Source organism: Phyllobacterium sp. UNC302MFCol5.2, assembly GCF_000686005.1.
Taxonomy (GTDB): Bacteria; Pseudomonadota; Alphaproteobacteria; order Rhizobiales; family Rhizobiaceae; genus Phyllobacterium; species Phyllobacterium pellucidum.
Map to the genome: position 1 here is coordinate 169,499 of NZ_JMLL01000013.1, position 113,888 is coordinate 283,386.

Consider the following 113,888-nt stretch of genomic DNA (forward strand, 5'->3'; position numbering starts at 1 on the left):
ATTACTTGATCTTGGTTTCCTTGAATTCAACGTGCTTGCGCGCAACCGGGTCGTACTTGCGGAAGGACATCTTCTCCGTCTTCGTACGGCTGTTCTTGCTCGTGACGTAGAAGAAACCGGTGTCAGCGGTCGACAGAAGCTTGATCTTGATATTCGCAGCCTTAGCCATTTCAGTTTACCTGTTCTGATTGTTGAGGACCGCTATTCAAATCCAGCAGCGTGGCTATAAGCGGAAATTCGGCCGGACACTTAACCGAATGGCGCCGAAAGTCAAGCCCACTCGATTGGCTCACGGCACACTTCCTGCAAATCGACCCGACACGCGCGGTTGTCGTCATCATCGGTAAGTGCCCGCTGTTCGAGTGCATGCTCGGACGCATATGCGTGCCGGGTGGCAGCTTTTCAAATGACGAAATGGCGAAATTCCATTAAAGGTAGCTCCCGGACACACGCTTAAGTTGAAACTGGCAATTGCAACTGGCCCGGCGCGCGATTCGCGGGTTCGGATCCGTCCATCTGGACCATGTTTAGTGGAGAATTTCACCAATGAAAGTTTCACTTCTGACTGTCGCGATGATTTTTGCGATACCCGGTCTCGGCTTGGCACAGAGCAATTGCGGCGATCTGACCAATCAGACCGAAATGAACGTGTGCGCCGGGAAAGCTTATGCAAAATCCGACGCCGAATTGAACAAGCTCTATAAGGAGATCGAGGCGCGGCTCAAAGACGACACGGACACGACAAAGCTTCTCGTTTCAGCGCAGAAGGCATGGGTGGCCTTCCGCGATGCCGAATGCAATTTCTCGAGTTCACGCGTATCTGCCGGTACCGTATATCCGTTTGTCTCCAGCTCGTGCCTCGACGGCATGACACAAATGCGCATCGAGAGCCTGAAGGGCTATCTCAAATGTACGGATGGCGATCTGGATTGTCCGGTGCCGGCGGCAAACTGACGGGGTTGGGGGCGGGGTAAGCGTGGCTGAAACGCAATGCCGTCACCTTTGTTACTCGCGCACTACAGTCTCCGGTGCCAGACTGGCTCATGACCGCATCGATTGCCGCGCGAAATAGCCGCGGCATTGCCAGGATCAGGAGGAATTAACATCATGGCTTCATCTATCAAAGGCGGCAGCGCCAGCGGCACGACCGGAATGCATACGCCGTCAGTCGTATCGCCCCAGGAGTGGGGAGCAGCGCGCGAAAAGCTGCTCGTCAAGGAGAAGGATCACACAAGGGCACGCGACGCCCTTGCTGCCGAGCGCCGACGCATGCCGTGGATGTCAGTCGACAAGGAATATGCTTTCGAAGGACCTGACGGCAAGGTCAGCTTGCGCGACCTGTTCGATGGCCGCCGGCAGCTGATCGTCTATCGCGCCTTTTTCGAACCCGGCGTCTTTGGCTGGCCGGAACATGCCTGCCGAGGCTGCTCGATGGTGGCCGACCAGGTGGCGCACGTTGCCCACCTCAATGCTCGCGACACGACGCTTGTTTTCGTCTCGCGCGCGCCCCAGGCGGATATCGCACGCCTGAAGGCGCGGATGGGCTGGGAGATGATACCCTGGGTCACGGTCACCGACGGGTTCGATGCGGATTTCGGCGTCGACGAATGGCACGGGACGAACGTCTTTTACCGTGACGGCGATCGTATCTTCCGTACATATTTCATCAACAATCGCGGCGACGAGCAGATGGGGGGTACCTGGAACTACCTCGACATCACGCCGCTTGGCCGGCAGGAAGTCTGGGAGGATTCGCCCAAAGGCTATCCGCAGACACCCACCTACAAATGGTGGAACTGGCACGACGCCTATGTGCCGAATGCCGCGCCCGACAAGAAATGGGTCGAAGTCTCGGATGCAGGCGAGGCGGCGTTCCGCAACAAGGAATGAAGCGGTAGATACAGAACTGGTCGCCGGGTTTCAGTCCCGGCGAGCCAGAAGCCTCGATCCGACGAGAAGCGCGTAGAAGGCAAAGAACACGGCGAGGGTGATCGAAAAGCCTTTGGGCCCGAGGACATCCATGCCGGCGCCAACCGCCTGCGGTCCGACCAGCATGCCGACCGCATAGCAGAAAACGAACGCTGCATTGGCGGAGGCGAGTTCACGGCCGGTCAGTTGCGATCCGAGATGCGCGAGCCCGACCGTGTAGAGGCCGGCAACCACGCCGCCCCAGACGAAAAGCAGGGCGGCGACGATATACCAGTTGCTCGAAATGAACGGCAGAATGCACATGCCGGCAAGCCCGATCAGGGCGCAACAAAGCAGGATCTTGCGGCGATCGTTGACGTGATCGCTGAGAAGACCGATGGGAATTTGCAAAAGAACGTTGCCGAGCCCGATCGTCGTAAGCAGCAGGGCAGCATTGGCTTCGCTATAGCCTATGCGCGAGCCAAACACAGGGAAGAGGGCGAAGCCGCCCGTTTCGACCGCGCCGAACACGAAGACCGCTGCCGTTGCAGTCGGGACCGCCCAGATGAATGGCGCAAAGGGCACATGTTCTTCTTCCTTGAAGTCCGGGCTGTCGTTCCATGCGAGAAGCACGGGCAGTATCGCGAACAGAATGATCCCGAAGCCCACCGCGAAAGGCATGATTCCCGTGCTGCCGATGCGCGAAAACAGCCAGGGGCCAAGCGCAAATCCCATCGAAAGTACGGTGGCATAGATGCCGAGTACCAAACCCCGCTTTTCGGGCGGCGCTGCCGCATTGATCCAGTATTCGGACAGGATGAACAGCATCGTCAAGGCGAAGTGCAGGAAGACACGCAGCACCATCCACATCCAGAAGTCGGTGAAGAAATGAAATCCGACAAAGGAGAAGGCGCCGATAAGAAGCATTCCGATCAGGGTTGGTACGACACCGAGGCGGGCTGCGATCGGAGCCGCGAAAGGCGCAGCGACGATGGACGCAATGCCGGCGACCGCCGCATTCAGGCCGATCATGGTTGCCGAGTGACCGCGACTTTCCAGAATGACGCTGAGGAGCGGAATACCAAGACCAATGGCAACGCCAACGGCGCTGATGGTAGCAATGGCAGCGACGAGTGCGCGCCAGTGGGTCTGAACCTTCACCTGTTCAGCCGTCTGCATTGAATCCATGAATCAAAAGACCTCTCGGACGAATCGTCCATATTTCATGCGGTATTGAATGAGGGCACTGCCGGGCGTAAGCGACGGATTCTCGCCGAGGAGAGTCTCCGCCTCCTTGATGATCAACCGGGTAATTTCGGGAATGTCGAGTTGCCTTGCCTGAGCGAAGGGAAGCCAGCATAGCTCCTCGAGTTCCTGAGACGGACCGGTCGGCTCGGGGAGCGTATCGGCGACGGCGTCGCGAAAAGCAAGGAAGAATCGCGTATCGAACCGGCGCGAGCCGCCGGGGGGCGTGGTCGCCCTCGCAAAATATCGAAGGAGGGACAGGTCCGGGATGATCCGGCGCTCCGAGAATGCCGCCCAGTCCGGATGCTTGATCAAAGACGGATCGTCATGCCGGCGCCCGAGGAGAAGACCGGCCTCTTCATAGGTTTCGCGGATCGCCGCAAGGGCTAGAGCCCGGCAGCGCTGGAAGCTGGGCCTGCTGCCCATGCCGCCGAGAAGCTTCGCCTGGTCGGCCTCCGCAAGTTCCGAAAACGCAGATACCCGCCCATCGAACACTTCAGTGCGGCCGCCGGGAAACACGAATTTTCCGGGCATGAAGACATGGCGCATGTGGCGCTTGCCCATGAGGATCCGCAACTCTGGACCGGAACGGTCGACGAGCAAAAGCGAGGCAGCATCGCGGGGCCTTATGCGGGCCGCGCGCCGCTTGTCAGCGACCGCAGCTTCGTGGTTCTGGCTGTTCACCGCCATGAGGTCACTGGTCCGATGGTTCCAGATCGTCGGTCTCGCCGCCGAAGCCATGCATGTAATTTGCCCACTGAAGGCCGATGATCGCACCCTTGATCGGCTGAAGCAGGGCAATCGACATGATGATGGTCAAGGGCACCCAGATCGCCAGGTGCACCCAGTTGGACAGGATAAAGAGGGTTTCGACTGCGAGGAACCCGCCGAGGACGACGTGTCCGACAATCGTGATGGTGATGTAGGCGGGAAAGTCGTCGGCGCGCTGGTGGGTAAAGTCTTCGCCGCACACCGAGCAATTGTCGACGGACTTGACGAATGCACGGAAGAGCTTGCCTTCGCCGCAATTGGGGCAGCGGCAGCGAAAGCCCCGCCACATTGCCTGTCCCACGGGACGAACGGGCCGCGTCTCGCCAGTGCCTGCGCCAAACGTCTGTATCGTCGTCATCCTCTGCCTCTTCGCCCTCCGCGCGAGACGGTGGATGGGCGCTTCTGGTTTCCGCGCACGAAGCGCTTTGCCTTGTGATGCGAGCGTACCCCGCTTGGTACGGGGTGAGGCTCGGAGAGCATTTCGAACCGCAATGCGCCCGCTACGGGCAATGCTTCTACCAGCCGGACTTCGACGACATCGCCAAGTCTGAAGCCTTTTCCGCTTCGTTCGCCAGAGAGGGCATGGTTGGTTTCGTCGTAAAGATAGTAATCATCACCCAAAGTTGAAATGGGAATAAAGCCGTCGGCACCATATGTCGCAAGCGAAACGAAGAGCCCCGACTTGGTTACGCCCTGCACGCGCCCCTCGAAACTCGCGCCGACCTTGTCGGCAAGATAGTGCGCGATGAGGCGATCCACCGTGTCGCGCTCGGCGGCCATAGCGCGCCGCTCCGCCGTCGATATAAGCGCGGCAATTTCCGCAAGATCGGCTTCTTCCTTCGGCGTGATGCCGTCCGAACCAAGACCGAGCGCCGCGATCAGCGCCCGGTGCACGATCAAATCGGCATAGCGGCGGATCGGGGACGTGAAGTGGGCATAACGATGCAGATTGAGACCGAAATGCCCAATGTTCGCAGGATTGTATTCGGCCTGCGACTGGGATCTGAGCACTACCTGATTGACCAGTTCCTGGCTTTCGCTGCCTTCCACCCGTTTCAATATGTTGTTGAACTGGTTCGGGCGCAGCTCCGCACCGCGCGCCAGAGAAATATCGAGCGTGCGCAGAAATTCCCGCAGCGTCTCCTGCTTTGCCAGCGACGGCGCATCATGGATGCGGAAAATCAGCGGCTGCTTCTTGCGCTCGAGTGTTTCCGCTGCGGCCACGTTGGCCTGGATCATGAATTCTTCAATGAGCTTGTGCGCGTCGAGCCGCGGCGGCACGACGACCTTGTCGACCTTACCCTCCGGCGTCAGCAGAATCTTCTTTTCCGGAAGGTCGAGTTCGAGCGGCTCGCGCGCATCCCGGCCGCGCTTCAGGACGCCGTAAGCGTCCCAAAGTGGTCGCAGGATGGTGTCGAGGATGGGCTGCGTCTTTTCATCCGGTGAACCGTCTATCGCGGCCTGGGCCTGCGGATAGGCAAGCCGCGCATGCGAGCGCATCATGATGCGGTGGAAACTGTGCGATACCTTTTTGCCTTGCGCGCTGAAAATCATACGGGCGGCGAGGGCAGGGCGATCGACCAGTTCCTTGAGCGAGCAAAGATCATTTGAAATGCGCTCCGGCAGCATGGGCACGACCCGGTCGGGGAAATAGACTGAGTTGCCACGCTTCAGCGCTTCGCGGTCGAGTGCAGAGTCCGGCGTCACATAGGCGGCGACGTCGGCTATCGCGACGGTAACGATATAGCCACCGGGGTTCTTCTCGTCGGTGTCAGGCTCGGCATAGACCGCATCGTCGTGGTCCTTGGCGTCGGCCGGGTCGATCGTCACCAGGGGAACCGCGCGCCAGTCCTCGCGATGCTCCATTGTCGCGGGTTTTGCCTTCTCTGCTTCGGCGATGACGCTGTCTGGAAATACGTGCGGTATCTCGTGCTCGTGGATCGCTATCATCGACAGCGCTTTTTCACTGGCCACCGACCCGATGACTTGCGTGATCCGGCCCAATGCGAGCCCATACCGACTGACCTTCAGCACCTCGACTTCAACAAGATCGTTCGGCTTGGCATTGTTCAGCTGCGCGGGATCGATCGAAAGCTCTACCTGGCGACGCTCGACGGGCTCGAGCCGCCATTCGCCATTGTCGAGTTTGCGCAGGACGCCAAGCACTGCATCCTTGCGATGTTCGATCCGCTTGATGACGCGCGCCGTATAGGCATGGCCCGACGCATCGGCACCATGAAAGATACGCGCAAGGACCCGATCGCCGACGCCAGGTGCGGGACCCTTCTGGTTCCGCGAGGCGCGAATGAAGACAACCGGCGGGCGATCATTATGATTGGGGTCCCATTCCGCGGGCCTGGCAATGAGTCCGCCGTCGCTTTCCCGCCCGGTGATATCCAGAACGGCCACGTTGGGAAGGCTGCCGGGGAGAGCGAGACGCTTGGCACGCTTTTCGACGAGGCCGTCGTCGGCAAGATCGCGGAGAATGTCCTTCAGGACAATCCGCGCCTCGCCCTTGAGGTTGAATGCCTTGGCAATATCGCGCTTGCCGGCAAGGTCCGGATTTTCCTTGATAAAGGCAAGAATCTCATCCCGGCTCGGCAAGAAGGATTCGCGCTTGGCGTCTGCGGAACTGGCAGGCCGCTTTTTTCCGCTGGGTGGAGAGATACGGCGTGCCAATTCAGCTTCCTAACTTGCCTTTTTCGCCGCAACCTTTTTGGCCGCCGGCTTCTTGGCGGTTTTTTTGGCAGTGGGTTCCTTCTTGGCGGCAGCCTTGCGCACCGGCGCCTTCTTGCCGCCCTTGGAGCCCGCTTTTTCCGCAATCATGGCAAGCGCTTCTTCGACCGTAACGACAGCCGGATCCTTGCCCTTAGGCAATGTCGCATTGACCTTCCCCCAATTGACGTAAGGGCCATATTTCCCGTCGCGCACCGTGATCGGACCGCCATCAGGATGATCGCCGAGCTGCTTGAGCGCTGCGGGTGTTCCCCTGCCGCGACCGGGACCCTTCGCCTGCTTTTCAGCAAGAACAGTCACGGCGCGGTTGAGCCCGATAGAGAATACGTCCTCGGCGCTCTCGAGATTGGCATAGGTGCCGTCATGGGCGATATACGGGCCGTACCGCCCGATCCCGGCGGAAATCATCTTGGCGGTTTCGGGGTGCTGCCCGACATCACGCGGCAGCGACAATAGGGCCAGCGCTTTTTCGTGGTCGATCGTTTCGAGCGTCCAGCCCTTGGGCAGGCTTGCCCGCTTGGCCTCCTTGCCGTCGCCGCGCTGAATATAGGGGCCGAAGCGGCCGCTGCGTGCAGTGATGTCCTCGCCGGTATAGGGATCCTTGCCGAGAAGCTTGGGCTCGTCGCCGCTATTGCCGTTCTCGTTTGCCACCTCACTGCCGCCGAGCTGGCGCGTGAACTTGCACTCGGGATAGTTCGAGCAACCGACGAATGCGCCGTATTTGCCAAGCTTCAGCGAAAGATTGCCCGTTCCGCACACCTGGCAGATGCGCGGATCGCTGCCGTCTTCACGCGGCGGGAAGACGAGCGGGCCGAGTTCCTCATTGAGCGCGTCGAGAACGTTGGTGACCCGCAATTCCTTGATACCGTCGACGGAGCCGAAGAAATCGGTCCAGAAATCGCGCAGGACATCCTTCCACTTGAGCTTGCCGTCGGAGATTTCATCGAGCTTTTCCTCAAGGTCCGCCGTGAAATCATATTCGACATAGCGCTTGAAGAAGCTTTCCAGGAAGGCGATCACAAGCCGGCCCTTGGCCTCGGGGATAAGCTTGCGCTTCTCGACCGCAATATATTCGCGGTCGCGCAGTGTCGTTATCGTTGCCGCATAAGTGGACGGGCGGCCTATGCCGAGCTCGGTCATCTTCTTGATGAGCGTTGCTTCCGAATAACGCGGCGGTGGCTCCGTCGAGTGTTGGCTGGCTTCGATCTTCTCGCGGGCGAGGGCCTCGCCAGCCCTGATCTCGGGCAGGCGGGCGCTGTCTTCGTCGACATCCTCTTCCTCGCGGTGATCGACATAGGCTCCGAGGAAACCGTCAAAACGGACGACCGAACCTGTCGCACGCAATTGCGCCAGGCGGGAACCGTTCCGCGCCTCGATGTCGACGGTCGTACGCTCGATGTCGGCCGATTGCATCTGGCTCGCGATAGCGCGCTTCCAGATCAATTCATAAAGCCGCGCCTGATCATCATCGAGGAACTTGCGCATGTCCTTCGGATGGCGATTGAAGTCCGTCGGGCGGATGGCTTCATGAGCCTCCTGCGCATTCTTCGCCTTGGTCGAATAGTAACGCGGCTTCTCCGGCACATATTTGTCGCCAAAGACGCGGCCGATGGTCTTGCGTGCCGCCTGAACCGCCTCCGGATCCATCTGAACGCCGTCAGTACGCATATAAGTGATGAGACCTGCGGTTTCCCCGCCAAGGTCCATGCCTTCGTAAAGACGCTGCGCGATCTGCATTGTGCGTGAGGAGGAAAAGCCCAATTGTCCGGATGCTGCCTGCTGCAAAGTGGAGGTGGTGAAGGGCGGTCCGGGACTGCGCTTTATCGGCTTTGCTTCAACGGCGGTCGCCTTAAACGAAGCGCCTTCGAGCATGGCGCGAATCTCACCGGCCTGTTCGCCATTCTTGATGTCGAGCTTGCCGAGCTTCTTGTCGTCGATTGCTACAAGGCGCGCTTCAAAGAGGTCGTTGCGCGGCGTCTTCAAGTGCGCTGCGATCGTCCAGTATTCTTCGCGCACAAACCGTTCGATCTCAGCTTCGCGATCCGCGACGAGCCGCAGGGTGACGGACTGGACACGTCCAGCCGAACGGGCGCCGGGCAGCTTGCGCCAAAGCACGGGCGAGAGGGTAAAGCCAAACAGATAGTCGAGCGCACGGCGGGCGAGATAGGCATCGACCAGCGGCATATCGATATCGCGGGGGTTCGCAATGGCCTCGAGCACCGAATCCTTGGTAACCGCGTTGAATGCAACACGTTTTACCGCCTTTGTACCAATTGCCTTCTTTTGCTGCAGCACCTCGAGCACATGCCAGGAGATCGCCTCACCCTCGCGATCAGGGTCGGTCGCAAGAAAGAGCGTGTCGCTCTCCTTCAATGCCTTGATGATATCGCTCAGCCGCTTTGACGATTCGGAGCTTACTTCCCAGGACATCGAGAAATCATTGTCGGGGAGGACTGAGCCGTCCTTGGCAGGCAGATCGCGCACGTGGCCGAACGAGGCCAGGACCTTGTAGCCCGGGCCAAGATATTTGGTGATTGATTTGGCCTTGGTAGGCGATTCGACGACGACGAGATTCATTACGGATTCGAGCTTTCTGCCCTTGTCTGATTAAAGAAGTGCCGGTTTCGCACCGGTACAGAAGTCTGTGAAATGAACAGGCTTCTGCGCAACGTCAAGGTCTGGGCTTCAAAAATCGACAATTGCAACCACGGGTTGCTCAACGAGCTAATACAATTAATGGTATTGTCGTTTGCGGTGCAAGAGCCCCGGAGATTTTTGGCCGGTTATTTGATGTGTACGTGTGCAAAGTATAAAAAACAAGGACTTAAGTAGCTATACATTAAGCGATTTCTGGTCAAATATAGCGCCATTTCAGCATGGGCTTTTTCAAGGATGTAATTATGAGCGAAAGCAAAATCAATCCAGTCGAGAACGTCAGATTTATTCAGCAGATGCTCGGTGAGCTCCGCACGATGGCCCAAAACACCCGGTTGGACATGTTGGCCTACCTCATCGAGATCGCTTACATCGAGGGCAGCGACCAGTTGCGTCGCCACACGGGCTCGGACTCAGGAATAAACCAGCGAAACATATCCGCCTGAGTGGCGTTGCAAACGTCCGGCAAGATCGAGCTCAAGCAGAATCAGCATGATCAGGGAAGGATGCAGTCCACTCGCACGGATCAGCTCATCGATTTCGGTCGGAACAGGCCCAAGCAGATTGACCACGCGGTCGCGGTCGCTTTCATCAGGTGGGTTGAGCGAAGGGAAATCGATTTCCGGCGCGAGGAAGGCGGGCGGGTCGGCGATCGGTCGATCGACAAGCGGCGTGAGGCCGTCGATCACATCCTGCGTGCAGGTTGTCACCGTCGCGCCATTCTTCAGAAGATCGTTGGTGCCCTTGGCCCTCGGATCGAAAGGTGAGCCCGGAACGGCGAAAACGTGCCGTCCCAGTTCGCCGGCAAGCCGGGCGCTGATGAGCGAACCCGATCGTTCTGCAGCTTCCACCACGACGAGCCCCAGGGACAGTGCGGCGATGATTCTGTTGCGCCGTGGAAAATCCCGCGCACGCGGCTCCCAGCCGAAAGGCATTTCGCTGATGGCAGCGCCGTGTCGACTGGATATGGCTGCGTAAAGGTCAAGATTTTCCGGCGGGTAGGGCATGTCCAGTCCGCCTGCCATGACCGCGACGGTTCCATGGTCGAGGCTTGCTTCATGGGCGGCGGTATCGATGCCGCGCGCCAGGCCCGAGATCACGGCGAAACCCGCTTGTCCGAGGTCTCGCGCAAGCATGCGGGCAAATTTGAGACCCACCAGCGAGGCGTTGCGGGCGCCGACGATAGCAACCGGCGGAAGCCGGAAAACGTCAGGATTGCCCTTGATTGCCACGAGGGGAGGCGGATTATCGCATTGCCGCAAGTAGCGCGGATAGTCGGGTTCGCCGATCCCGACGAAGCGCGCACCGGTTTTAGCTGCGGCTTCCATTTCGCGCATGGCATCCTCGACCGGAGCGATCCGAATCGGGCGGTGCCCGCCACCGCGCCGAACGAGTTCGGGAAGCATTTCCAATGCGGCAGCGGCTGATCCGCAATGGGCTATGAGATCGCGAAAGGTCGCGGGGCCGACATTGTCGCTTCGGAGCAAACGGAGCCAGGCCAGCCGCTGGCTGTCAGAAAGGCGGATGCCTTTCGCGGCGTCGTTCACCCTTTAGATCCGATCTTGCCCTCAGTTCCAGCGATGAGACGCTGGATATTGGCGCGGTGCTTGATGAAGACGATGACGGTAAGGATCAGGAACAGCACGGCTATCTGGTGCAAGCCTATAATATAAAGTGCGATCGGGACAATCGCTGCCGCGACAAGAGCGGCGAGTGACGAGTAGCGCGTGGCATAGGCCACGCCAAGCCAGACTGCGGCAAAGATCAATGCACCCTGCCAGAACAATCCGAGCAGAACGCCCAGATATGTGGCGACGCCCTTGCCGCCCTTGAACTTCAGCCAGACTGGAAAAATATGGCCGAGGAACGCACCGAGGCCCGCTGCGATTGCCGCTTCCGGACTGGCGATCCCGGCGATCAGCACGGCGGCTGTTCCCTTCAACATGTCAAGGAGCAGGGTGGCCGCTGCCAGCTTCTTGTTGCCCGTGCGCAGCACATTCGTGGCGCCAATATTGCCCGAACCAATGCTGCGGACATCTCCGAGCCCTGCCATGCGCGTCAAAATCAGGCCAAACGGGATGGAACCCAGCAGATAGCCGAAGGCCAGTGCAAAGAGAAGAAGCGGAACGCCTGCTGGTCCGCCTGAAAAATCCGACATGCAACGCCCCCCTGGCGGCTTCTAGATAGTGAAGACTGATTTGCCTGCAACGAATGTCTGAATGACGCGCCCCTGGAACCGTGCTCCTTCGAAGCAACTGTTCTTGGAGCGCGACCGCAGATCTTCTTCCTTCACAACCCACGGCTCGTCAAGATCGACTATGGTCACATCTGCTTTGGCGCCGGGCCGCAACGACCCGGCCTCGATGCCGAATATCCGGGCTGGCGCGCTCGACAGCGCTTCGACGATGCGCAGAAGCGGTACATCGCCGTTGTGGTGCAGCCGCAGCGCCGCACCGAGCAGCGTTTCAAGTCCGATCGCACCGGCGGCGGCATCGGCAAAGGGCAGGCGCTTGGTATCGACATCCTGCGGATCGTGGGCCGACACAATAATGTCGATCACGCCTTCGCGCAGCGCCTCCACCATGGCAAGCCGGTCCTCCTCGAGCCGCAGCGGCGGCTGCAAGCGGAAGAAGGTGCGGAATTCGCCGACATCGTTCTCGTTCAGCGACAGGTGGTTGATCGAAACACCGGAGGTCACGTTGAGACCGTCCTGCTTGGCCTTGGCGATGACCTCCGCCGACATGGCGGTCGAGATCTGCGCCGCATGATAAGCGCCTTGGGTAAGGGCGGCGAGCCGCATGTCACGCTCGATCGGGATAACCTCCGCTTCGCGGGGCGTTCCGGAAAGGCCGAGCCAGCTGGCGAATAGGCCCTCGTTCATCACCCCGTTGACGCCGAGGTAGGGATCCTGGGCTTCGTGCGCGAGCACGACACCAAAATCGCGCGCATAGGTCAGTGCCCGTCGCATCAACTGCGTATTGGCGATGGAGTGTCGGCCCTCGCTGATCGCGACGGCTCCGGCTTCGCGGAGCAATCCGATCTCGGTCATCTCCTCGCCGTTGAGACCCTTGGTGACTGCGGCGGCCGGATAGACGTTGACGACCGCTGTGTCGCGCGCGGTACGCAGCACGAATTCGACGAGGGCGACATTGTCGATGACCGGGTCGGTATCGGGCATCATGATCATGGAGGTGACGCCGCCGGCGGCGGCAGCATGACTGGCGGACGCGATCGTTTCGCGATGTTCCGCCCCCGGTTCCCCAATGAATACGCGGGCATCGACAAGACCGGGGAGGACAGATTTGCCCTTGCAGTCGATTATCGTTGCGCCTTCGGCTGTGCCCTGGTTACGAGCATCCGCACCGCTCGCGACAATCCTGTCGCCGTCGATGATAAGGGTCCCGATTTCGTCGAGGCCGCGCGACGGGTCGACAATACGGGCGTTCTGAAGAACTGTCGTGCTCATCCTGCAACTCCCTCCGCATTGCGGCGGGGGTCGAGGAGCGCTTCCATCACGGCCATGCGCACGGCGACGCCCATTTCCACCTGTTCCTGAATAACACTCTGTGAGCCGTCGGCAACGTCCGAAGCAATCTCGACACCGCGATTCATCGGACCGGGATGCATGACCAGCGCATCGGGCTTGGCGTATTTGAGTTTCTCGCGGTCAAGCCCGTGATAACGGAAATATTCGCGCACCGACGGAACGAATGATCCGGCCATGCGCTCGCGCTGAAGCCGCAACATCATGACCACGTCGGCGTCTTTCAGGCCGTCTTGCATGTTGTGGAACACCTCCGCGCCCATGTGGGCAATGCCGGAAGGAAGCAATGTGGACGGTGCAACCACGCGAACGCGGGCGCCCAAGGCATTGAGTAGAATGATATTCGAGCGGGCGACGCGCGAATGCAGGACATCGCCGCAGATCGCGACTGTCAGCCGCTCGACTTTCCCCTTGGCACGGCGGATCGTCAGCGCATCGAGCAGCGCTTGGGTCGGATGTTCATGCGCCCCATCCCCGGCATTGACCACCGAGCAACCAACCTTCTGCGCCAGAAGAGCAGCGGCGCCGGCGGAAGAGTGGCGGATGATCAGGATATCGGGCCGCATCGCATTGAGCGTCATCGCCGTGTCGATCAGCGTCTCGCCCTTTTTGACTGATGAGTTGCCGACCGACATGTTCATGACGTCGGCTCCGAGACGCTTGCCCGCAAGCTCGAACGACGATTGCGTTCGTGTCGAGGCTTCGAAGAAGAGGTTGATTTGTGTCCGGCCGCGCAGAACGCTCTTCTTTTTCTCGGACTGCCGTGAAACGGCAATCTCACTTTCGGCAAGATCGAGAAGCTGCGTTATGTCTTGGGGTGAAAGACCCTTGATGCCAAGCAGATGGCGGTGGGCGAAGGGAGGTGGGAGCGTTTCCAATGTCATAGCGAGTCCCCCCTATAGGCCCGATGCCCCGCTGCTGCAAGCATCGGACCGCGCATATCCTTGTTGATCGCCAACATGGCTGTGAACAATGGAGCATAAAGGTGGCTGCGTCGGCAACGGGCGTCATTTGCTGCTGCTGTCCAAGAGGCGTACAATCACCTCTGCCAGTGACAACGCGAATACAATGGGGGGCAGGATGTCAGATGGCATTATCCCGACACGCGCCGCCATGGAAGGCGGCGGATACTATAATCGCCATTCGGCAATGCAGGCTGCCGGCAACGCGGCGGCCCTGGCGCTGTGGCAATCGGCGGCGAATTCCGTAGCCTTCGGCGACGAACCGCTAGTCATTGTCGACTACGGCTCATCACAGGGCAAGAACTCGATGGATCCGGTGGCAATTGCGATCCAGGCGCTGCGGGCGCGCGCCGGTGAGGAGCGTTCCATCGAGGTGATCCACACGGATTTGCCCTCGAATGACTTCACATCGCTGTTCAATGCCCTCGAAAGCGATCCGCAGAGCTACATGACGGGATCGACGGGAATATTCCCCTCCGCGATCGGGCGCAGCTACTATGAACCCCTCTTTACTCCGGGGCGGGTGCACCTTGGGTGGAATTCCTGGACCATGCAGTGGATGAGCCAGCACCCCGTCGACATTCCCGACCACATTTTTGCCCTTCACAGCAAATTTGAGGACGTTCACAAGGCATTACTCCTTCAACAAGCCCGCGACTGGCGGCTATTCCTGCAGCGCCGGGCCAGGGAGCTGCGCCATGATGGCAGGCTACTATGCCTTTTCCCGGGACGGCCGGAAGACAGGGTTGGCTGGGAGTGGCTGACCAGCGAGTTGTGGCACGCCTTGCTCTCCATGAAGCACGATGGACTTCTTTCGGAAAACGATCTTCTGCATATCAATATTCCGACGGCCCCGCGCAAACTTGCCGATATCAGGGCGCCCTTTGCAACAGGAGATGGCGCGTTTGCCGGCCTGCGGATCGAGCGCTCGGAAATACTGCCTGGGCCGGACTTGCATTGGGATGCGTTCGAGCGCACCGGCGATCCACTACCGCTTGCGCGCGGCTGGACCGGTATGATGCGGGCTTTTTCGGGGCCAACCGTGGCGTCCTCACTCAGCGCCAAACCGAACCGGGCAGCTCTGGTCGATGAGCTTTACGGCAGAATGGAAGCAAGCCTCGCGTCGAACCCGCGGCGGCATGAGCACTTTGTCGCCGTAGTGCTTTTGCACAAGGTCGGTTGAGACGACGGTTTTCTCGCTTGCGGCCGATATCGACTAACGCTGGACACATCATATATTGAGGGAGTTAACCGCTTGTCAGATTCTTGGCACGATAAAGAGTCTGCGCGCACCCGCATGCCGATTGAAACACGAGCGTGCGACTACCACAGCAAGTCAGGACCCGCTACTTGAAAACCCATGATGTCCTCAACCAGACACCGCCGATGAGCGGCCTTAACGCCTACCTCGGCGATCCCTTGCTGATGCAGATCACCAAGCGTTTCCCACAGGAGGTGCGCAAGGAACTGGAACAGAACGGGCGCTTCGTACTTTCAAGCGATGCACAGGATTTGGCGAGGCTGGCGAATGCGGAAACGCCGAAGCTGCGCACCCATGACCGACAGGGCCGGCGCATCGACGTCGTCGATTACCATCCTGCCTATCATGCCTTGATGCGCCGGTCGGTGTCGCAGGGCCTGCATTCCTCGATATGGGAAGACGGAAAGACGGAATCAGGCGTACGCCATCAAGCGCGCGCCTCGCGCTTCTACCTTACGGCCCAACTCGAGTGTGGCCATCTATGTCCGCTGACAATGACGAGCGCTTCGCTCGCGGCCCTGATGGCATCGCCCACGCTCTATCGCGAGTGGTCGCCGCTGATCCTGCCTCGCAAATATGATTCCAGCAACAAGTCGCCGGCAAAGAAGGCCGGTCTCACCCTCGGTATGGGGATGACCGAGAAGCAGGGCGGCACCGACGTTCAGGCCAACACAACGCGCGCCGAGCCGGATGGGAGCGGCTTTTATCGGATCACCGGCCATAAATGGTTCATGTCAGCGCCGATGTCCGATGCCTTCCTCGTTCTAGCGCAGGTCCGCGAGGGACTTTCATGCTTTCTCGTGCCGCGCATCCTTCCGGACGGAAGTTCGAACGGGTTCCGCTTTCAACGGCTGAAGGACAAGCTCGGCAATCGCTCGAATGCGTCGTCGGAAGTCGAATTCGAGAGTGCCCTTGGGCAGATGATCGGCAATCCAGGAGAGGGCGTCAAAACGATTATCGACATGGTGACGCTCACCCGGCTTGATTGCGCCATCGCTTCGGCAGGCCTGATGCGTGCCGGACTTGCGGAAGCGGTGCACCATGCGCGCCACCGCGTTGCGTTCGAGACGACGCTCATCGAGAAGCCGCTCATGCTGCGCGTGCTCGCCGATATGGCCCTCGATGTCGCGGCTGCCACGGCGCTTGCAATGCGCCTGGCGCGGGCATTCGATAATGCTGCCAAGGATCGCAGCGAAGCCGCCTTTGCCCGCGTCATGACCCCTGTGGTAAAATACTGGGTGGCAAAGATCGCACCTGCGATGCTCTATGAGACGATGGAGTGCCTCGGCGGCAACGGTTACATCGAGGAAGGCAATCTCGCACGCTACTATCGCGAGGCCCCGGTCAATGCGATCTGGGAGGGCTCGGGCAATGTCATGGCACTGGATGTTGTTCGCGTTCTCAAACGTGGTCCGCAGCTTTTCGATGAAGTGCTGAACTGGATCGGGGCCCAACTCGGACGGGGCGGCCAGGGCACAGTCGAAGTGCTGCGCGCAGCCATGCGCGTCACCGAGAACGATGAAGGTGCTGCCCGTATTCTGACCGAGCAGCTTGCACTGGCGGCGGCCGGTGCGGAACTGCGCTATCTCCATTCGGAAGATATAGCTGACGCCTTTATCGAAACGCGGCTCGGCGGCCAGTGGCGCACGACCTACGGCATGCTCGACGCGCGCCACAACGCCAAGAACATCGTAAATTCGCTTTATCCGGGCGCTTCCTGATTCTCAGGGGAAGCCGCAGAACCTTTGACCGCGCAGTGCACGCACCGCGTGCAGCATCTTCATTGTCAGAAAAATTGGAAAGTGACGCACAAAATGCATCCCGAGCGCGCACGGGGGCTCGCTAATAGCTTCAATTTGAATTAAATTTTTGTAAATTAACCTTAACAAACGGTTTACATTGCGGTTCACTTCTTAAACGATAACACTGTCGTTCGAAATTGCACTGCAAATTCGTAGGGTTAAGATAAAGTGATTATGAGCTTCCCTTGGAGGAGTTACTGAATGCGCAGCTTCCTGATTTTCTGGGCGGGACCGCTGACTTTCCTTTGGGGATGGTATTTCCTGTCATATTACGATCTCAGCATGGGCATGTATTTTTTCAGCCGTGAGATGCATGACCTGGTGTTTCAGATTTACGGGCAGGCGCTCGGCATAGCGCCGGAAAGCATTCCACCTCTGGTTGCGCGTGCTTGTATCATCGACACCGGCCTGGTCCTTGGCCTCATCGCTTTCCGCCGTCGCCGCAAGATCATTGCTTGGGTAAAGGAATGGCGCGCAGCGCGGGCTGGCTATGGGAAGGAACTTCCGTCAATATCGGTTTCCTGACGCAGCGCCCGCAGGCGGTCCAACGCGCCCTGCAAGATAAAGGATGCAGCGGCTGAATCGATGCGGTCGGCCCGCTTCTGGCGCGATACGTCCATTCCGATCAGAACGCGCTCGGCCGCAACCGTCGACAGACGCTCGTCCCAATAGACAAATGGAAGTTCCGTCAGCTTTTCCATATTGCGCACGAAGGCGCGGGTCGCCTGCGCCCGCGGACCTTCGCTGCCATCCATGTTTACCGGCAGCCCGATGATAATGGCGCCGACATTGTCGGCATTGAACGCTTTCAGCAAATCCTGAGCATCGTGCGTGAACTTGCTGCGTCTCAATACAGGGCGTGGGTTGGCAAACGAGAAGCCGCGATCTGAAATCGCGATGCCGATCGTCTTGGTCCCAAGGTCAAGACCGGCGAGCGTCTTACCCTCCGCCACGCGCGTCTCAAGTTCTTCAATTGCCAATACCGTCAATTTGATTGCTTCCTGCACTTGCAATGCGGATCGATCGATCGCTTTAATCCGGCACACCTGACACATACCGCTTCTACGGCAGCGTGGCGAGCATCCAGTGAATGAAGGGATAAAGACATGAAAATTACCTGGCTTGGCCATTCGGCTTTCCGGCTCGAAACCACAAAGAACACGATTCTGATCGATCCGTTCCTGAACGGGAACCCCGGCGCCAAGGGCGTGGACATCAAGGAAGCGACCAAGGGCGTCGATCACATCATCCTGACGCATGGCCATGGCGATCACGTGGGCGACACGATCGCGCTGGCCAAGGAAACCGGTGCACTCGTCACTGGCAATGCCGACCTTGTGTCCTGGCTCTCTTCAAAAGGCGTCGCCCGGGTCGATCCTACCAATACGGGCGGTACCGTTTCCTATGACGGCTTCACCGTCACCTATGTCAACGCATTGCATTCGTCGGCGCAGTTGACCGAAGACGGCGTGTCGCATTCCCTCGGCAGCGCGAACGGCGTGGTGCTGCATTTCGATGCCGATCCGACGCTCTATCACATGGGCGATACCGATATCTTCTCGGACATGGCGCTGATCAACGAACTGCACAATCCGCAGATCGGCATTCTGCCGGTTGGCGACCGTTTCACCATGGGTGGTGCGGTGGCGGCCCTTGCTGCGCGGCGCTATTTCAAGTTCGAGCACGCCATTCCCTGTCATTACGGCTCGTTTCCCATAATCGACCAGACCCCGGAGAAATTCGTGGCCGGAATGGAAGGTGGTGAAACTAAAGTCGTAGTTCCGACAACGAATCAGCAATTTACCATTTGAATTGAAGTTGCTAGATCAACGCTGGCTCGTATCGACGCCTGGAGAAATGACGTGCGCAGACTGCTTTTTGCTTCCCTCTTGATGACATCGGCCTGGCCGGCATTCGCTCAAACCGTCGATGCGGATGGCGCGAAGGCGCTCGCCGATACGCTGGCGAAATATTTCGGCCGGTCCGCGATCGAGGGCAAGATCGTGAACGTTGCGCCCGCCGGGGATAACTACCGTATCACCTTGAGCCTGGCGGAGCTTTTCAAAGGAATGCCCAGTCGCGGCATTAATGGCGATTTTATTAGCTCTGACCTGCTCGCCCGGCCGCTGGCCGACGGAACGTGGAACATATCGACTGCAACCCCTCCTGATTGGATCGACACGTCAACGTTTACGGGGTCGACGTATTGGTCGGTCAAGAATGCCCAAATGAACGGTGTTTTTGACCCGAAACTCGGTACATTCAGCAAGTCCGATTTTTCCTACGATGGCATGAAGATGAGGGTGGCGGCCGGTACCCAAGCCGCCGACGTGACTGCCGGCCCGGTGAAAGGCCAATTGAACGGGATGGCAAATCCTGCCGGCGGCGTCGATATGGGTTATACTCAAACCACAGGTAACTTCGTCGAAACGATCTCGCTGAAATCCCCGCTTCCAGCGGCACCGGATGATGGCGCTGTTACGCCGGCGCCGACCCTTCCCGCACCGCCGTCGAAGGTGGTTTTCAGCAGCGGGGAAGTGACGTACTCAGCGGATGCCAAGGGCGCACGCAATCTCGAAATTCTGGACCTATGGGCTTATTTTGTCGCCCATTCCGACACGAAGACGCTGACCGACCCGCAGCAGGCGGAACTGAAGGGCAAGATCCTTGCGGTATTGCCGATCTGGGAGAAATTGACGGGGACATATCGGTTCGCTGGGCTCGATATCGATACGCCGCTCGGCAAATTCACAGCCAAGAACATCGTGCAGGAAGTGGATTTCGACGGTGTCGGCAAGGACGGTGGCTATCACGTTGCGCTTCGCACCAACGGCCTCACCTATCCACCCTTGCCCATACCCGATTGGGCCAAGCCGTTATTGCCAACCGATGTCGAACTTGCCTTTGGTGCGGAAAGCGTTGATCTGGACACGCTGGTGAAGGCCGCTGTTGCGGATATGGATTTGCGCCGCGACGAGCCGTTTTCCGATGCATTTGAATCAAATGCCGCTGCGGCCTTTGTGACCAATCCGCCCAAGGTGGTTATCGACAAGAGCATGGTTCGGACCGCCGAAAGTGAAATCACCGTGGAGGGCGAAGTATCCTTTGCCGGCATGAAGCCGACAAGCCGCACCACTTGGGAAATGGCCGGATTCGATGCCGCGCTCGATCGGCTGAACAACGCCGCCGAGCATGAGCCAGAGGTCAAGAATTACGTCGTCTTTGCCAAGCTTGCGAAGGATTTCGGCACGCAACTGCCGAACGGGCATATGCAGTGGATCGTCGATCAACAGGCGGATGGGTCGGTCAGCGTCAATGGCAATCCTGTCAAGGGACCCGATCCGGTCGCAACACCCGACGATGATGACGCGCTCGATGGAACGACGCTCGACGACAATATTATCGATCCGGATGCCGGGAGCGATAGCGATGACGCGAATGCTCCGAAGCAATAGGCCCGTTTCACTGCGTCTTGTCCGTTGCGCTCGGGCGCGACGGACACTATAGCTCTGGAAGAAAAACCCGAACTTTAGGAAGTCCCATGTCTGTCGACGTATCCACCGTCAAGCGCGTCGCGCATCTCGCCCGGATTGCCGTGAGCGAAGCCGATGTTGAGCGCATGACCGGTCAGCTGAACGCCATTCTCGGCTTCGTGGAACAACTTGACGAGGTTAACGTCGAAGGTGTCGAGCCGATGACGTCGGTAACGCCCATCGCGATGAAGAAGCGTCGCGACGAGGTCGATGACGGTGGCAAGGCTGCCGATATCGTCGCCAACGCGCCGATCCACGAGGAAAATTTCTTCGTCGTTCCGAAGGTCGTGGAGTAAGACCAATGGCCATCTCCATAGCCATCGAAACTCCATTGCAGGATGATGTAAGGTCGCTTGTTGCCGACCTTAATGCGCATCTGTTGCCGCTTTCTCCGGTCGAGTTCCAGTTCAAGATGACCGTTGAGGAAATGGCGGGCGCCGATACGACCGTTTTCGTCGCGCGCGATGAATCGGGCTTTGCCATCGGGTGCGGCGCGCTTAAAGAGCATGCAGACGGGCTTGGCGAGATCAAGCGCATGTTTACGCGGCCAACCGTTCGCGGCCAGCGCGTGGGATCGGCTTTGCTCGAGGCGATTACGGCCGTTGCGGTGGAAAGGGGCGTCACGCACCTCGTGCTTGAGACCGGCGTCGGGCCGGGCTTCGACGCGGCGTGGCGGCTCTACCAGCGCGCGGGGTTCACCCGTTGCGGCGTCGTGCTCGACTATCCGGATTCCGAACACAGTGCATTTTACGAGAAGCGGCTGGCGCTGACGCCGGCCCAATAGACAGGACCAGTCTCTGATATGACCGATTTGACCGCTCTCACCATTGCCGAGGCGCGCGACCAGTTGAAGGCGAAGGCGATCACCGCCACGGAACTCACTGGCGCCTATATTCAGGCGATCGAGAACGCGAACGATGCCCTGAACACCTATGTCGCTCAGACGCCGGAAAAGGCGCTGGAAATGGCCAAGGCATCGGACGCGCGGCTCGCGGCCGGGCAGGCTGGGGCGCTTGAAGGCATTCCGCTCGGCATCAAGGACCTGTTCGGCACCGAAGGCGTGCACACCCAAGCAGGTTCGCATATTCTCGACGGCTTCAAGCCGCACTATGAATCGACCGTCACGGCAAATCTCTGGTCCGACGGCGCCGTCATGCTCGGCAAGCTTAACATGGACGAGTTCGCCATGGGCTCGTCGAACGAGACCTCCTATTACGGCCCCGTAAAGAACCCGTGGCGCGCCAATGGCTCGAATCTGGACCTCGTACCGGGTGGATCGTCCGGCGGTTCGGCTGCTGCCGTTGCTGCCCATCTCTGCGCCGGCGCGACGGCGACCGATACCGGCGGTTCCATCCGCCAGCCCGCGGCCTTTACCGGCACCGTCGGCATCAAGCCGACCTATGGCCGCTGCTCGCGCTGGGGCATCGTTGCCTTCGCCTCGTCGCTGGACCAGGCTGGGCCGATCGCACGGGACGTGCGCGACGCTGCGATTCTGCTGAAGTCCATGGCTTCGGTCGATCCGAAGGACACGACTTCGGTCGATATCGCGGTTCCGGACTACGAAGCCGCCATCGGCAAGCCGCTCGCCGGCATCAAGATCGGCATTCCGAAGGAATACCGCGTCGAGGGCATGCCGGAGGAGATCGAAAAGCTCTGGCAACAGGGCATTGCCTGGCTGAAGGATGCAGGCGCTTCGATCGTCGACATATCCTTGCCGCACACGAAATATGCGCTCCCGGCGTACTACATCGTTGCGCCGGCGGAGGCATCGTCGAACCTCGCCCGTTATGACGGCGTACGCTACGGTCTGCGCGTGCCGGGCAAGGACATCGTCGATATGTACGAAAAGACGCGCGCCACCGGCTTCGGCGAAGAGGTGAAGCGCCGCGTAATGATTGGCACCTACGTGCTGTCGGCCGGCTATTACGACGCCTATTACCTGAAGGCGCAGAAGGTGCGCACGCTGATCAAGAAGGATTTCGAGGATGCCTTCCATGCGGGCGTCCATGCGATCCTGACGCCGGCTACGCCATCGGCGGCATTTGGCATCGCCGATCAGGACATGGCGGCCGATCCGGTGAAAATGTACCTCAACGACATCTTCACCGTCACGGTGAACATGGCCGGCCTGCCCGGCATCGCCATACCCGCGGGTCTCGATGCCAAGGGTCTGCCGCTTGGATTGCAGCTCATTGGGCGGCCGTTCGATGAGGAAACGCTCTTTCAGGCGGGCTACGTCATCGAGCAGGCAGCCGGAAAATTCACCGCTCCGAAATGGTGGTAATCAGGCGCGCAACAGAAGCCGACATCGCGGCAATTGCCGCAGTCGGCTCCCGCGCCTGGGCATCCAACATCTTCTCGTTCGAGCCTGAATTGCCGGGCATGCGTTCGCATGTCGAACGGGCGTTTCAGTCCTTTGCCGAAAGTTCCTATCAGCACGTGACGGTTGCCGAAGTCGATACAACCATCGTCGGATGGGGTGCTCGCGAAAAGGATAATGACTATATTTCCGACCTTTGGGTCGAACCTGCCGTTCAGGGGCAGGGCATTGGTTCGCAACTCCTGCGGGTTCTCAAGATGGCGATAGCAGATGCTGGATATGCGAAAGCCCGCATCAGCACGCATGCCCGCAATTCCGGTGCCATTCGGCTTTACCGGCGCGAAGGTTTCGCGATCATCGAACAGGGCCTTGAATGGTCGACCAGCCTTGAGCGCGAAATCGAGAAGGTGCACATGCTGGCGGAGCTTGGCTGATGTTCTTTGCCGCCTCGAAAATCTTCTGGTTCTTTGCGCAGCCGCTCAACTTCTCGATCTTGCTGGCGGGACTGGCGTTTCTGGCAATTCTCCTGTCTCGCAGGCGCCTCGCACTGGCAACGGCTGGCCTGTCGTTTCTTATTCTCGGCGTCGGCGCCTGGACATCGGTCGGCGCACTGATGATGCATCCGCTTGAAGACCGCTTCCAGCGCCCTGTGACCATGCCGGACAGGATCGACGGCATCATCGTCCTCGGCGGCGGCTTCGAGGCCGGAATTAATCTCGTCCGTGGCGGCTATGAGCTCAACGGCAGCGGCGATCGCTTCATCGAGGCGGCCATTCTCGCGCGGCGATTTCCAGAGGCGAAGGTGGTCGTCACCGGTGGTGCGGGTGACCTGATCCTCGACGGAGAAGCGGACGGCGTGACCGCGCCGCGCTTGCTGACTGCTCTTGGCGTCGCGCCCGAGCGCCTTCTGCTCGAATCCAAGTCGCGCAACACCTACGAGAATGCAATGTTCACCAAAGCCATGGTTGACGCGAAGCCCGACCAAACCTGGCTACTGGTTACATCGGCGTTTCATATGCCCCGTTCGATGGGCCTCTTTCGCAAAGCTGGCTTCAATGTCCTGCCGTGGCCGTCCGATTACCGGACTTCGGGCAAGGAGCACCTCGGCATCGCCCAGGACAATGCCCAGGATTCGCTGCAGAACCTCTCTATGGCGCTGCGCGAATGGATTGGTCTCGCTGTCTATCGGCTGACCGGACGTATCGACCAACTGGTTCCCTCGCCATGAAGGTGGACGTCCTTATCATCGGCGCCGGGGCTGCCGGCATGATGTGTGCCATTGAAGCGGGAAAACGTGGACGTTCAGTGCTGATCATCGATCACGCCGCTGCGCCCGGCGAGAAAATCCGGATATCGGGGGGTGGGCGCTGCAACTTCACCAATCTCAATGCCGCGCCGCAGAATTACATCAGCAAGAACCGCCACTTCTGCATATCGGCCCTGCGCCGGTACACGCAGCGGGATTTTATAGCCCTCGTCGATCGTCACGCCATTGCCTGGCATGAAAAGACGCTGGGACAGCTGTTCTGTGATGGCTCGTCCAGGCAGATCATCGACTTGCTCGTCACGGAAATGAAGCGTGCGGGCGTGGAAATGCGTCTACGCACAACGGCAAGTTCAATCGAACCGATCTCCGAAGGCTACAGTATCGACCTCGATGGGCAGAAGGTCAGGTGTGCATCGCTTGTTGTCGCTTGCGGCGGAAAATCCATTCCGAAAATGGGTGCGACTGGATTTGGCTACGATATCGCCCGCCAGTTCGGTATCCCTGTCACGGAGACCCGGCCGGCGCTGGTGCCGCTGACCTTCGACGAGAAGACGCTTGCACCGATCAAGCCCCTCTCTGGCGTTTCGGTCGATGCGGTGGTTACGCATGGACGCACCAGTTTTGCCGAGGCGATGCTCTTTACGCATCGCGGCCTCAGCGGCCCGGCGATCCTGCAGATTTCGTCTTTTTGGCGGGAAGGCGATACGATCTCTGTGGCGATGCTGCCTGGCACCAAGGTCTTCGAGGCCTTGCGCGGCGCGCGCTCGCGCAATGGCAAACAAGCCCTGCAGACTGCGCTGGCGGAGCTTCTGCCGAAGCGACTTGCGCAGCTTATTGCGGAAAACAGCAAGATCGATACGCACCTTGCCGACCTTTCGGACAAGCAACTCCTGGCCGTCGAAAAGGCCGTGAACGATTGGCAGGTCAAGCCGGCCGGCTCGGAAGGCTATCGCACGGCGGAGGTCACGCTCGGGGGCGTCGACACAGACCATCTCGACCAGAAAACGATGGAGGCAAAGTCGCACAGGGGACTTTATTTCATCGGTGAGGTTGTCGATGTAACCGGTTGGCTCGGCGGCTATAATTTCCAGTGGGCCTGGTCGTCAGGCTGGGCGGCGGGTCAGGTTGCATAAACCTGCATAAGCTGAAATTCTGATGATGACTATTTCGCCTGAGGGAGGCAATCATGACCATTCATGCAAGCTGCCATTGCGGCGCCATCAAATTCGAGGTCAGTGAAAAGCCGGCATCCGTAACCGCCTGCACGTGTACCTTCTGTACCAAGCGCGGGGCGCTGTGGGCCTATTACACGCCGGATCAGGTCAAGCTCTCGATAACGCCCGAAGCGGATGCCGTTTACTCGCGCAGAGGCTTCAGCAAACACCATCATTGCCTCGTATGCGGTTGCGGCACGTTCTCGGTACTGCCGACCTGGGTCGACTTAAAGCCGGATTTCGAACATCCGCGCACCAGCGTCAATGTTCGGCTGTTCGACGATTTCGATATCGCCTCGCTGCCGGTCAAAACGGTTGACGGGAGAAATCTCTGGTAAGTCGTTGCCTCCGGTCGAGAATCCTGCTTCCCTGACCCCGGGGCGATGTTTCAGTCAAACTGGGAGGCAGGCCATGTGGATCAATCTGACTGACGTTAATGGCGACCGCGTTACCGTAAATTTCAATCACGTTGTTTCATTCAATCCCTATGGTACCGGAACGCATATTGTAACGATCACGGCCGGGTTGACCTTCTTCGTCAAGGAAACTACTGACGAAATTCAGAAGAAGGTCGGAATTACCGCAAGCTGAACGGTTCCTGAACGACTTTGTCTGTAACGGCCAGCATCTTATCCTGACCGCCTTATCCCTGCATTTCCAGGCCCCTACGATCCCGTGAGCGCAATTTTATTACGCGTGGGGCCGCTTTTACGCAATGAACATCACGCTTATTCATCGGCGGGGAAACTATTCGCAATTTACTGGTTTTATTCAAATATAGGTCAAAATTCGATACAAAGAGTGATTTGTTAAATCGGTTTAGATCCCCTATTTGTATAGCATGTAGCGGACAAATGCGTCTGCTGAGGGAAGAGTACTCTGTTTGACGGAGTAGTTCGAAGTGGAGATGTTGCGGAATGATAACAATAACTAAAGACACATCATCATTGCCAGATACAAATGTACTGAAGATTGCAAACATTGCAAAAGCCAAGCCGACCATGATCAAGGCGACCAAGAAGTTGAGCCAGCCTGGCGAAAGCCGGACAATTTCGCAGATATTGCGCGAGTCCAGCGGCGGTTTTAGCTTCCGCCGTTAAGTTTCCTGCGCTTGCATAATTGGAAGAAGCACGATTACAGCGGAATATTATCGTGCTTCTTCCATGGATTTTCCAAATTCTTGTTGCGCAGCATGCGTAGCGCCCTTGCGACCCGCTTTCGCGTGGAATGGGGCATGATCACTTCATCGACATAACCGCGTTCCGCGGCAACGAATGGTGACAGGAACCTGTCTTCATAACGCTTCGTATGTGCGGCGATCTTCTCGGCGTCGCCGATATCCTTGCGATAGATGATCTCGACGGCGCCCTTGGCACCCATGACGGCGATCTGGGCTGAGGGCCAGGCGTAGTTGATGTCGCCGCGCAGGTGCTTCGACGCCATCACGTCATAGGCGCCGCCATAGGCCTTGCGCGTAATGATGGTGATCTTCGGGACAGTCGCCTCGGCATAAGCGAAGAGCAGCTTCGCCCCGTGCTTGATCAAGCCGCCATATTCCTGCGCGGTGCCGGGCAGGAACCCCGGCACATCAACGAATGTGACGATCGGGATATTGAAGCAGTCGCAAAAGCGCACGAACCGGGCCGCCTTACGTGAGGCATCGCTGTCGAGGACGCCAGCAAGCACCATGGGCTGATTGCCGACAATTCCCACAGTCCGGCCCTCGACGCGGCCAAAGCCGATGACGATATTCTTGGCGAAGCTTTCCTGAATCTCGAAGAAATCGGCTTCATCGACGGTTTTTCGGATCAGTTCCTTGATGTCATAGGGCTTGTTGGCATTGTCCGGGACCAGCCGGTCGAGCGAGTGGTCCGGCTCGTCGGTTGACTGGAAACATTCGATCTCGGGAAGCGTGGCCGTGTTCGAGGCAGGCAGGAAGTCGATCAGCCGGCGCATTTGCAAAAGCGCTACCACATCGTTGTCGTATGCGCCGTCGGCGATGGAGGATTTCGTCGTATGGATCGAAGCGCCGCCAAGCTGTTCGGCGGTCACGGTCTCGTTGGTAACGGTCTTCACCACATCCGGTCCCGTCACGAACATGTAGGACGTATCGCGCACCATGAAGATGAAATCGGTCATCGCCGGCGAATAGACATCGCCGCCCGCGCAGGGGCCCATGATCACCGAGATTTGGGGAATGACGCCGGACGCGAGCACATTGCGCTGGAAAATCTCGGCATAGCCGCCGAGCGCCGCGACGCCCTCCTGAATACGCGCGCCGCCCGCATCATAAAGGCCGACCACAGGGGCGCGGGTGCGCAGCGCCATATCCTGGATTTTCTGCACTTTCTCCGCGTGAGCCTCGGAAAGCGAACCGCCGAATACAGTGAAGTCCTTGGCAAAGACGAAGACCGTCCGGCCGTTGATGGTTCCCCAACCGGTGACGACGCCATCACCCGCAAATTTGGTTTCTTCCATGCCGAAATCGGTCGAGCGATGCTCGACGAACATGTCGAATTCTTCGAACGACCCTTCGTCAAGAAAGATGTCGATGCGCTCGCGCGCCGTCAGCTTGCCACGTTTGTGCTGCGCTTCGATCCGTGCCGCACCGCCACCCTCCCGGGCAATTTTCCTGCGGCGTTCAAGCTCGATCAGCACGTCCTTCATGGCATCCTCCTCACTTTCTTCGATCTGATATCAGGTGAGGAGGGTGCTTGGAAGCTGTTTGTATTTGCGGCACTATCGCGCCGCGGAACGCCCGGAACATCGTGCGCTCCATTGGCCTGACGCATTGACTGCTCAGGACTTTGAAAGTCCCGGCTTACCAGACGCCGGTATTCGGCATAGAGGCCCAGGGCTCCTGCTTGGGAAGGTCGGGGCCCTTCTGAATGATTTCGATCGAGATGCCGTCGGGCGAGCGCACGAATGCCATATGCCCGTCGCGCGGCGGCCGGTTGATCACGACACCCTCGTCGGCGAGCTTCTGGCAGGTCTCGTAGATATTGTCGACGACGTAGGCAAGGTGGCCGAAATTGCGCCCGCCGGCGTATTCCTCAGGGTCCCAATTATAGGTGAGTTCGAGTTCAGGCGCGCGTTCGGCGGCCGATCGTCCCTTGTCTTCCGGTGCGGCGAGAAAGATCAAGGTATAGCGTCCCTTCTCGTTTTCCATGCGGCGAACTTCCTCAAGTCCGAACTTGTTGCAGTAGAAATCCAGCGATTCATCGATATCGCGGACACGGACCATGGTGTGAAGATAACGCATCTTTAGCCTCGGACTTTCTTTCAGGTGGATCGGATGGGCGCTGCAACCATACTCGTAACTTTGGTTGAGGGCCGGGGATGTTTCGTAACACTTACTATTTAGCTCGACAAATTTGTGGCGGTTCGAGCAAGGGTTGTAGATAATGCTCAACAGTTTTGCCTGTGGTTTTCAGTAAAAACAGGCAGATCATACTTGCTCTCTGGCCGCGGTCAGGTGCTATTCTTGAAGAAGAGAATCAGTGGTTTCTTGCAGGAGAGGAGGGGCTCGCTTCATGTCTGACAGACCAGTATCAGCCCGGCAATCCCAAGATAGTGAAAGTTTGAGTGACGGATTGGACCTTATCGAGGTTTCGGGCGCGATAAAGTGGTTTGATGTTGCCAAGGGCTACGGCTTCATTGTTCCCGATAATAGCGAGCTTCCAGACATACTCCTTCATGTGACCTGCCTGCGTCGCGACGGTTTCCAGACCGCGCTCGAAGGCGCCCGCGTCGTTTGCGAAGTCAAGCAGGGCGAGCGCGGCATGCAGTGCTTTCACGTCAAATCCATGGATAACTCAACCGCGGTCCACCCGACGGAATTGCCGCCGGTCCGCACGCATGTGACGGTGACGCCATCGAGCGGGCTCGAGCGCGTTCTCGTCAAGTGGTTCAACCGCACCAAGGGCTTCGGATTCCTGACCCGCGGCGAAGGAACCGAAGACATCTTCATTCACATGGAAACGCTGCGCCACTTTGGCCTGACCGAACTGCGGCCGGGGCAGGTGGTTCTGATCCGCTTCGGCCATGGCGAGAAGGGCCTGATGGCTTCCGAGATTCACCCGGATATCGGCACGCAGTTGCCTGCTTCCCACTGACGCCAGCCATGTCGCGCCCGGCATCGTTTCTCGTCAGCCTGCTTTTTCTCGTATTTGCAGTCCTTCCGGCCCTTGCCCTCGATCAGGGGTCGATGCACCTTCCAATCGACGCCAAGCCGCTGACGATCAATACGGCGCGCGGTGACGTGCCGTTTCGTGTCGAAGTTGCCGATACGGACGAGGAGCGCGAGCGCGGCCTGATGTTCCGCACGGATCTTAAGGACGACAGCGCCATGCTCTTCGTCTTCGACGAATCCCAGCTCGTTACAATGTGGATGGAAAACACGCCGTCTGCGCTCGACATGCTGTTTCTCGACGCCAATGGTCGTATCTCGGCAATCCGCGAACATGCGGTGCCTTTTTCGCGTGACATCATATCTTCGGGCGGCCCGGTTCGCTTTGTCGTTGAGGTGAAAGCCGGTACCGTAAAGCGCCTCGGCTTGACAATTGGGGACAAGGTGCGGCATCCCGCTATAAATGCCATAGGTCATTGACGGACCCAGCCGATGCAATTCTTCGAAAATGACGGACTGAAGCTCGCTTTTCTGGACGAGGGCGAGGGTGAACCGATCCTGCTTATTCATGGCTTTGCTTCATCCTCCTTCTACAATTGGGTGCAGCCCGGCTGGATCCAGACCCTCACTGCAGCGGGCTACCGGGCGATTGCCATCGATAATCGCGGCCACGGCAATTCCGACAAGCCGCACGACCGGTCGCTTTATACCCCCACCTTGATGGCAGGCGACGCCGCAGCGCTGCTCGACCATCTCGATATTCCGCAAGCCCATGTCATGGGCTATTCGATGGGCGCGCGCATCAGCGCCTTTCTGGCGCTCAATCATCCGGAACGCGTCCATGACCTGATCTTCGGGGGACTTGGCATTGGCATGGTCGAGGGTGCGGGCGACTGGTCGCCCATTGCGGAAGCACTTTTGGCCGACGATCCAGATTCCGTCAGCCATCCGCGCGGCAAAATGTTCCGCATGTTCGCCGACAAGACCCAGAGCGACAAGGTCGCGCTGGCTGCCTGCGTGATCACCTCCAAGGAGGAAATCAGCGAAGCGAACATGGCGCGGATAACGCAGCCGACGCTCGTGGGTGTCGGGACCAAGGATGATATCGGCGGGGACCCGCATCGCCTCGCGGCGCTCATGCCCCGGGGCGAAGCCATCGATATACCGAACCGCGACCATATGCTCGCTGTCGGCGACAAGGTCTTCAAGCAGGCGGTCATCGAATTTCTCAAACGGAATCCTCTGTAATCTCCAGGCTTGCAAACCGGAACCCTCAGGATCACTGATCGTTTCTTGCGAGAGCGCCCCGTATGGAGTATGGGAACGCCATCATTTTGAGGATTGTCGGTTCAGTCAAATCGATCAAGGCTTCAATTTTTCTTGGTCGCTGGGTCTGGAAATTGGCGTGTCAAGGAAACACTTTTGCCTTATGCTTCACCAACGAGCATAAAAATTGGCCGAATGCTGGAGTTAGGAAATGCCATCAAGCAGTCCGATAAAGATGACCGGTTCAGTACAGCAGATGGACCCGATCTGGCATGCAATCCGGGCGGAAGCGGAAGAGACCGTCCGTAACGAGCCGTTGCTTTCCACGTTCCTCTATTCGACGATCTTGAATCACCAGTCGCTCGAAGAAGCGGTTATCCACCGTATATCGCAGCGCCTCGACCATCCCGATATGGAATCCGAACTGCTGCGCCAGACCTTCACCACCATGCTGGAGGCCAATCCGGCATGGTCGCAAGTGCTGCGCGTCGATATCCAGGCCGTCTATGATCGTGACCCTGCTTGCACACGCTTCATTGAGCCTGTGCTCTATTTCAAGGGCTTCCAGGCCATTCAGACGCATCGCCTCGCCCATTGGCTGTGGAAGGAAGGGCGCATCGATTTTGCCCTTTATCTGCAAAGCCGCTCGTCATCGGTGTTTCAGACCGATATTCATCCGATGGTGCCGATGGGCCAGGGCGTGTTCTTCGATCATGCAACCGGCATTGTCGTCGGCATGACGGCTGTGATCGAGGATAATGTCTCCATCCTGCAAAACGTGACGCTAGGCGGTACGGGCAAGGAGTCGGGCGACCGCCATCCGAAGATTCGCAACGGCGTGCTGATCGGCGCCGGCGCCAAGATTCTCGGCAATATCGAGATTGGTCACTGCTCAAAGGTTGCCGCGGGTTCCGTGGTTCTGAAGCCGGTTCCGCATAATGTCACCGTCGCAGGCGTGCCCGCACGCGTTGTCGGCGAGACCGGTTGCGCCGAGCCTTCACGCGCCATGGACCAGCTCATAACAAACTTCGACTAAGCGGAAACACAGGTCTCGACGCGGCACGTGGCAGCAATCAGCCCTTTACACGGCTGACTTCTGCGTGCCAAAAGCGCTCAAGCAAATACGACAGGAGACCCCAGTGAAACCCGAAGAACTGAAAAAACTCGACAGCTATTTCAAGCGCACGTTCCGGAACATGGACCTCACTGTCAAGGCACGCCCGCGCAAGGACGATTCCGCCGAGCTTTACATCGGTGAAGAATTTCTCGGCCTCATTTACAAGGATGAGGACGAAGGCGAGCTCTCCTACAATTTCTCCATGGCAATCCTGGAGATGGATCTCTGATCCATCCAACGTTCGGTAAGGAGCATCCATGCCGATATTCAACCTGGATGGACACGAACCTCAGTTCGAGCGCCGCAGTTCGAACTGGATCGCGCCGGACGCCACGATCATTGGCAAGGTGTTTCTCGGCGAGGACGCTAGCATCTGGTTCGGCGTGGTTTTGCGCGGCGACAACGAACTCATCCACGTCGGGCGCGGTTCCAATGTCCAGGAACACGTCGTCATGCACACCGACATGGGCTTTCCCCTGACGATCGGCGAGGGCTGCACGATCGGGCATCGCGCCATGCTGCATGGCTGCACCATCGGCGACAATTCGCTGATAGGCATCGGAGCGATCGTGCTGAATGGCGCCAAGATTGGCAAGAATTCACTCGTCGGCGCTGGCGCTCTTGTCACCGAACGCAAGGAATTTCCCGATAATTCGCTGATTGTGGGTTCGCCCGCCAAAGTGATCCGCACTCTGGACGATGCCGCGATTGAGAGTTTGACGCTGTCGGCCCTTCACTATGTGGAAAACGGCAAGCGCTTCATGCGCGGCATGGAGATCGCCTGACACAAGAAGACCGGCTCCGCTGAAGGAGCCGGCGTTCTGCGTCGAGGTGTCGGTTATTGCTCGATGCTGCCGACCAGGACCTGGCGGTCGTCGTTGATCGAAACCCATGCACCGGTATTGTTCGTCGCCTGGCGCTTCAGGTAGTCATAGCTCGTTTCACTCCATGCCTTGATGCGCGGCTCCAAATTGTCGAGAACATAGTCGCCGCGATCGGTGCGGACCGTCAGCACCGCATGGCCTTCGCCATTCATCTGCCGCACGACGGTGATGAGGAGATCGCTCAGCGGGACGCCAGCCTCATTGATGAGTTTGCGTTTCAAAAGAACGTAGTCCTCGCAATCGCCCTTGGTTGTCGGGTAGGACCAGACCTCGGCCTTTCCCCACATATCCATGTCCGTCGCAGGTTCGATCTTGGCGTTGACGCTGCTGTTGACCTGCACGAGTAGCGCCCATGTCTTCGACGTCAGCGCAACGGGCTGCTGATTGCTGCTCTTGATGTTGCACTCATTCTTGTAGGTCTGGCAAAATTCGTAATGCCCGATCGGCTGCGATGTGCGTGAGCCGGTCTTCATGAACGGCGCATTGGAACTGACTGGATCTGCGCTAGCTGCCAGGCAGGAAGCCAACAGCGCTACTCCAACCAAGATTGTCTTTTTTATCATACCGTCGTCTCCCCGGTTGAGACGACAATGACAGAGAGAGTTTGATCGACCGGAAATGCATGTGAGTAAATATGAATCAAATCGGTAGCAAAAAATAAACGAATTTGACTATAACCATGTATTAAGTTTTATTATTGTTTTATTTAAAGTAGATTATAAATGAAATTTCGAAAGTATAATAGAATTAAACATCGGTTATTGTGAGAAGAGCGTGATTGAAAATCGATTAATATGTTCGGGAAAGGGCTCAGGCCAGCGCCGTGAACAGGCCGCAATCTCGCCAATGATGTTCACCGATGATGAACCATATCGGTAGAATTGTTTGCAGGGCAGGTCAAAATGATCGTTGTGCACACGCGGAATGCCGCGCTCCATTAGCCGTCAGATTGAGGAAATGAACTCAGTGCTCGAGCGCCAAGCCAATGGTATCACGGCTCTGCACCGTGGCAAATTCGATGGCGATGCCTTCTTCGAAATGCCGGACGACCCGGCCACGCATCGTCCCGAGCACGACCTCGCTGTTGAGGGCAGGGCGTATGCGAATTTCCACGGCAGCGCCGGAGATCGACAGGTCGATGATGCGGCAGGGGTACTGGCGCCCGTCGGCCATGGAAAGCGTGCTGATCGGATTGCGCGGCGCAACACGCTGGTGGCGGCGGTCTTCCGGCATGTCGAGTTCATGCTTGTTGGTAAGCCAGGTCAACTGCGCCGCGATTTTGTTCTTCTTGCGGTCGGACGCCACAAGGGAGATCAGAAAGCCGCCACGCACCGCGCGCTCGACCGTACCTTCAATCCGACCGATGTGATCGATGTAGGCGATGACGCGCTCGCCATTATGCGCCATGACATCCGTGGTTAGGATGGCATTGCCGGGTGACATTTCCTCAATCTGGCAGGCGTGCTCGGTCCGGTCTTCGAGCATGAAGCGGCCATAAAGCTGCACCTTCACACTGAAGAATTTGCCCGTGGCGGCAGGGCTATGGCTCGGAACGTCACGGTGGAGTTGCATAAAGGTGTCCAGATGGCGGAATCTAGGAGGTGGGTGGTGCTCATAGACTAGGACACAAGTCTTAATGCCAAGGTAACAACAACTGGTGGTTGCTCATAAATTGCTAACCTCGCCCATTAACGGAGCGAACCGCGAAAGTAGAAATTGCTACGACTTGATCCTGCCGCCTTCGATGACGCGCAGATGCCCGACCTTTCGACTAACCAGTGTGCGCGAGGCGGAAAGCGGGATAGCTGCCTCCGGCGCTATGCCCAAATCAGCCTCGTGCCGGGTTTGGCGCGGGTCCACAAGGGAGACCGTTTGGATGTGATTTTCAACTATTGCATCGGATTCAAGCCAGAATGGCCGGCCGACGATTGTGATTATTCCCATGAGATGACGTTCGTTTGCCTCGCTGGCGAGCGGCAGAAGGACGAACTTGAACAAGGTCTTGCGGCCGCGTGTGCTGCGGCCCTCACAGTCGATCTGAACCGCCGTCTTGCTTGTCATGCAATTTTTGACGAGGCGCAGGATGCTGTTGCGATCTTTGGGCTGCCATAGTGACGCAAAGGGCTGGCGGCCGAGTTCCTTGCCGTAAATCGCACAAATGCGGGTGCCGGCCAGCCGGAAACGGGGTTCGCCCGACCCACTCGACTGCAGGATGAACGTGTCTGGAAGCCGTGCGCCGAGGGCAGCCGGTACAATTTCCCGTCGCTCAGGAGCCGCGCGCGGTCCGCGCAGCCTGTCCCAATAGGCGAAAAGCCTGCCAATATCATCGTGCCGCATGAGATCGATTTTCCGGACGCCGAAGCGATTCTGCTTCTGTCCGCCTGACTCTGACAGGCGCCCTTGAAAGGTGCTACCTGGGAAGTGGCAAGGTCCACCGCGGCTGGCAATTAACGTTAACAATTGGTTTCGATTGAGCGCTGGCTCCGTCTGTGAGACAAAGACCCCATTGGAGATTGCAGATACGAATGCTCATGAAACTTACGGCCGCTCGCTTCCAGCTGAGCGGCCTTTTCTTTTGGTGCTTGCCTTGGCGATGCGCCCCGAACCGGATAGCTTGCCCCGGAAACAATAACGAGGCGGTGCATGAGCGAGCGTGGGGACATCCGAAAAAACACCACCGGCCGCGAGCCCGTTTTCAATATTCCTGGCATCATTCTCGCCATCATGGGCTTGTGCGCGCTCGTCTATATCGCCGAGGCATATGTCCTTGATGAGCAGCAGGCCGACACTCTCCTGTTGAATTTTGCCTTCATTCCCGCACGCTTCTCGCAATATGGCGGGTTCTATTCCCCCTCGGCCTGGCTGACGATGGTTACCTATTCGTTCATGCATGGCAGCTTCGCCCATATTGCGCTCAACATGATCTGGCTTGCCGCATTCGGCTCGCCGTTGGCCGCCCGCATAGGGCCCTTGCGCACAACATTGTTCTGGATTGCCACGGCCGTTGCGGCCGTCCTGACCCATTTTGCCGTCTATCCCGACAGCATGACGCCGCTCGTCGGTGCCTCAGGTGCGGTTTCGGGAATGATGGGCGCGGCCGCCCGCTTCGGTTTTCGTCGGTCGGACTCGCGCAATTCCGCAGCATTCGTCGGCGATATCCTGCCCATCAGCGTTGCCCTGCGCATGCGCTCGGTCATTGTGTTCCTGGGCGTCTGGTTCGTTACGAACATAGTCACGGGCCTGCTTTCCGTCGGGGTGGACAATTCTGCGACAATCGCATGGGAAGCTCATATTGGCGGCTTTCTGGTGGGTTTTTTCGGCATATCCCTGTTTGACAGGCCTGATCGTGGTCGTACGGACGTAGATCTGTTGGTATAATTGCTCAGTAGTTGCAATAAGCGCGACTTACGCGCACGATGAACCTAGACCATCGGATGTAATTGGGGGATTTCGGCGGTCGAATGTCGATTGTGCAAGGAGGATGTACATGACAGTCAAAATGATACTCGAACGCAAGGGTTACGACGTCTTCAATACGAATCCGGAGACCACCCTCGGCCAAGCGGTCGCCATGCTTGCCCAACACAAGATTGGTGCGATTGTCGTCTGCAATGACAAGAGAGCGATAAAGGGCATTCTTTCCGAGCGCGACGTGGTGCGGGCGATTGCCGCGGAAGGCGCCGATGCACTGGCGAAGCCCATTTCGGAGATCATGACCGTCAAGGTCAGCGTGTGCAGCGAACGCCACACGGTCAATCAGGTCATGGAGATGATGACGCGCGGACGCTTCCGCCACCTTCCGGTCGAGAAAGACGGGCAGTTGCACGGGCTTGTGTCGATTGGTGACGTCGTGAAGCTTCGTATCGAAGAGGTCGAGCGCGAATCCGAAGAGATTCGCAGCTACATCGCAACGGCTTGAAAAGGCTTAGAACACCAGCTTCTGCATGCGCTCGAGTTCACCGAGACGCGCCATGGTCTCTTCATAGCCGAGTTTGATCGCTTCGTCTGCGCGATGAAACTCGGCGAGGCCGACATGGCCGATTTTCGGCAGGAGCGCGATATCAGGTGGATCGCCCGCCATACGCGCCCGCGAGATGCGGTCCTGGATGATGTTGAATGCCTCCATCATCACGCCGGTAATTCCGAGCCGCTTGGAAGCTGGACGGCTTGCTGCAATTTCGCCGTCGCCCCTCGCCGAGATAGGACCCTCTGCCGCGTGCTTGATGACCGCAGCGCGTCCGAACTGATCGTAGTGCAGGTTGACCGCCACGACGAGCGGTTGCTCATGTGCGCGGCACACCGATACCGGCACCGGATTGACCAATGCGCCATCAACCAGGGTGCGGCCATTGCAATCCACCGGCTCGAACACGCCGGGGAGGGCATAGGAGGCGCGCATCGCCGTAATCAGGCTTCCGCGTGTAAGCCAGATTTCGTGGCCTGTGTTGATTTCGGTACAGACGGCGATGAAGGGCTTGCTGAGTTCTTCGATCGAAAGCTCTTCGAGGTGGTCGCGTAACCGCCTGTCGAGTTTCATGCCGCCGAACAGGCCATTGCCTCGGAACCGCAGGTCGAGCAGGCTGAAAATGCCGCGCTTGGTCAAGCTGCGGGCAAAATCCTCGAGCTGGTCGAGCTTGCCGGCGAGATAGCAGCCACCGACGAGAGCGCCGATCGAGGTTCCGGCGATCATGGAAATCTCGATGCCGGCCTCGTCGAGCGCACGAAGTACACCGATATGCGCCCAGCCGCGCGCCGCGCCGCCGCCCAGCGCCAGGGCAATGGGTGTCTTCCGCTCTCGCGGCTGCTCTGGTGCGATCAACTGCACGCCCGGGCTATCACTGATGCCGATTGATTCTGCTGCGCGCAACCGGCGCGATGCCCATTCGAGCATGGCACACACTCCTGACGTCGTACTGGCTCATTATCCCTCTGCATTGGTATCCAAAGGATAAATATTGCGGAATTGTGACCCCTTAGCCAACCAAGGAAATAGGATTACAAAGGTCGATAATGGCGGTTACGAGGCATAGAGGGTATCGCGGCCATATTGGCCCTATGGCTAAGTAGGCTCTACTTTGTCTCTAACTGCATTACCAATGCGGATGTTCCATTTGCGGTCACCACCTGACGATAGAAGCAGGAACGGCGACCCGTATGACATGTCGGGCCATCGCCGGCGACCCGGACCTTGAGCCAAAGCGCGTCCTGGTCGCAGTCAGTGTGCATCTCGATGACAGTCTGCAGATTTCCCGACGTTTCGCCCTTTTTCCACAGCGTGCCGCGTGAACGCGACCAATAATGGGCAATGCCTGTCTCAAGGGTAAGGCGCAACGCCTCAGCATTCATATGCGCAACCATCAACAGCTGGCCATCGCCTATATCGGTAACGATGGCGGTGATCAGCCCGGACGCGTCGAAGCGCGGTGCGAACACCGCGCCCTCTTCGTTCTGATGTTTGTCAGCGAGCGGTTCCGAGAAGTCAGTCATAAACGTGACCGGACTATCGGCCTTTGACGAGTGTCATGAACCGGACTTGTTCGTTGACATCGGACTTGTAGGTGCCGGTGAAGGTGGTCGTGGTCGTCGTCGAACCGGACTTGCGGATTCCGCGCATCGACATGCACATGTGTTCAGCTTCGATCATCACGGCAACGCCACGCGGCTGCAGCGAATTCTGAATGGCATTGGCAATCTGCGCGGTCATGCTCTCCTGCGTCTGTAGGCGGTGTGCATAAATATCAACGACGCGGGCGATCTTGGAAAGGCCAACGACCTTCTCGCCATCAGGCAGGTAGGCAACGTGGGCTTTGCCGACGATCGGTACCATATGGTGCTCGCAATGCGAGAAGAACGGGATGTCCTGAATGAGAACAATATCCTCGTAGCCGGCGATTTCCTCGAACGTGCGGCCGAGGACCTCGGCCGGATCCTGTCCATAACCGGAAAACAGTTCCTTGTAGGATTTGGCGACACGTTCCGGCGTGTCGAGCAATCCTTCGCGGTCGGGATTGTCGCCGGCCCACAGCAACAGAGTACGCACTGCGTCTTCAGCTTCCTGTTGAGTGGGGCGTTTCGAATTGTCCTGCTTGGCCGTTGCCGACTGCAAGTTCTTAATTACCGCATCCATCGCGATCTCCCGTAGCCGCCCTCAAAGGAGCGACGAGTTAAACGGCAATACACGATAGTCGTTCTGGCGAACGGACGGTGTATTGAAGCTAGCATTGACGGATTTGCCAACGCCACCAGCATGTTATCGAAAGAGAGAATTTAATCTATTCGACTTTGTGCTGGCCTACTCACATACTATATAGAGATCGAGTATGGAATTCATAGGGTAAAACGATACGGATTGACGCAATTGCGATGAACACTGTGTCGAGGACAGGCATCCATCATGATCAATGACGTTTATAACGGGCGGATTCTAGAATTCGCCGGGAATATTCAACGGGTTGGCCGCCTTGCAGATCCCGATGCCACCGCGACAGCACATTCGAAACTGTGTGGCTCGACGGTTATCGTTGATTTGAAGATGAAGGATGGCGTTGTCTCCGATTTTGCCCATGACGTTCGTGCCTGCGCCCTGGGCCAGGCCTCGTCTTCAATCATGGCGCGACATGTCATCGGCGCGACGGCGCAGGAATTGCGCGAGGTCCGCGATATGATGTTCCGGATGCTCAAGGAAAACGGATTACCGCCCGAGGGTCGCTTCGAGGACCTGAAGTTTCTCGAACCCGTGCGTGACTACAAAGCGCGCCACAACTCCACCATGCTGACATTCGACGCGGTCGTCGATTGCATCAACCAGATCGAAAAGAAGACCGCAGAGGCTGCGGCCTGACCAGCGCCATGTGCGACCAAAAGCTGCGCGATCAAACGCGACCGTCATCCCGCTATAGCAGGAACTGGAACGGAGCCTGGCGAAAAACGCCCGGCCGTCTGCTCGGAACCGGTTTGGTGAGGCTTTACCAGCTCACCCTGTCCGGCTTCATCGGGAATTCCTGCCGCCACCTGCCGACCTGTTCGGAATACGCCTACGAGTCGATTGCGCGCCATGGACTGTGGTCGGGCAGCTGGATGGGTCTTTTCCGGCTGATGCGCTGCGGACCAGGCGGAACCCATGGCCTCGATCCCGTACCGACGACGCTCGAAAGCCGCTATGTCTGGTACATGCCCTGGCGCTACTGGGCGATCGCCTCACGCAAAAGCTGAGGGGTACTTTACGCCAGCCGAAACAGGCTTTAGAAGTCCGCTCGCCGGCAGGAAGTCCGGTTGTTCAACACCACCCGCAATCGTTGGCGGGACTGGATAGGAGTGGTTATATGTCCGAGGCAGTTGCCAAGACTGTGTCCCTGCGTTTCCCCGATGGCTCCCAGCGCGACTACGACGCTCATCTGACCGGGACGGAACTTGCAGAATCGATTTCCAAATCACTGGCGAAAAAGGCGGTCGCTTATGCGGTCGACGGCGTCGTGCGCGATCTTTCCGATCCGCTGCAAAAGGGCGGTGCGGTCGAGATCCTGACGCGCGACGATCCGCGCTCGCTCGAACTTATCCGGCATGATTGTGCCCACGTCCTTGCCGAAGCTGTCCAGGAATTGTTTCCCGGCACTCAGGTCACCATCGGCCCCGTCATCGAAAACGGATTCTACTACGACTTCGCCAAGAACGAGCCGTTCACGCCCGACGACCTGCCGGTGATCGAGAAGAAGATGCGGGAGATCATTGCCCGCAACAAGCCGTTCACCAAGGAAGTCTGGTCGCGCGAGAAGGCCCGCAAGGTTTTTGCCGAGAAGGGCGAGGCCTACAAGGTCGAGCTCGTCGATGCCATTCCCGAGGGCCAGGATCTGAAGATCTATGCGCAGGGCGATTGGTACGATCTCTGCCGCGGCCCGCACATGGCCTCGACAGGCCAGATCGGAAATTCGTTCAAGCTGATGAAGGTGGCGGGCGCCTACTGGCGCGGAGACAGCAACAATCCAATGCTGAGCCGCATTTATGGAACGGCCTTTGCCAACGACACCGATCTCAACGCCTATCTCCACATGCTGGAGGAGGCCGAAAAACGCGACCACCGCCGTCTTGGCCGGGAAATGGACCTCTTCCATTTTCAGGAAGAGGGGCCGGGGGTTGTATTCTGGCATCCGAAGGGATGGCGCATGTTCCAGAACCTCGTCAGCTATATGCGCCGCCGTCTCGACAGCCATGGCTACAGCGAAGTCAATGCTCCGCAGGTGCTCGACAAGTCGCTGTGGGAGACGTCAGGTCACTGGGGTTGGTACCGCGACAACATGTTCAAGGTCACGGTTGCCGGCGATGAAACGGACGATGAGCGCGTTTTCGCGCTGAAGCCGATGAACTGCCCGGGTCACGTGCAGATTTTCAAGCATGGCTTGAAATCTTACCGCGATCTGCCGGTAAAACTTGCGGAATTCGGCAATGTGCATCGCTACGAACCTTCCGGAGCGCTGCATGGCTTGATGCGCGTTCGCGGCTTTACCCAGGATGATGCCCACATTTTCTGCACCGACGAGCAGATGGAGGCCGAGTGCCTGCGCATCAACGACCTTATCCTGACGACCTATGCCGATTTCGGCTTCGAGGGCATTACGGTGAAGCTGTCGACGCGTCCCGACAAGCGCGTCGGGTCGGATGAGCTTTGGGACCGCGCCGAAGCTGTGATGAGCAAGGTGCTCAACACGATCGAGGCGCAGTCGGGCGGCAAGATCAGGACGGCGATCAATCCGGGTGAGGGCGCATTCTACGGCCCCAAGTTCGAATACGTGTTGCGCGATGCCATCGGCCGCGACTGGCAATGTGGAACGACGCAGGTCGATTTCAACCTGCCGGAGCGCTTCGGCGCTTTCTATATCGACTCGACTTCGGAGAAGAAGCAGCCGGTAATGATCCACCGCGCTATCTGCGGTTCCATGGAACGGTTCCTCGGCATCCTGATCGAGAACTATTCCGGACACATGCCGCTGTGGTTTGCGCCAGTACAGGTCGTGGTGGCGACGATCACCTCCGAAGCGGACGATTACGGTGCGCAGGTCGCCAAGGAGTTGAAGGCAGCCGGCCTGCAGGTCATCACCGACTTCCGCAACGAGAAGATCAACTACAAGGTGCGCGAGCATTCCTTGCAGAAAGTGCCGGTCATTCTCGTCTGCGGTATGCGGGAAGCGGAAGAGCGTTCGGTCAATATGCGTCGCCTTGGCTCGCAGAACCAGGTGTCGCTGACGCTGGATGAAGCTATTGCGCAACTGACCGCCGAAGCAACACCGCCTGACTTGGCGCGACTTGCCGCGCAATAGGCTAAAAGTCGAAATATGACGGCGCGGTGACGTTCATCGCGCTGTCACATGATTACGAGAAAATTGTTCAAATTTGTTTCAGCCAAAGGTCTAACGTGCACTTTCCCGAACTCTCCTATGCCAATGACACCCAGTCGCGCCTGACCCAGTGGCTGATCCGGGCCATCGAGGGTATATCGGGCCGCAACTATTATGCGGGCCTCTATGATATCTGGCGCCGGGACATCGTGCCTGCCGGCATCGATGTCTTCTGCCGCATGATGGATCTGATCAATGTCCGGCTGGACGTTCAGGACCAGTGGCCGCCGCGCGATCTGCCGGATACGCCGCTCGTCATGATTGCCAATCACCCCCATGGCATTGGCGATGGTATCGCGGCTCTTGCACTCGCCGAGCAGCTTGGCCGGCCGTTTCGGGTGCTCATCAACAACGATCTCTTGAAGGTGCCGGAAATTCGCCCTTACGCCTTGCCGGTCTGTTTCAATGAAACCAAGGAAGCCATGGCAATGAACATGGCGACACGCCATGAGGCCGTGCGGCTTTTAAAGGAGGGCGTGACGATCGTCGTCTTTCCGGCGGGCGGCGTTGCAACTGCGCCCAAGGGTTTCGGGCGAGCCGAAGACCTGCCGTGGAAGATATTTCCCGCCAAGCTCGTGCAGCAGGCCAAGGCGTCGGTGATACCTGTCTATTTCGGCGGTCAGAACGGCCGTGTCTTCCACCTTGCCAGCAAGGTGTCGATGACGCTGCGCATTTCGCTGCTCATTCGTGAATTCCGGCGCCTATCGGGAAAATCCATCGAAGCGCACGTCGGCAGGATTATCGGCTGGGACGAATTGAAGGGTCTCGAGGACCGCAAGCAGATGCTCGAATACCTCTACAACGCCGTTTTCTCACTTGATCCCAAGTTCCGCCCGGCAACAAGCGCGCTCTAATCCAAGGGCTCTTCGCCATCTGCGGGTTGGCTGGCGCTGGTGGCGGTAGCTGCGCCTTCCGACGCGACGACTTCAACATCCTGGTTGCGGCCGGCGACGACCTTGAAGTCGCGCTGATAGATCTTGTCCTTATTCTTGGCGATGATGACATAGTCGCCCTCGGCCAGAACGATTGACGCAAACGCGCCGACGCTTTCCCTAACGATATCGCCAGACGTGGTAAGCACGGACCAGGCCGTATCGGCCAACGCCTCGCCGCCTTGCTCGCGTACCAGCTTCAACGTCAGCTGCGCCGCCCTGTGCTCGACATTTGCCTCGGTGATCTTGCCGGCCTCGACACGGATATCGGCGCGGATCACGGCATTGGCCGTTCCATAATTGGAAACGATCTGGTAGGTGCCCGTGTTGAGACGCACGACCGAGTCCGGCTTCACATCGGGAATGATGAGCGCGCGCTCGCCGTTTGAATCTTCATGGTCTTCATAGATGGAGAAACGCAACTGATCCGGCGGAATGCGACCGCCACCAGAAAGGACGGCATTGAGTTTGACGCCGCCGGCGTCAAGGATCATCGTCTCCGAGCGTTTGGCGCGCGTCATGGTGATGCGCTTGGTTGCGCCAGCGCGCCCAAACGCAACATGCACGAGATAGCTGCCGGGTGCGAGGTTGAAAGAGGTCGTGCCACCCTTGGCTGTTGCAAGCAAGGCGAGCTTGCCGTCAGCACCGGGCTCGGGAGCGAAGACGCGCCAAACCAATCCGCGGCTGATGGCGCCGCCATCGTCGGAAAGCTTGGCCGAAAGCATGAGTTCGGGTTCGTTGGCCAGCGGGTTGTTGGCGGGAGCCTTGGGATTGGCATATTCGCGCAGATTGGGAATCGTTGGAAGTTCAACCGTCGGCGTCAGCGGCAGATCCGGCGCCAGGGCCTGGGCCAGTGCACCTGGAACATTGATCGCCAGGCCGGCAAACAGGATCGCGATGCGGACATGTCCGCATTTGAAAGCTTTCCGCCCCACCGGGGAATTATTGGCTGCACCCATGTGATGGTTTGATCCGAAGCCGATGGCAATTTCAAGGCTTTTTCGCTATGCCGCACCTTTACTTGGCCCGAGAAACCACCACATTGTCGGCGCATCGCAAAAGCAGGATCATTATGGATACATCTGTGCCCCACTCCGTCATCGAATTCTTGTCGACGCGCAGCTCGACGCCCATTTCAGCGATCGGGCTTCCGGCTCCTTCCGATGGCGAGATCGAAACGATGATCCGCATAGCTTCGCGGGTACCCGACCATGGGCGCCTGACACCGTGGCGCTTCATCGTCTATCGCGGCGAAGCGCGCGAGCGGATTGGCACCTATCTTGCGGCCCTGGCCGAGGAGCGGGAGGGGCCGCTCACCGAACAGCGGCGCGAGCAGGAATTGAAACGCTTTGCTCGGGCGCCGCTGGTCATCGGCGTGATCTTCTCTCCGGTCGATCATCACATTCCTGAGTGGGAACAGTTTCTTTCCTCCGGCGCCGCCGCCATGAACCTTTCGCTGGCGGCAAATGCGCTCGGCTACGCAACGAACTGGATCAGCAACTGGTATGCTTCTGACGAGAAGGGCCGGGCCTTGCTGGGGCTGGCGCCGCATGAGCGTGTCGCCGGCTTCGTTCATATCGGGACCTGCGCCCAGAAAGTCCCGGAGCGTCCGCGGCCGGAGATAAAGGATATTCTTTCCGAATATTCCGGTCCCTGGGAGGGCTGAGACGGAAAGAATCAGGATGTTGACCTGGCACGGGCCAGAAGGCGCTCGGCGCGTTTGAGATGCGGCCGGTCGAACATCAACCCGTCAATGCCGATAACGCCTGCCGACGGTTCGGCCGCGAAGGCATCGACGATCTTCCGCGCCTGGGCGACGGCCTCCGCCGATGGCGTAAAGACTCTGTTGATGATGGGCACCTGCGCCGGGTGGATCGCTAGCTTCGCCGTAAAGCCGTCGCGCTCCGCCTCGGTGCATTCGCCTTCAAGGCCGGCATCGTCGCGGTAATTGATATAAACCGTATCGATGGCGGCGACGTCTGCGGCCGACGCGCCGAGGATGGTCACGGCGCGGGCGAGGCGAAACACGTCTGTATAGGCTCCGGCGTCGTTTCGCGGCGATCGTGCGCCGATTGCCGCCGATAGATCTTCAGCGCCCCAGCTGAGCCCCGCCAGACGGCCGGAACAGCCCGGATAACTGGCGGCAGAAAGCGTCCCGATGGCAGTTTCGGTTATGAGCGCAAGGATCTTCGTCGCCCCTTCTTCTGCGCCGCTGGTGGCTTCATGCACATTGAGCTTGGCGGAAAGACGCGTTACGTCCTTGCCGCTATTGGATTTTGGCAGGAGGATGCCTTCAGGCATGGCGGGCATCACCGCCGCGAGATCATCATCGGCAAGCCCGCTTGCAAGGTCGTTGATCCGTACGAAAAGCCGGGGCGTGTTTTCGGTCCGATGCGCCCGCAGGAATGCCGAGGCGATGTCGCGCGCCGCTTCCTTGCGGGCCGTGCCGACCGAATCCTCGAGATCGACGAGCAGGACGTCGGCGCCGCTTCCCAAGCCCTTTTCCAGCTTCTTTTCCGAGTCGCCGGGTACGAACAGAAGTGAGCGCATCAGGCCGCACCCTTCGATTTCATCATCGCCTGCCGCGTACATTTGGCGACGAGAATGCCGTGCTGGTTGAAGGCCCTGTGTTCGAATTCGACGATGCCGCGGTCAGGCTTGGACTTCGACCGGCGGACCGAGATGACCCGCGTTTCGACGCGCACGGTATCGCCATGAAAGAGCGGAGAGGGGAATGTCACGTCGGTCATGCCGAGGTTGGCAATGGTCGTTCCGACCGTCGTATCATTCACCGATATGCCGATCATCAGCCCCAGCGTGAACAGCGAGTTCACCAGCGGCTTTCCCCACTCGGTCTTCGAAGCGTAATCGAAATCGATATGGAGGGGCTGCGGGTTGAGCGTCATGACCGAGAAAAGCATGTTGTCGCTCTCGGTGACCGTCTTGCGCAGCGCATGCTGAAACACATGCCCGATCTCAAACTCTTCCAGATAAAGCCCGGCCATACGCCTCGCGTCTCCTCTATGTTTTTGCGAGAGACTAGGGCGGCCTGCTTGAGTTCGCAACCTGTCGCGTGGACATGCATGGTTAACGCGCATGGTGAACGGATCGTAAACTTTTTCCCTTTAGAGTTGTGTCCAATCAAGTGACTCGGGGGCGAAGACAGAATGTCCGTTCAGCATTATGTGAAGATGATCGACAATGCCTCGGTGGCGCAGCGCTGCCATGCGGCGGCTGCCTTGGCGCATATCTACTTGCAGCCCGACCTCGAATTCGACGAACGGCGCTCCACCGAAGCGGTGTTGACACTCTTGCTCGATGATCCTTCGCCGAAAGTTCGGCTTGCTCTTGCTGAAGCTTTTTCGACGAGCGCCCATGCGCCGGCTCACATCGTTGCCAGCCTCGCGCGTGACCAGATCGAGGTCGCAACCTATATTCTCGGCCGTTCCGTATTGTTGAGTGACGCCGACCTCATCGATTGCGTCGCCGGCGGCAGCGGCGAAGCGCAGCGCCTGGTGGCGGCGCGCGCCAAGGTTTCCTATCCGGTAAGCGCTGCCATTATCGAGATCGGCGAGGTTGAGGCGGTCGCAGCATTGCTTGCCAATAGCCAGGCGCAGATCGCCGACATAAGTTTTCGCAGGCTTGTCGAGCGCCTCGGCCATGTCGCGGAAATCAGGACGCTCCTGATTGATGACAACCGCCTTCCTGCCGATTGCCGGCATGCACTCGCAGTTCGTATCGCCGAAGCCCTGTGTCAGATGGATATGGTCATGGCTCTTATGGGGGAGCGCCGCGCAAAGCGCATCACCCGGGACGCCTGCGTGCGGGCATCCGTCAGTCTCGTCGCGGCAACGCGCATCGATGAATATCCGGCGCTTATCGAGCATCTGCAATTGCGCGGCGACCTGACCACCGCCTTCGTCATTCGGATTGTCGCTGCTGGAAAGATCGATTTCTTTGCCGCCGTTCTGGTTGCGCTCTCGGGTTACAGTCTCGGGCGCGTGCGCAGCCTCATCATCGATGGACGGCCGGCCGCGCTCGGCGCTTTGCTCAGTGCAGCGGGTTTGCCGGTCAGCACGCATCTTCCGTTAAAGGTGGCGCTCGAAGGCTGGCGTAACGTTGCCAACGGCAGACAGGACGTTGGTTCGCCCGAAATCATCCGTCGCATGATCGAGCATCTGGAGCCAATCGGTCGAGATGCGGGCACGTTTCCCGCCGCCGCAAATGATGATATGCTGTCTCTGCTCAAACGCATCCACCTCGATGCCATCCGGGAAAATGCGCGCGAACAGGTTCTCGCCATCACTGCCGCGTAGGACGTGAATGGAGCATCATCTGCATTTGATTGCAAAATCGCGGCCGCTTGCGAACGAATAGGCCGGCGGTCGTAACCCGAATTGAAGCATTGTTGCTTTTTTGCTCGGACGTGACGGCCCTTTGGGCCGCATCTGATGCATGGATGCCCAACCTTTTCAATATGATGTGATCGCACGTTGAAGCAAAGCACGATGCCGTATCTGGAGCCTGCTGTTTTAAGACAGTATTACTGACCTAATAATTCATGGTAGACTGCGTGGAAAATGTCAGTGGTTGGGAGGCGATGGCATGTCGAATGACGGTCCCCTTGGAGAATTTGGTCCTTTAAGCCTGCATGTGCCGGAGCCGGCCGTGCGGCACGGCGGCGAGCCGGACTTTTCGAATGTGAATATTCCGGAGGCTGGATCGGTCAGGCGGCCCGAGGTGGACGCCAATCCCGAGGATTTCCGCGATCTCGCCTTTTCGATCATCCGGGTTTTGACCCGCGATGGCGAGGCGGTCGGTCCGTGGGCCGGCATGCTGACCGACGAGCAACTCGTCGAGGGCTTGCGCCACATGATGACGCTGCGCACCTTCGATGCCCGCATGCAGATAGCGCAGCGGCAGGGAAAGACGTCCTTCTACATGCAGCATCTTGGTGAAGAAGCGGTAAGCTGTGCCTTTCGCAAGGCGCTTGCGCCTGGCGACATGAATTTCCCGACCTATCGCCAGGCAGGCCTGCTCATCGCGGACGACTATCCTATGGTCGAGATGATGTGCCAGATCTACTCGAACGAGCGTGATCCGCTGAAGGGGCGCCAGCTGCCGATCATGTATTCGTCGAAAGAGCATGGGTTCTTCTCGATCTCGGGCAACCTTGCGACGCAATATATCCAGGCGGTCGGCTGGGCCATGGCGTCTGCCATCAAGAACGACAGCAAGATTGCGGCAGCCTGGATTGGCGACGGCTCGACGGCCGAGTCGGATTTCCATGCCTCGCTGGTTTTCGCATCGACCTACAAGGCGCCAGTCGTCCTCAACATCGTCAACAATCAGTGGGCAATTTCCACCTTCCAGGGTATTGCGCGCGGCGGATCGGGTACATTTGCCGCGCGTGGCCTTGGCTTCGGCATCCCGGCCCTGCGCGTTGACGGCAATGACTATCTCGCGGTCTATGCGGTGGCGAAATGGGCGATCGAACGGGCGCGGCGCAATCTCGGTCCGACGCTTGTCGAATACGTTACCTATCGCGTCGGCGCGCACTCGACCTCGGATGATCCTTCCGCCTATCGACCCAAAACGGAATCCGATGCCTGGCCTCTCGGCGATCCGGTCATGCGGTTGAAGAATCACCTGATTTTGCGCGGCGCGTGGACTGAAGAGCGTCACAAGCAGACGGAAGCCGAAATCCTCGACACGGTTATTGCCGCGCAGAAGGAGGCTGAAGGCCACGGTACGTTGCATGCAGGCGGCAAGCCTTCGGCGCGCGATATGTTCGAGGGCGTATACGAAACCATGCCGCCGCATCTGCGTCGTCAGCGCCAGCAGGCAGGAGTCTGATCCATGGCCCGCAAAACGATGATCGAAGCCATCCGCGACGCGATGGATATCACCATGGAGCGCGACGATGACGTCGTCGTCTTCGGCGAGGATGTCGGCTTCTTCGGCGGTGTCTTCCGCTGTACGCAAGGGCTGCAGGCGAAGTACGGCAAGACACGCTGCTTCGATGCGCCGATCAGCGAGGCCGGTATCGTTGGCGCTGCGATCGGCATGGCCGCCTATGGCTTGAAGCCCTGCGTCGAGATCCAGTTCGCCGATTACGTTTATCCGGCATATGACCAGATCGTCTCCGAAGCAGCACGCTTGCGCTACCGGTCCAATGGCGGCTTTACCTGCCCCATCGTTATCCGCATGCCGACAGGCGGCGGCATCTTTGGAGGGCAGACGCATAGCCAAAGTCCGGAAGCTCTTTTCACGCATGTATCGGGCCTGAAGGTGGTGGTCCCGTCCAACCCGCACGATGCGAAGGGACTTCTCATATCCGCGATCGAGGATCCGGATCCGGTGATCTTCCTCGAGCCGAAACGCCTCTATAACGGACCGTTTGACGGCCACCATGATCGTCCCGTCACGCCGTGGTCCAAGCATGATCTCGGCGACGTGCCGGACGGTCATTATACTGTGCCGCTTGGCAAGGCTATCAAGCGGCGCGAGGGCAAACAGATGACGATCCTTGCCTACGGTACAATGGTCTATGTCGCAGAAGCTGCTGCCGAGGAGCACGGCATCGACGCCGAAATCATCGATCTTAGGACGCTGCTGCCGCTCGACCTCGAAACGATCGTCGAATCGGTCAGCAAGACGGGGCGCTGTGTCATAATTCACGAAGCGACCCTGACGTCCGGCTTTGGGGCGGAACTAGCAGCTCTGGTTCAGGAACACTGCTTCTACAAGCTGGAAGCGCCGGTTGCTCGCGTCGCCGGCTGGGATACGCCCTATCCGCATGCGCAGGAATGGGACTATTTCCCGGGTCCAGCGCGTGTCGGTCGCGCCCTTGTCGAAACGCTGGAAGGATAGGAGCAGAAGATGGGAGAATATGTCATCAAGCTGCCGGATGTCGGTGAAGGCGTTGCGGAGGCCGAACTCGTCGAATGGAACGTAAAGATCGGCGACCTCGTGCGCGAGGATACGGTGCTTGCCGCCGTCATGACCGATAAGGCAACCGTCGAAATTCCTTCGCCCGTGGATGGTGAAATCCTCTGGCTCGGCGGTGAAATCGGCGAGGTGATAGCCATCGGTTCGCCGCTGGTGCGCCTTAAGATTGAAGGTGAGGGTCATGCACCTGAACCGGCCAAGCCCGCCAAAAGCGAGGCTGCAGCCCCGCAGCCGGAAAAGAAGTCCGAACCGGCGAAGGCAGAGATAGAAAAGCCCAAGGCCAAGCCGGCAGCAGTCGCCGAGCCGCCCCGCGTGATGGCGCCGCCCGTCAGCGGAATTGCGCCGCGCGGCGAGGGCGAAAGGCCGCTCGCTTCGCCTGCAATCCGGCTGCGCGCCAGGGAAGCAGGCGTCGATCTGCGGCAGGTAAGTGGTACCGGGCCTGCCGGACGCATCACCCATGAGGATTTGGAGGCCTTCTTCGCCCGCGGCTCGCAGCGCCCCGGCGTTGCGGCGCTTGCTCCGGACAATTCCATCAAGGAGATCAAGGTTGTCGGTCTTCGGCGCAAGATTGCCGAGAAAATGGCGATCGCCAAGTCTCACATCCCGCACATTACCTATGTCGAGGAGATCGACGTCACCGCGCTCGAGGAACTACGCGCGACGCTCAATGCCAAGAAGCGCGCCGAGCAATCGAAGCTCACGATTCTTCCGTTCCTGATGCGGGCAATGGTCAAGGCCATCGCCGACCAACCAAACCTCAATGCGCTATATGACGACGAGGCCAACATCATCAACCAGTATGGCGGCGTTCACATTGGCATTGCGGCGCAGACCCCGAACGGGCTGGTGGTGCCGGTGGTGAAGCATGCTGAGGCGCGCACGCTCTGGGACTGCGCGGCTGAGGTCAATCTGCTTGCGGATGCCGCAAAGACGGGTTCTGCCACGCGCGAACAACTGACCGGCTCGACGATTACCATAACATCCCTTGGCAGCATGGGCGGCGTGGTGACGACCCCGGTTATCAACTATCCGGAGGTCGCGATCATCGGCGTCAACAAAATCATGGTGCGTCCGGTCTGGGACGGGACCAATTTCATTCCGCGCAAGATGATGAACCTGTCATCCAGTTTCGACCATCGCGTCATCGACGGCTGGGATGCCGCAGTTTTTATCCAGCGGATCAAGACGCTGCTCGAAACGCCTGCGCTGATCTTCGTGGAGGGCTGACCTATGAAGGACATTTCCTGCAAATTGCTGGTGATCGGGGCAGGGCCGGGCGGTTATGTCTGCGCCATTCGCGCCGGACAGCTTAACGTCGATACCGTGATCGTAGAAGCGGTCAAGGTGGGTGGAACGTGCCTGCTGGTCGGCTGCATACCATCGAAAGCCTTGATCCACGCAGCCGACGAGTTTGCCAAGGTCGCGCATTTTGCCGCGGGGCAAACCCCGCTCGGCATTTCGCTGAAAGAACCATCCATCGATTTCTCGAAGACCATTGCCTGGAAGGACGGCATCGTCAGCCGCCTCAACAATGGCGTCGCTGGGCTTTTGAAGAAGGCCAACGTCAAGATTGTTACCGGCAAGGCAAAATTCCGCGACGGCAAGACGGTCGAAGTCGAGACCTTGACCGGGCAGCAGATCATTCGCGCTGAAAATATCGTGATCGCCACCGGGTCGGCGCCGGTGGAGATTCCGTCATTGCCGTTCGGCGAAAACATCATTTCCTCGGCCGAAGCCCTCGCCCTGCGCGACGTGCCCGAGAAGCTTGTCGTGGTCGGGGGCGGGTACATCGGGCTTGAACTCGGCACGGCCTATGCAAAACTTGGCTCGAAGGTCACTGTCGTCGAGGCATTGCCAAAAATCCTGCCGCAATATGATGCGGAACTGACACGGCCGGTATCGCGCAGCCTTTCCGAACTTGGCGTCATGGTGCTGACCGGCGTCAAGGCCAAGGGCATGAGCGCCAAGGGCGATGCGCTCCTGATCGAAACCGCCGATGGCAATGACGACAAGATCCCGGCCGACAAGGTTCTGGTGACTGTCGGCCGCAAGCCGGTGACCTCGGGTTGGGGGCTTGAGGAGATCGACATCGACATGGATGGACGCTTTGTCCGCATCGATGACAAATGCCGCACGTCGATGCGTGGCATCTATGCGATCGGCGACGTGACCGGCGAGCCGATGCTCGCACATCGCGCCATGGCGCAGGGCGAAATGGTGGCTGAGATCGTGGTCGGCGAAAATCGCAGCTGGGACAAGCGGGCTATTGCTGCAGTCTGCTTCACCGATCCGGAGATCGTATCGGTCGGCCTTTCGCCGGACGAGGCAAAGGCCGCCGGTCACGAGGTCAAGGTGGGACTGTTTCCCTTCGTTGCCAATGGCCGCGCCATGACTCAGGAAGGCGAGGAAGGCTTCGTGCGCGTGGTGGCAGCCGCAGGTAATCACCTGATCCTTGGCATCCAGGCGGTTGGCAAGGGCGTGTCGGAGCTTTCGGCAGCATTTGCGCTGGCGCTCGAAATGGGCGCTCGCCTCGAAGACATCACTGGTACGATCCATGCGCACCCGACGCAGAGCGAGGGCTTCCACGAAGCCTGCCTGAAGGCGCTCGGGCACGCATTGCATATCTAAACAGGAGCCCCGCCTGCTCGAAGGATCGCAGGTTCTTAACGTACAACACAGGATAGGCCCATCCGGCGCGTCAGCGCCGGATGAAACTCTTCAGGCTTAACCGACGAGCGTTACTTGCCGGCTGCGGTGTCAGCGTCCTTGCGGGCAAGCCATGCCTCGAGTGACGCTTCTTCCGCGTCGTCGATAGCAGCGGCGGCGACTTCGCGCGCAGCGAGCGCATATTCTTCGGCCAATACGGCGCGATCCTCGAGGCGGTCGACTTCGAGCTGCGTCTTCCATTCAGAAATCTGATCGTCCGTTGCCGCCTTCTTGGCATCGACCCAGTTCTTGATCCGGGAGTTTGCCGCTGCAACCGAGGCCTTGCCCTCGTCTATACGGCCTTTCACTTCATCGAGACGGGCACGCACATCCTGCTCGGCATCGTCGACTTTGCCGTCAATTTTGGCTTTGAGACTATCCAGATTTTCGCTGGCAGCGGTCAGCTTGAGACGGAGGCTTTCGGTGAATTGATCAATCTTCTGGCCCATGGCAATTTCCTTAAATAAAATTGTGATCGATTAAGTTGTTGCTCGGCGAATATGAGCTCCGAGACAATGAATATTGCATTGTTATAAAATAGATATGTGACAAGCATCGGAGATGCGGCGCAGTACATGATGGCCCGCGACGCGGGCCAAAAAGAGCACAACCAGATCAGTTCAGCTCAAATATCGAGTTCTTCGACGAATGCCGCGCGATCCTGAATGAACCGGAAACGGGCGTCGGGGCGCGTGCCCATGAGATCGTCCACGGCAAGCTTGGTCTCGTTGATCCATTCCTCGTCGATCTGGACCCGAAGCAGCGTACGCTTGCGCCGGTCCATCGTCGTTTCCTTGAGCTGGTCGGCGCGCATTTCGCCGAGGCCCTTGAACCGGCCGATCTCGACCTTGCCCTTGCCCGTAAACTCGGTCTTCAGGAGTTCGTCCTTGTGCGCATCATTGCGGGCATAGGCGACCTTGCCGCCCTGCGCGATGCGATAGAGCGGCGGCACGCCGAGGAACAGGTGGCCGTTGCGGATGAGATCCGGCATTTCCTGATAGAAGAAGGTGATGAGCAGCGATGCGATATGCGCACCGTCGACATCGGCGTCGGTCATGATGATAACGCGGTCATAGCGCAGGTCCTCATCGCGATATTTCGATCGCGTGCCACAGCCCAGCGCCAGGATAAGATCGCTAATCTGCTGGTTGGCGGTCATCTTCTCGCGGCCGGCGCTGACGACATTGAGGATCTTGCCGCGCAGGGGCAGCACAGCCTGCGTCGCGCGATCACGCGCCTGCTTCGCCGATCCGCCGGCGGAATCACCTTCGACGATGAAAAGCTCAGCGCCGATCGCTCCGGTCTGGCTGCAATCGGCAAGCTTGCCGGGAAGCCGCAGCTTCTTGACCGCGGACTTGCGATTGACCTCTTTTTCCTGCCGGCGCTTGACCCGCTCGTCCGCGCGGTCGATCACCCAGTCGAGAAGCTTGGACGCCTCTTGCGGCGAGGCGGCAAGCCAATGGTCGAACGGGTCGCGAATGGCATTCTCGACGATGCGCTGCGCTTCGACCGTCGCGAGCTTGTCCTTGGTCTGACCGACAAATTCCGGCTCCCGGATGAATACGGAGAGCATTGCGGCAGAGGAGATCATCACATCGTCGGTGGTTATGATCGAGGCGCGCTTGTTGCCGGCAAGCTCCGCATAGGCCTTCAGGCCGCGGGTGAGGGCGATGCGCAAGCCCGCCTCATGGGTGCCGCCTTCGCCCGTCGGAATGGTGTTGCAATAGGAGTGGACGAAGCCGTCGCCGCCGTGCCAGGTCACAGCCCATTCGAGCGCGCCGTGTCCTCCGGACTTTTCAGTCTTTCCCGCAAACATTTCACGAGTGACCTGAAATTCCTTACCAAGCGAGTTGCTGAGGTAATCCTTGAGCCCACCGGGAAAATGAAAAACCGCCCTATCCGGCGTCGGGTCCTTCGGATCCAGCAATGAAGGCGCGCAATTCCAGCGAATTTCCACACCGCCGAAAAGATAGGCCTTGGAGCGCGCCATTTTGTAGATGCGCGCCGGATCGAATTTTGCGCCTTGTCCAAAAATTTCCGCGTCGGGGTGAAACGTCACCTTGGTGCCACGGCGATTCTGAACGTCGCCAACTTCTTCGATCCGGCCGAGCGGGTTGCCGCGCGAAAATCGCTGGCGATAGAGCTTGCGGTTGCGTGCTACTTCGACTTCGAGATGATCGGAGAGCGCGTTGACGACCGAGACGCCGACGCCATGCAAGCCGCCCGAGGTCTCGTAGACCTTGGAGTCGAACTTTCCGCCCGAGTGCAGCGTCGTCATGATCACTTCAAGGGCCGACTTGTCCTTGAACTTGGGATGCGGGTCGACAGGGATGCCGCGACCGTTGTCCGTTACCGACAGATAGCCGTGTTCGTCGAGTTCAATGTCGATGAAATTGGCGTGGCCCGCCACCGCCTCGTCCATCGCATTGTCTATGACCTCGGCAAAGAGATGATGCAGCGCCCGCTCGTCCGTGCCGCCAATATACATGCCGGGACGCCTACGCACCGGCTCCAGCCCTTCGAGAACCTCAATGTCGGCAGCGCTGTAACTATTGTCTGCGGCCTGCTTCTGCGGCAGTTTCGCGCTCGGCACTGATCGCTCGGATGACGCAGGGACGCTCGTTTCCGGACGCGACTGTACCGCCGCCTGGCGTTCGCGGGCTGTCTTTACGACTGCAGAAAATAGATCGTTGCTGTCATCCATGGTCTTGATCGGCCAATTCTATCCCAATTCGAATCACCTGCAATCCTTGCATGCCCCGAGGGGAAAGGCGATGGGAGTTCGCTGTCTGTTCTGGTGTTCACCCACAGGACTATGCCATGCGCGTGGGCGTATCAAGCAACTTTCTACCTCCAACTCACCTTTTCGGATCCAGCCTGCGTCAGGAGGTCCAAGAACGAACATGTCCGGCTCACTCCAGCAATTGATTTTTTCTGCGGAGCCGATATGCCAGCAGTCATCTCGCCCGCCTGCTTCATCCGGAAAGGTCAAAGCCATGGAAAACACGACCTCGCAACAGTTGAGGGGCGTTTCAGCAATGGCCGCGGCCATGTTTTTCCTGCCGATGATGGATGCGATCGCCAAATGGCTTTCGACCGTCGACAGCATGCCGCCGGCGACTGTAACCCTGTCGCGCTTCGTCGTCCAAACCCTGTTGACCCTGTTGATTATCGTCGCGCTCAGTGGCGCCCGTTCGCTGAAACCGGCAAAGCTCTGGGGCAATATGTTTCGTGGCGTTTTGATGGGCATCGGCAGCCTCTGCTTCTTCGCAGCCGTGAAATACATGCCCCTTGCCGATGCAATGGCCGTCTTTTTCGTCGAACCGCTGATGTTGACCCTGCTTTCAGCACTGATCCTCAAGGAAGAGGTCGGCTGGCGCCGGCGCAGCGCTGTCGCGGTTGGGTTTGTCGGCACCCTGATCGTCATCCAGCCGAGCTGGGAACTCTTCGGATGGGTGTCGCTGCTGCCGCTCGCCACCGCGACGCTTTTTGCCTTCTACCTGATACTCAACCGCCGCTATGGCGATGCGGACACGCCGCTCGTCATGCAGCTCTATGCCGGCATCGGCGGCACGATCACCGTTATCATTGCCCTGGTGCTCGGCCAAATCTTCGGCGTGAGCGACATGACGCTTGGCAGACCGACGGCCGGGCTCTCATGGCTGCTTCTTTTCGCGATCGGCGCGATTGCAACCGGCGGGCACCTGCTCGTCGTGCATGCATCGCGTCTTGCGCCGGCGTCGCTGCTCGCGCCATTTCAATATCTCGAGATCGTCATGGCCGTGATCATCGGGCTCGTCGTCTTCAACGAATTTCCTTCTGCCTCGAAGTGGCTGGGCATTGCCATCATTATCGGTTCTGGCGCCTATGTGGTCTGGCGCGAGGGCAAGAAGCGCAACGCAACCGGAGCGACTGCCGAAGAACCTGTTGAGCAAGTGCGCGATTGGCAATAGAAACAGGAACATGCTCCGGGGAGGACTTACGTGTTCAAGAAAATCCTGATCGCCAATCGTGGCGAGATCGCCTGCCGCGTCATCAAGACCGCACGCAAGATGGGTATTGCCACTGTTGCTGTCTATTCGGACGCGGATCGCGATGCGGTGCATGTGGAAATGGCCGACGAGGCCGTGCATATCGGCCCTTCGGCCGCATCTGAAAGCTATCTTGTCGCCGACAAGATCATTGCGGCTTGCAAGGCCACCGGGGCCGAAGCCGTACATCCGGGCTATGGGTTCCTTTCCGAGCGCGCTTCCTTCTGCGAAGCGCTGGAAAAGCAGGGCATTATTTTCATCGGGCCGAAGCCCAGGGCGATCATCGCCATGGGCGACAAGATCGAGTCGAAGAAATTCGCCAACGAGGCGAAGGTCAGCACTGTCCCGGGCTTCCTCGACATCATCAAGGATGCCTCGCATGCGGAAAAGATCGCCGGCGAGATCGGCTATCCGGTGATGATCAAGGCTTCTGCAGGCGGCGGCGGCAAGGGCATGCGCATCGCCTGGGACAAGTCCGAGGTGCGCGATGGTTTTGAGCGGGCAACGTCCGAGGCGCGCAACTCCTTTGGCGACGATCGTGTATTCATCGAGAAATTCGTCGTCGATCCGCGCCATATCGAGATCCAGGTGCTGGCCGATGCGCACGGCAACTGCATCTATCTCGGCGAACGCGAATGCTCCGTGCAGCGGCGCAACCAGAAGGTCGTGGAGGAGGCGCCGTCGCCCTTCCTTGACGAGGCGACCCGCAAGGCCATGGGCGAACAGGCGGTAGCGCTGGCAAAGGCCGTCGACTACCAGAGCGCCGGGACCGTCGAATTCATCGTCGACAAGGACCGCAACTTCTATTTCCTCGAAATGAACACGCGCCTGCAGGTGGAGCATCCGGTCACCGAGCTCATCACCGGCATCGATCTTGTCGAGCAGATGATCCGCATTGCCGCCGGTGAAAGGCTTGGTCTTCAGCAGGCCGATGTCAAACTCAACGGCTGGGCGGTGGAGAGCCGCCTTTACGCCGAAGACCCCTATCGCAACTTCCTGCCCTCGATCGGCCGGCTCACACGCTACCGGCCGCCCAGCGAAGGCCCAGTGGGCAAGGCGATCATCCGCAACGACACGGGTGTTACCGAAGGGTCGGAAATCTCCATGTTCTACGATCCGATGGTCGCCAAGCTTTGCACGTGGGCGCCGACGCGACTTGAGGCTATCGACGCAATGGCCGATGCCCTCGATGCGTTCGTCGTCGACGGCATCGAGCACAATATTCCCTTCCTTGCCGCGCTGATGCAGCATCCGCGCTGGCGCGAGGGCCGACTTTCCACCGGGTTCATAGCCGAAGAATTCCCCGATGGCTTCAAGCCCGTGGTCCCGGCAGACGAGGATCGTGATGTCCTTGCCTGCGTGGCGCTTGCCGTTGAACTCGTGCGCAAGGAGCGTCTCGACCGCCTCAACGATCGCCTGCGGCCGCACACAGGCAAAATCAGGGCCGATTGGGAAGTCCGCATCGGCGACGACTACGTCCCTGTCCATATCGATGCTTGCACGGCCCATCCGCCATCAAAAATGGAATTCAGGCTGCATGGCGAGAAAGTGTTTACGGTTCGCGCCAACTGGCAGCCCGGCGATGCGGTCTGGGACGGCTATATCGGCGAGCGTTCTGTCAAGGCGCAGCTTCGCCCGGTGCTGAATGGCATGCGTATTGACTGGAAGGGCATTTCGGTTACCGCCCACGCCATGCAAAATCACGTCGCCGCACTCGAGAAGTTGATGCCGGTGAAGGTGCCGCCTGACACCTCAAAGCTGCTGCTTTGCCCAATGCCCGGCCTGATCGTGTCGATCAATGTTACCGTGGGGCAGGAAGTGAAGGCCGGCGAAACGCTCGCGATCGTCGAGGCGATGAAAATGGAGAACGTTTTGCGTGCCGATCGCGACCACATTGTTTCGGCGATCAACGCCAGAATCGGCGACAGTCTCGCCGTCGATGCCGTCATTATGGAATTCGCGTGAGGTCCGGCTAGGCCGCCGCGACCTTAACGACTGGTCCAAACACATCCTCGAAGGCGTCCAGCAAGGCGCGATCAATATCGTGCATGTCGACCGGCAGGCCAAGATCGACGAGGCTGGTTACGCCGTGGCCCCGCACGCCGCAAGGAACAATCCCGTCGAAATGTGCGAGATCCGGTTCGACATTGATCGAAATGCCGTGAAAACTCACCCATTTGCGCAGGCGAATGCCAATGGCGGCGATCTTGTCTTCAGCGGGCGAACCATCGGGCAGGGGCGGGCGCTCCGGCCGGGTGACCCAGACGCCGACCCGATCCTCGCGGCGCTCGCCGCGAACATTGAATGAGGCAAGCGTGGTGATGATCCATTGTTCGAGAGAGGTCACGAAGGCGCGTATGTCTTCACGCCGTCGCTTCAGATCGAGCATGACGTAGGCAACGCGCTGGCCGGGGCCGTGATAGGTGTATTCGCCTCCCCGTCCGGTTGCATGGACCGGAAAGCGATCGGCGACGAGTAGATCGGCCGCCTTGGCACTGGTGCCGGCTGTATAGAGCGGCGGATGCTCGACGAGCCAGACCAGTTCTCGCGCCCTGCCGTCGCGAATGGCTGCCACGCGCTCGTCCATGAAGCCGAGGGCGGTGTCATAGTCTGTCAGTCCATCGGTAACGAGCCATTCGACGGGTGACGATTCGCCCTCGGGCAGGAAATCGGGGACGAGGTCGTCGCGAATGGTTCTCATGGTATGAATGCCGGTCCGGTTATCTCTGCCTGCGCCAGAATCGTAGTTCGCTTAGCCGGCGTGGCTTCGTTTCAACGATTGCGTTGGGTGTGCCGCATATGGACCTTTTCGGGCGGAATTTCCAGTCTTGCGCGGCTGCGTGAAGGTTTATGCCGGCTTTCTAAAAAACAATCGGATTATCGGTAGATAGGGCTTGTTTCACCGAAACCTATTTGCTACATGCCGCGAGCCGACTGGTTCGGCTTCTACCACAGAGTGCGGTCGTGGCGGAATTGGTAGACGCGCAGCGTTGAGGTCGCTGTGTCGCAAGACGTGGAAGTTCGAGTCTTCTCGACCGCACCATTTTCTCTCAAATAATTGAATCTTAAGCAAAATATGGCGGCCTCGGCCGCCATATTGCTTATAGATGCCACCCATGAGGCAGAGTTTGGCGAATGATCGAATCTTGGTCACATGAACGTGCTTATAATCGACTTGATTTCACTCATCGGCAACAGAGCCATACAGAATAACGCAGCTAGCCCCAATTGAGCCAACCGGGCGCTTGACGACGCGAAGCCCAGAATTCCAAAGGCTATAGGCAGGCCCCAGCTGCTCTGCAAGCCCAACTGATTATGGTGCAGAAGCAACCAACTAACGATCATGTATCCCGATGCGCGAACTGCGCGTTTTCCGAATTTGACAATTAGATCGACAAATTCCTGATCAAAAGTGTCGCCGTCGGTCATGCCATCCTCCAAACTTGGGACGGCAGGAAGCGTTCAGCGACAAGGAAAGGCCCTGGGCGGAGGCCCAACGTGGACTGGGAGATCATAGTATTTTCCTTAATTCAAAATATAAAAAGTATGCCTCACTCCTCTAGCCAATTTGTGGATCGAGAACAACCATCATGAATCGTGCGCCCGAATTTTTCGCGGACTAGACGTAGCGCTCACACTCGGCCGCCTTAACGATGATTCCGCTCTCCGCGCCATCTAATTATACAACCGTATAAAGTTCTTGCCTTCGTCCGATTGTTGGTCAGAATGGGCCTACGGCTAAGTTCTCGGAGGAAAGTTTCATGCTCGACAAACGCAACTTCTATATCGATGGCGAATGGGTGAAGCCGCTCGAGCCAAACGATCTGGAAGTCATCAACCCGGCGACTGAACAGCCGATTGCGGTTATTTCCGTGGGCACGGCCGCCGATATCGACCGCGCCGTGGCTGCGGCAAAGAACGCGTTTCAAACCTATAGCCAGACGTCTGTGGACGAGCGCCTTGTTCTGCTCGAAAGGCTGCTCGCTATCTACAAGCGCCGCTATGACGAGGTGGCCAGAACGATCACCCTTGAACTCGGCGCTCCTATCACGATGAGTACGCAGCAGCAGGCGGACGTTGGCGTCGGCCATCTTCAGGGCTTCATTGATGCGCTGAAGAATCTCCATATGCGCGAGGAACTGCCGAATGGCGACCTGTTGGTGCGCGAGCCCATCGGCGTCTGCGGCTTGATCACGCCGTGGAACTGGCCGATCAACCAGATTGCGCTCAAGGTCATCCCGGCGCTCGCAACGGGCAGCACATGCGTGCTGAAGCCGAGCGAATTCACGCCGCTCAACGCCATGCTCTACGCCGAAATGATCGACGAGGCGGGCTTCCCGGCTGGCACATTCAATCTCGTCAATGGCGATGGTGCGACTGTGGGAGCGGCGCTCTCCAGGCACAGGGACGTCGACATGATGTCCTTTACGGGATCGACCCGCGCCGGCATCGCCGTCAGCAAGGATGCGGCGGAAACGGTGAAGCGCGTTACCCTCGAACTTGGCGGCAAATCGCCGAACATCGTTTTTGAGGATGCGGATCTCGAGGATCGCGTCGCCGGCAGCGTTCTTGAATGCTTCAATAATAGCGGCCAGTCCTGCGATGCCCCGACGCGCATGCTCGTCCAGCGCTCGGTTTATGACCGGGCCGTGAAGATTGCCGAAGAAACCGGAAAGCAGGCGCGCGTCGGCAATCCTGAGGAGGAGGGTGAACATATCGGCCCGCTCGTCAGCCATGTCCAGTATGGAAGGGTGCAAAACCTCATTGAGGCGGGAATTGCCGAGGGCGCGCGCGTCGTCGTTGGTGGCGCAGGCAAGCCTGAGGGCTACGAGACCGGATATTTCGTGCGTCCGACCATCTTTGCCGATGTCAGCAATACCATGCGTATTGCGCGCGAAGAGGTGTTCGGCCCCGTGCTGGCGCTGATACCCTTCGACACGGAGGAGGAGGCCATCGCCATTGCCAATGATACGCCCTATGGTCTCGCGGCCTACGTGCAGACCGGCGACGCCAAGCGCGCCGAGCGTGTCGCTGCAAGGCTGAAGGCCGGTATGGTTCATATCAACGGCGGACCGCATCGCTACGGCAGTCCGTTCGGAGGCTACAAGCAGTCCGGCAATGGCCGCGAGGGTGGCAGGTTCGGCCTCGAGGACTTCTTTGAAGTGAAGACGATCCACCGTCCATAAGACGGAAGAATGGCTGACGGCTCCAAGCCGTCAGCCAACCAGTTTTTCATCGATTTCAATCAGGTATGGGCTATTGCTCGCCTTGCCTCGCAACAGCGAAGCCGGGAGTTCACCGATATCGCTGAGACGCTCGGCCGGTACGCCATAGGCTTCGGCAATCTTGATATAGTCCGGAGCAGAGGGGCGAACACCAACGGGGTCGATATTCACATCGACCATGGCGCGCTCGATCTCCTGATAGCCCTGATTGTTCCAGACGATGAAGATCATCGGCACGTTTTCATCGACGGCTGCGCCGATTTCACCGAGCACGAACTGAAAGCCGCCATCGCCGACAATGCAGACCGTCGAGGTCTCGGGCTTGCCAAGGGCTGCGCCAATGGCTGCAGGCGGCCCGAAGCCCAGCGCTCCGAAACCTGTGGCAGCGTTGAACCAGCCGCCGACGCGGTCGTGATCGTAATAGAGGTTGCCGGAGTAAATCGTTTGCGTCGAATCGCCGACGATGAGCGAATTGGGCAGCGTATCGCGCAACGTATTGAGCAAACGCACCTGACCCTGGATGCGCGCGCCGACATCGGCCCAGGCCGCGTCGCGCACGCGCTTTGCGCGTTCTTCGCCGCCTCGGCCGTTTCTGCGGTCCGGCAGGGCTGCAGAAAGTGACCCGACGGTTTCCTTCGCGTCCGCTTCGATCGGCATGAATGCGGGCCAGCGATCGAGCTGTCCGGCATCGATGTCGATGCGCACGAAGCGCTTCAATTCCGGGAAGCCGCCATCGGCGTACATGTCATAGTCGGTCGGTCCCATTTCCGTGCCGATGGCGATGACGAGATCGCTGTCGGCTAGGAGCTCGCGCACCGCCTTGAGGCTCGGGCTTGCCGGGATGAGCAGCGGATGCTTGTGCATGATGCCGCGCCCGTTCGTGGTGGCGACTACCGGCGCATCGAGCTTCTCGGCGAGAACCTTAAGGCCGTCCGCCGCAGACTTTGCGCCGCCGCCAACGAGAATGACGGGCCGTTCCGCTGACAGGCAGTGGCGGACCAACTCGGCTATGGTTTCGGTCGATGCGTGCGGCACCGGCGCATCGGAAGGCTCGCGCTGCGCGCCTTCGAGCGGTAGCGCCATGACGTCGAGCGGAATTTCAATATGAACGGGGCCCGGACGACGAGACGCAAAAAGAGCAAAGGCCCGGGCAAGCACGATGGGCAGTTCATCGGGCTTTTCGATCCGGTGCGAGAACATTGCAACCGTCTGCAGCATGGCGCGCTGGTTCGGAAGTTCGTGCAGGTAACCCATGCCCTTGCCAAGCGAGTCGCGTTGGTTCACGCCGGATATGACCAGCATCGGAATGGAATCGGCACGCGCCTGTCCCATGGCAGTGATCGTATTGGTAATGCCCGGTCCGGTGATGACGAATGCGACGCCCGGCTTGCCAGTCGCGCGTGCGTAGCCATCGGCCATGAACCCGGCACCTTGTTCGTGGCGCGGGGTAATGTGGCGTATCTTGGAGCCGGCAAGGCCGCGATAAAGTTCGATGGTGTGGACGCCCGGGATACCAAAGACGGTATCGACGTCATAGGATTCGAGCAAATGAACGAGAGCTTCACCAACCGTGGTCATGCGGATTTCCGTTTCTGAAGGCGTGATGCGAGCCGGACGACGCCGGCACAGGCTGCGTCGATCTTGTCGTCGGCGACACTGAGGCTGAGGCGAAGATAACCGGCAAGGTTTTCCCCGAACGATTCGCCCGGCATGACCGCGACGAGTTCTTCTTCGAGGAGCCGCATCGCAAATTCATCGCCGCTAAGACCAGTGGCGCGGATATCGGCAAGAATGAACATTCCGGCCTGTGGGATCTTGCAGTCGATGCCCGCAACGCCATCGAGGCGGCTGGCGATCGAACGCGCCCGGCGAAGATAGCTTTCACGCATCGTCGATGCGGCGGCTGAAGGCTGGCCGAGCGCATAGGCGGTCATATCCGCGATGAAGGGCTGGCCGCCAAAGAGCATCGATTCGGAAAGCGGCAGCAGGCGGCGGGTAAAGTCCTTCGGCCCGACGCACCAGCCGCTGCGGAAGCCCGGCGCCGCATGCGACTTGGAAATGGAGGAGACCGCGACAGTGCGGTCCGCAAGTTCCGGCTGATCGAGCGGCGAAGCAAAGGTACCGTCGAATATGAGCTGCTCGTAGACCTCGTCGGAGACAATCCAGAGATTGTGTTTCCGGCAGACTTCGCCGATTTCAGCGATTTCCCTGGCGCTGAGTACCGCGCCCGTCGGGTTGTGCGGCGTATTCAACAGCAGCACCTTGGTGCGCGGCGTAATGACCTTTTCCAGGTCGGCCGCCTGCATGCGAAAACCCTTTTCCGGACGCAGCGGCACCGAGACGCGCATTGCGCCGGTTGCGCGTACGACGCCGTCATAGGTCGCATAGAGCGGATCCCCTGTTATGATCTCGTCGCCTTCCTCGGCGATGCCAAGCATGACGAGGGAGAGGGCGGTCTGGGTGCCGGGAAAGCACATGATGTGCTCGGCATCCATCGGGCGACCGGTGCGGGCGGTATATTTGGCCGAAAGCGCGGCCAGTACTGCAGGTTCACCGCGGCCATTGGAATAGCCGGTGCGTCCGGCGCGCATCGAGCGTTCTGCGACATCAATCATATCGTTTGGCGTCGGGATGTCCGGCTCGCCGATGGTGAGCTCGATGACGTCTTCGCCGGCATGCTTCATTTCGCGGGCGCGCATATGCACCGCCCACTTGTCAGAGCCAAGCCCCGCGAGACGATTCGTAACAGACGCATAGCGCATCATGGCGCGCCTCCTTCAGCTTTGAGAGAAATTCCAAGTACGGCTTCGATAGCGCTTATGCCGGTTTCGGCCAACTCGCCATCGGAGAAAATATCGCCGGCCAGGCAGCCTTCGAGCCACAGCCCGTCGATGATCGCATTGATGGCAATGGCGTGGCTGCGGGTGTGGCGCGATTCGGCCGGAGCGCTTGCCGACAGCAGGGCGTCGCGGATCAGGATTTCGAGTTCGTCGCGGAAGCCGAGATAGCCGTCGCGATGTGCTGCTGCCATGGCCGGATCGGCGTGGACGAGCGCAATGAAACCCGCCCAGAGCGAAAGATTGTGCGGGTCCATGATCGGCTGGCCGAGATTGGCGGTCACGAAGGCGTAGAGGCGGGCGCGGGGATCGTCATTCGCGCTTCTGAGAGCGTCGCTCGCCTGCACGGTCATGCGTTGCATGACGGCACGGTAGGCCGCGCCGATCAGTTCATCCTTGGTCGGAAAATAATAGCGGATAAGCCCGGCGGTGACACCGGCGCGTTGCGCAATTTCCCGTACCGTCGCACCGGCAAGGCCGCGCTCGGCCACGCATTCCAGCGTTGCCGCGATAAGATCCTCGCGGCGCTTGTCCTCGCCCTCGCGGCGAAAGCTCTTGCGGGTGGCGGTTTCAGCGTTCATTGGCGCCAGACAGGGCGCGTGAGGCAGGTCGGGCCGCCTTCGCAGGCGATGCAGAGCGCATCGGCCTCGAAGGTTGTGACAGTGCAGCCTGCTGCTTCCATGGCGGCCTTCGTGCCCTCGAAGCCCGCGACGGCAATGACCTCATAGGGTGCTGTCGGCAGGACGTTGAGGTTGAGACCATTGCTGGCCGCAAATTCTGCTTCAGGAGCGGCAACCAGGCGAATGCCGCGCTCTTTCAACAGTTGGTAGAACGCTGCCGGCAACAGCGGCATGTGTACAAGCGCAAGGTCTTCGGCGAGCGGGGATATGATCGACATAAGGTGCAGGCAGGCTTCTTCTCCGTGCCAGAGCGGCAGGTCGAAGCCGAGAACCGTGACGCCAAGCGGCTTGAGAATATCGGCGAGCTGCTCGATCCCCGCCTGATTGGTACGGACCCCGCGTCCAACCGCCAGGGTCTTTTCGTCGACCCAGACGCAATCGCCGCCCTCGACGGTACCGGGCGCCTCGATGCGGCCGAGGACCGGCACATCCATCTGCCGATAGGTCTCCCGGTGCAAGTCCGTTTCCTCAAGGCGCAGGGGCTTTCCCATGCGCAGGATAACGGCGCCCTTGTCAGTCACCAACGATGGATCATGGGTGAAGATGGAATCGGACAGCCCGTCATTGCCGTCGCGTATCCACGTGATCTCCGCGCCCGAACGGGCAACGAGATCGGCAAACACGCGATGCTGCTCGGAAGCCTTGCGTGGATCGAATTGCGGCCCATAGTGCCAGACGTCGCGTTCGGCCCCTGCCATGACGTGGTCCGGCTTGCGCATGATGACGCGCTTCAAGGGGAGGGCCATGGACTGGGAACCGAATGCTTGCATCTGCGCTGCTCTCAAAAAATTGTTTCTGGGAGTATTTATACGCTTGCATAAATAGAGCGCAAGTGGTGTGATGCAGCCAAAGAGGGCAATTTAGACCCTGTCAGATAATGAGGCGGATCAAAGGCTGTCATGACAAGACGTGCAAGCCCAATACGAGCAGGTATCCCGGAATGACGGCGATGGAAGCGGCAACCGTTTCGACGGATCCACTTCAACGGGCGACAGGCGAGCAAGCTGAAGCCATTCATATCGAGAAGCTTCACAAGCGCTTCGGAGCACTCGAAGTTCTGAAGGGCGTGTCCCTGACGGCGCGGGATGGCGATGTGGTCGCCATGATCGGCGGCAGTGGCTCCGGTAAATCCACGTTCCTGCGTTGCATCAACTTTCTCGAAAATCCCACCAGCGGCATTATTCGCATCAATGGTGAAGACGTAAAAATGGTGAGCGACGGCCATGGCGGCCTGCATCCCGCCAACCGGCGCCAGATCGAGCGCATCCGCAGCCGTCTCGGCATGGTGTTCCAGAACTTCAACCTCTGGCAGCACATGACGCTGATCCAGAATGTCATCGAAGTCCCCGTCCATGTGCTCGGCATGAAGCGCGACGAGGCCATGGTCATCGGCGAGCAACTGCTCGAGCGCGTCGGCCTGTCGGCCAAGCGCGACGTTTATCCTGCCTATCTCTCCGGTGGCCAGCAACAGCGCGGCGCAATTGCGCGGGCGCTTGCAATCCAGCCGCGCGTCATGCTGTTTGACGAGCCCACCTCCGCGCTTGATCCGGAACTTGTCGGCGAGGTGCTGCGGGTGATCGGCGATCTCGCCGAGGAAGGCCGGACCATGCTTCTCGTCACGCACGAGATGAAATTCGCACGCGAGGTCGCGAGCCACGTCATCTATCTGCACAACGGCATCATCGAGGAAGAGGGTCCGCCGGAAGCATTGTTCGGATCGCCAAAATCTGAACGTTTGAAGCAGTTTATCCGGACTGTTTCATAAAATAAGCAAGCAACAGGAAACAATCCTGGGGAACATTGAAAGAATGGAGATGAGAATGAAGTCGTTTTTGAAAACAACGGTAGCCGCCGTTGTCCTGGTCGTCGTCGGCATGGGCGCTGCAAGCGCCGAGCAGGTGAAAGTCGGCATCGCTGCCGAGCCCTATCCGCCATTCACCTCGCCCGACGCATCGGGCAAATGGAACGGCTGGGAAGTCGATATCATCAACGCGCTGTGCGAGCAGGCCAAGCTTGATTGCGTCATTACGCCTGTCGCTTGGGACGGCATCATTCCTGCCTTGACCACGAAGAAAATCGACATGATCGCCAGCTCCATGTCGATTACCGACGAGCGGTTGAAGACCATCGATTTTTCCGACAAGTACTACAACACCCCTACTGTCATCATGGGCGCCAAGGGCGTGGAGATGCAGCCGACGCCGGAAGGCCTGAAGGGCAAGATCATCGGCGTTCAGGTGTCGACGGTGCACCAGGCCTACGCCAAGAAGTACTTCGCTTCGACCGCAGCCGAAATCAAGGAATACCAGACGCAGGATGAGGCGAACCAGGATCTCGCCGCAGGCCGCATCGATGCGACGCAGGCCGACTCGCTCGCGCTCGAAACCTTCGTTGCGACCGATGCAGGCAAGGCGTGCTGCGAGATCAAGGGCAAGGTAGCCGATGATCTGGAGATCCTCGGCCCCGGCGTCGGCGTCGGGCTGCGCAAGGGCGATACCGAGCTGAAGGACAAGATCAACGCTGCCATCAAGGCGATCCGCTCAGATGGCAAGTATGACGAGATCTCGAAGAAGTATTTCAACTTCGATATTTATGGCGGCTAAGCTGTCCGGCCGGAGCGGGATAGCCCGTTCCGGCCAACTTGTTCAAAACTCTATCCGATACTGAATCGAGGACGGCTTGGCCGACGCATCGATCCTTCCCGCCGCCATATCCGGCATGTTCGGGCTCCTGTCGCCAAATCCACCGGGGTGGGGCGGCAATCTGCTTCGCGGGCTCTTTCACTCCCTGCAGATCGCACTCGGTTCGTTCGGCATTGGGCTGATCATCGGAACGCTCGGCGCTTACGGCAAGCTCTATGGCGGCCCGATTGTCCGCGACATTGCCGCTATCTACACCACAATGGTGCGAGCAATTCCCGAACTGGTGTTGATCCTGCTGCTCTATTATGCCGGCACGGACCTCATCAATCGCCTATTCGAGGCCCTCGGTTACAGCCGGGTCGATATTAGCGGCCTTGTCGCCGGTATCGTCGTCCTCGGTTTTGTCCAGGGCGCCTATGCAACGGAGGTCTTGCGCGGCGCAATCAAATCCATTCCGCAGGGCGAGATCGAAGCGGCGAGGGCCTATGGCATGTCGCCGAGCCTGATGATGCGGCGCATTACGCTGCCCGCGATGCTCCCGCATGCGCTCCCGGGACTAGCCAATCTGTGGCTGATCGCCACCAAGGATACATCGCTTCTGGCCGTCGTCGGTTTCGCCGAGCTTACGCTCGAAACGCGCCAAGCGGCGGGTGCGACCAAGGCCTATTTCCTCTTCTATATGGCAGCAGGCGCGCTTTATCTGTTCATCACGCTGTTTTCAAACGCCATTATTGGCCGGGTTGAAATCTGGGCCCGACGCGGCATGCCCTCCGTCAAGGAGGCGCATTGATGTCCGAAACGCCTATTGAAGTCCCGATCGAGACTTTTCCGATCCACAAGGAAACAGACGGCATCCGCATCGCAAGCCTGCTGCAGCCGCATCGCATCGTCATGATGCTGATCGGTCTAGCGTTGATTGCGTCCGCCGTTTTCTTCATGCGCTGGGACTGGCTGCAAAACTACGGCGACCTTATCGCTCAGGGCCTGTGGCGGACGATCTGGATCCTGATCGTGACGGTTATCCTGGGCTTCCTGCTGGCGGTGCCGCTTGGACTCGCCCAGGCGTCCGGGCCGGCGATTCTCGCTGTTCCGGCCAAGATGTTTTGCACCGTCATCCGCGGCACGCCGCTGCTGCTGCAACTCTGGCTGCTCTATTACGGCCTTGGTTCGCTCTTCCCGCAATATCCGTGGATACGCGGATCGGAACTCTGGCCTTATTTGCGGCAGGCATGGCCCTATGCGGTGCTGGCGCTGACCTTGTCCTACGCGGGCTATGAGGGCGAGGTAATGCGGGGCGCATTCGCCAGCGTTCCCAAGGGGCAATTGGAAGCCGCACGCGCCTTCGGCATGCCGCGCTTTACGATCTTCAGGCGGATATGGCTACCGCAGGCGATCCATAGGGCGCTGCCGACGCTTGCCGGCGAGGCTGTCCTGCAGCTGAAGTCGACGCCGCTCGTAGCGACCATTACCGTCGTCGATCTTTACGCGGTCGCTTCGCGTGTCAGGCAGGATACGTTCCTGACCTACGAGCCGTTGCTCCTCCTTGCCGCGGGATATCTCGTGATCACCGGCATTATCGTGATGCTCTTCAGGCGCGTTGAAAGAATGATCCCCTCGAAGCTCGGATGAAAAACTCGGGTGTGGCGCAAATTGTGTGAGTTATGTCGCAGCTGTTTTATGCCTGCTGGCGAGCAGATGCGCATAGTGTGGGCAAAGGAACACCTCGCAAAGACGAGAAAATGGGATTCTGGCTTTCGCCGGGCGTCACGCCTTCGGCGGGCATTGTCTGTTTTCAACTCTGCGCGAGATGAAAGGCGATAATGCGGACAGTCGAAACGTTTCCTCAGAATGTCATCGAGCATGCCGATATGGGCATCGTCCTGGCTGATGGTTGCCGGCTTTCGGCGCGGGTGTGGATGCCGGAAAATGCCATCGATAGTCCGGTTCCCGCCATTCTCGAATTCCTGCCCTATCGCAAGCGGGACGGAACGACGGCGCGCGACAATCTCACCCATCCGTATTTTGCCGGTCACGGCTATGCCTGCCTGCGTGTCGACATGCGCGGCAATGGCGATTCCGAAGGGCTCATGGAAGATGAATATTCCGAACAGGAACTTGCCGACGCGTGCGAGGTGATCGACTGGATCGCCGCGCAGCCATGGTCCACCGGCAAGGTTGGCATGATGGGCATATCCTGGGGCGGCTTCAATTCGTTGCAGGTAGCAGCGCTCCAGCCCGAGCCGCTCAAGGCCATTATCACGTTGTGCTCGACCGACGATCGCTTCGCCGATGATATCCATTACAAGGGCGGCCTGCTGCTCAATGAGAATCTCGGCTGGGGCGCAACAATGCTTGCCTATTCCTCGCGTCCGCCAGACCCGGCGCATGCCGGTGCAAAATGGCGGGAGATGTGGCTGGAGCGTCTCCACAACGAGCCGTTCCTGCCAGCTGTATGGCTCAAGCATCAGACGCGCGACGACTATTGGCGGCGTGGCTCCGTCTGCGAGGAGTTTTCGGCGATCAAGGCCGCGACCTTGGCGATCGGCGGCTGGGGCGACGCCTATAAGAACGCCGTCCCGCGCTTGATGGAAGGTATAACCGCGCCGGTCAAAGGCATCATCGGGCCATGGGTACACAAATACCCGCACTTTGCCGTGCCGGAACCGCGTATCGGCTTCCTGCAGGAGGCGCTGCGCTGGTGGGATCGCTGGCTCAAGAATATCGACACCGGCGTCGAGAACGATCCGACGTACCGTGGCTACCTGATGGATTCGGTCCGTCCGAAAAGCTGGTACACGGAACGCAGCGGCTATTGGATTGCCGAAAACGAGTGGCCTTCGCAACGTATCGGCAGCAAGGTGCTTCACCTTGCGGGCGACCGGTCACTGGCGCCGGAAGCGAGCGAAAACTTCTCGCATCTGGTCGCGTCGCCGCAGGATTGCGGAATGATGAGCGGCGAATATTGTGCGATCTGGCTCGGACCGGAAATGCCCGGCGACCAGCGCCGCGACGACGCGCTTTCGCTTTGCTATGACAGGTCCCTCGACGAGGCAATCGACATTGTCGGAGCGCCGGAAATCACGCTTACCCTATCGAGCAACAAGCCGGTGGCCATGGTCGCGGTGCGGTTGTGTGACGTGCATGCGGATGGCGCCTCGACCCGTATCACCTATGGCGTCTTCAATCTCTGTCACCGCCACGGCCATGACAATGCCGAGCCACTGGTGCCCGGCGAGCAAGTGACAATTACCTTCAAGCTCGACGATATTGCCTATAGGGTCCCGGCCGGGCACACCTTGCGCGTGGCTGTTTCGACGTCTTATTGGCCGCTTGTCTGGCCGTCGCCATCCCATGTCAGCCTCAGCATCCACGCTGGCAGCGTGGCAATTCCCTCGCGCCCGCTTGCGACCGGCGACGAGTGGACTTTCCCCGAGCCGGAGGGCGCATCGCCATGGCAGATTGAGACATTGCGCGAAGGTGGCAATAGCCGGACGATCGAACACGATCAGGTAAGCGGCAAGATCACGTTACTGATCGAGGATGATTTTGGCGAGGCGCGCGACAAGGATCATGGGCTGATTCATGGCGGCGTAGCGCGCGAGCGTTGGGAGATCCATCCTGACGATCCGCTGTCGGCCTATGGCGAGACGCATTGGACCGAGATTTCCGGACGCGACAATTGGCGTACGCGCACGGAGACCTACACGACGATGCGATCGGACCAGCACAATTTCTACCTGACGGGGCGTATCGAGGCCTACGACAACGACAATGTCATCTTCGAGCACGACTTCGCAGAAACGATCAAACGAAGCTTCATTTGAGATTCAGATGAGCCGGGGAGGACTATTTAGCAATCAACAGTTGTAATCCACGGGTATCAAGTCACATTATCACAAAAACCAATCCGGGCGCGTTGCGCCGGAGCAAGAAGGGGAACTGGTATGTCTAAAGAACTCGAATATCTCAGCCGCAAGGTCGCACGCGGTCACATCTCCCGCCGCGACTTTCTCGGCCGGGCAGCCGCACTTGGTGTTACGACCGTATTTGCCAACTCCCTCTTGTCCAGTGCTGCACTTGCCGAGGGGCCTGTGAAGGGCGGCACGCTCAAGGCGGGCATGCAGGGCGGTGCATCCACGGACAGTCTTGACCCTGCGACGTGGCAAAGCCAGGTGCCCTACAAATTCGGCCGCCAGTGGGGCGAGCAGCTTGTCGAGATCCAGCCCGATGGCAAGCTTGAGCCGAAACTCGCCGAAGAGTGGGGCTCATCGGACGACGCGAAGGTATGGACCTTCAAGATCCGCAAGGGTGTCCAGTTCCACGACGGCAAGGAAATGACGCCGGACGACGTTGTCGCCACCATGGAACGCCACTCGGACGCGAATTCCAAGTCGGGCGCCCTTGGTATCATGGGCGGCATCGAGAACGTGAAGAAGGACGGCGATACCGTTGTTTTCACATTGAAAGAAGCCAACGCCGACCTGCCGTTCCTGATGGACGACTATCACCTGATGATCCAGCCGAACGGCGGCAAGGACAAGCCCACCGCAGGTATCGGGACGGGACCATACAAAGTCGTCACCGATCAGCCGGGCGTACGTCACATTGGCGAAAAGTTCGCCAACTACTGGAACGGCGACAAGCGCGGCCATGCCGACCAGATCGAAATCATCGTCATCAACGATGCGACTGCCCGTACCGCGGCTCTTCAGTCCGGACAGGTTCACATGATCAACCGCGTCGAGCCGAAGATTGTCGACCTCGTCAAGCGCGTCCCCGGCGTGACCATCCAGAACGTGGCCGGCAAGGGACATTACGTGTTCATTGCACATTGCAACACGGCGCCCTTCGATAATGTGGATCTGCGTCTTGCGCTGAAATACGCCATGAACCGCGAAGAGATGGTGCAGAAGATTCTGCGCGGCTACGGTTCCGTAGGCAATGACTTCCCGATCAACAAGGCCTATCCGCTGTTCTCCGACGATATCGAGCAGCGCACCTACGATCCGGACAAGGCTGCGTTCCACTTCAAGAAGTCAGGCCATGACGGCACCGTTCTCCTGCGCACATCCGATGTCGCCTTCCCGGGCGCTGTCGATGCGGCACAGCTCTATCAGCAGAGCGCTGCCAAGGCCGGCATCAAGATCGAAGTCAAGCGCGAGCCTGGCGACGGCTACTGGTCCGAAGTCTGGAACAAGCAGCCCTTCTCGGAATCCTATTGGGGCGGACGTCCGACACAGGACCAGATGTATTCCACGGCCTACTATTCGAAGGCCGACTGGAATGACACGCGCTTCTTCAATCCCAAGTTCGACCAGATGCTGATCACCGCGCGCGGCGAACTCGATGAGGGCAAGCGCAAGCAGATGTACCGCGACATGGCCATCATCGTTCGCGATGAAGGCGGTGTCATCGTGCCGATGTTCAACGACTTCATCGACGCGACCAGCGCCAAGGTCGGCGGCTGGGTGCCGGACGGCAATCAGGAGATGAGCGGCGGCTATGCTCTGTCGCGCTGCTGGCTGAACGCCTGATCGGCGCCGGGCGGATGAGTGCACCTGTCCTGAAACTGGTGGCCCAGCGCATTGCGATGGGCCTTCTGCTCCTGCTTGCGGTCTCGGTGCTCATCTTTGCCGGCACGCAAATCCTGCCGGGCGACGTGGCCCAATCCATCCTCGGCCAATCGGCCACGCCGCAGGCGCTTGAAAACCTGCGGCGTGACATGGGTCTGAACGACCCTGCCTATATTCGTTATTTGCGCTGGCTCGGCGGGATCCTGACCGGCGATCTCGGGACGGCACTTTCCAGCGGACAGGATATCGCGACGTCGCTGAAGGAGCGGCTATGGAATACGCTGTTCCTGGCATTCTGGGCGGCGGTGGTCTCCATTCCGCTCGCCATCATGCTCGGGCTCTTGGCGGTGCGCTACCGCAACGGCTTCGTCGATAAGCTGATCTCCGGCCTTGGTCTCGCTTCGACCTCGCTGCCCGAGTTCTTCACCGGCTACCTGCTCATATATTTCGTTGCGGTGCGGCTGCAGTGGTTCCCGAGCGTATCGACTGTCTATGAAGGCATGCCGCTCGGCGAGCGGCTGAGCGCGATTGCATTGCCGGTGACGGTGCTAACGCTCGTCGTTCTCGCGCATATGATGCGCATGACGCGTGCGGCAATCCTCAACGTCATGCAGTCTGCCTATATAGAAACGGCCGAACTGAAGGGGCTTTCGCCGCTTCAGATCATTACCCGGCATGCGTTTCCCAATGCGATTGCGCCGATCGTCAATGTCGTGATGCTCAACCTCGCATTTCTCGTGGTCGGCGTCGTCGTGGTCGAGGTGATCTTTGTTTATCCGGGCATGGGCCAGTATCTCGTCGACCACGTGGCCAAGCGCGACGTCCCGGTCGTGCAGGCATGCGGTCTGGTTTTCGCGGCCGTCTACATAAGTTTGAACATCATTGCTGACATCGTGGCGATTGTTTCCAATCCCCGCCTCCGGCATCCGAAATAGGGGGCGCCATGCTGAACGTCAAAGCTATTCCAATCAGCGCATGGATCGGCCTCATCATTACCGCCGTGTTCCTGTTTGCGGCTATATTCGCTCCATGGGTCGCGCCATATCCCGTCGGCGAGACGGTGGGCGACGTGTGGGAGCCCTCGTCGGCCAAGTATCTGCTCGGTACCGATAATCTCGGCCGTGATCTCCTGTCGCGCATGATCTACGGTGCACGCATTACTATTTTCATCGCCGCCATGGCGACGGCCCTTTCCTTTATTCTCGGTTCGGTGCTGGGGTTCGCCGCCGCCGTCGTCGGCGGGTGGTTTGACCAGCTAATGTCACGCTTTGTCGATCTGATCATGGCAATCCCGACACTGATCTTTGCGCTCGTCGTGCTTTCGGTCCTGCCTGCCAATGTGGTCACGCTTATTTTCGTCATGGGCCTGCTCGACGCCACCCGCGTCTATCGATTGGCGCGGGCCGTCGCGGTGGATATCAACGTTATGGACTTTGTCGAGGCCGCAAAGCTGCGCGGTGAGGGGCGGGTATGGATCATATTTCGTGAAATCCTGCCTAATGCGCTCACCCCGCTTATCGCTGAACTCGGGCTGCGCTTTATCTTTGCCGTGCTCTTCCTGTCGGCGCTTTCCTTCCTCGGCCTCGGTGTGCAACCGCCGGATGCCGACTGGGGCGGCATGGTCAAGGAAAACAAGGAAGGCATCGTCTTCGGCGTCCCGGCGGCGCTTATTCCTGCAGCGGCGATCGCCGTTCTCGCGATCTCGGTCAACCTCGTTGCCGATTGGATATTGAACCGGACGACAAGTCTGAAGGGAGGTCGCAATGGCTAAGGCACCAAGGAAGGACAAGACCGGTCTCCTGCTCGATATCCAGAACCTGCGCATCGAGGCCACCAGCTATCCACCCGGTGAGCCGCCGCGTAACGTCGTCATCGTTGACGACGTGTCGGTCAAGCTCGAGCGCGGCAAGGTGCTCGGCCTTATCGGCGAGTCGGGCGCCGGCAAATCCACGATTGGCCTGTCAAGCATGTGCTATGGCCGGGGAGGCGTGCGCATTACTGGCGGGCAAGTGATCCTCAACGGCCGCGATCTTGTCAAAGGTGGCCCGCGCCTGTTGCGCCAGGTCCGGGGCAAGGAGGTCTGTTACGTCGCACAGTCGGCTGCCGCCTCGTTCAATCCCGCCCGCAAGCTTATGGACCAGGTCATAGAAGCAGCGCTTCTGCACCGTATATGTTCGAGGGCAGAAGCCGAGAAGCGTGCGATAGGCTTGTTCAAGAAGCTTGGACTGCCGAATCCCGAGACGTTCGGTCAGCGCTTTCCCCATCAGGTATCCGGCGGCCAGTTGCAACGCGCCATGACTGCCATGGCATTGTGCTCGGAGCCCGACCTCATCGTCTTCGATGAACCGACGACGGCGCTGGACGTGACCACCCAGATCGACGTGCTGGCATCGATCAAGGAGGCCATCCACGACACCAACGTCGCCGCGCTCTATATCACGCATGATCTTGCTGTCGTGGCGCAGGTCGCCGACGACATCATGGTGCTGCGCCATGGCAAGCTCGTCGAATATGGCGATACACGCCAGATCATCAAGGAGCCGCGCCAGCAATACACCAACCAGCTTGTTTCCGTGCATCACATTCCGCACGAGCAGAAGAACCCGAACGATGCGCCTGTGCTGGCGGTCAACAACATTACCGCGGCCTATGGGGGCGGACTGGTCAAGGTGCTCAAGAACGTTACCGTCGACGTCCATCTTGGCCAGACGCTGGCCGTCGTCGGCGAGTCCGGTTCCGGCAAGTCGACGCTGGCGCGCGCCATCACCGGGCTGTTGTCGCCGATGGAAGGGAGCATCACGTTCAACGGGCGCACACTGTCGCCACGCCTCGCCAACCGCACGCGCAACGATCTGCGCGAGTTGCAGATGATCTACCAGATGGCGGATGTCGCGATGAACCCGCGCCAGACCATCGGCACGATTATCGGCCGTCCGCTCGAATTCTATTTCGGCATGCGAGGCAGGGAACGCGATGCTCGTGTTCGCGAACTGCTCGACAAGATCGAGATGGGGACGGGCTTTGCCGATCGCTACCCGGCCGAACTGTCTGGCGGACAGAAGCAGCGTGTCTGCATTGCGCGCGCGCTTGCCGCCAAGCCCAAGCTTATCATCTGCGACGAGGTGACGAGCGCGCTCGATCCGCTGGTGGCCGACGGCATCCTCAAGCTTCTGCTTGATCTGCAGAAGGACGAGAACGTCGCTTATATCTTCATCACCCACGATCTTGCCGTGGTCAAATCCATCGCCGATGCGATCGCAGTCATGTATCGGGGCGAAGTGGTGCGCTACGGTCCGAAGACCGAGGTGCTGAAGCCGCCTTTCGACGCCTACACGGATCTGCTGCTGTCGTCGGTTCCGGAAATGGAGCTTGGCTGGCTCGAAGGCGCGATGAAGAACCGGCGTATGGCGAGCGCCGGGAATTAAATGAAATCAAAGTTGGCCGGGCCAGCGGCTTTGCCCGAGCAGATGTACGGCGGTGACGATCCGCCGGAAGCTTGACCGCGCCCGCTCGACACTGTGGCGGGCGCGCAGATAAGCGTGGATCAGGCCCGGCTCATTGTTCCAGATCGCCTTGCCGCCCGCTGCGAGAATCTTGTCGCGGTAGTGCCGGCCATCGTCCGAGAGCGGATCGCATTCGGCCGAAATGACAACTGTCGGCGGCAGTCCGCCAAAATCCGGATCGTTGAGGGGCGCGAAGCGCGGATCAGTGGACCAGTTGAAGCCGCCACCACGCATATTGGCGTAGTAGACGGTATCACGCGTCGACAGCATCGGCGCTTCGGCGTGAGTGAGATAGGAGCCCTGATCGGTCGCGCCGCCGAGCCCCGGATAGATGAGAACCTGGCCGATCGGTGCGCGGTCATGGAGGCGGACGTGATGGGTGACTGCCGCAGCCAGATTGCCGCCGGCGCTATCTCCGCAAATAATGATTGGAAGATCCGAGGTTACGGCCACGTGTTCGAAGGCTGCGCGGCAGTCGCGGAACGCCGTGGGGTGCAGGTGCTCGGGTGCAAGGCGATAATCGACGGAGACGATGCGAAAGCCCGTTCCATCACAAATTTCGGCGCAGACATCATCATGGCTGTCGAGCCCGCCGACGACGAAGCCGCCACCGTGGAAATAGAGGCAGACGGCTTCGGGCTTTGAGCCGCTTTTGTCATAGACACGGACCGGTATCCGGTGGTCGCGCGCATCGATGAATGCATCCATCGATGACACTGCCTGTGGATAGCCGGCAAAGAATGCGCGGCACATCGTGTTATAGACGTCGCGCTGCTCTTCGATAGTGAGGTCTATCGCGTCCGGGGGATAGAAACTGTTCGTCCTGTCGATGAACGCCCAGGTCTCTTTATCGATCAGGACCGAATAGTCTGTGCTCATCTACCCTTCCAGACAGGTTCACGCTTCTCGGCAAAGGCCTTGAATCCTTCCTGTCCGTCTTCCGAGGCATAAAGAATATCGACCGTGCGGAACTTCCGCTTGGTGATCATATTCATTGCCTGCTGGAATGTCATGTTCTCTGCCTCGCGGGCGACTTCCTTGATCGCGGCGAAAACGAGCGGCGGACCGCTTTCGAGGAGGCGGGCGATCTCCCAGACACGCTCCATCAGCCTGTCCTTGGGCAGAACCTCATTGACGAGACCCCAGCGATGCGCCTCGGCGACATCCATCCAGCGACCGGTCAGAAGCAGGTCCATCGCGACGTGATAGGGAATGCGCTTGGGCAATTTGACCGTCGCGGCGTCGGCCAGGGTGCCGGCGCGAATTTCGGGGAGGGCGAAGCTCGAATGATCGGATGCGAGGATCATGTCGCAGGAAAGCGCGAGCTCAAAGCCGCCGCCGACGGCCATGCCGTTGACCGCGGCGATGACTGGCTTGTTCAGGTCGCGCAACTCCTGCAGACCACCGAAACCGCCGACACCATAGTCGCCGTCGACGGCGTCACCGCCTGCAGCTGCCTTCAGGTCCCAGCCGGCGCAGAAAAACTTGTCTCCGGCGGTCTGGACGATGGCGACGCGCAATTCGGGATCGTCGCGGAATTCTCTGAACGTTTCGCCCATGAGGCGGCTCGTGATCAGATCGATCGCATTCGCCTTCGGGCGGTCGAGCGTGACCTCGAGAATGCCGCCCTCGCGCCTTGTCCTTATAACGTCGTTCAATTCAGCTCTCCCTTTGTGACCAGCAGCGCATCGGCAATCCACGCGCCGTCTCCCTTGCCGCAGACGAGCAGCGGATTGATATCCAGCTCGGATATGCGGCCTGCATTCTTCACGGCAAACGTGGCGATTGCCGCTATGGCATCAATCGCGGCATCAAGATCGGCCGCCTTCCTGCCGCGATAGCCGTCGAGTAGCGGGAACATGCGGAGCGAACGCAGTGCCGCCTCGATATCTTCACGGCTCGATGGCAGCAGCAACGTCGCCGTATCCTGCAGCAGTTCGACGAGAACGCCGCCGGTTCCAAGCGTCATCACCGGGCCGAACTGTGGATCATCGACTATGCCGACAATGAGTTCGGCGACCGCACCTGTTACCATGCGCTCCACGTAAAGTCCTGTTCCAAGGCCGGCAAGGTCATTCGCCGCGCTTCGAACTTCGTCGCTGCTTTTTAGGTTCAGGCGCACCGCATTATGCTCGGATTTGTGGGCGATGCCGAGCGCCTTCAAGGCAACCGGATAGCCGAGACCGTTCGCGATAAGGACTGCCTCATCGGCTGTCTGGCAGCGGCGACCTTCCGGTACGGGGAGTTCCAGCCTGCGCAACAGCGCCTTGGCGTCCGCCTCATCGGGAGAGGCGGGTTCATAAGCGTTTGAACCGCCCGGTGCTGCGACGGGTGCGGAAGCGGCAAGCTTCCAGGCACGGCCGATGAACGCGGCAGCCTCGGCGGCGTCGAACGCTTCGGTGATGCCGCAAAGAGGCGCGATCCCGCTTTCCATCAGCCCGGCCATGTACTCTTCGGGAATGTTTTCGGGCAAGGACGCTACAATCGCTCCCTTGGCGCGATTGGTCTTGAGCGCACTTTCGAAACCGCGCACCGTCGACCACCAATCCACGTCGGAGCAGCGATCCTTGCGGGGAAAATCAAGAACGAGGCAGCTTAAGGCGAAGCCGCCGGAAACCATGGCGGTGAAGGTCTCCGTCAGGGCCGGTTCGTTGTTCCAGATGAAGGTATGATAGTCGAGCGGGTTCGCCACGGCGACGAGCGGCCCGAGCGTTGCCTTGACGCGCGCCCTGTGTTCCGGCGTGAGCGCCGGAAATTCCACCGAGCGGCCCTCGGCGCTGTCTGCCATCACCGATGCCTCGCCGCCTGAACAACTCATTGAGCACAGTGTGTTGCCATCGAGAGGGCCATGAACGTGGAGAAACTTCAACGTTTCGAGGAACGAGGCGATCGAATTGACGCGGGCTATGCCGAGCCGTTTCAGGAACGAGTCGGATGCAGCGTCCGATCCTGCCAGCGAAGCGGTGTGCGAGACCGTCGCCGCGCGTGCCTGCGCCGACCGGCCGACCTTCATGGCGACGATCGGCTTGCCGAGTTCGCGCGCCCGTTTTGCCAGAGCCTCGAATTTCGGCGCTGACTGGAATGCTTCGATATGCAGACCGAGCGCAGTCACGCGGTCGTCTTCGAGAAGTGCGATCGCCATGTCTGGAAGGCCGGTCTGCGCCTGGTTGCCCGCGGTCATGACGTGGGCGATCGGCAATCCGCGGTTCTGCATCGTCATGTTGATGGCGATGTTGGACGATTGCGTGATGATCGCAACGCCGCGCTCGTCGGCAGCAAGCCGGCGTCCGCCGTGCTGGTCAGGCCAGAGCAGGGCGCCGTCGCAATAATTGATAAGGCCGTAGCAGTTCGGTCCGATGATCGGCATGTCGCCTGCCGCTTCAACGAGCTCCTCTTGCAAGCGTGCGCCATCGGCATCGTCCGCGCCGGCTTCAAGAAAGCCCGAGGCATAGCAGACCGCGACGCCGGCGCCGGCATCGCGCAACTGCCGCACGATATCAAGCGTGACGAAACGGTTGACGCCGACAAAGGCGGCATCGGGACTTCCGGGGAGATCGGCCACCGAGCGATAGACCTTGAGGCCGAGGATCTCGTCATGCTTGGGATGGACCGGCCAAATCTCGCCGGTAAAGCCCATTTTCTGTGATTGCCTGATGACTTCGATGGCCTGGAGGCCACCGAAGACAGCAATGGATTTTGGCCGAAGCAGCCGGTCGAGCTTATGCGATGCCATGAAATGCTCCGTTATGCGCCATGCGGGCGGAGCAGGGCACGCGAGATGATGTGCCGCTGGATCTCGGACGTGCCTTCCCAGATGCGCTCAACACGGGCATCTCGCCAGATGCGTTCGAGCGGCAGGTCATCCATAAGGCCCATGCCGCCGTGAATCTGGATGGCTTCATCGGCGACGAAGGCCAGCGTTTCGGTCGCCTTCAACTTGGCCATGGCCATGTCCTGGTCGGTCACCGTGCCCTGGTCGAACTTCCACCCGGCCTCGAAGGTCAGAAGATCCGCCGCCTTGAGCTCGGTTGCCATATCAGCGAGCTTGAACGAAACGCCCTGGAACTTGCCGATCTGCTGGCCGAACTGTTGGCGCTGGGCAGCATATTCAATGGCGTGGCCGAGCGCACGTTCCGCGCGGCCAAGGCACGTCGCCGCAACCTGCAAGCGGGTTGCTCCAAGCCAGGTGTTGGCGACCTCGAAGCCTTTGTGGACTTCGCCGAGGATCGCTTCCTGCGGCAGGCGGCAATCGTCGAATTCAACGATGGCATTGGTATAACCGCGATGCGAGACATTGCGGTAGCCTTCGCGGATCGTCATGCCGGGGTGGCCCTTGTCGACGAAGAAGGCGGTGATTTTCTTCTTTTTGCCGCGCGGCGTCTCTTCTTCGCCCGATGCAACAAAGAGTATGACGAAATCGGCTTCGAGCGCGTGGCTGATGAAATGTTTGGTGCCGTTGACGACCCAGTCGCCGCCTTTTTCGACAGCGGTCGCCTTCATGCCGCGCAAGTCCGAGCCCGCGCCGGGTTCGGTCATGGCCAGGCAGTCGGACTTTTCGCCGCGAATGCAGGGGTAGAGGTATTTCTCTTTCTGCGCATCGGTACCTGCAAGCAGGATATTCGACGGGCGCCCGACGCAGGTCCAGTGCAACGCATAATTGGCGCGGCCGAGTTCCTTTTCGTAGAGCAGCCAGGTGACGGTATCGAGCCCCGCGCCGCCGACTTCGGCTGGCATGTTGGCTGCATAGAGTCCGGCTTCCATCGCCTTCTGCTTGAGCTCCTCAGCGAGTTCCTTGCGCAACACGCCGGTGCGTTCCACCTCCGCTTCGTGCGGGTAGAGTTCGTTCTCGACAAAGGCGCGCGTCGTTTCGACGATCAGCCTTTGCTCCTCCGAAAGACCGAAATCCATGTGCGTTAGTCCTTCTTTTTCTTGGGCTTGTTGGCTTTGGCCTTCTCGGCGGCCTTGGAGGTCGCCGGCTTCTGGGCGAGCTTCGAGAGGCGCTTCGTATAATCCTTGTAGAGGGCGCCCGCGCCCCAGCCCTTGCCCTTGTTCTGGCGCGACAGCGCTTCCATGATCGCCACGAGATTGTCGTCGCGGATGCGTTCGAGTTCGCGGATCGAAAGGCCGTGCGCCTGCTCATCCGACTGGTTGGCGATCTTGTCCACCAGTTCCTCGGTAAGTTCGGGCACGTCCATGAGCTTGGTCCACGGCCAGGACAGGCAGGGACCGAACTGGGCGATGAAGTGGCGCATGCCCGCTTCGCCACCGGCGACGCGATAGACCTGGAACATGCCCATCTGCGCCCAGCGAATGCCGAATGAATAGCGCATGATATCGTCGAGTTCCTCGACGGTGGTAATGTCGTCCTTGATCAGCCAAAGCGACTCGCGCCAGACCGCCTCGAGCAGGCGATCGCCGACGAAAGCCTCGATCTCCTTGCGGATGACCACCGGCTTCATGCCGATGGAGGCATAGAGTTCGCGCGCTTTTTCGACAGCGTCTGGAGAGGTCAGCTTGCCGCCGACGATTTCGACGAGCGGCAGCAGATAGACCGGGTTATAGGGATGCCCTACGACAAGACGCTCGGGGTGTTTCATTGCGGTCTGCATGTCGGACGGGAGAATGCCCGAGGTGGATGAACCGACAATAGCATCCGTCGCGGCATGCTTGTCGATCTCGGCAAGTACCTTGTGCTTCAGTTCGAGCCGTTCGGGAACGCTTTCCTGAATGAAGTCAGCGCCGTCGACGGCTTCCTTTATGGACTTGGCGAATGTCAGCTTTCCTTCCTTCGGCAAGCCGTCCGGCACCATGGTCTTATAGGCGCGGCGAGAATTCTTCATCACCTCGCTGACTTTGCGCTCAGCCTCGGGATCCGGATCGTAGATCGAAACGTCGATGCCGTTGAGAAGAAGGCGCGCCACCCAGCCCGCACCAATTACGCCGCCGCCAACCGCCGCGGCCTTGCGAATTCCAGCCATTCTATCACCAGCCCTTTGTGAGTTTCATGCGCTCGCGGACGTCGTTCGGTCCGAGAATCTTTGCGCCGATGCCTTCGGCAACCTTTACTGCCCGCTCGACCAGTGGGCCGTTGGTGGCAAGCACGCCCTTGTCGAGCCAGATATTGTCTTCGAGACCGACACGGATATTGCCGCCGGCAAGCATGGCCATCGCCGCATAGGGCATCTGGTTGCGGCCGATCGAGAAAGCGGAGAACGTCCAGTTTTTCGGCAGATTGTTGGTGAGGGCCAAAAGCGTATTGATATCGTCGGGCGCGCCCCATGGAATGCCCATGCAGAGCTGGACCATGACCGGATCTTCAAGCAGCTTTTGGTCATAGAGCCACTTGGCGAGAAGCAGGTGGCCGGTATCGAAGATTTCAACCTCGGGGCGAACGCCGAGTGCCGTTATCTGCGCCGCCATTGCCTTCAGCATCGCCGGCGTATTGGTCATGACGTAGTCGCCTTCGCCGAAGTTCATCGTGCCGCAGTCGAGCGTGCAGATTTCCGGACGAAGCTTGGCGACGTGTTCGAGGCGCTCGGTCGCGCCCGCCATGTCGGTGCCGATTGCGGACGGGGGCATTGGCTGCTCGACACTGCCGAGCGTCAGGTCGCCCCCCATGCCGGCGGTCAGGTTCAAGACCATGTCGACGCCCGACGCCTTGATGTGCTCGACGACCTCGGTATAGAGCGCGACATCGCGAGAACCCTTGCCGGTCTTCGGATCGCGGACATGAATATGCGCGATTGCAGCGCCGGCATTGGCTGCGGCAATGCACTCGTCGGCGATCTGGCGCGGCGTGACCGGCACCTTGTCGGAACGACCTGTCGTGTCGCCCGCGCCGGTCACGGCACAGGTGATGAATACTTCGCGATTGGGGGTAAGTCCCATAGCTCTGCTCCCATATTTTTCGTTGCCGTGATCATGCCCCGATTGCCAAGCGATGCTTTGCGATATACGAATTGGAATTGATGAAAAGCGAAACTTCGCCAGTCTTTTTGCCCGACACCAAACCGCTGGATGTGACCGTCCTCGTTTTCAGCGGCGCTTCGCTCATGTGTGTTGCATCGACAATCGATCCGATGCGCGCGGCCAACCGCGTCTCCGGGAACATACTCTTCAAATGGCGAATCGTCTCGCTGGACGGCGAGCCGGCCATGATGACGTGCGGCTTGCCGATTGCGGTTTCTGGTTCATTCGATGCTTCCGTAAAAGGCGATATGTTGTTGGTTATCGGTGGTTTTGGCACTTCAGACATCGCGCGCACGACCTTTACCGCCAACCTGCGGCGCGCCGTCCATCACTATCAGATGATCGGCGGGATCGAGGCAGGGTCCTGGCTGCTTGGCCGTGCTGGTCTTCTCGCCGGGCGCAAGGCGACCACCCACTGGGAGGACATGGAGGAGTTTACGGCGGAGTTCCCGGAATCCGATATCAGGCCCGACCGCTATGTCATCGACGGTCCTGTCTTCACGAGTGGCGGCGCCTCGCCGACCTTCGACCTGATGCTGCATTTGATTCGCTCGCGCTATGGCATGTCGGTCGCCCTCGATGTCGCCAGCGTCTTCATCTATGACGAGGCGCATACGTCGAGCGACGCGCAGCCGCTGGTTTCGTTGGGCCGGCTCGACGATGTGCATCCCAAGCTTGCGGGCGCGATCCGCCTCATGGAAGCTCATATCGATGCGCCCCTGACAGTCGGCGCCATCGCCCGGCGTTGCGGGCTCAGCGCGCGCAGCCTTGAGAAGATCTTCGCAAAAGCGGTCGGCGAGGGGCCCGGACGATACTATCTGCGCTTGCGGCTCAAGGTGGCGCGGCGGCTCATTACCGACACGAAATCGCCGCTGGCGGATATCGCTGCGCGGACGGGATTTTCCTCGGCTGCTGCATTCACACGGACATTCAGGAGTTTCGAGGGTAAGCCGCCAAGCGCTTTCCGGCCGAACCATTGATGTGGGAACCGCCATGGCTCGTCGCTTTTGGCACAGCGGAAGGCGAGGCACCCATGTTTCAAATCCAGCGATCGACAGGCGTCGGCTCGCCAAGAACGAGGACCATAACATGCTAGCAACCAATCGAGACGCTGAACTCTATCATTCGGCGCCCATCCCGATCGAGAAGGAATGGATCGACTATAACGGCCATCTCAACATGGCTTATTACAATGTAGTCTTTGACAGGGGCGGCGACGAATTCCTTTCGGAGCTCGGTTTTGGCCCAACATACGCGGCCGAGCGGAAGCTGACGATCTACACGGCCGAGGTGCACATCTGCTACGTGCAGGAACTCCACCTTGATGATGTCGTGACCGTCACCAACCAGCTCATCGATTATGACAGCAAGCGACTGCACACTTATCTCGAAATCATCCATAAGGATGGCTGGGTTGCGGCAACGTGCGAGGTGCTCTCGCTGCATGTCGACATGAGCGGGCCGAAAGTGACGCCGTTTCCGGAAGACGTGCTGCCCAAGCTTGAGTTTTATATGAAGGAACACGCCCAACTGCCGGCGCCGGATCGCGTCGGCCGGGCGATCGGCATCAAGAAGAAATAGGTTCACCGCCGAATTGTTCGACGAGCCAGCGTTCGAATTGCCGGATTCTGGCCTCGCCGACCCGCTCCTTGCGGCAGATCATGTACCATGCGCCGGGCTGCGGCACCCTCAGCGCGAATGGCGCGACGAGGCGTCCGGCCCTGAGGTCGTCGGCGACCAGGAAATCCGGTGCAACGCACACGCCTTGGCCGTCGAGGGCCGATTGCAAGGCGGCGAGGTAGGTGTCGAACTTCAATGTGACAGCGCGGCCCGTATCGGCGATGTTCGCGGCCTCGAGCCACGTCCCCCAATCTTCCGGCGAGGTATAGAGTGCGAGGCGCGGCACATTGCTCAATGCCTTGGCGTCGCCTCCACCCATGCGTGCCGCCACCTGCGGATTGCAGACCGGAAACATCTCCGCCTTGGCCAGCAACCGGTAGTGCAGATTGAGCCGCTCCGGCCGCGTCGTATGGATGATGCCGATATCGGAACTGTCGATATTGAGCTCCCAATCGAGCTGGCTGGTGCCGATGCGGATGGCCAGATTGGGATTGACCTTGCGGAAATCGGAAAGACGCGGGATGAGCCAGCGTATGGCGAAGGTCGAGTAGGTTTCGATGGCAAGATCGTCCGTCGTGCCGAGCCGATTGATCAGCGCGCTGCCACGCGCGATCTTCTCAAAGGCATCGCGCATGTAGGGGTAGTAGAGTGTGCCGGCGTCGGTAAGCGAAACGCCCCGCGGCAGCCGCTCGAAAAGCTTGACCCCGAGGATCGTCTCGAGTTCCGAGATGCGGTGACTTATCGCCGACTGCGTGACCCCAAGTTCATCACCTGCCAGACGGAAGCTCAGCAGCCGCGCCGATGCCTCGAATGCCCGCAAGGAGCCGAGCGGGGGTATCCGGGGTTTGGACATCATGGCGGAGAAACCTTGTCGAAATCAGATGCGTGAGAATAATTCATGTCTTTATGAGCAACCATCGCTTGAATGCCGCTCAATGCGGAATCATTCTAAACTGCGACGCACCTGAGAAACAATAAGCGTCCAGAAACAATCTTTTTCGGAGAATGAAATGGCGGCGGAACAGGCTTTTGCAGAACTTGCACCGGCTCTGGACAAGATTGATCGTCTGGTGGCCGATCATCGGCCAGGGCATGGCCTCGTGCGCGCCTTCTACATGGATCCGGACGTCTATGCCCTTGATATGGAGAGGGTCTTTCGGCGTCATTGGCATTGCATCGGCCATGCCAGCATCATCCCGAACGCGGGTGATTTCGAATTGTTCAAGATCGACGCCGAAGCGATCATCGTTTCGCGCACCGAAGATGGTTCGATCCATGCTTTCCTGAATGTCTGCCGCCATCGCGGCGCGGAGGTCTGCACCAAGCAGAAGGGCAACGCCCGATTCTTCGTCTGCCCCTATCATGCCTGGACCTATGCCAATGACGGCAGCCTTCGCGCCGCGCGCCTGATGCCGCGCGACTTCGACCGTACGGCGCACGGCCTCAAGAAGCTGCATGTCCGCGTTGCGGATGGCCTGATTTTTATCTGCTTTGCCGACGAACCTCTGGACTTCTCGATCATCGAGCAGTCGCTGCGCACCACATGCGGTCAATATGGCTGGGGCGACGCCAAGGTGGCGTATCGCGAAACCTATGCCGTCGATGCCAACTGGAAGCTTGCAGTCGAGAACTATGTGGAATGCTACCACTGCGGCCCAGCGCATCCGGAATACTCGCAGACCCATGCGCTGGAACAGCCGGCGGAGAAGATCGTCGAACTCAATGCCAAGATGGAGCAGCGCACCTGCGCGCTCGGCATAGACATTGCGACCGGCGACAACTGGCAGAATTCCGCGCAGGGTAAGGAAGCGATCCACACGTTCCGCTATGCGCTCTACGACGGCGTCAAGAGCGGCAGCGAAGACGGATCACCCGTTGCGCCGCTCATGGGCCGTTTCACCGAGTTCGATGGCGGCGTGACCTCCATTCACCTCGGCGGCACCAGCTTCCTCGTCTGCTATCCCGATCATGGCATGATTTACCGCTTCATCCCGAAGACGGTCGATACCTGCGAGATGGAACTGATCTGGCTGGTGCGCGGCGATGCCGAGGAAGGCAAGGACTACGATCTCGAAAAGCTGACCTGGCTGTGGAAAGTGACGACGGCAGAGGACAAGACGATCATCGAACATACGGCGCGGGGCGTACGGTCGAACTATTTTGTGCCGGGCCCGATTGCGCCAATGGAATATAACGAGTTGCGGTACATCCAGTGGTACCTCGATGAAATCGGTCGGGCTTGAACCCGGCCCCGAAAATGGCATGAGACCACGGGAGAATTTACATGTCTGAGTTTCCAACGTCGGCGCGCGTCGTCATCATTGGTGGCGGAGCGGTCGGCGTTTCCGCGCTTTATCACCTCGCCAAGGCCGGCTGGACCGATTGCGTCCTGCTCGAAAAGAATGAATTGACCTCGGGTTCGACATGGCATGCCGCCGGCAACGTTCCAACTTTCTCGGCTTCGTGGTCGGTCATGAACATGCAGCGCTATTCGGCGCAGCTTTATCGCAATCTGGCCGCCGAAGTCGATTATCCCATGAACTATCATGTGACCGGCTCGCTGCGCCTTGCCCATAGCAAGGAGCGCATGCGCGAGTTCGAACGCGTCAAGAGCATGGGCCGCTATCAGGGCATGGATATCGACGTGCTCGGCGTCGATGAAATCAACGGGCGCTATCCGTTCATCGCGACGCACGAACTTGCCGGCGCACTCTACGATCCGAACGACGGTGACATCGATCCGGCGCAGCTGACACAAGCGCTTGCAAAGGGCGCGCGTGACATGGGCGCGAAGATCATCCGCTTCTGCCCCGTGACGGGTGCGCGCCGCGACAAGGACGAGTGGGTGATCGCGACACCGCAGGGTGAGATCCGCTGCGAATATGTCGTCAACGCCGCCGGCTACCGCGCGCAGGAAATCGGCAAGCTGTTTGGCCGTGACGTGCCGATGATGGTCATGAGCCATCAATATCTGCTATTCGACGAAATTCCCGAGATAGCCGCCTGGACGCGCGAGAATGGCCACAAGCTGCCGCTGATGCGCGACGTCGATTCGTCCTATTATCTGCGCCAGGAAAAGAACGGCATGAATCTCGGGCCCTATGAGCGAAACTGCCGCGCACATTGGGCGACGCCGGATGATCCGATGCCTGACGATTTCTCGTTCCAGCTCTTTCCGGACGATCTTGAACGTCTCGACTGGTATTTGAACGATGCCATTGCCCGCGTGCCGATCCTCGGCACTGCCGGCCTTTCCAAGATCATCAACGGCCCCATCCCCTATGCGCCGGATGGCAATCCGCTGATCGGGCCAATGCCCGGCGTTCCCAATGCCTTCGAGGCCTGCGTCTTCACCTTCGGCATCGCCCAGGCAGGCGGCGCCGGCAAGGTGCTTGCCGAATGGGTGACGGAAGGCGCCACCGAGTGGGACATGTGGTCATGCGATCCGCGCCGCTTCACCGGTTTCACCGATCCCGATTATTGCGTTGCCAAGGGACTCGAAGTCTATGGCCACGAATATGCGATCCATTTTCCGCGCCACACCTGGCCTGCGGGCCGCAACAAGAAGCTCTCGCCACTCCATGACCGTATCGCCAAGCTCGGCGGTCAATTCGGGCCTTACAACGGCTGGGAACGCGCGAACTGGTATGCGAGGCCCGGTGACGACACATCCGAGGAAGCGACCCAGACCTTCTCGCGCAATGGACCTTGGCACGAGCGTATTCGCGAGGAATGCCACGCGGTGCGCGACGCAGTCGGAATCCTCGATCTGCCGGGTTTCACGCGTTTTCGCGTGAGCGGCGAGGGCGCGCGTGAATGGCTCGCGACGCTCATTACCGGTATTGTCCCCAAGCCCGGCCGGATCGGCCTTGCCTATTTCGCCGACGACAAGGGCCGCGTCGTCACGGAAATGTCGATCATGGCGATCGACGAAAATCTCTTCTTCCTCATCACGGCGGCCGTTGCGGAGTGGCATGATCGCGACTGGCTGGTCAAGCACCTGCCCGCGGGAAGCGCAATCAGCATCGACAATGTGACCGAGCAGCTCTCCTGCCAGATCGTCACCGGTCCGAAGGCACGGGACCTCTTCAAGGATGTATGCGACGCCGAACTCGACCGGCCCTGGCTGACGCACCAGTCGACGCAGATCGCCGGACGCTACTGCCAGCTCGTGCGCGTCTCGTTCGCGGGGGAACTCGGCTGGGAGGTGCACACGAAAGTTGCGGATACCGCGGCGATCTTCGACGCGATCTGGGAGGCCGGGCAGAAATACGGGATCAAGCCCTTCGGCATGTTCGCGCTCGACTCGCTGCGGCTCGAGAAAGGTTATCGCGCCTGGAAGGGCGATCTTTCGACGGATTATACGCCTCTGCAAAGCGGACTCGAACGATTTGTCAAATGGGAAAAGCCCAACTTCCTCGGCAAGGCTGCGCTTGAGAGCGAAAAGCAGCGCGGTGTGGACAAACGCTTTGTCACGTTGACCGTCGATGCCGGTGATTGCGACGCGCCCTATATGTCGACCCTCTGGCACAACGGCAATATTGTCGGCGAGACGACGTCCGGGGGTTGGGGCCACCGGATCGACAAGTCGATCGCGCTCGGCATGCTCAAGACCGAACTGACCGAGCCCGGCACTGAGATCGAAGTCGAAATCTTCGGCGAGCGCCGCAAGGCTGTTGTGCATCCTGACCAGCCCCTCTGGGATCCCAAGAACGAAAGAATCCGCGCATGAGTTCGCTTCCCACCAAGGCACGGGCCGTCATCATCGGCGGCGGCGTATCGGGCTGCTCCGTTGCCTATCATCTGGCGAAACTCGGCTGGACCGACATTGTTCTCCTCGAACGCAAGCAACTGACGTCCGGCACGACATGGCATGCCGCCGGTCTGATCGGTCAGTTGCGTGCATCGCAGAATATGACACGCCTCGCAAAGTACTCGGCCGACCTCTATGTTAAGCTGGAAGCCGAAACTGAGGTCGCGACCGGCATGCGCCAGGTCGGCTCGATCACGGTCGCGCTCACCGAGGAGCGCAAGCACGAAATTTACCGGCAAGCATCGCTGGCCCGCGCCTTCGATGTAGATGTGCGGGAGATTTCTCCGAGAGAAGTCAAGGAGATGTATCCGCATCTTAATGTCGAGGATGTCGTCGGAGCAGTGCACCTGCCGCTCGACGGCCAGTGCGATCCGGCCAATATCGCCATGGCGCTTGCCAAGGGCGCACGCCAGCGCGGCGCGAGGATCGTAGAGAACGTGAAGGTGACCAACGTTCTGAAGAGGAATGGCCGTGTCGCTGGTGTTTCCTGGTCGAAGGGGGATGAGCAGGGCACGATTGAAACCGATGTCGTCATCAACTGCGCCGGCATGTGGGCACGCGATCTCGCCGCCACGTCGGGTGTGACTGTACCGCTCCACGCCTGCGAGCACTTTTATCTGGTGACTGAGGCGATTGAAGGACTTGGTCGGCTGCCTGTGCTGCGTGTCCCCGATGAATGCGCCTATTACAAGGAAGACGCCGGCAAGATGATGCTTGGCGCGTTCGAGCCGGTTGCCAAGCCGTGGGGCATGAACGGCATCTCCGAAGATTTCTGCTTCGATCAATTGCCGGAGGATTTCGAACACTTCGAACCCATCCTCGAAATGGGCGTCAACCGCATGCCCATGCTCGGGACGGCGGGCATCCATACGTTTTTCAATGGTCCGGAAAGTTTTACTCCCGACGATCGTTACTATCTCGGCGAAGCACCGGAACTTGGCGGCTATTGGGTTGCCGCGGGCTATAATTCCATCGGCATCGTGTCATCGGGCGGGGCTGGCATGGCGCTGGCGCAGTGGATCCACGACGGCGAGGCGCCCTTCGACCTTTGGGAGGTCGATATCCGCCGGGCGCAGCCGTTCCAGAAGAACCGGCGGTACCTGAAAGAGCGTGTCTCCGAAACGCTTGGGCTGCTCTACGCCGACCATTTTCCGTACCGGCAGATGGCAACGTCGCGCAATGTTAGGCGCTCGCCGATCCATGAGCATTTGAAGCAGCGCGGTGCGGTCTTTGGCGAGGTCGCCGGCTGGGAACGTGCCAACTGGTTTGCCCGCGAAGGCCAGGAACCGGAGTATCGCTATTCCTGGAAGCGGCAGAACTGGTTCGACAACCAGCGTAACGAGCATCTCGCCGTGCGCAATGGCGTCGGCCTCTTCGATATGACGTCGTTCGGCAAGATCAGGATCGAGGGGCGCGATGCTTTGGCTTTCCTGCAAAAGCTCTGTGCCAACCAGCTCGGCGTAGAGCCGGGCCGTATCGTCTATACGCAGATGTTGAACAATCGCGGCGGCATCGAGAGCGATCTTACCATTACGCGGCTTTCGGAAACCGCGTTCTTCGCTGTTGTGCCGGGCGCAACCCTGCAGCGCGATCTCGCATGGATGCGCAAGCATCTTGGCGATGAGTTCGTCGTCATAACCGATGTGACGGCAGCGGAATCGGTGCTTTGCCTGATGGGGCCAAAGGCGCGCGAACTGATCACGAAAATCAGCCCGAATGACTTTTCCAACGAGGCCAATCCTTTCGGTACGGCGCGCGAGATAGAGATCGGCATGGGGTTGGCGCGGGCGCACCGCGTGACTTACGTCGGTGAACTCGGTTGGGAACTTTATGTTTCGACGGATCAGACGGCGCATGTCTTCGAAGCCATCGAAGAGGCCGGCCAAGATCTCGGTCTGAAGCTCTGCGGCCTGCACACGCTCGATTCCTGCCGCATCGAGAAAGCGTTCCGGCATTTCGGCCATGACATCACCGACGAGGATCATGTCCTCGAGGCTGGTCTGGGCTTTGCCGTCAAGGCTGACAAGGGTGAGTTCATTGGCCGGGAAGCGGTGCTTCGCAAGAAGGACAAGGGCCTCAAGCGACGCTTGGTGCAGTTCAGGCTGAGCGATCCTGAACCGTTGCTGTTCCACAACGAAGCCATTGTTCGCGACGGCAACATTGTCGGAACCATAACGTCCGGCAATTACGGCCACCATCTCGGCGGTGCGATCGGGCTTGGCTACGTTCCGAGTGAAGGCGAGAGCCCGGACGAGGTCCTGGCTTCCGCATATGAGATCGAGATTGCCGGCGAGCGCGTGAAGGCGGAGGCTTCCCTGAGGCCGATGTACGATCCGAAGGCTGAGCGCGTCCGCATGTAGACTGAGAAGAGAGGCGCGTGGTTGCATCAACCACGCGCCTCGCTGCCATCAATTCATGCTGGTGAGAACGGTTTCGAACTGTTCGAGCGCCCAGTCGACCTGGTCGCGCTTGATGACGAGCGGCGGCGCGATACGGATTGTGTGGCCGTGCGTATCCTTGGCGAGGATGCCGCGTTCCTTGAGTTCGTAGCAAAAACGATTGGCACCGCCTGCTTCCGGATTGAGCTCGATTGCAAGCATAAGGCCGCGACCGCGCACTTCCCGCACGATATTGCTGCGAATGCCCTTGAGCTGTTCGAGGAAGTATTCTCCCTCCTTGCGGGAGTTTTCGATCATGTTCTCTTCCGTGAGAACGCGTAGCGCCGCGCGGGCAATGGCGCAGGCGAGCGGATTGCCGCCGAACGTGCTGCCATGTTGTCCCGGCTTGAGGACGCCGAGCACATCGCTGTTCGACAGGACGGCCGAGACCGGATAAAAGCCGCCGGAAAGCGCCTTGCCGATCAGCGTCACATCCGCCTCTATGCCCTCGTGCTCCTCGGCGAGCAGCGCGCCGGTGCGCCCGAGGCCTGTCTGGATTTCGTCGAGGATGAGCGTGACATTATTGTCGGTGCACAGTTCCCGCACCTTGGTGAAATAGCCTTTTGGCGGAATGAGGACGCCGGCTTCGCCCTGGATCGGCTCGACAAGGAAGCCGACGGTATTGGGGCTCAGCGCTGCAGTGAAAGCGTCGATATCGCCGAAGGGTACGACCTTGAAGCCCGGGGCGAACGGACCGAAATTGTCGCGGGCGGAAGGATCGGTGCTGAAGCCGACGATCCCCATGGTGCGGCCGTGGAAATTGTCGGAGCAGACGATGATCTCGGCGGCATTCTCCGGCACACCCTTGACCTCGTAGCCCCATTTGCGCACGGCCTTGATCGCGGTCTCGACAGCTTCCGCGCCACTGTTCATCGGCAGAATCTTGTGCGAGCCGGTAAGGGCAGCAAGTTCTTCATAGAACAGTGCCAACTGATCGTTGCGGAAGGCGCGGGACGTCAGTGTCAGTTTCGACGCCTGCTCGGTCATCGCCTTGAGGATCTTCGGATGGCAATGGCCCTGGTTGACGGCGGAATAGGCGGAGAGGCAATCGAGATAGCGATTGCCCTCGATGTCCCAGACGTGAACGCCTTCACCGCGTTCCAGCACCACGTCGAGCGGCTTGTAGTTATGGGCCCCGAGACGGGATTCTGTTGAAATCAGATCAGCGGCTGTGTGCAGCAAAATGTCCTCCTAATGCCAAAATCAAATGCTGAGCGCGCCGGCGCTCTGGTCAGCAAGGTTTGGCTTGTCAAAGATCTGCCGGCCGAACAGGCTGGCAACGAGATCGACGAGCAGCAGCGCGCTTCGGCCGCGCTCGTCGAGGAATGGGTTGAGTTCGACCACGTCGAGTGAGCCGACGACGCCGGAATCGTGCAGGAGTTCCATAACCAGGTGCGCTTCGCGGAACGTGGCGCCACCCGGCACTGTGGTGCCGACGCCCGGAGCAAGGGACGGGTCAATGAAGTCGACGTCGAAGCTGACATGCAGAATGCCATTGGCCTTCTGCACACGCTCGATGATGCGGCGCATCAGCTTGGCGACCCCGAATTCATCGATACGGCGCATGTCGACGACATCGATTCCGCGTTCGCGCAGCAGGACACGCTCCGTTGCATCAATCGAGCGTATGCCGAAGAGGTGCAAATTCTCTGGCTTGACGAAACCGCGTGGCTCTTCGCCGAAAACGCCTTCGAGGCCAGGTTCGCCGCAAAGAAGTGCCGCCGACATGCCATGCATATTGCCGGAAGGCGAGGTGGCGGGCGTATTGAAATCGGAATGGGCGTCCAGCCACAGCACGAAGAGTTCGCGACCATGTTCCTCGCAGTAGCGGGCAACGCCGCTCACCGAGCCCATGGAAAGGCTGTGATCGCCGCCGAGAGTGATCGGGAATGTGCCCTTGGTCATTGCGTCATAGGTTTCGCTGCTGAGCATGCGCGACCAGGCGGCAATTCGCTCGATATGGTGGGCGAGGCCATCAACGGCTGGAACCACGGGCAAGACCGGAGGCAGTTGCAGATCGCCGCGGTCCTCAACGGGATGACCAAATTCCTCAAGCGTGCGGACGAGTCCGGCAGTGCGCAAGGCTGCCGGTCCCATGAGCGCGCCAAGGCGACCCGCGCCTTCCTCGATTGGCGCACCGATGATCGTCAGCTTCTGCTTGTGCGTGTCCTCAAAATTGCTGTGCATGTTCATAAACAACCGCCACTTTCGCGTTTGGATGGTCTCGTTCCGAAATTGAAAGAGAATATTATGTCCCGCAATGATTTTGGCATTTCGGCGCGGTGACAAATAGACGGCATCTTGATAGAAATGCGCAAGGAATTGAGCATTTTGCTCAAGCACTTTATGCAGAGTGAGAGCCAAATGGACGACGTGGACCGCAAATTGCTGTCGCTGCTGCGCGATGATTGCCGCTTGCCGGTCTCATCGATGGCGACCGTGCTCGGCATATCGCGCGCTACTGTACGCACGCGCATCGACAAGCTGACCACCGATGGAACGATTCAGGGCTTCACGGTCACGCTCAAGGCCGGCGCCGGGATTTATGGCGTGCGCGCCGTGGCTATGATCGAGGTAGCGGGACAGGGCGCCGAGAAGGTGATCCGCCGCCTGCAGGGCTTTCCGGAGATTCGCGCTTTGCACACAACGAACGGCCGGTGGGATATCGTCGCTGAAATCGAGGTGGAGACGCTGGAGGCATTCGACCGCACGCTTCGCGACATCCGTCATATTGACGGAATCACGTCGACGGAGACAAGTATTCTTTTATCGACCCGCAAGAGCGGATAATCTCAAAGGTTGAAGGGAGATCGGCGCTTGCACGTTCGTGAGATTCCATGGCTCGAACCTGTCGAAGCTGCCGGGCGGCTGCGGCCGTTGGGGGGCATGAGCTTTCTAGACAGCGCCATGCGCCATGACCAGTTGGGCCGCTATTCCTACGTGGCTGCCGATCCGTTCGCGAGATTGATCGTTGCCGGTGGCGAGGTCAGCTGGAACGGCGAAAGGGTCGAGGGCGAGCCGCTCACGGCGATTGCGGACTATATCGGGCGATACCGGATGGAGGTCCAGGCTGGGCTGCCGCCGTTTCAAGGCGGTGCAATCGGCTATTTCTCCTACGAGTTCGGCCGGCTGCTCGAACGCTTGCCTCAGCCCGGAACACCACCACAAGGCGCGATGCCGGACGCCGCCTGGCTCTTTTACGATGTCGTGCTTGCCTTCGATCATGCGGAACAGCGCGTCTGGCTTGTTTCCTCGGGTTTTCCCGAAATGGCTGGGCCGGCGCAGGAGCGGCGGAGCCAGGAGCGCTCGGATCGTATTATCGAGGCGATCAGTCGTTCCGCTGCGCAGCCATCCGTCGAGATGACGGGGCAGCGCATCGCAAGAACCTCATGGCGGTCCAACTTTGAACGCGCCGCGTATATGCAGGCAGTGGCCCGGGTCGTTGAGTACATACTCGACGGGGATATTTTTCAGGCCAACATTGCCCAGCGCTTCACCGCCGAACTGCCGCAGGGTTTCGATCGGTGGCGTTTCTACAAGGCGCTGCGCAAGCGCAATGCCGCGACCTTCGCCGCCTATCTCGATCATGGCGAGATTGTCGTTGCCTCGAGTTCGCCGGAGCGCTTCCTCGTCGCCCGCGGCGACCAGGTCGAGACGAGGCCGATCAAAGGGACAATCCCGCGTTCGTCTGATCCGAATGAAGACAAGGCACTGGCGGAGACTCTTCTGAAGTCGGAGAAGGACCGCGCCGAGAATTTGATGATTGTCGACTTGATGCGCAACGACCTCTCCCGCGTGTGCCGGCCGCATTCGGTGTTGACGCCTGTGTTATGCGGCCTCGAAACCTATGCCAGCGTGCATCATCTCGTCTCGGTCGTGACCGGCCGGTTGCAGGAGGACAAGGGCCTTATGGACCTTGTTCGCGCCGCCTTTCCCGGTGGGTCGATCACCGGCGCTCCCAAGCTCAGGGCAATGGAGATTATCACCGAGATCGAAGGTGAGGCGCGCGGTGTCTATTGCGGCTCAATCGGTTTCATCGGTTTCAACGGCAACTTCGACACCAATATCGGCATCCGTACGGTCTTGTTTCAAAACGGCATGGCGATATTCCAGGCGGGCGGCGGGATCACCGCCCTGTCAGATCCCGCATCCGAGTACCAGGAGACGCTGGACAAGGCAGCGCGCATCTTCACCGTGTTCGATGAGGGCGGGCCGGAATGATCCTCATCATCGACAATTACGATTCCTTCGTCTTTACCGTCGCGCGCTACTTCACCGAGCTTGGCGTCGAAACGCAGGTGGTCCGCAACGATGCGATTTCGGTTGCCGACGTCAAGCGCATGGACCCGGAGGCAATCGTCCTGTCGCCCGGACCGTGTGGTCCACGCGAGGCGGGGCAGTCCATGGCGATCATCGAGGCTCTGAGCGGCGCCACTCCGATGCTTGGCATTTGCCTTGGCCACCAGTGCATGGGCGAAGTCTTTGGTGGCCATGTGGTGCGGGCGCGCGAGCCCATGCACGGCCGCGCGTCGGCGATAAAACATGACGGACGAGGTGTGTTCAAGGGACTGCCAAGCCCCTTCCGCGCCGGGCGGTATCATTCGCTGATCGTTCAGGACCTTCCGGGGGATGGCGACCTTCGCATTACGGCGCGCTCCGAGGCGGGTGAAATCATGGGCCTTGCCCATGCCACTCACCCGACATACGGCGTTCAGTTTCATCCGGAGTCGGTCCTTACGGAATATGGCCATGCCATGCTCGGAAACTTCCTGCGGCTGGCGCGCGCATTCAATGGCGGCGACAGGACGACATAGGCCAGGGAGGGCGACGCTATTTTCGCCTCTTTGTTCGATATTCCTGTTGGCCGTACCGGCAATCGTCCTTTACAACTGCAATCATCATGCGTTGGCGATCGCCGACCGCAAATCAACGGACAATCCGCATTACAGGCAGGAGACAGACCATGCTGCGCAAGACCGATTTCTATATAGATGGCAAATGGATAGCTCCGACGGTCGCCAAAGAGCTGGAGGTTATCAACCCGGCCGATGAACAGGCTTTCGCTGTGATTTCGCTCGGCTCGGCCGCCGATGTCGACAAGGCCGTCACCGCTGCGCGCAAGGCATTCGCCAAATGGAGCGTGACCAGCCGCGAAGAGCGCCTTGAATGGCTGCAGCGCCTGCTTGCCGCCTATCAGGAACGCATCGACGACATGGCCAAGGCCATTTCCGCCGAAATGGGCGCGCCGATCAAGATGGCGCTCGACGAGCAGGCAGCTTCCGGCACCGCGCACATCAAGGCCTTCATCCGTGCCTTGAAGAACTTCGAATTCGAGCGTCCACTCGACGCCCACAACACGTCGTCGCGCATCGTTTACGAGCCGATTGGCGTGTGCGGCCTCATCACGCCGTGGAACTGGCCGATGAACCAGGTTGTGCTCAAGGTTGTTCCGGCGCTTGCTGCCGGCTGCACGGTCATTCTCAAACCGTCCGAACTTGCGCCGATTTCCTCGGTCATCTTCGCGGAAATCATCGATGCTTCGGGTCTTCCGGCCGGTGTGTTCAACCTGGTCAACGGCGACGGCCCGACCGTCGGCGAGGCCATGTCGCGCCATCCCGGCATAGACATGATGTCATTTACCGGATCGACGCGCGCTGGTGTCGCCGTCACCAAGGCGGCCGCTGATACGGTCAAGCGCGTTTCGCTCGAACTTGGCGGCAAGTCTCCCAACATCGTCTTTGCCGATTCGGACGTCGAGGCCGCCGTGAAGCGTGGCGTGGCGCACGTGTTCAACAATACCGGGCAGTCCTGCAATGCGCCGACGCGCATGCTGGTCGAGCGCTCGGTCTACGACACGGCCACACAGGTTGCCGCCGAGACGGCCAAGGCCACCAAGGTTGGCGATCCGTCAGAGAATGGCGACCACATGGGGCCGCTCGTTTCCGAAATGCAGTTCAACAAGGTGCAGGGCCTGATCGAACAGGGCATCAAGGAAGGCGCGCGACTGATTGCAGGCGGTACGGGGCGTCCCGAGGGCTTCAACCGTGGCTACTACGTGCGCCCGACCGTCTTTGCCGACGTCAACAACGACATGACAATCGCGCGCGAGGAGATCTTCGGACCCGTACTCGCCATGATTCCTTTCGACACGGAAGAGGAGGCCGTCGAGATCGCCAACGATACGCCGTATGGCCTTGCCGCTTATATCCAGTCGGGCGACCCGGAACGAATCAAACGCGTGTCGAAGCGGCTGCGGGCAGGCATGGTCCGCATCAATGGCGCTTCCCATGCGGCCGATGCACCGTTCGGCGGCTACAAGCAGTCGGGAATTGGCCGCGAGGGCGGCCATTGGGGCCTTGAAGACTTCCTCGAAGTGAAGGCCATTAGTGGCTGGGAAGACACCGCCGCCTGAAAATAAGCGCAAAGCATGCCCGCTAGTTTCCTTTGGGCATGCTTTGCTCTAACTGACAATAGACGGCGTTGGTCGCCCGTCGCGTTTGACTTGTCAGAAAACGGGTGCGGACAGAATGGATGATCTAGAGACCCTACCGGAGGCCGCGTCCGACAATGATGAATCCGACATCTACGGCGATGACGGTGCGGTAAAAACATCCTATCTCGCCCGTGTCGGCGCTGCGATCGCCGATCGCGACGTCCTGTTCCTGCGCTCGCATGTCGGCAAGCTGCATCAATCCGAACTCGGCCATGTTCTCGAAGCGCTGCATTCGGAGCAGCGCGCCGCACTCGTCGAACTACTCGGTGACGAATTCGACTTCGCCTCGTTGACCGAGGTCGACGAAGCAGTCCGCATGGAGATCGTCGATGCCCTGCCCAACGAGCAGATCGCCGAGGCTGTCCAGGAACTCGACTCCGACGATGCCGTCTACATTCTCGAAGATCTCGACCAGGAAGATCGCGACGAGATTCTGGCGCAGCTTCCGTTCACTGAACGCGTCAGGCTGCGCCGTTCGCTGGGCTATCCCGAGGAAACGGCCGGTCGCCGCATGCAGACCGAGTTCGTCGCCGTTCCGCCGTTCTGGACCGTTGGGCAGACGATCGACTACATGCGCGACAATGACGATTTGCCGGAATCCTTTTCGCAGGTCTTCGTCATAGATCCGATGTTCCGGCTGCTCGGCGCCATCGATCTTGACCGCATCCTGCGCACAAGGCGCGACGTCAAGGTCGAAGAGATCATGCACGAGACGCGCCATGCCATTCCGGCCACGATGGACCAGGAAGAGGCTGCGCAGATCTTCGAACAATATGACCTGCTTTCTGCGGCCGTCGTGGATGAGAACGAGCGCCTTGTCGGTGTTCTCACCATCGAGAACATTGTCGACGTTATCCAGGAGGAAGCAGAGGAGGATATCCTCCGCCTCGGCGGCGTCGGCGATGAAGAGCTTTCGGATTCCGTCGTATCGACATCGCGTTCGCGCGTGCCCTGGCTTGTCGTCAATCTTTTTACAGCAATCCTGTCGGCTTCCGTCATCGGGCTCTTCGATGCCACGATCCAGCAGATGGTCGCGCTCGCCGTACTCATGCCGATCGTCGCGTCGATGGGCGGCAATGCCGGCACGCAGACGATGACCGTGACCGTGCGCGCTCTCGCGACGCGCGATATGGATATCTACAATGCCGGGCGTATCATACGACGCGAGGCCTCGGTCGGGCTCATCAACGGCGTGGTCTTCGCCATTTTGATCGGACTTGTCGCGGGGCTCTGGTTCGGCCACGCCAATCTCGGCGGCATCATTGCGGCTGCCATGATCATCAATATGCTCGCCGCCGCACTTGGCGGAATACTGATTCCGCTGCTCCTGCACCGTTTCGGCGCGGACCCCGCCATTGCCTCTGCCGTGTTTGTTACGACCGTGACCGACGTTGTCGGGTTTTCATCATTCCTTGGCCTCGCCACCTGGTGGTTTGGCTTTAAGTAACAGCAACTTACCTGATTTTGCACTTAAGTTCACAACCCTATACAATCGTCCAATTGACTTTTACGTAATTGCGTGGGCAAAACATTCAATCGATATAGTGGGGGAACTAGCAATAGTGTCGGGTATGCGCGAATATTATTCCATCACCGAATTGACACGCGAGTTCGGCGTATCGACACGGACGCTGCGCTTCTACGAGGACGAGGGACTGATTCATCCGATCAGGCGCGGCCGCACGCGGCTCTTTCGTCCATCGGACCGGCATCTCCTTAAGCAGATCCTGCGCGGCAAACGGCTCGGCTTCTCGATCGCGGAAATTCATGAAATCGTCCAGATGTACCGTGAGCCCCCGGGGGAGATGGGGCAATTGCATCTGCTGATGAAGCGGGTCGAGGAAAAGCGTGGGGATCTTCGCCAGAAGCGCCGCGATATCGAGGAGACGCTGACTGAGCTCGACCAGGTTGAGGAAGCCTGCATCGAGCGTCTCGCTGAACTCGGTGTCAACACTTAGCCACCTCATTGCGGCATGTTGAGCTGGGTGCACAGCCCGGCAATATCCTGCATCTCCGGATCGTTCTGATCCCGCCTTCCGGCGAACGCGTCGTCGAAAATATTGCGCGCCTTGCTCTCATTGATGACGCAGGAGCAGAACTTTTCGCAAAACGCCGCGTCGTTGTCGATCGAGCAACTCTGCACGCAGGCATTGCCGAAGATTTCCTCGGGCGTTGCCACCGCCGGCGGTAAGACATGCGAGATCAGGAATACGCAGCTGATCAGCACGGGTTGATGGATCAGATAGAATGCAAGGCTGTGACGGCCAATGAATTGCAGCGCCCGGTTCAACCAGGCCGGCGCGATATCACCGGCAAGCAGTTTCATAGCACCCGTCTGCTGCATCACCTTGGCAAGCGCCATCCCGAAGAGCACCGCGCCGAACCAGGGGAAGATCGGCACATAGTCATTGGAACGAATCAATACCTCCGAAAGCCCGAGCGGCCAAAACACGGGCGGATCGAATGCCGGCGAAACGAAGTAAAATGGCAGGGCCACGACTGCCACCGCCGCAAGCGCGACGATGATCGCTGGAAGGCTCAGGAAAAGCAGTCCAAGTAGGCTCGCTGCAGCTATTTCATGCAGGATCCCGAAGAATACGAAGCTTTCGGGCGTCATGTACCAGGTGACGAGGGTGATCGCCGCTGCCGCCAGCACGACCTGCGCTAACCGCATGAGGAACGACCGCCATCTTATACCGCGCCCATGGGCAAGAACGAGGCTAAAGCCGACGAGCATCAGGAAAGTCGAGGCAATAATACGCGCGTAGAACTTCCAGGCTCCCTGGCCGGTCGTGCCCGGTTCGAGATAACCGAAGAATTCGAAATCCCAGCCCGTGTGGTAAGTCGCCATGGCGATAAGCGCGATGCCGCGCAGCACGTCGAGCCTGCCAAGACGCGGCTTCGCGGGCGAAATCGAACTGAGGTTGTCGGTCATGCGGAGAATGCTCGTATGTGGTGTGCTATCCCGCGCACGCTATGCGACTTGGCCGGCAAAATCCATTGCATTTCACATTGATCAATCAGGGCTTTTTATTACTTGTTTCAACGGTTTCCATGAAACGGACATAATATGTCGCTCCATCGACGGCCAATGACGGCGCAACGATTGAAACTCGCTGCAACGATCGAATCAATCCCTCCGAAGTCCCTCCGGTGATCAGCCAAGTCCGCTACCCTATCTGGATTACAACGGCCAAGCGTCCGACGGCGCGGGTCTTTGCGATCCTGTTCGGCGTTGAATCGATGGCGCGTGCCATCATCACCAGCGTCGTGCCGATCCAGACCTATGACCTTATGCAGAGCGAGCGCGGCGTCAGTATCCTTTACACCTGCATGTCGCTGTTCGGATTGATCTCGACCCTGTCGATCCCGTTGCTGATCGTCCGTATCCCGCGCCGCTGGGTCTATACTGCCGGCGTGACATCACTGATCATCGGTTGCATGGCCTTTGCCCTCGATACGTTGCCGGGGCAGGCGGCCGGGCTGTTCCTGCGCACCTTCGGCGCGGGAACCCTGTCGATCACGCTCAGCCTCTACATCATGGACCACATCAAGAAGGGCGAACTCGTCCGCGCCGAGTCGGTGCGCATGGCAACGGCGACGATCGCCTGGACCGGCGGACCGTTTCTCGGTGTGTTCCTTTATACGCACGTGGGCATGGTTGCGCCGTTCGTGCTGTCGATCGGCTTCTCACTCGTGCTGCTGGCCTTGTTCTGGTACTTCCGGCTCAGCGACAACCCGGCGCTGCAAAGAGGGCCGAGCCGTCCTGCAAACCCCATTGCCAATGTGCGCCGCTTCGTCGTGCAGCCGCGCCTGCGTCTGGCTTGGCTTATCGCGTTCTCCCGCTCCTGCTATTGGAGCACGTTCTTCGTTTACGGCCCGATCCTCATGGTGGCGACGGGGCAGGGAACGCTGGCCGGCGGTCTTCTCGTCTCGCTCGGCAACCTCTTCCTGTTCGGCTCGATCCTCTGGGGCAAGGTCGGCATGTCCAAGGGCCTCATGCGGACGATTTCCGCGGTCTTCATGCTCCTCGCGGTCTCCCTGATCGGGGCAGGCCTCGCTGGTGAGAAATTCCCGATGATTGCCGCCATCATGCTGCTTGTCGGCGCGTTTTTCTGCGTTGCGATCGATACGCTCGGCTCAGCAACCTTCATCCGCGCCGTCCATCCGCATGAGCGCGCGCAGATGACCGCGGTCTACCGGACCTATCTCGATTTTTCCGAGATATTGCCGGCCTTCACCTATTCGATCATCCTGACGTTCTTCCACCTCGGCGCGATCTTCATCGCGCTCGCCGGGCTCATGGTATTCACATCCTTCTTCGTTTGGCGCTATCTGCCGCGAAGCCTATAGCTCGCTTACGCTGTTGCGCATCAAAACGTCGCGTGCCGTCGAGAAGAATTGCCGCCGCAGCAGGACGATGGCGACGAATGTCGTGGTCGCCATGAACAAGAGCGGATGCAGGAACCATCCGAGATAGCCGATCGAAAAGAAGATGCCGCGCAGGCCGCTGTTGAAGTGCTGGCCCGCCTGAATATTGATGCCCGCCGCGCGGTTGATGCTGGCAAGGACGAGCGGATCATCGGGGCCTTTGTCACGTGCCATGGGCACGCCGCCGATGAGTATCGAGCAGTAGTTGAACAGGCGATACGACCAGGCGAACTTGAAGAAGGCGTAGGCGAAAAGGACGAGAAGCCCGAGTATTTTGGTCTCGAACAATTGCTGGGTCGTCTCGTTGAGAAAAGGAATCTCGTGAAACAGCGTCAATACGCGGCCTGAGGAATTCAGCAGCCCGAAGCAGCCGCCGATCGCAAGGATGGATGTGGAGGCGAAAAAACCCGTGCCTTGCTGCAGGCCGATCATGATGCTGGTGTCGATCATGCGCAACTCGCGTGTCGCCATTGTCGCCATCCACTGGCGTCGCGCTTCGTTCATTTCGTAGGTGAGGGATTTCCTGCCGCCAAAGCCCTTCGCGGTCGAATAGGAATAGACCATCCAGACAACGAAGAAATAGACGAGCGCCACGGCGTCGAGCCAATAGGATGTGTTTTGGGCAGGTTCCATTTCGGTCCTCTGTGACGCGCGGCGGCAATCGCGAATGTACGGAAATTCCGGCGCTTGGCAAACCGGCCGGAGGGTATTTTTGGAACTGCCGCAAACCAGGCGATACGGCGTTTTTCTTTGACTTTTGCAACAGCGCGCCTATGTCGTAGAAACACAACGCAAGGTCGGAAGCTGGCTTTGACGTTTGCCGGCAACCGGCCATTATCAACGGAAGCGATCCAGCTCGGGGTAAGTAACCGCATGTTCCTGTCGGTTTTCGATCTTTATAAAATCGGCATTGGTCCTTCGAGCTCCCACACGATGGGTCCGATGACCGCAGGCGGACTGTTTCTTGAAGAACTCGAGAGCGGCCAGTGGCCACGGCCGAGCGGCGTCAAGGTCGATCATTTGCGCGTTCACCTGCATGGCTCGCTGGCGTTTACCGGCGTCGGCCACGCGACCGACCGCGCAGTCATCCTCGGCCTCTGCGGCTACCTTCCGGCCACTGTCGATCCGGACGCAATGGATACGATGCTTGAGACGGTGAGCCGCACGAAGCGTATCTCGCCCGAGGGACATCCCTCCTACCGTTTCGACCCCGCGACCGACCTGATCATGGACCGGCGCACCCCGCTTCCCGGACATGCGAACGGCATGGCCTTCGAGGCTTATGACGCCGACGAGCGGCTGCTTCTGCGCCGTATATTCTATTCGATCGGTGGCGGTTTCGTCGTCACCGAGGAAGAACTGGAAGCCGCGAAGACCCGCTCCGCGCCAAAGGCTGAAGCGGCCGTCCCGTTTCCGTTTATCAACGCCGCGCAGATGCTGAGCATGGCCAAGGCGAGCGGACTTTCGATCGCTGAAATGAAGCGGCAAAACGAAGAAACCTTCATGAGCCGCGAGGAACTCGATGCAGGTCTCGACCGCGTCTGGTCGGCCATGCGCTCATGCATCGATCGCGGACTTGCGCAGGAGGGCATCATGCCCGGCGGCCTCAAGGTCAAGCGCCGCGCCCGCTATTTGCATGATCGGTTGCAGGAGGAATGGCGGCAGAACCGGATCAATCCGCTCCTCGCCAATGACTGGCTCTCGGTCTACGCCATGGCGGTAAATGAGGAAAACGCGGCTGGCGGCCGTGTCGTGACCGCGCCGACCAATGGCGCCGCCGGGGTGGTTCCCGCCGTATTGCGCTATTATCTCCATTTCCACGAGGATGCGGATGCCGAGGGCATTCGTGACTTCCTTTTGACGTCTGCCGCCATCGGCGGGGTGATCAAGCACAACGCCTCGATCTCGGGCGCCGAAGTCGGCTGTCAGGGCGAAGTGGGTTCGGCTTCCGCCATGGCCGCCGCTGGCCTTGCCGCGGTGCTCGGCGGCTCGCCGGAGCAGATCGAGAACGCCGCGGAGATTGCGCTGGAGCATCACCTTGGCATGACCTGCGATCCCGTGGCCGGGCTTGTGCAGGTGCCCTGTATCGAGCGCAATGCGCTTGGCGCGGTCAAGGCCGTTACCGCCGCTTCATTGGCCGTCAAGGGCGACGGTACGCATTTCGTGCCGCTCGACGCGTGCATCGAGACGATGCGCCAGACCGGCATGGACATGAACGAGCGCTACAAGGAAACCAGCCTCGGCGGGCTTGCCGTCAACGTCGTCGAGTGCTGACCCCCCTCCATTTTATAGAAATATCGATACTAAGTCCCAGCGCCTTGGCAGCGCGGCTGATATGGTCCGCCCTCTGCAATAGGTGCGGATTTCTTGAAAACAGTTTCATCAAATCGGCTAAAGTCAGGTCTTGAAAAGGTTGTCATAGTCTTCGTCCCGCCCGGCGAGGAGGAAAAGCCGGGCATCAAAGGTATTGGGAGGACTTTACCTTGGAAGCAAACACAATCGGACGGCCGCTGGATCAGCGGCCAGAGGATCGAAACCTTGGACTCGGCGCCAATCTCGCCTATGGCCTGCAACATGTTCTAACGATGTATGGCGGCATTATTGCGGTGCCGCTGATCGTCGGTCAGGCCGCAGGCCTTGCGCCTGATCAGATCGGTCTCCTGATTGCCGCCTCGCTCTTTGCCGGCGGCCTTGCAACCATACTGCAAACGATGGGAATCCCCTTCTTCGGATGCCAGCTGCCGCTCGTACAAGGCGTCTCCTTTTCGGGCGTTGCCACCATGGTCGCCATCGTCAGCGGCGGTGGCGGCATGGACGCGGTGCTCGGCGCCGTCATGGCGGCATCGCTGGTCGGCCTGCTGATCACACCCATATTCTCGCGCATCACGCGCTTCTTTCCGCCGCTCGTCACGGGTATCGTCATCACGACGATCGGCCTCACACTGATGCCGGTTGCCGTGCGCTGGGCCATGGGCGGCAATAGCAATTCCCCCGAGTTCGGCAGCGTCGGCAATATTCAGCTTGCTGCGGTAACGCTCGTCGTTGTCCTGCTGCTCAGCAAGCTCGGCAGCGCCACGATCTCGCGCCTCTCGATCCTGCTTGCCATCATCATCGGCACCGCCATAGCGCTCGCGCTGGGCATGACCGACTTCTCCAAAGTCGCCGAAGGGCCGATCGTCGCGATACCGACCCCCTTCCATTTCGGCTTTCCGACCTTTCATCTGGCGGCGATCATCTCGATGTTCATTGTCATCATGGTGACGCTGGTCGAAACCTCGGCCGATATTCTGGCGGTCGGTGAGATCATCGAAACCAAGGTCGACTCGAAGCGCCTCGGTGATGGCCTGCGGGCGGACATGCTCTCGAGCCTGATCGCGCCGATCTTCGGCTCGTTCACGCAGAGCGCCTTTGCCCAGAACGTCGGGCTTGTGGCAGTCACGGGCGTCAAGAGCCGCTATGTCGTGGCGACGGGCGGTCTGGTGCTCGTAACCCTCGGTCTCCTGCCGATCATGGGCCGGGTCGTGGCCGCCGTGCCGAGCGCGGTTCTTGGCGGGGCAGGGATCGTGCTCTTCGGTACTGTTGCCGCAAGCGGCATCCGTACCCTTTCCAAGGTCAACTACACCAACAATATGAACCTCATCATCGTAGCGACCTCGATTGGCTTCGGCATGATCCCGATTGCCGCACCGAACTTCTACGATCACTTTCCGGCCTGGTTCGCGACCATCTTCCACTCGGGGATCAGTTCCGCAGCCCTAATGGCGATCGTGTTGAACCTGGTCTTCAATCATCTCACGGCGGGCAATTCCGACCAGCAGTCCGTATTCGTCGCCGGAACCGAGCGGACCTTGCGCTACCAGGACATCGCGCATTTGCATGACGGCGATTACTTCCTCAACGGCAAGCTTTACGATGCTAACGGCGTGGAAGTGCCGGTCGTGGCTCCAGATAATCACTCAGCGCCGTCGAAGCGGCAGTTCGATCCGGCACCTGCGGCCGTTGCCGGAAGTAGTCACTGATCGCAAAGGGCCGGGCGCAAAGCCCGGCCACCGCCTTGTGAACCGTGGCCCTGTGGAGAAGCCGAGGCAATGGTTGACCTTGGCGGATGAAAGCGTAAATGCTTCTCACATGGCTCTCAATCTCGTCAAACTTTGCGTCGGCTGCAGTGCAATTGAAGAACTCGCGGCCTGGATCGATTTCCGCCTTGACGAACGCCGGCAAGCGGGACTCTCCATCGAGCAGTTTCATACAACCCGGATGGTGCCCAAGCGCATCGACGAGCTTCTCGACGGCGGCTCGCTCTATTGGGTGATCAAGGGCAATATCCAGTGCCGCCAGCGACTAACCGACATCCGGACGTTTACGGACGATCAAGGCATTTCGCGTTGTCATCTGGTCCTCGAGCCGCGCATCGTCCCAACTGAATGGCAGCCGCGCCGTGCGTTTCAGGGATGGCGGTATCTTTCCAGCGAAGATGTCCCCATGGATGAAGGACAGGGCAAATCCGGCCGTGCGAAACTCCCGCCGGAACTGCGCAACGAACTCGCCTCGCTGGGCCTACTCTAAATCTGTTCTCGATCAGGAGAGGCGCAGCCGAACCGGACTGACGCCGTTACGACCGTCCGAGTGAATGCGCAGGCGCACCGGCGGCATCGCCGCGCGGCGGGTGCGGGCAGCCTGACAAAGCAGCACATTGACGAGGTCCATCGTCTTGAATGCCGCATTGCCGTGGCGAAGATCGGCGATCCGCAAAGCGGCCTGCTGCAAGGCGTGCATGCCGAACAGTGATGATTTCGATTCCTTGGCAGTCAGGCCCGCCGGGTCATGTATTTCCGTGGTGCTGGACATTCGCAAAACCCTCTACACTGTACAATTTGGGTCTGTCGGGTTGATGCCTTACGATTGTGGTGCAATTGCAAAGCAGTTGAAATTCTGACGTTTCAGTGCGGCACAGGCATTGTTGGCCGCCTTGGCGTTGGTAATGCCGGCAAAGCGGGCACGATGATAAGTCTGCGCACCCTTCTGGAATTTTTCCGTATAGGGCGAGAGCGAGGCGATCGGACCGCCAACCTGGGCCGCCGCCTTGGCAAGCATTGCCTTGGCTTCTTCGGAGCTGCCGACCGAAGCAATCTGCACCATCCATCCGCCCGCCGACGGCGCGGAAGCGGTTGTCACTGGATCGACTTCGGAAACATCGCCTTCGCCGATCTCGGCCTTTGGCTGGGGCGCCGGAACCTGAAGAACGCGCGCTGCCACCGATGGAACCGGCTTCGGATCGGCATAGGCCGTGACGACTTCGGCGGCTTGGGTGGTCGCCACCTCCTCGCGCCGGGCCGGCACGGGGACGGGCGCGGTATCGGGCAGATCGACAGCAGTGACTTCGACCTTGCTGTTGCGACGCGAGGCGATCAGGTTGCCGCCGTCACGGCGTGAAGCGCTCGGAAGATACTTGTCGATGAGCTGCGCCATCTGCGCGTCGCGGGCGCCGCCGCTCGTGCCGCCCATGACGACCGCGACAAGCTTCTTGCCGTCGACATTGACGGAACTGACGAGGTTGAAACCCGAAGCGCGCGTGTAACCCGTCTTGATTCCGTCGACACCACGTACTTTTCCGAGCAAGCGGTTGTGCCCAACAATGCGTCGCCCGTTGTAGGTGAAGCTGCGTGTGGAGAAATAGTCGTAATATTGGGGGAAATGCTCGCGCAGCGCGATGCCGAGGAGGGCGAGGTCGCGGGCGGAAGAGCGCTGCTGTGGATCAGGCAGGCCGTTCGCATTGCGGAACTGCGTGTTGCGCATGCCGAGCTGGCGCGCCTTGTTGGTCATCATCACAGCGAACCGCTGCTCGGATCCGCCGAGATACTCGCCGATGGCGGTTGCCGAGTCGTTGGCTGACTTGGTGATCAGCGACAGGATGGCGGCCTCGGCGCTAATCGTCTGCCCGGGGCGAAAGCCGACTTTCGTCGGCGGCTGGCCGGCGGCGTAGGCGGAAACCGGGATGGGTGTCGATTTGGAGACCTTGCCTGCCGCCATTGCGTCGAACAGCATGTAGAGCGTCATCATCTTCGTCAGCGAGGCTGGGAAGCGCTGGGCGTCAGGGTTGGACGAATAAAGCGTCTTGCCGGTGTTGGCATCGACGACGATGGCTGCCGCCTTGGTTTCAGCCGACGCTGCCGAGGTGCCGGCAGCGCTGATGCCGGAGATCATCGAGAGAGCCAGGAATGCATGAGCCACTTTTTTGATTAGTTTATTTGTTTGGCGGGCCGGATGGAGCACAATCAACACCTGTTCGATATGCGGGTGGGTTCTCTTTGATCTGACGCATCAGATTGATTTCGTGAACTTTATCCGCATCAGCGTTACCAAAATGTTTATGGTAACCGCCGTGTTGACGATTTCCCCCGCCTTTATCGAAAAATTTACCGGAATGCTGCAGTGCAGCAAAAAATTGACTTTTTGTGCAGTGCACACTAAAAGAAGCGCAACAATAACCCAATTAAAGGATGCATCATGGCCACCCCGTTTGAAGCACTGAATGAATCCAGCAAGGAATTCATCAACAGCACGATGAAGAGCGTAAACGCGCTCAACCAGGGTCTGCAGGCAATTGCAACCGAAGCTGCAGACTATTCGAAGCGTTCGTTCAACGACGGCTCGATCCTCCTCGAAAAGCTTGCCTCGACGAAGTCGGCAGAGCAGGCGTTCGCTGCACAGAGCCTGTTTTCGAAGAAGGCCTATGAGGGCTTCGTCTCGCAGGCTGCGAAGTTCGGTGAACTTTATGCCGATCTCGCGAAAGAGGCTTACCGCCCCTTCGAGTTGGCTGTCGCCAAGGTCGGCAAATAAACCTGAACTTGCTGCTGACACTGTTTAAAAGTCCGGTTGCCCACGCAACCGGACTTTTTTTGTTCCGCTGGGCCAAATGGCCCTTTGCAACGGCAACTTGATATTGCAAGCTTCAGGAGAGGGCTTAAAATCTGCTTGGTGCGACCTACATAGAATGCATGAAGCGACAAATAGCTATCAGGAATGCGGGTGTCTGAAGAGATGATGCGGTTATCACCCATTATGCAAGATGAAGAAAAGGGTGGCGGCAATGGTCCCGGACGTGGCACGGCTGTCATTACCCGGACTAAACCAAAGCTGAAAAAACCCAGCCTTTATCGCGTGTTGCTTCTCAATGACGATTACACTCCAATGGAGTTCGTCATTCATGTTCTGGAGCGTTTTTTCCAGAAGAACAGAGAGGATGCCACACGCATTATGCTCCATGTGCACAATCATGGAGTCGGAGAATGTGGTGTCTTTACCTATGAGGTCGCGGAGTCCAAGATGACCCAAGTCATGGACTATGCGCGGCAAAACCAACATCCGCTGCAATGCGTGATGGAGAAAAAGTGAGGTTTCATGCCATCTTTCTCACCTAGTCTCGAGCGGGCCCTCCATCAGGCGCTGACAATCGCGAACGAGCATCATCATGAATATGCGACTCTGGAGCATCTGCTCCTTGCGCTCATCGATGATCAGGACGCGAGTAGTGTCATGCGCGCCTGCAATGTCGACCTCGCTCAACTGACGCGTACGGTGACCGATTATGTCGATCATGAGCTCGACAACCTCGTGACGGGTTATGACGAGGATTCCAAGCCAACCGCTGCTTTTCAGCGCGTCATCCAGCGTGCTGTCATCCATGTCCAGTCTTCTAATCGCGAGGAAGTGACCGGAGCAAACGTCCTGGTTGCGATCTTTGCTGAACGCGAAAGCCATGCGGCGTTTTTCCTGCAGGAACAGCAGATGACGCGCTACGACGCGGTCAACTATATTTCGCACGGAATATCCAAGCGCCCCGGCGCATCCGAGCCGCGCACGCCCCTTGGGACCGAAAGCAACAACGAAGAACATCACGCTTCGGAATCCGATGAGGGCACCAAGAAGAAGCAGGATGCCCTGACGGCCTACTGCAACAATCTCAACGAACGGGCAAAAGCTGGAAAGATCGATCCGCTGATCGGCCGCGACCAGGAAATCAGCCGCACGATCCAGATTTTGTGCCGCCGCTCGAAGAACAACCCGCTCTATGTGGGTGATCCCGGCGTGGGCAAGACGGCTATTGCCGAGGGCCTTGCCAAGCGCATCGTCGAAGGGAAGGTCCCGACGGTCCTCAAGGATGCGACGGTGTTTTCGCTCGACATGGGCACCTTGCTTGCCGGAACGCGCTATCGCGGTGATTTCGAGGAACGCCTCAAGCAGGTCATCAAGGAGCTCGAAGAGTATCCGGGCGCCATCCTGTTTATCGACGAAATCCACACGATCATCGGCGCCGGCGCTACGTCGGGCGGTGCAATGGATGCATCCAACCTGTTGAAGCCTGCGCTTTCTTCAGGGGCGATTCGCTGCATAGGATCAACGACTTACAAGGAGTTCCGCCAGTTCTTCGAAAAGGATAGGGCGCTCGTTCGCCGTTTCCAGAAGATCGACGTCAACGAACCTTCGATCCCCGATGCAATCGAGATCATGAAAGGGCTGCGGCCGTATTTCGAGGATTTCCACAAGGTCAAGTATACCGTGGAGGCGATCAAGTCCGCCGTCGAACTTTCTGCGCGCTATATCAACGACCGTAAATTGCCTGACAAGGCGATCGACGTGATCGATGAGACGGGCGCAAGCCAGATGCTGCTGCCCGAATCGAAGCGCAAGAAGTCAATCGGCGTAAAGGAGATCGAAGCGACTATCGCGACGATGGCCCGCATTCCGCCGAAGTCCGTATCGAAGGACGATGAAGCGGTCCTCTCCAATCTCGAGGCTGAATTGAAGCGTGTCGTCTACGGCCAGGATCTGGCCATCGAAGCGCTGTCATCGTCGATCAAGCTTGCAAGGGCAGGCCTGCGCGAACCGGAAAAGCCGATTGGCTCCTACCTGTTCTCGGGCCCGACCGGCGTCGGTAAGACCGAAGTTGCCAAGCAGTTGGCGCATTCGCTCGGCGTCGAACTCCTGCGGTTCGACATGTCGGAATATATGGAACGCCACACCGTTTCCCGGCTGCTCGGCGCACCTCCCGGCTATGTCGGCTTCGACCAGGGCGGCCTTTTGACCGATGGCGTCGATCAGCATCCGCATTGCGTGCTGCTGCTCGATGAAATCGAGAAGGCGCATCCGGATCTGTTCAACATCCTGTTGCAGGTCATGGATCACGGCAAGCTGACCGACCACAACGGCAAGCAGATCGACTTCCGCAACGTGATTTTGATCATGACCACCAATGCCGGTGCCTCGGATATGGCGCGGGCTGCGATCGGTTTCGGGTCTTCGCGGCGCGAAGGCGACGACATGGAAGCGATCAATCGGCTGTTTACGCCGGAGTTCCGCAACCGTCTCGATGCGATCATTCCGTTTGGACCGCTGCCGGTTCCGGTCATCCATCAGGTCGTACAGAAGTTCGTCATTCAGCTTGAGGCGCAACTTGCCGATCGCGGTGTAACCTTCGATCTGCAGCAGGACGCAATCGCCTGGCTTGCCGAGAAGGGCTACGATGACCGTATGGGTGCGCGGCCGCTGGCGCGCGTCATCCAGGAGCACATCAAGAAGCCGCTCGCTGACGAGGTACTGTTCGGCAAGCTGAAGAAGGGTGGCACGGTTCGCGTCTCGGTTGCCGAGAAGCCCGATGGTTCGCGTGGCCTCGTCCTCGACTATGTCGCCGACGAAGTCGTCGTGAAGCCAAAGAAGGAAATTCCGGTCGAGAAGAAGCCGGTTGCAAAGCGCAAGCCGGCGCCGAAGAAGCCAGCGCTCGAAAAGGCCGGTGCCGGTCTCGCAACGAGCGAGCCGCACGTGCTGCGCAAGGCGTCGGTGCCAAAAGTGCCACGCAAGAAATGATGAAAAGGCCGCCTTCGGGCGGCCTTTTTCTTGCCCGCTGTGCTGCTTGCCTTTATCGCTGGACCCATGGCTGATTCCGCATTGCCCTCCCATGTGCCGGAACGAGAAGAAGATCCGGGGAGCCACCTTGAGTGGTTTCTCTCCGGCGCGGCGATGATACGCACCATCCCTGCACTG

Annotated in this window: 108 protein-coding genes, 1 tRNA gene and 1 pseudogene (1 of these 110 cut by a window edge); 67 read left to right on the top strand and 43 right to left on the bottom strand. The window is 59.3% G+C overall.

Annotated features, from left to right (window positions below; translation table 11 throughout):
- Position 1: 1 nt before the first annotated feature.
- Positions 2–169, bottom strand: coding sequence for a 50S ribosomal protein L33 (rpmG, locus tag BR48_RS0117510; protein WP_008122896.1), 168 nt, complete (start codon positions 167–169; stop codon positions 2–4).
- Positions 170–546: 377 nt separating this feature from the next.
- Between rpmG and BR48_RS0117515 the strand changes: the two genes are divergently transcribed.
- Entirely contained in the window at positions 547–954 is a 408-nt protein-coding gene (locus tag BR48_RS0117515) for a lysozyme inhibitor LprI family protein (protein WP_027232495.1), read from the top strand.
- A gap of 153 nt (positions 955–1,107) precedes the next feature.
- On the top strand, positions 1,108–1,890 hold the full coding sequence (locus tag BR48_RS0117520; protein WP_155810916.1) for a thioredoxin family protein: 783 nt from the start codon (positions 1,108–1,110) through the stop codon (positions 1,888–1,890).
- 30 nt (positions 1,891–1,920) lie between these two features.
- On the opposite strand, the gene BR48_RS0117525 is transcribed toward BR48_RS0117520, so the two are convergent.
- From BR48_RS0117525 to topA, 5 genes are read right to left on the bottom strand one after another with little or no spacing between them, the layout of a single operon-like run.
- The gene (locus BR48_RS0117525; RefSeq protein WP_051615141.1) at positions 1,921–3,096 is read right to left on the bottom strand and encodes an MFS transporter; all 1,176 of its coding nucleotides are present in this window, start codon (positions 3,094–3,096) and stop codon (positions 1,921–1,923) included.
- A 3-nt stretch (positions 3,097–3,099) separates the two neighbouring features.
- A complete protein-coding gene (locus tag BR48_RS0117530; protein WP_027232498.1) occupies positions 3,100–3,843 on the bottom strand; it encodes an NUDIX hydrolase in 744 nt (247 codons plus the stop codon).
- Positions 3,844–3,847: 4 nt separating this feature from the next.
- Positions 3,848–4,282 carry a DUF983 domain-containing protein gene (locus tag BR48_RS0117535; protein WP_027232499.1) on the bottom strand — a complete coding sequence of 145 codons (435 nt, stop codon included), beginning with the start codon at positions 4,280–4,282 and terminating at the stop codon, positions 3,848–3,850.
- Entirely contained in the window at positions 4,279–6,603 is a 2,325-nt protein-coding gene (rnr, locus tag BR48_RS0117540; RefSeq protein WP_027232500.1) for a ribonuclease R, read from the bottom strand. The genes BR48_RS0117535 and rnr overlap by 4 nt, the downstream gene beginning before the upstream one ends.
- A 9-nt stretch (positions 6,604–6,612) precedes the next feature.
- A complete protein-coding gene (gene topA, locus BR48_RS0117545) occupies positions 6,613–9,237 on the bottom strand; it encodes a type I DNA topoisomerase (RefSeq protein ID WP_027232501.1) in 2,625 nt (874 codons plus the stop codon).
- Positions 9,238–9,560: 323 nt separating this feature from the next.
- Between topA and BR48_RS0117550 the strand changes: the two genes are divergently transcribed.
- Positions 9,561–9,761 (top strand): hypothetical protein, encoded by a 201-nt coding sequence (locus BR48_RS0117550; RefSeq protein ID WP_081815942.1) that lies wholly within the window; start codon positions 9,561–9,563, stop codon positions 9,759–9,761.
- Here the strand turns inward: BR48_RS0117550 and dprA are convergent.
- From dprA to BR48_RS0117570, 4 genes are read right to left on the bottom strand one after another with little or no spacing between them, the layout of a single operon-like run.
- A complete protein-coding gene (gene dprA / locus BR48_RS0117555; RefSeq protein WP_027232503.1) occupies positions 9,729–10,862 on the bottom strand; it encodes a DNA-processing protein DprA in 1,134 nt (377 codons plus the stop codon). The two genes, BR48_RS0117550 and dprA, sit on opposite strands and share 33 nt — an antisense overlap.
- Positions 10,859–11,473, bottom strand: a complete 615-nt coding sequence (gene plsY / locus BR48_RS0117560) for a glycerol-3-phosphate 1-O-acyltransferase PlsY (protein WP_027232504.1) — start codon at positions 11,471–11,473, stop codon at positions 10,859–10,861. The genes dprA and plsY overlap by 4 nt, the downstream gene beginning before the upstream one ends.
- Positions 11,474–11,494: 21 nt before the next feature.
- Positions 11,495–12,781 carry a dihydroorotase gene (locus tag BR48_RS0117565; RefSeq protein ID WP_027232505.1) on the bottom strand — a complete coding sequence of 429 codons (1,287 nt, stop codon included), beginning with the start codon at positions 12,779–12,781 and terminating at the stop codon, positions 11,495–11,497.
- The gene (locus BR48_RS0117570) at positions 12,778–13,743 is read right to left on the bottom strand and encodes an aspartate carbamoyltransferase catalytic subunit (protein WP_027232506.1); all 966 of its coding nucleotides are present in this window, start codon (positions 13,741–13,743) and stop codon (positions 12,778–12,780) included. Before BR48_RS0117570 ends, BR48_RS0117565 begins: the two co-directional genes overlap by 4 nt.
- A gap of 196 nt (positions 13,744–13,939) precedes the next feature.
- Here BR48_RS0117570 and BR48_RS0117575 point away from each other — a divergent pair, with 196 nt between their 5' ends.
- The 3 genes from BR48_RS0117575 to BR48_RS0117585 all read left to right on the top strand — a co-directional run bounded on the left by BR48_RS0117575 (position 13,940) and on the right by BR48_RS0117585 (position 17,409).
- Entirely contained in the window at positions 13,940–15,004 is a 1,065-nt protein-coding gene (locus BR48_RS0117575; protein WP_027232507.1) for a hypothetical protein, read from the top strand.
- Positions 15,005–15,171: 167 nt separating this feature from the next.
- Positions 15,172–16,803: an acyl-CoA dehydrogenase family protein gene (locus BR48_RS0117580; protein ID WP_027232508.1), complete on the top strand. Its 1,632-nt coding sequence runs from the start codon at positions 15,172–15,174 to the stop codon at positions 16,801–16,803.
- A 282-nt stretch (positions 16,804–17,085) separates the two neighbouring features.
- Positions 17,086–17,409 carry a DUF6105 family protein gene (locus BR48_RS0117585; protein ID WP_027232509.1) on the top strand — a complete coding sequence of 108 codons (324 nt, stop codon included), beginning with the start codon at positions 17,086–17,088 and terminating at the stop codon, positions 17,407–17,409.
- Here the strand turns inward: BR48_RS0117585 and ruvX are convergent.
- Positions 17,373–17,873 (bottom strand): Holliday junction resolvase RuvX, encoded by a 501-nt coding sequence (gene ruvX, locus BR48_RS0117590; protein ID WP_027232510.1) that lies wholly within the window; start codon positions 17,871–17,873, stop codon positions 17,373–17,375. The genes BR48_RS0117585 and ruvX overlap by 37 nt on opposite strands.
- A 117-nt stretch (positions 17,874–17,990) precedes the next feature.
- On the opposite strand from ruvX, the gene BR48_RS0117595 reads away from it, so the two are divergent.
- The 11 genes from BR48_RS0117595 to BR48_RS26335 all read left to right on the top strand — a co-directional run bounded on the left by BR48_RS0117595 (position 17,991) and on the right by BR48_RS26335 (position 26,318).
- Positions 17,991–18,695, top strand: coding sequence for a metal-dependent hydrolase (locus tag BR48_RS0117595; RefSeq protein ID WP_027232511.1), 705 nt, complete (start codon positions 17,991–17,993; stop codon positions 18,693–18,695).
- A 51-nt stretch (positions 18,696–18,746) separates the two neighbouring features.
- Positions 18,747–20,339, top strand: a complete 1,593-nt coding sequence (locus tag BR48_RS0117600) for a hypothetical protein (RefSeq protein ID WP_027232512.1) — start codon at positions 18,747–18,749, stop codon at positions 20,337–20,339.
- An 86-nt stretch (positions 20,340–20,425) separates the two neighbouring features.
- On the top strand, positions 20,426–20,713 hold the full coding sequence (gene gatC, locus BR48_RS0117605; RefSeq protein ID WP_027232513.1) for an Asp-tRNA(Asn)/Glu-tRNA(Gln) amidotransferase subunit GatC: 288 nt from the start codon (positions 20,426–20,428) through the stop codon (positions 20,711–20,713).
- A 5-nt stretch (positions 20,714–20,718) separates the two neighbouring features.
- Complete coding sequence (locus BR48_RS0117610; RefSeq protein ID WP_027232514.1) at positions 20,719–21,201, top strand: GNAT family N-acetyltransferase; 483 nt, start codon at positions 20,719–20,721, stop codon at positions 21,199–21,201.
- 18 nt (positions 21,202–21,219) lie between these two features.
- Positions 21,220–22,701 carry an Asp-tRNA(Asn)/Glu-tRNA(Gln) amidotransferase subunit GatA gene (gatA, locus tag BR48_RS0117615; RefSeq protein ID WP_027232515.1) on the top strand — a complete coding sequence of 494 codons (1,482 nt, stop codon included), beginning with the start codon at positions 21,220–21,222 and terminating at the stop codon, positions 22,699–22,701.
- Positions 22,692–23,171: a GNAT family N-acetyltransferase gene (locus BR48_RS0117620; RefSeq protein WP_027232516.1), complete on the top strand. Its 480-nt coding sequence runs from the start codon at positions 22,692–22,694 to the stop codon at positions 23,169–23,171. Before gatA ends, BR48_RS0117620 begins: the two co-directional genes overlap by 10 nt.
- Positions 23,171–23,965, top strand: coding sequence for a YdcF family protein (locus tag BR48_RS0117625; protein ID WP_027232517.1), 795 nt, complete (start codon positions 23,171–23,173; stop codon positions 23,963–23,965). Before BR48_RS0117620 ends, BR48_RS0117625 begins: the two co-directional genes overlap by 1 nt.
- Positions 23,962–25,137: an NAD(P)/FAD-dependent oxidoreductase gene (locus BR48_RS0117630; protein WP_027232518.1), complete on the top strand. Its 1,176-nt coding sequence runs from the start codon at positions 23,962–23,964 to the stop codon at positions 25,135–25,137. Before BR48_RS0117625 ends, BR48_RS0117630 begins: the two co-directional genes overlap by 4 nt.
- Before the next feature lie 53 nt (positions 25,138–25,190).
- Positions 25,191–25,556, top strand: a complete 366-nt coding sequence (locus tag BR48_RS0117635) for a GFA family protein (protein ID WP_027232519.1) — start codon at positions 25,191–25,193, stop codon at positions 25,554–25,556.
- A gap of 73 nt (positions 25,557–25,629) precedes the next feature.
- Positions 25,630–25,809, top strand: coding sequence for a hypothetical protein (locus tag BR48_RS0117640; protein WP_027232520.1), 180 nt, complete (start codon positions 25,630–25,632; stop codon positions 25,807–25,809).
- A gap of 326 nt (positions 25,810–26,135) precedes the next feature.
- Positions 26,136–26,318, top strand: coding sequence for a hypothetical protein (locus BR48_RS26335; RefSeq protein ID WP_155810917.1), 183 nt, complete (start codon positions 26,136–26,138; stop codon positions 26,316–26,318).
- A 34-nt stretch (positions 26,319–26,352) separates the two neighbouring features.
- Here the strand turns inward: BR48_RS26335 and BR48_RS0117650 are convergent, their stop codons facing one another.
- Positions 26,353–27,885, bottom strand: coding sequence for an acyl-CoA carboxylase subunit beta (locus BR48_RS0117650; protein ID WP_027232521.1), 1,533 nt, complete (start codon positions 27,883–27,885; stop codon positions 26,353–26,355).
- Positions 27,886–28,039: 154 nt separating this feature from the next.
- Positions 28,040–28,480, bottom strand: a complete 441-nt coding sequence (locus tag BR48_RS0117655) for a VOC family protein (protein WP_027232522.1) — start codon at positions 28,478–28,480, stop codon at positions 28,040–28,042.
- Positions 28,481–28,751: 271 nt separating this feature from the next.
- On the opposite strand from BR48_RS0117655, the gene BR48_RS0117660 reads away from it, so the two are divergent.
- The 6 genes from BR48_RS0117660 (at position 28,752) to BR48_RS0117685 (ending at position 32,515) form a co-directional block, all read left to right on the top strand.
- A complete protein-coding gene (locus tag BR48_RS0117660) occupies positions 28,752–29,333 on the top strand; it encodes a cold-shock protein (protein ID WP_027232523.1) in 582 nt (193 codons plus the stop codon).
- An 8-nt stretch (positions 29,334–29,341) separates the two neighbouring features.
- Positions 29,342–29,827, top strand: a complete 486-nt coding sequence (locus BR48_RS24880; RefSeq protein WP_036814809.1) for a DUF192 domain-containing protein — start codon at positions 29,342–29,344, stop codon at positions 29,825–29,827.
- A gap of 12 nt (positions 29,828–29,839) precedes the next feature.
- Positions 29,840–30,595 carry an alpha/beta hydrolase gene (locus BR48_RS0117670; protein WP_027232524.1) on the top strand — a complete coding sequence of 252 codons (756 nt, stop codon included), beginning with the start codon at positions 29,840–29,842 and terminating at the stop codon, positions 30,593–30,595.
- Between the two features lie 229 nt (positions 30,596–30,824).
- On the top strand, positions 30,825–31,649 hold the full coding sequence (gene cysE / locus BR48_RS0117675) for a serine O-acetyltransferase (protein ID WP_027232525.1): 825 nt from the start codon (positions 30,825–30,827) through the stop codon (positions 31,647–31,649).
- Between the two features lie 103 nt (positions 31,650–31,752).
- Complete coding sequence (locus BR48_RS0117680) at positions 31,753–31,959, top strand: DUF3126 family protein (protein ID WP_027232526.1); 207 nt, start codon at positions 31,753–31,755, stop codon at positions 31,957–31,959.
- A 28-nt stretch (positions 31,960–31,987) separates the two neighbouring features.
- Positions 31,988–32,515, top strand: coding sequence for a gamma carbonic anhydrase family protein (locus BR48_RS0117685; protein ID WP_027232527.1), 528 nt, complete (start codon positions 31,988–31,990; stop codon positions 32,513–32,515).
- Between the two features lie 53 nt (positions 32,516–32,568).
- Here the strand turns inward: BR48_RS0117685 and BR48_RS0117690 are convergent, their stop codons facing one another.
- From BR48_RS0117690 to BR48_RS0117705, 3 genes are all read right to left on the bottom strand, one after another.
- Positions 32,569–33,177 carry a transglutaminase-like cysteine peptidase gene (locus BR48_RS0117690; protein ID WP_027232528.1) on the bottom strand — a complete coding sequence of 203 codons (609 nt, stop codon included), beginning with the start codon at positions 33,175–33,177 and terminating at the stop codon, positions 32,569–32,571.
- 400 nt (positions 33,178–33,577) lie between these two features.
- Complete coding sequence (locus BR48_RS0117700; RefSeq protein WP_027232530.1) at positions 33,578–34,186, bottom strand: PilZ domain-containing protein; 609 nt, start codon at positions 34,184–34,186, stop codon at positions 33,578–33,580.
- A 147-nt stretch (positions 34,187–34,333) separates the two neighbouring features.
- Positions 34,334–34,951 (bottom strand): PAS domain-containing protein, encoded by a 618-nt coding sequence (locus BR48_RS0117705; RefSeq protein WP_027232531.1) that lies wholly within the window; start codon positions 34,949–34,951, stop codon positions 34,334–34,336.
- Between the two features lie 306 nt (positions 34,952–35,257).
- On the opposite strand from BR48_RS0117705, the gene BR48_RS24885 reads away from it, so the two are divergent.
- A complete protein-coding gene (locus BR48_RS24885) occupies positions 35,258–35,992 on the top strand; it encodes a rhomboid family intramembrane serine protease (RefSeq protein ID WP_036814811.1) in 735 nt (244 codons plus the stop codon).
- Positions 35,993–36,101: 109 nt separating this feature from the next.
- Positions 36,102–36,533, top strand: coding sequence for a CBS domain-containing protein (locus BR48_RS0117715; protein ID WP_027232532.1), 432 nt, complete (start codon positions 36,102–36,104; stop codon positions 36,531–36,533).
- Positions 36,534–36,539: 6 nt separating this feature from the next.
- On the opposite strand, the gene BR48_RS0117720 is transcribed toward BR48_RS0117715, so the two are convergent.
- From BR48_RS0117720 to folE, 3 genes are all read right to left on the bottom strand, one after another.
- Positions 36,540–37,505: a patatin family protein gene (locus BR48_RS0117720; RefSeq protein WP_027232533.1), complete on the bottom strand. Its 966-nt coding sequence runs from the start codon at positions 37,503–37,505 to the stop codon at positions 36,540–36,542.
- Between the two features lie 179 nt (positions 37,506–37,684).
- Positions 37,685–38,101 (bottom strand): phosphoribosyl-AMP cyclohydrolase, encoded by a 417-nt coding sequence (gene hisI, locus BR48_RS0117725; protein ID WP_027232534.1) that lies wholly within the window; start codon positions 38,099–38,101, stop codon positions 37,685–37,687.
- 13 nt (positions 38,102–38,114) lie between these two features.
- On the bottom strand, positions 38,115–38,741 hold the full coding sequence (folE, locus tag BR48_RS0117730) for a GTP cyclohydrolase I FolE (protein ID WP_027232535.1): 627 nt from the start codon (positions 38,739–38,741) through the stop codon (positions 38,115–38,117).
- Between the two features lie 267 nt (positions 38,742–39,008).
- On the opposite strand from folE, the gene BR48_RS0117735 reads away from it, so the two are divergent.
- The 4 genes from BR48_RS0117735 to BR48_RS0117750 all read left to right on the top strand — a co-directional run bounded on the left by BR48_RS0117735 (position 39,009) and on the right by BR48_RS0117750 (position 42,857).
- Positions 39,009–39,455 carry an iron-sulfur cluster assembly scaffold protein gene (locus BR48_RS0117735; RefSeq protein ID WP_027232536.1) on the top strand — a complete coding sequence of 149 codons (447 nt, stop codon included), beginning with the start codon at positions 39,009–39,011 and terminating at the stop codon, positions 39,453–39,455.
- Between the two features lie 8 nt (positions 39,456–39,463).
- Positions 39,464–39,826, top strand: a complete 363-nt coding sequence (yidD, locus tag BR48_RS0117740; protein WP_051615146.1) for a membrane protein insertion efficiency factor YidD — start codon at positions 39,464–39,466, stop codon at positions 39,824–39,826.
- A gap of 110 nt (positions 39,827–39,936) precedes the next feature.
- Positions 39,937–41,925 (top strand): threonine--tRNA ligase, encoded by a 1,989-nt coding sequence (gene thrS / locus BR48_RS0117745; RefSeq protein WP_027232538.1) that lies wholly within the window; start codon positions 39,937–39,939, stop codon positions 41,923–41,925.
- Between the two features lie 95 nt (positions 41,926–42,020).
- Positions 42,021–42,857, top strand: a complete 837-nt coding sequence (locus tag BR48_RS0117750; RefSeq protein WP_027232539.1) for a lysophospholipid acyltransferase family protein — start codon at positions 42,021–42,023, stop codon at positions 42,855–42,857.
- Here the strand turns inward: BR48_RS0117750 and BR48_RS24890 are convergent.
- Complete coding sequence (locus BR48_RS24890) at positions 42,854–43,894, bottom strand: hypothetical protein (protein WP_081815934.1); 1,041 nt, start codon at positions 43,892–43,894, stop codon at positions 42,854–42,856. The genes BR48_RS0117750 and BR48_RS24890 overlap by 4 nt on opposite strands.
- Before the next feature lie 125 nt (positions 43,895–44,019).
- On the opposite strand from BR48_RS24890, the gene BR48_RS0117760 reads away from it, so the two are divergent.
- A complete protein-coding gene (locus BR48_RS0117760) occupies positions 44,020–44,601 on the top strand; it encodes a nitroreductase (protein ID WP_027232540.1) in 582 nt (193 codons plus the stop codon).
- Positions 44,602–44,612: 11 nt separating this feature from the next.
- Here BR48_RS0117760 and BR48_RS0117765 read toward each other — a convergent pair whose 3' ends face one another.
- Together BR48_RS0117765 and BR48_RS0117770 are read right to left on the bottom strand one after the other, a co-directional pair.
- Positions 44,613–45,485: a CoA ester lyase gene (locus BR48_RS0117765; protein WP_027232541.1), complete on the bottom strand. Its 873-nt coding sequence runs from the start codon at positions 45,483–45,485 to the stop codon at positions 44,613–44,615.
- The gene (locus BR48_RS0117770) at positions 45,485–45,940 is read right to left on the bottom strand and encodes a MaoC family dehydratase (protein ID WP_027232542.1); all 456 of its coding nucleotides are present in this window, start codon (positions 45,938–45,940) and stop codon (positions 45,485–45,487) included. The genes BR48_RS0117765 and BR48_RS0117770 overlap by 1 nt, the downstream gene beginning before the upstream one ends.
- A gap of 162 nt (positions 45,941–46,102) precedes the next feature.
- On the opposite strand from BR48_RS0117770, the gene BR48_RS0117775 reads away from it, so the two are divergent.
- From BR48_RS0117775 to lpdA, 5 genes are all read left to right on the top strand, one after another.
- Complete coding sequence (locus BR48_RS0117775) at positions 46,103–47,251, top strand: DUF2336 domain-containing protein (RefSeq protein WP_027232543.1); 1,149 nt, start codon at positions 46,103–46,105, stop codon at positions 47,249–47,251.
- Positions 47,252–47,540: 289 nt separating this feature from the next.
- On the top strand, positions 47,541–48,791 hold the full coding sequence (locus BR48_RS0117780; RefSeq protein ID WP_027232544.1) for a 3-methyl-2-oxobutanoate dehydrogenase (2-methylpropanoyl-transferring) subunit alpha: 1,251 nt from the start codon (positions 47,541–47,543) through the stop codon (positions 48,789–48,791).
- A gap of 3 nt (positions 48,792–48,794) precedes the next feature.
- Positions 48,795–49,808, top strand: a complete 1,014-nt coding sequence (locus BR48_RS0117785) for an alpha-ketoacid dehydrogenase subunit beta (RefSeq protein ID WP_027232545.1) — start codon at positions 48,795–48,797, stop codon at positions 49,806–49,808.
- 9 nt (positions 49,809–49,817) lie between these two features.
- Positions 49,818–51,113, top strand: coding sequence for a dihydrolipoamide acetyltransferase family protein (locus tag BR48_RS0117790; protein ID WP_027232546.1), 1,296 nt, complete (start codon positions 49,818–49,820; stop codon positions 51,111–51,113).
- A gap of 3 nt (positions 51,114–51,116) precedes the next feature.
- Positions 51,117–52,514 carry a dihydrolipoyl dehydrogenase gene (gene lpdA, locus BR48_RS0117795; protein ID WP_027232547.1) on the top strand — a complete coding sequence of 466 codons (1,398 nt, stop codon included), beginning with the start codon at positions 51,117–51,119 and terminating at the stop codon, positions 52,512–52,514.
- A 110-nt stretch (positions 52,515–52,624) separates the two neighbouring features.
- Here lpdA and BR48_RS0117800 read toward each other — a convergent pair whose 3' ends face one another.
- Together BR48_RS0117800 and parE are read right to left on the bottom strand one after the other, a co-directional pair.
- Positions 52,625–53,041 (bottom strand): hypothetical protein, encoded by a 417-nt coding sequence (locus BR48_RS0117800; protein WP_027232548.1) that lies wholly within the window; start codon positions 53,039–53,041, stop codon positions 52,625–52,627.
- A 176-nt stretch (positions 53,042–53,217) separates the two neighbouring features.
- On the bottom strand, positions 53,218–55,296 hold the full coding sequence (parE, locus tag BR48_RS0117805; RefSeq protein WP_027232549.1) for a DNA topoisomerase IV subunit B: 2,079 nt from the start codon (positions 55,294–55,296) through the stop codon (positions 53,218–53,220).
- A gap of 292 nt (positions 55,297–55,588) precedes the next feature.
- On the opposite strand from parE, the gene BR48_RS24895 reads away from it, so the two are divergent.
- On the top strand, positions 55,589–56,545 hold the full coding sequence (locus BR48_RS24895; protein WP_051615149.1) for a DMT family transporter: 957 nt from the start codon (positions 55,589–55,591) through the stop codon (positions 56,543–56,545).
- A 30-nt stretch (positions 56,546–56,575) separates the two neighbouring features.
- Positions 56,576–58,588: an acetyl/propionyl/methylcrotonyl-CoA carboxylase subunit alpha gene (locus BR48_RS0117815; protein WP_027232550.1), complete on the top strand. Its 2,013-nt coding sequence runs from the start codon at positions 56,576–56,578 to the stop codon at positions 58,586–58,588.
- 7 nt (positions 58,589–58,595) lie between these two features.
- Here the strand turns inward: BR48_RS0117815 and lipB are convergent, their stop codons facing one another.
- Positions 58,596–59,324: a lipoyl(octanoyl) transferase LipB gene (gene lipB / locus BR48_RS0117820; RefSeq protein WP_051615151.1), complete on the bottom strand. Its 729-nt coding sequence runs from the start codon at positions 59,322–59,324 to the stop codon at positions 58,596–58,598.
- 257 nt (positions 59,325–59,581) lie between these two features.
- On the opposite strand from lipB, the gene BR48_RS0117825 reads away from it, so the two are divergent.
- Positions 59,582–59,666 (top strand) — tRNA-Leu (locus BR48_RS0117825).
- A gap of 107 nt (positions 59,667–59,773) precedes the next feature.
- Here BR48_RS0117825 and BR48_RS0117830 read toward each other — a convergent pair.
- Positions 59,774–60,052 carry a hypothetical protein gene (locus tag BR48_RS0117830; protein WP_027232552.1) on the bottom strand — a complete coding sequence of 93 codons (279 nt, stop codon included), beginning with the start codon at positions 60,050–60,052 and terminating at the stop codon, positions 59,774–59,776.
- Between the two features lie 332 nt (positions 60,053–60,384).
- Between BR48_RS0117830 and BR48_RS0117835 the strand changes: the two genes are divergently transcribed.
- Positions 60,385–61,809 (top strand): aldehyde dehydrogenase family protein, encoded by a 1,425-nt coding sequence (locus BR48_RS0117835; RefSeq protein WP_027232553.1) that lies wholly within the window; start codon positions 60,385–60,387, stop codon positions 61,807–61,809.
- 30 nt (positions 61,810–61,839) lie between these two features.
- Here BR48_RS0117835 and BR48_RS0117840 read toward each other — a convergent pair whose 3' ends face one another.
- From BR48_RS0117840 to BR48_RS0117855, 4 genes are read right to left on the bottom strand one after another with little or no spacing between them, the layout of a single operon-like run.
- Complete coding sequence (locus BR48_RS0117840) at positions 61,840–63,426, bottom strand: 5-guanidino-2-oxopentanoate decarboxylase (protein WP_027232554.1); 1,587 nt, start codon at positions 63,424–63,426, stop codon at positions 61,840–61,842.
- Positions 63,423–64,610: an aminotransferase class I/II-fold pyridoxal phosphate-dependent enzyme gene (locus BR48_RS0117845; RefSeq protein WP_027232555.1), complete on the bottom strand. Its 1,188-nt coding sequence runs from the start codon at positions 64,608–64,610 to the stop codon at positions 63,423–63,425. The genes BR48_RS0117840 and BR48_RS0117845 overlap by 4 nt, the downstream gene beginning before the upstream one ends.
- Complete coding sequence (locus BR48_RS0117850; protein WP_027232556.1) at positions 64,610–65,266, bottom strand: TetR family transcriptional regulator C-terminal domain-containing protein; 657 nt, start codon at positions 65,264–65,266, stop codon at positions 64,610–64,612. Before BR48_RS0117850 ends, BR48_RS0117845 begins: the two co-directional genes overlap by 1 nt.
- On the bottom strand, positions 65,263–66,135 hold the full coding sequence (locus BR48_RS0117855) for an arginine deiminase family protein (RefSeq protein WP_027232557.1): 873 nt from the start codon (positions 66,133–66,135) through the stop codon (positions 65,263–65,265). The genes BR48_RS0117850 and BR48_RS0117855 overlap by 4 nt, the downstream gene beginning before the upstream one ends.
- 170 nt (positions 66,136–66,305) lie before the next feature.
- Between BR48_RS0117855 and BR48_RS0117860 the strand changes: the two genes are divergently transcribed.
- The 9 genes from BR48_RS0117860 (at position 66,306) to BR48_RS0117900 (ending at position 77,005) form a co-directional block, all read left to right on the top strand.
- Entirely contained in the window at positions 66,306–67,130 is an 825-nt protein-coding gene (locus BR48_RS0117860) for an ABC transporter ATP-binding protein (RefSeq protein WP_027232558.1), read from the top strand.
- A gap of 109 nt (positions 67,131–67,239) precedes the next feature.
- On the top strand, positions 67,240–67,968 hold the full coding sequence (locus tag BR48_RS0117865; protein ID WP_244506707.1) for a transporter substrate-binding domain-containing protein: 729 nt from the start codon (positions 67,240–67,242) through the stop codon (positions 67,966–67,968).
- Between the two features lie 115 nt (positions 67,969–68,083).
- Positions 68,084–68,797 (top strand): ABC transporter permease, encoded by a 714-nt coding sequence (locus BR48_RS0117870; RefSeq protein WP_091923007.1) that lies wholly within the window; start codon positions 68,084–68,086, stop codon positions 68,795–68,797.
- 101 nt (positions 68,798–68,898) lie between these two features.
- A complete protein-coding gene (locus BR48_RS0117875) occupies positions 68,899–69,636 on the top strand; it encodes an ABC transporter permease (RefSeq protein WP_051615173.1) in 738 nt (245 codons plus the stop codon).
- Between the two features lie 191 nt (positions 69,637–69,827).
- Positions 69,828–71,831 carry a CocE/NonD family hydrolase gene (locus BR48_RS0117880; RefSeq protein ID WP_027232562.1) on the top strand — a complete coding sequence of 668 codons (2,004 nt, stop codon included), beginning with the start codon at positions 69,828–69,830 and terminating at the stop codon, positions 71,829–71,831.
- A gap of 120 nt (positions 71,832–71,951) precedes the next feature.
- On the top strand, positions 71,952–73,541 hold the full coding sequence (locus tag BR48_RS0117885) for an ABC transporter substrate-binding protein (protein WP_027232563.1): 1,590 nt from the start codon (positions 71,952–71,954) through the stop codon (positions 73,539–73,541).
- Between the two features lie 14 nt (positions 73,542–73,555).
- Positions 73,556–74,515 carry an ABC transporter permease gene (locus BR48_RS0117890; protein ID WP_027232564.1) on the top strand — a complete coding sequence of 320 codons (960 nt, stop codon included), beginning with the start codon at positions 73,556–73,558 and terminating at the stop codon, positions 74,513–74,515.
- Between the two features lie 8 nt (positions 74,516–74,523).
- A complete protein-coding gene (locus BR48_RS0117895; protein ID WP_027232565.1) occupies positions 74,524–75,351 on the top strand; it encodes an ABC transporter permease in 828 nt (275 codons plus the stop codon).
- Complete coding sequence (locus BR48_RS0117900; protein ID WP_027232566.1) at positions 75,344–77,005, top strand: ABC transporter ATP-binding protein; 1,662 nt, start codon at positions 75,344–75,346, stop codon at positions 77,003–77,005. The genes BR48_RS0117895 and BR48_RS0117900 overlap by 8 nt, the downstream gene beginning before the upstream one ends.
- A gap of 6 nt (positions 77,006–77,011) precedes the next feature.
- Here the strand turns inward: BR48_RS0117900 and BR48_RS0117905 are convergent, their stop codons facing one another.
- Genes BR48_RS0117905 through BR48_RS0117930 form a run of 6 tightly spaced genes read right to left on the bottom strand, consistent with a single transcriptional unit; the run spans position 77,012 to position 83,971 of the window.
- Positions 77,012–77,962 (bottom strand): alpha/beta hydrolase, encoded by a 951-nt coding sequence (locus BR48_RS0117905; RefSeq protein WP_027232567.1) that lies wholly within the window; start codon positions 77,960–77,962, stop codon positions 77,012–77,014.
- Positions 77,959–78,741 carry a carnitinyl-CoA dehydratase gene (locus tag BR48_RS0117910; protein ID WP_027232568.1) on the bottom strand — a complete coding sequence of 261 codons (783 nt, stop codon included), beginning with the start codon at positions 78,739–78,741 and terminating at the stop codon, positions 77,959–77,961. Before BR48_RS0117910 ends, BR48_RS0117905 begins: the two co-directional genes overlap by 4 nt.
- Positions 78,738–80,816, bottom strand: a complete 2,079-nt coding sequence (locus tag BR48_RS0117915) for an acetate--CoA ligase family protein (protein ID WP_027232569.1) — start codon at positions 80,814–80,816, stop codon at positions 78,738–78,740. Before BR48_RS0117915 ends, BR48_RS0117910 begins: the two co-directional genes overlap by 4 nt.
- An 11-nt stretch (positions 80,817–80,827) precedes the next feature.
- On the bottom strand, positions 80,828–81,991 hold the full coding sequence (locus BR48_RS0117920; protein WP_027232570.1) for an acyl-CoA dehydrogenase family protein: 1,164 nt from the start codon (positions 81,989–81,991) through the stop codon (positions 80,828–80,830).
- 5 nt (positions 81,992–81,996) lie between these two features.
- On the bottom strand, positions 81,997–83,061 hold the full coding sequence (locus tag BR48_RS0117925) for a carnitine 3-dehydrogenase (protein WP_027232571.1): 1,065 nt from the start codon (positions 83,059–83,061) through the stop codon (positions 81,997–81,999).
- A gap of 4 nt (positions 83,062–83,065) precedes the next feature.
- Complete coding sequence (locus BR48_RS0117930; RefSeq protein ID WP_027232572.1) at positions 83,066–83,971, bottom strand: 3-keto-5-aminohexanoate cleavage protein; 906 nt, start codon at positions 83,969–83,971, stop codon at positions 83,066–83,068.
- 80 nt (positions 83,972–84,051) lie between these two features.
- Here BR48_RS0117930 and BR48_RS0117940 point away from each other — a divergent pair, with 80 nt between their 5' ends.
- Positions 84,052–85,032 carry a GlxA family transcriptional regulator gene (locus BR48_RS0117940; protein WP_155810918.1) on the top strand — a complete coding sequence of 327 codons (981 nt, stop codon included), beginning with the start codon at positions 84,052–84,054 and terminating at the stop codon, positions 85,030–85,032.
- 109 nt (positions 85,033–85,141) lie between these two features.
- Positions 85,142–85,633: a thioesterase family protein gene (locus BR48_RS0117945; RefSeq protein ID WP_036814816.1), complete on the top strand. Its 492-nt coding sequence runs from the start codon at positions 85,142–85,144 to the stop codon at positions 85,631–85,633.
- On the opposite strand, the gene BR48_RS24900 is transcribed toward BR48_RS0117945, so the two are convergent.
- A complete protein-coding gene (locus tag BR48_RS24900) occupies positions 85,620–86,528 on the bottom strand; it encodes a LysR substrate-binding domain-containing protein (protein WP_081815936.1) in 909 nt (302 codons plus the stop codon). The two genes, BR48_RS0117945 and BR48_RS24900, sit on opposite strands and share 14 nt — an antisense overlap.
- Positions 86,529–86,682: 154 nt before the next feature.
- Between BR48_RS24900 and BR48_RS0117955 the strand changes: the two genes are divergently transcribed.
- From BR48_RS0117955 to BR48_RS0117965, 3 genes are read left to right on the top strand one after another with little or no spacing between them, the layout of a single operon-like run.
- A complete protein-coding gene (locus BR48_RS0117955; protein WP_027232575.1) occupies positions 86,683–87,915 on the top strand; it encodes an aromatic ring-hydroxylating dioxygenase subunit alpha in 1,233 nt (410 codons plus the stop codon).
- Between the two features lie 41 nt (positions 87,916–87,956).
- The gene (locus BR48_RS0117960; protein ID WP_027232576.1) at positions 87,957–90,404 is read left to right on the top strand and encodes an FAD-dependent oxidoreductase; all 2,448 of its coding nucleotides are present in this window, start codon (positions 87,957–87,959) and stop codon (positions 90,402–90,404) included.
- The gene (locus BR48_RS0117965) at positions 90,401–92,845 is read left to right on the top strand and encodes an FAD-dependent oxidoreductase (RefSeq protein ID WP_027232577.1); all 2,445 of its coding nucleotides are present in this window, start codon (positions 90,401–90,403) and stop codon (positions 92,843–92,845) included. Before BR48_RS0117960 ends, BR48_RS0117965 begins: the two co-directional genes overlap by 4 nt.
- A 48-nt stretch (positions 92,846–92,893) precedes the next feature.
- Here the strand turns inward: BR48_RS0117965 and rocD are convergent, their stop codons facing one another.
- Together rocD and rocF are read right to left on the bottom strand one after the other, a co-directional pair.
- Positions 92,894–94,102 (bottom strand): ornithine--oxo-acid transaminase, encoded by a 1,209-nt coding sequence (gene rocD / locus BR48_RS0117970; RefSeq protein ID WP_027232578.1) that lies wholly within the window; start codon positions 94,100–94,102, stop codon positions 92,894–92,896.
- 24 nt (positions 94,103–94,126) lie between these two features.
- Entirely contained in the window at positions 94,127–95,116 is a 990-nt protein-coding gene (rocF, locus tag BR48_RS0117975; RefSeq protein WP_081815943.1) for an arginase, read from the bottom strand.
- A gap of 171 nt (positions 95,117–95,287) precedes the next feature.
- On the opposite strand from rocF, the gene BR48_RS0117980 reads away from it, so the two are divergent.
- From BR48_RS0117980 to BR48_RS0118005, 6 genes are all read left to right on the top strand, one after another.
- Positions 95,288–95,713 (top strand): Lrp/AsnC family transcriptional regulator, encoded by a 426-nt coding sequence (locus BR48_RS0117980; RefSeq protein WP_027232580.1) that lies wholly within the window; start codon positions 95,288–95,290, stop codon positions 95,711–95,713.
- Between the two features lie 27 nt (positions 95,714–95,740).
- Positions 95,741–97,144, top strand: a complete 1,404-nt coding sequence (pabB, locus tag BR48_RS0117985) for an aminodeoxychorismate synthase component I (protein WP_027232581.1) — start codon at positions 95,741–95,743, stop codon at positions 97,142–97,144.
- Positions 97,141–97,737, top strand: a complete 597-nt coding sequence (locus BR48_RS0117990; RefSeq protein WP_027232582.1) for an aminodeoxychorismate/anthranilate synthase component II — start codon at positions 97,141–97,143, stop codon at positions 97,735–97,737. Before pabB ends, BR48_RS0117990 begins: the two co-directional genes overlap by 4 nt.
- Before the next feature lie 149 nt (positions 97,738–97,886).
- Positions 97,887–99,335 carry an aldehyde dehydrogenase family protein gene (locus BR48_RS0117995; RefSeq protein WP_027232583.1) on the top strand — a complete coding sequence of 483 codons (1,449 nt, stop codon included), beginning with the start codon at positions 97,887–97,889 and terminating at the stop codon, positions 99,333–99,335.
- A 115-nt stretch (positions 99,336–99,450) separates the two neighbouring features.
- The gene (mgtE, locus tag BR48_RS0118000; RefSeq protein WP_027232584.1) at positions 99,451–100,863 is read left to right on the top strand and encodes a magnesium transporter; all 1,413 of its coding nucleotides are present in this window, start codon (positions 99,451–99,453) and stop codon (positions 100,861–100,863) included.
- A 124-nt stretch (positions 100,864–100,987) separates the two neighbouring features.
- Entirely contained in the window at positions 100,988–101,374 is a 387-nt protein-coding gene (locus tag BR48_RS0118005) for a MerR family DNA-binding transcriptional regulator (protein ID WP_027232585.1), read from the top strand.
- 5 nt (positions 101,375–101,379) lie between these two features.
- On the opposite strand, the gene BR48_RS0118010 is transcribed toward BR48_RS0118005, so the two are convergent.
- Complete coding sequence (locus BR48_RS0118010; protein ID WP_027232586.1) at positions 101,380–102,351, bottom strand: DUF1624 domain-containing protein; 972 nt, start codon at positions 102,349–102,351, stop codon at positions 101,380–101,382.
- A gap of 218 nt (positions 102,352–102,569) precedes the next feature.
- Between BR48_RS0118010 and BR48_RS0118015 the strand changes: the two genes are divergently transcribed.
- Positions 102,570–103,769 (top strand): MFS transporter, encoded by a 1,200-nt coding sequence (locus BR48_RS0118015; RefSeq protein ID WP_027232587.1) that lies wholly within the window; start codon positions 102,570–102,572, stop codon positions 103,767–103,769.
- Here the strand turns inward: BR48_RS0118015 and BR48_RS24905 are convergent.
- Complete coding sequence (locus tag BR48_RS24905) at positions 103,764–104,480, bottom strand: DUF599 family protein (RefSeq protein WP_036814818.1); 717 nt, start codon at positions 104,478–104,480, stop codon at positions 103,764–103,766. The two genes, BR48_RS0118015 and BR48_RS24905, sit on opposite strands and share 6 nt — an antisense overlap.
- 240 nt (positions 104,481–104,720) lie before the next feature.
- Here BR48_RS24905 and BR48_RS0118025 point away from each other — a divergent pair, with 240 nt between their 5' ends.
- The 3 genes and pseudogenes from BR48_RS0118025 to BR48_RS0118035 all read left to right on the top strand — a co-directional run bounded on the left by BR48_RS0118025 (position 104,721) and on the right by BR48_RS0118035 (position 108,413).
- Entirely contained in the window at positions 104,721–106,121 is a 1,401-nt protein-coding gene (locus BR48_RS0118025; protein WP_027232588.1) for an L-serine ammonia-lyase, read from the top strand.
- A 209-nt stretch (positions 106,122–106,330) separates the two neighbouring features.
- Positions 106,331–107,803 (top strand): annotated as a pseudogene (locus tag BR48_RS0118030) (nucleobase:cation symporter-2 family protein); the annotation flags it as partial.
- 172 nt (positions 107,804–107,975) lie between these two features.
- Entirely contained in the window at positions 107,976–108,413 is a 438-nt protein-coding gene (locus BR48_RS0118035; protein WP_027232590.1) for a DUF1489 family protein, read from the top strand.
- 12 nt (positions 108,414–108,425) lie between these two features.
- Here the strand turns inward: BR48_RS0118035 and BR48_RS0118040 are convergent, their stop codons facing one another.
- Both BR48_RS0118040 and BR48_RS0118045 read right to left on the bottom strand, forming a co-directional pair.
- On the bottom strand, positions 108,426–108,695 hold the full coding sequence (locus BR48_RS0118040) for a hypothetical protein (RefSeq protein WP_051615159.1): 270 nt from the start codon (positions 108,693–108,695) through the stop codon (positions 108,426–108,428).
- A 48-nt stretch (positions 108,696–108,743) separates the two neighbouring features.
- A complete protein-coding gene (locus tag BR48_RS0118045; protein WP_081815937.1) occupies positions 108,744–110,051 on the bottom strand; it encodes a D-alanyl-D-alanine carboxypeptidase family protein in 1,308 nt (435 codons plus the stop codon).
- A gap of 303 nt (positions 110,052–110,354) precedes the next feature.
- Here BR48_RS0118045 and BR48_RS0118050 point away from each other — a divergent pair, with 303 nt between their 5' ends.
- From BR48_RS0118050 to BR48_RS0118065, 4 genes are all read left to right on the top strand, one after another.
- A complete protein-coding gene (locus tag BR48_RS0118050) occupies positions 110,355–110,687 on the top strand; it encodes a phasin family protein (RefSeq protein WP_027232593.1) in 333 nt (110 codons plus the stop codon).
- A gap of 222 nt (positions 110,688–110,909) precedes the next feature.
- Positions 110,910–111,242, top strand: coding sequence for an ATP-dependent Clp protease adapter ClpS (clpS, locus tag BR48_RS25960; protein WP_162737255.1), 333 nt, complete (start codon positions 110,910–110,912; stop codon positions 111,240–111,242).
- A gap of 6 nt (positions 111,243–111,248) precedes the next feature.
- On the top strand, positions 111,249–113,711 hold the full coding sequence (gene clpA, locus BR48_RS0118060; RefSeq protein ID WP_027232595.1) for an ATP-dependent Clp protease ATP-binding subunit ClpA: 2,463 nt from the start codon (positions 111,249–111,251) through the stop codon (positions 113,709–113,711).
- Positions 113,712–113,777: 66 nt separating this feature from the next.
- Positions 113,778–113,888, top strand: partial view of an AzlC family ABC transporter permease gene (locus BR48_RS0118065; RefSeq protein ID WP_027232596.1) — the 5' portion only. It continues 654 nt past the right edge of the window; the window shows 111 of its 765 coding nt (coding positions 1–111); its start codon is at positions 113,778–113,780; its stop codon lies beyond the right edge, outside the window.

What these genes read in the sequence shown, in the direction of transcription:
- BR48_RS0117960 (WP_027232576.1), top strand. Translation starts at nt 87,957, where the DNA reads ATGTCTGAGTTTCCAACGTCGGCGCGCGTCGTCATCATTGGTGGCGGA.
- BR48_RS0117620 (WP_027232516.1), top strand. Translation starts at nt 22,692, where the DNA reads ATGGTGGTAATCAGGCGCGCAACAGAAGCCGACATCGCGGCAATTGCC.
- BR48_RS0117640 (WP_027232520.1), top strand. Translation starts at nt 25,630, where the DNA reads ATGTGGATCAATCTGACTGACGTTAATGGCGACCGCGTTACCGTAAAT.
- BR48_RS24885 (WP_036814811.1), top strand. Translation starts at nt 35,258, where the DNA reads ATGAGCGAGCGTGGGGACATCCGAAAAAACACCACCGGCCGCGAGCCC.
- BR48_RS0117925 (WP_027232571.1), bottom strand. Translation starts at nt 83,061, where the DNA reads ATGGCTGGAATTCGCAAGGCCGCGGCGGTTGGCGGCGGCGTAATTGGT.
- BR48_RS0117625 (WP_027232517.1), top strand. Translation starts at nt 23,171, where the DNA reads ATGTTCTTTGCCGCCTCGAAAATCTTCTGGTTCTTTGCGCAGCCGCTC.
- BR48_RS0117955 (WP_027232575.1), top strand. Translation starts at nt 86,683, where the DNA reads ATGGCGGCGGAACAGGCTTTTGCAGAACTTGCACCGGCTCTGGACAAG.
- BR48_RS0118010 (WP_027232586.1), bottom strand. Translation starts at nt 102,351, where the DNA reads ATGACCGACAACCTCAGTTCGATTTCGCCCGCGAAGCCGCGTCTTGGC.
- BR48_RS0117770 (WP_027232542.1), bottom strand. Translation starts at nt 45,940, where the DNA reads ATGGCCGGGCTTTATCTGGAAGAGTTTGAGATCGGGCATGTGTTTCAG.
- BR48_RS24890 (WP_081815934.1), bottom strand. Translation starts at nt 43,894, where the DNA reads ATGGGTGCAGCCAATAATTCCCCGGTGGGGCGGAAAGCTTTCAAATGC.
- BR48_RS0117855 (WP_027232557.1), bottom strand. Translation starts at nt 66,135, where the DNA reads ATGCAAGCATTCGGTTCCCAGTCCATGGCCCTCCCCTTGAAGCGCGTC.
- BR48_RS0117655 (WP_027232522.1), bottom strand. Translation starts at nt 28,480, where the DNA reads ATGCGTTATCTTCACACCATGGTCCGTGTCCGCGATATCGATGAATCG.
- gatC (WP_027232513.1), top strand. Translation starts at nt 20,426, where the DNA reads ATGTCTGTCGACGTATCCACCGTCAAGCGCGTCGCGCATCTCGCCCGG.
- plsY (WP_027232504.1), bottom strand. Translation starts at nt 11,473, where the DNA reads ATGTCGGATTTTTCAGGCGGACCAGCAGGCGTTCCGCTTCTTCTCTTT.
- BR48_RS0117885 (WP_027232563.1), top strand. Translation starts at nt 71,952, where the DNA reads ATGTCTAAAGAACTCGAATATCTCAGCCGCAAGGTCGCACGCGGTCAC.
- BR48_RS0118005 (WP_027232585.1), top strand. Translation starts at nt 100,988, where the DNA reads ATGCGCGAATATTATTCCATCACCGAATTGACACGCGAGTTCGGCGTA.
- hisI (WP_027232534.1), bottom strand. Translation starts at nt 38,101, where the DNA reads ATGACTGACTTCTCGGAACCGCTCGCTGACAAACATCAGAACGAAGAG.
- BR48_RS0117940 (WP_155810918.1), top strand. Translation starts at nt 84,052, where the DNA reads ATGAAAAGCGAAACTTCGCCAGTCTTTTTGCCCGACACCAAACCGCTG.
- BR48_RS0117610 (WP_027232514.1), top strand. Translation starts at nt 20,719, where the DNA reads ATGGCCATCTCCATAGCCATCGAAACTCCATTGCAGGATGATGTAAGG.
- BR48_RS24880 (WP_036814809.1), top strand. Translation starts at nt 29,342, where the DNA reads ATGTCGCGCCCGGCATCGTTTCTCGTCAGCCTGCTTTTTCTCGTATTT.
- BR48_RS0117520 (WP_155810916.1), top strand. Translation starts at nt 1,108, where the DNA reads ATGGCTTCATCTATCAAAGGCGGCAGCGCCAGCGGCACGACCGGAATG.
- BR48_RS0117780 (WP_027232544.1), top strand. Translation starts at nt 47,541, where the DNA reads ATGTCGAATGACGGTCCCCTTGGAGAATTTGGTCCTTTAAGCCTGCAT.
- BR48_RS0118045 (WP_081815937.1), bottom strand. Translation starts at nt 110,051, where the DNA reads ATGATCTCCGGCATCAGCGCTGCCGGCACCTCGGCAGCGTCGGCTGAA.
- BR48_RS0117870 (WP_091923007.1), top strand. Translation starts at nt 68,084, where the DNA reads ATGTTCGGGCTCCTGTCGCCAAATCCACCGGGGTGGGGCGGCAATCTG.
- BR48_RS0117775 (WP_027232543.1), top strand. Translation starts at nt 46,103, where the DNA reads ATGTCCGTTCAGCATTATGTGAAGATGATCGACAATGCCTCGGTGGCG.
- BR48_RS0117700 (WP_027232530.1), bottom strand. Translation starts at nt 34,186, where the DNA reads ATGCAACTCCACCGTGACGTTCCGAGCCATAGCCCTGCCGCCACGGGC.
- BR48_RS0117830 (WP_027232552.1), bottom strand. Translation starts at nt 60,052, where the DNA reads ATGACCGACGGCGACACTTTTGATCAGGAATTTGTCGATCTAATTGTC.
- parE (WP_027232549.1), bottom strand. Translation starts at nt 55,296, where the DNA reads ATGGATGACAGCAACGATCTATTTTCTGCAGTCGTAAAGACAGCCCGC.
- BR48_RS0117835 (WP_027232553.1), top strand. Translation starts at nt 60,385, where the DNA reads ATGCTCGACAAACGCAACTTCTATATCGATGGCGAATGGGTGAAGCCG.
- BR48_RS0117525 (WP_051615141.1), bottom strand. Translation starts at nt 3,096, where the DNA reads ATGGATTCAATGCAGACGGCTGAACAGGTGAAGGTTCAGACCCACTGG.
- BR48_RS0117890 (WP_027232564.1), top strand. Translation starts at nt 73,556, where the DNA reads ATGAGTGCACCTGTCCTGAAACTGGTGGCCCAGCGCATTGCGATGGGC.
- gatA (WP_027232515.1), top strand. Translation starts at nt 21,220, where the DNA reads ATGACCGATTTGACCGCTCTCACCATTGCCGAGGCGCGCGACCAGTTG.
- BR48_RS0117735 (WP_027232536.1), top strand. Translation starts at nt 39,009, where the DNA reads ATGATCAATGACGTTTATAACGGGCGGATTCTAGAATTCGCCGGGAAT.
- BR48_RS0117550 (WP_081815942.1), top strand. Translation starts at nt 9,561, where the DNA reads ATGAGCGAAAGCAAAATCAATCCAGTCGAGAACGTCAGATTTATTCAG.
- BR48_RS0117860 (WP_027232558.1), top strand. Translation starts at nt 66,306, where the DNA reads ATGACGGCGATGGAAGCGGCAACCGTTTCGACGGATCCACTTCAACGG.
- rpmG (WP_008122896.1), bottom strand. Translation starts at nt 169, where the DNA reads ATGGCTAAGGCTGCGAATATCAAGATCAAGCTTCTGTCGACCGCTGAC.
- yidD (WP_051615146.1), top strand. Translation starts at nt 39,464, where the DNA reads ATGTGCGACCAAAAGCTGCGCGATCAAACGCGACCGTCATCCCGCTAT.
- BR48_RS0117535 (WP_027232499.1), bottom strand. Translation starts at nt 4,282, where the DNA reads ATGACGACGATACAGACGTTTGGCGCAGGCACTGGCGAGACGCGGCCC.
- BR48_RS0117850 (WP_027232556.1), bottom strand. Translation starts at nt 65,266, where the DNA reads ATGAACGCTGAAACCGCCACCCGCAAGAGCTTTCGCCGCGAGGGCGAG.
- clpS (WP_162737255.1), top strand. Translation starts at nt 110,910, where the DNA reads ATGCAAGATGAAGAAAAGGGTGGCGGCAATGGTCCCGGACGTGGCACG.
- BR48_RS0117570 (WP_027232506.1), bottom strand. Translation starts at nt 13,743, where the DNA reads ATGACATTGGAAACGCTCCCACCTCCCTTCGCCCACCGCCATCTGCTT.
- BR48_RS0118025 (WP_027232588.1), top strand. Translation starts at nt 104,721, where the DNA reads ATGTTCCTGTCGGTTTTCGATCTTTATAAAATCGGCATTGGTCCTTCG.
- BR48_RS0117790 (WP_027232546.1), top strand. Translation starts at nt 49,818, where the DNA reads ATGGGAGAATATGTCATCAAGCTGCCGGATGTCGGTGAAGGCGTTGCG.
- BR48_RS24895 (WP_051615149.1), top strand. Translation starts at nt 55,589, where the DNA reads ATGGAAAACACGACCTCGCAACAGTTGAGGGGCGTTTCAGCAATGGCC.
- BR48_RS0117565 (WP_027232505.1), bottom strand. Translation starts at nt 12,781, where the DNA reads ATGAGCACGACAGTTCTTCAGAACGCCCGTATTGTCGACCCGTCGCGC.
- BR48_RS0117920 (WP_027232570.1), bottom strand. Translation starts at nt 81,991, where the DNA reads ATGGATTTCGGTCTTTCGGAGGAGCAAAGGCTGATCGTCGAAACGACG.
- BR48_RS0117880 (WP_027232562.1), top strand. Translation starts at nt 69,828, where the DNA reads ATGCGGACAGTCGAAACGTTTCCTCAGAATGTCATCGAGCATGCCGAT.
- BR48_RS0117915 (WP_027232569.1), bottom strand. Translation starts at nt 80,816, where the DNA reads ATGGCATCGCATAAGCTCGACCGGCTGCTTCGGCCAAAATCCATTGCT.
- BR48_RS0117900 (WP_027232566.1), top strand. Translation starts at nt 75,344, where the DNA reads ATGGCTAAGGCACCAAGGAAGGACAAGACCGGTCTCCTGCTCGATATC.
- mgtE (WP_027232584.1), top strand. Translation starts at nt 99,451, where the DNA reads ATGGATGATCTAGAGACCCTACCGGAGGCCGCGTCCGACAATGATGAA.
- BR48_RS0118035 (WP_027232590.1), top strand. Translation starts at nt 107,976, where the DNA reads ATGGCTCTCAATCTCGTCAAACTTTGCGTCGGCTGCAGTGCAATTGAA.
- BR48_RS0117945 (WP_036814816.1), top strand. Translation starts at nt 85,142, where the DNA reads ATGCTAGCAACCAATCGAGACGCTGAACTCTATCATTCGGCGCCCATC.
- cysE (WP_027232525.1), top strand. Translation starts at nt 30,825, where the DNA reads ATGCCATCAAGCAGTCCGATAAAGATGACCGGTTCAGTACAGCAGATG.
- BR48_RS0117575 (WP_027232507.1), top strand. Translation starts at nt 13,940, where the DNA reads ATGTCAGATGGCATTATCCCGACACGCGCCGCCATGGAAGGCGGCGGA.
- BR48_RS0117785 (WP_027232545.1), top strand. Translation starts at nt 48,795, where the DNA reads ATGGCCCGCAAAACGATGATCGAAGCCATCCGCGACGCGATGGATATC.
- topA (WP_027232501.1), bottom strand. Translation starts at nt 9,237, where the DNA reads ATGAATCTCGTCGTCGTCGAATCGCCTACCAAGGCCAAATCAATCACC.
- thrS (WP_027232538.1), top strand. Translation starts at nt 39,937, where the DNA reads ATGTCCGAGGCAGTTGCCAAGACTGTGTCCCTGCGTTTCCCCGATGGC.
- rocF (WP_081815943.1), bottom strand. Translation starts at nt 95,116, where the DNA reads ATGAACATGCACAGCAATTTTGAGGACACGCACAAGCAGAAGCTGACG.
- BR48_RS0117845 (WP_027232555.1), bottom strand. Translation starts at nt 64,610, where the DNA reads ATGCGCTATGCGTCTGTTACGAATCGTCTCGCGGGGCTTGGCTCTGAC.
- BR48_RS0118040 (WP_051615159.1), bottom strand. Translation starts at nt 108,695, where the DNA reads ATGTCCAGCACCACGGAAATACATGACCCGGCGGGCCTGACTGCCAAG.
- BR48_RS0117865 (WP_244506707.1), top strand. Translation starts at nt 67,240, where the DNA reads ATGGGCGCTGCAAGCGCCGAGCAGGTGAAAGTCGGCATCGCTGCCGAG.
- BR48_RS24905 (WP_036814818.1), bottom strand. Translation starts at nt 104,480, where the DNA reads ATGGAACCTGCCCAAAACACATCCTATTGGCTCGACGCCGTGGCGCTC.
- BR48_RS0117840 (WP_027232554.1), bottom strand. Translation starts at nt 63,426, where the DNA reads ATGACCACGGTTGGTGAAGCTCTCGTTCATTTGCTCGAATCCTATGAC.
- BR48_RS0117630 (WP_027232518.1), top strand. Translation starts at nt 23,962, where the DNA reads ATGAAGGTGGACGTCCTTATCATCGGCGCCGGGGCTGCCGGCATGATG.
- BR48_RS0118050 (WP_027232593.1), top strand. Translation starts at nt 110,355, where the DNA reads ATGGCCACCCCGTTTGAAGCACTGAATGAATCCAGCAAGGAATTCATC.
- BR48_RS0117530 (WP_027232498.1), bottom strand. Translation starts at nt 3,843, where the DNA reads ATGGCGGTGAACAGCCAGAACCACGAAGCTGCGGTCGCTGACAAGCGG.
- BR48_RS0117685 (WP_027232527.1), top strand. Translation starts at nt 31,988, where the DNA reads ATGCCGATATTCAACCTGGATGGACACGAACCTCAGTTCGAGCGCCGC.
- BR48_RS0117965 (WP_027232577.1), top strand. Translation starts at nt 90,401, where the DNA reads ATGAGTTCGCTTCCCACCAAGGCACGGGCCGTCATCATCGGCGGCGGC.
- BR48_RS0117585 (WP_027232509.1), top strand. Translation starts at nt 17,086, where the DNA reads ATGCGCAGCTTCCTGATTTTCTGGGCGGGACCGCTGACTTTCCTTTGG.
- BR48_RS0117650 (WP_027232521.1), bottom strand. Translation starts at nt 27,885, where the DNA reads ATGAAGGACGTGCTGATCGAGCTTGAACGCCGCAGGAAAATTGCCCGG.
- folE (WP_027232535.1), bottom strand. Translation starts at nt 38,741, where the DNA reads ATGGATGCGGTAATTAAGAACTTGCAGTCGGCAACGGCCAAGCAGGAC.
- BR48_RS24900 (WP_081815936.1), bottom strand. Translation starts at nt 86,528, where the DNA reads ATGATGTCCAAACCCCGGATACCCCCGCTCGGCTCCTTGCGGGCATTC.
- BR48_RS0117705 (WP_027232531.1), bottom strand. Translation starts at nt 34,951, where the DNA reads ATGCGGCACGATGATATTGGCAGGCTTTTCGCCTATTGGGACAGGCTG.
- BR48_RS0117895 (WP_027232565.1), top strand. Translation starts at nt 74,524, where the DNA reads ATGCTGAACGTCAAAGCTATTCCAATCAGCGCATGGATCGGCCTCATC.
- BR48_RS0117930 (WP_027232572.1), bottom strand. Translation starts at nt 83,971, where the DNA reads ATGGGACTTACCCCCAATCGCGAAGTATTCATCACCTGTGCCGTGACC.
- BR48_RS0117995 (WP_027232583.1), top strand. Translation starts at nt 97,887, where the DNA reads ATGCTGCGCAAGACCGATTTCTATATAGATGGCAAATGGATAGCTCCG.
- BR48_RS0117765 (WP_027232541.1), bottom strand. Translation starts at nt 45,485, where the DNA reads ATGCGCTCACTTCTGTTCGTACCCGGCGACTCGGAAAAGAAGCTGGAA.
- BR48_RS0117670 (WP_027232524.1), top strand. Translation starts at nt 29,840, where the DNA reads ATGCAATTCTTCGAAAATGACGGACTGAAGCTCGCTTTTCTGGACGAG.
- BR48_RS0117660 (WP_027232523.1), top strand. Translation starts at nt 28,752, where the DNA reads ATGTCTGACAGACCAGTATCAGCCCGGCAATCCCAAGATAGTGAAAGT.
- BR48_RS0117635 (WP_027232519.1), top strand. Translation starts at nt 25,191, where the DNA reads ATGACCATTCATGCAAGCTGCCATTGCGGCGCCATCAAATTCGAGGTC.
- BR48_RS0117690 (WP_027232528.1), bottom strand. Translation starts at nt 33,177, where the DNA reads ATGATAAAAAAGACAATCTTGGTTGGAGTAGCGCTGTTGGCTTCCTGC.
- BR48_RS0117595 (WP_027232511.1), top strand. Translation starts at nt 17,991, where the DNA reads ATGAAAATTACCTGGCTTGGCCATTCGGCTTTCCGGCTCGAAACCACA.
- lpdA (WP_027232547.1), top strand. Translation starts at nt 51,117, where the DNA reads ATGAAGGACATTTCCTGCAAATTGCTGGTGATCGGGGCAGGGCCGGGC.
- BR48_RS0117875 (WP_051615173.1), top strand. Translation starts at nt 68,899, where the DNA reads ATGATGCTGATCGGTCTAGCGTTGATTGCGTCCGCCGTTTTCTTCATG.
- lipB (WP_051615151.1), bottom strand. Translation starts at nt 59,324, where the DNA reads ATGAGAACCATTCGCGACGACCTCGTCCCCGATTTCCTGCCCGAGGGC.
- BR48_RS0117800 (WP_027232548.1), bottom strand. Translation starts at nt 53,041, where the DNA reads ATGGGCCAGAAGATTGATCAATTCACCGAAAGCCTCCGTCTCAAGCTG.
- BR48_RS0117905 (WP_027232567.1), bottom strand. Translation starts at nt 77,962, where the DNA reads ATGAGCACAGACTATTCGGTCCTGATCGATAAAGAGACCTGGGCGTTC.
- BR48_RS0117515 (WP_027232495.1), top strand. Translation starts at nt 547, where the DNA reads ATGAAAGTTTCACTTCTGACTGTCGCGATGATTTTTGCGATACCCGGT.
- BR48_RS0117990 (WP_027232582.1), top strand. Translation starts at nt 97,141, where the DNA reads ATGATCCTCATCATCGACAATTACGATTCCTTCGTCTTTACCGTCGCG.
- BR48_RS0117715 (WP_027232532.1), top strand. Translation starts at nt 36,102, where the DNA reads ATGACAGTCAAAATGATACTCGAACGCAAGGGTTACGACGTCTTCAAT.
- BR48_RS0117980 (WP_027232580.1), top strand. Translation starts at nt 95,288, where the DNA reads ATGGACGACGTGGACCGCAAATTGCTGTCGCTGCTGCGCGATGATTGC.
- BR48_RS0117720 (WP_027232533.1), bottom strand. Translation starts at nt 37,505, where the DNA reads ATGCTCGAATGGGCATCGCGCCGGTTGCGCGCAGCAGAATCAATCGGC.
- clpA (WP_027232595.1), top strand. Translation starts at nt 111,249, where the DNA reads ATGCCATCTTTCTCACCTAGTCTCGAGCGGGCCCTCCATCAGGCGCTG.
- BR48_RS26335 (WP_155810917.1), top strand. Translation starts at nt 26,136, where the DNA reads ATGATAACAATAACTAAAGACACATCATCATTGCCAGATACAAATGTA.